This is a genomic window from Pontibacter populi (genome assembly GCF_040278685.1).
Taxonomy (GTDB): Bacteria; Bacteroidota; Bacteroidia; order Cytophagales; family Hymenobacteraceae; genus Pontibacter; species Pontibacter populi.
The window spans coordinates 1-85,986 of sequence record NZ_JBEOKT010000018.1 but is presented as its reverse complement, the minus strand read 5'-3'; the positions used below and the strand labels follow the sequence as shown (position 1 = coordinate 85,986).

Genomic DNA, 85,986 nt, shown 5'->3' with positions numbered 1-85,986 from the left:
GTGGAGAAAACTTACGTAATTTGCAGCCGCATGTGTAACCCAAAGACGCTCAAAGGAGCTTCGCACACTGTAAGATCAGGCTGAAAACCATTTTTATAGTTTCAGAACTATTACGAGAGGTTAAGGCGTTAGTTAATTCAGTTAGAGAGCTCAGGTATTGTAATCCTGTTCATCCTTTAATCCTGAAAATCCTGATTCTGACAATTTGCACATTAAACAATTAAATACATACCCTAAATGAAAGTAGCAGTAGTAGGCGCCACCGGATTGGTAGGCGGCGAAATTTTGAAAGTACTGGCGGAGCGCGACTTCCCGGTAACAGAGTTGATGTTGGTTGCTTCTGAGAGATCTGTTGGTAAACAGATGGAGTTTAAGGGTAAACAGATAAAGGTTATCGGGATGCAGGACGCGATCGCGGCTGCCCCGCACATTGCCATTTTCTCTGCAGGCGGAAGTACCTCTACCGAGTGGGCCCCGAAGTTTGCCGAAGCTGGAACTGTGGTAGTTGATAACTCATCGGCGTGGCGCATGGACCCGACCAAAAAGCTGGTGGTGCCGGAGATTAACGCCAAAGAACTGACCAAAGAAGATAAGATCATTGCTAACCCGAACTGCTCTACAATACAAATGGTAGTGGCTCTGAACAAGCTGCACGAAGAGCTGAAGGCGAAGCGTATAGTTGTGAGCACCTACCAATCGGTAACAGGCACAGGCGTGAAGGCTGTAGAACAGCTGATGAACGAGCGAGAAGGCAAGGAAGGCGAGAAAGCGTACCCATACCAGATCGACCTGAACGTATTGCCGCACATCGACGTGTTCCAGGACAACGGCTATACCAAAGAGGAGATGAAAATGATCCTGGAGACTAAGAAGATCATGGGCGACGACTCTATACGGGTTACAGCTACGGCGGTGCGTATTCCGGTAATGGGTGGCCACTCGGAGTCAGTGAACGTGGAGTTTGAGAAGGATTTTACGCTGGATGAAGTTTACCGCATTTTAGGCCAAACCGAAGGCGTGAAGGTAGTAGACGACGTAAAAAACCTGCAATACCCGATGCCGAAAGATGCCCACGGTAAAGACGAAGTATTAGTTGGCCGTGTACGTTTAGACGAAACCCAGCCACGAACTATAAACATGTGGATAGTTGCCGATAACCTCCGTAAAGGCGCTGCGACCAACGCCGTGCAGATTGCGGAGTATCTTGTTAAGAATGAGTTGGTGTAGTTTACTGAACTATAAACTATAAATAGTAATTGCTCTTCCGGACTTCCACGTCGAGGAGCTAACTAATGGGGACTTCCGGGTCCCCATTTTTTATTGGTATTGGGTTACGCGGATCAGGAAATCTGCAGCAGTTTTGGTTTCGGACCTGGAACTCATAAACAGAGGAATTATTACTATAACTAAATTATTTATTCACTATATTTAGTATATAATATTCAAACCCTATGAAGACAACTTTACTATTTGGTCTCCTCTTACTATTAAGCTTTACTATTCTTGCTCAGGATGATAAAGTTACTGATGAAATAAAACAACTATTCGATCAGCAGCAATACGATAAGATCATCAGCAAATACACCAGCAAAGCAGATGCATACCCAGCAAAAGCTGTGTACTATATGGGAATGGCTTATTACATGAAAGAAGATGATCAGAATTGTTTAAAGTTCATGGACCTTTCCATCAGCAAAGACCCCAATAATGCATACCCACATTTTATAAAAGGCAAAACACTGCAATACCTTAACCAGCATCATAAAGCTATTGAAAGTATAAACCAAGCCATTCAGCTACACCCTAAAGATGGAGAGTTTTATAGTGTCCTTGGGGATTCTTATTATGAACTGAATGATTTAGACAAAGCACTTCAGGCTTACGAAAAGGCTGTATCGCAGGATAACGCGCCAGACAGAGCATATGTCATGATTCCGCAAGTTTATAGTGCTAAGGGTGATGACAAGAACGCATTATCATCATTTTTAGCTGCTAAGAATAAGATATCTAAAGAAACAGACTCTTACATAACTGTACTTTATAACATTGGTTTGTTCGAATACCTGAACCAAAACTATCCTGCTGCTGAACAAGCCTATGAGGAACTCTTAACTTTAACCCCGAATGATTTTCATACCTGCGCTAAGTTGATACAGGTGCACTACGCTAGAAAAGAATACACCAAAGCTGCACCTTTAAGAGAAAAACTATATGTAGCTCATTCAAAAGGCTTGCTTCAGGATAACCTACAGGACATGTTCTGCTTCGATCAGTTTAAGTGGAATGATAAATTGATTCAGGTCTTTGAGCGATATGCTGAACCAGAAGGAAAGCTATACTACAAGCACATATTCTATGTAGTGAATCAGAAAGGCGACATTGAATATAGTATACAAACAGAAAACTCCCCGATATCAATAGAGCAAGGTGGGCCAAAGTACCTGCTTGGTATGCGTAAAGGGAATAGCCATTATACTTATAATGTTGGAGTTGAACAGAACTTCAACTATGAGAAATTAAAAAAGCAGGTTATTGACATATTGGATGAAAAGATAAAACCGGCAGCATCTTCGCATCCAAGTAAATAGCTTCACATAATCATATGCTACCTCAGTTTCCTAATCTAACTATAGCATATGTATAAACCAGAATCAAGCTTTCATATCTTAAATTCGTAAAAACTATAGTTAACAACTTAAATCAACATCAATGGAACTAGTAACACCCAACGTAGGCCTGATATTCTGGCAGATGGTCACGTTTTCTGGAATACCTTTATTTCTGATCTCCTGGATTATGATATTGGTAACAAAAAGGCTGGATGGCACAAATAAGCTGGTTTGGCTGATCGGAACACTGTTTCTTCCGGTAATCGGCCCGCTGATTTTTTTCTTTAAATATCCATCGTTTAAAAAACCGACCAACTCTCAGGTTTAACTTAAAAATGCCAGCCCAACCCATCCACACCAACAGACTTATCCTTATTCCCTTCACGTTAAAAATCACCAAAACGCTGATGGCTGGCGATATAGGCATTCTTCAAAAGCTCGGCTTGCAGCTTACCCCTTACTGGCCCGATCAGGAGGCGATCGACACGTTTCCGAAGATCATCCACAACCTGGAAAAAGTAACTGAGCCAACTGGCTTTGAGTCGTATATGGTGGTGCACCGGAATAGCATGAGCGTAATTGGCGATGCCGGATTTAAAGGTTTGCCTAATGATGATGGTGAAGTAGATATTGGCTATGCGATCATAACGCAGGCACAGAAAAACGGCTATGGGTTAGAAGTGGCTAAAGGTCTGGCAAGCTGGGCATTTAAACAACCGAGTGTAAAAGCCATTACCGCCAGATGCCTCTTAGATAACAAGCCATCGGCCAGGGTACTCGAGAAACTGGGAATGCAACAGGTTAGTACCGATGTAGAATTGATCCGTTGGAAAATGATGAACCCTGCGCACGAACAGGATACTATAGACTGCTAACTATAGCCCAGGTTGGTTTACTCGGGGCATTTGCTGTTCTGTAATTCGCTTAGGTTTGGCAGGCAGGGCTCGGGTATAAAAGCGTATAGTTCTTCATCGCCCTGGCAGTATTTAAAGGTGGCAAACGTACTTCGTTCGCGCGGATAGACCCACCGGTCCTGGTTACAACCAAAAACACGCAGCGGAAACTCAGTAAGATCGTAATCGGTAAAACTGGAGACCTGTCCATCTTTTACAAACAAAAACCTGCTATGGCCGCCCGGCACATCCGATCCATCCCATTTTATACCTATCACATCACTTATATCGCGCGGGTTCTCCCCTTCCTGGAAATAGTAAAGCGTGTCCCACTCAAAATCGGTTAGCTCAGCCAGGTTTATAGTTCTGTAGCCTTTTGTACCGGTTTCTTCGGATGTTACGGCTGTCTGCAGTTTTTCAAGTAGCTGCTTGTTGCCACCGGAGCAACTACACAAAAACACAACTACAGCAAGTAACAGTATATTCTTCATGGCAAGGGAGCGGTTAAAAAAGGCAAAGTAACGAAAAAAGAACGGGCCTGCGTGCTAAAAATCCACCTTATAAAGGTCTTCCATCTGGCGCTGGGTTATAAACTTTGGCATAGCCCTGAAAAGCGTATTGCGGACTTTGGCTAACAGCGGGTTACGCCATTGCGCCACCTCGCCCAGCCTCCGCGACATTTCGATAACTTTAGCGGTTCGGGCTTTGCGGCGCTTCTCATACTTCTTAAGTGCTACTGCCAGTTCCGGTTCCTGTTTCAGGCATTGGGCCAGCACTACGGCGTCTTCTATGGCCTGGCAGGCGCCCTGCCCCATGTTTGGCGTAGTAGCGTGTGCAGCGTCGCCTAGCAAAACTACACGCCCATATACAAAATGCTTCAGGGGCTCCAGGTCGGCAATATCATTCCAGATTATCTGGTCGGGTGTTGTGGAAGCCAGCACCATTTCTACCGGCGAATGTACCGTTTCGAAATGGCGGGCCAGCTTTTCGGGTGTCATCTTGCGCATTTTTTCGTCGCGCTGCGGGGCATTAATACAGGCATACCAGTATATCTTGTTATCCTGAAGCGGCGCCATACCAACCCTTCCCTGCGGTGCCCAGGTCTCCGCCGATATCATCTCGTTTATCTTTACACCCGGGTTATCTATTACAGCGCGCCAGCAGGTGTAGCCCGCATAGCGTGGTATACTTTGCGGCACCAGTTGCTGACGCACTACCGAACTTATACCGTCTGCCGCGATCAGAAGGTCTGCTGTGGCCTGGCTACCATCCGTAAACATGACCTTCACCTGCTCTCCGGTCTGCTCTATCGTTTCGCAGCGCTTGCCTAAAACTATCGTGTCAGGTTTCAGGTGGCTTTGCAGTACTTCGTGCAGGTCAGCGCGGTGTATTACAAAGTTGTTGATACCATATTTGTTGCTAAGCTGCCGGGTATCCATGTTGCTAATCTCGCGGCCATGCTCGTCAAAAATAACCAGTGCATCGAGCTGCTTGCCCCGGGCCACCACATCATCTATAACGCCCATCCGGGCAAGCCCCTGCATGGCATTAGCAGCCAGACCAACTCCCGCTCCCAGGCCCCTGAACTTTGGTGCTGCTTCGTAAACGGTCGTATCGATACCTGCTTGCTGCAGTGCCAGGGCCGCACACAAACCGCCGATACCGCCGCCTATAACTATGGCTTTCATATAACTATAGTTGTTTAATAGCTTATACTGTTTTTGAGAGCAATCAGTAAACTATAAGCTCCGGAAATATCGATCTTTTGCTTACGGTGTGATTTGGTTGTTAAGATAATGGATTTATAGTTGTGATGTAACCTCACCCCAGTCCTCTCCATGCGCAGTTCCTGCTAATGTCTGGATTAAAGTTTTATAGTTGCTGTTGGCCCAACCACCCCCAACCCCTCCTTGGCTAAGGCGGGGAGTTTTTCTGCTTTAGTTATAGTTTGCCTTATAGTTTTATTGTTGTTGATTTAACACCCCTATAATCCCCTCAAGGGGATACTTTCACATAAAGTTATGTTAGGTGTATAGTTCTAAAGTTGACGATATTGAACGGACAGGTCGTGACCTGTCCCTACGGAATTCTAGCCACGGTAAATGTCGGAGCCTACCGGTCCAAACTATACAAAAGCAGTTTCTATGTGAAAGATCTCAGTCTTTGGGTTGAGCGCCTTGTGAATATCTGGTGCCGAAAGGCATTGCGAGGTACGAGCAAAAGAGATTCGCACAGCGTGATGCCCGAAGACGGGGCCTCCCGGCCATGAGGGCACCAAGGCTGATTTGAAACTATAGGCAACTAGAGCTCCCAGGATGAAGAGTGGTTTGAGTGGATAGCTTGGTACGAGGAATAGAATGCTTAACTATAGAACATATAAGATACCTCGGCTTCGCTCGGGATGACAAAGAAGCAACTACAAGACACATAAGATCCTTCGCCTTGGCTCAAGATGACAGCAATAAGCACCTATAAACAAAAGAGCAGCATAAGTATTTACCCATGTTACTCTTTCAAACTATAGGTCTTTTAAAAATTACCCTTTAATTTCAGAAGCAAACTCCTCGTGTTCCTTCGGCTGGCGACCAAACACTTTGGCGATCCATTTCGGCAGGAAGACCGAACCCAGTATCAGATATGGATAATAGGTGATCAGGCGGTACAGCATTACCACCACGTTACTGAAACCACCCAGGAACAAGCCGAAGAAACTAGGGAAAGCCATCTCTACGATACCCGCGCCACCTGGTGTGATCGCAATCAGCATCACGATCCAGAAAATAAGGTTGCGGGAAATGATAAGCAGGTGCTCGGCTAGCGTTACATCGGTAAAGGCTGCAATAAGACAGTTTAAGAGGAAGTAACGGGCACACCACACAAATACCGTTGAAAGGATTGCACGGGTCCAGTAGGCGGCATTTTTACCTTTCAGTTGCTGCGATGCCCAGATGATCTCGTTACCATGCTGAAACGCATTAACCCGCCATTTGCGCAGAAACTTGATAGAGGTGATCTTTAGCAAAAGCCATTTAAATGCACGGGGCTTTACAAACAGCGCATAGATCATCAGGAACGTGTACAGGGCAATTAAACTATAGCTCACATAAAACGCCCATTTCAGTTTACTGATATCCGATGCTTCAAGGCCGAAGGTAGGGAAAACTTCGCCTTGGGTAGCCAGCAACGCAATCGGAGCGGCTACTATAAAGAACATGTTATCCAGCACAGCCGTCAGCATCACATAGGCCAGCGACTTACCCAGCGGAATACCTTCTTTGTTCAAGATGATAGTGGCAACTGTAGTTCCGCCCACAACCGACGGCGTAACGGCAGAGGCAAATTCCCAGAGCATGATCACGTCGAGGCTGTTGCGCCAGGTCAGAAATTTATCCGTAAGAGAACGGATGCGGTAAATGTAGCCTAAGTCGCGGATAACAAGTACAAGCAACGCAGCGCCAAGCCACCACATATTCGCATCAGCTATACTCGCCAGGTCACCTAATTTATCGTCTTTAATAAACAGCCAGGCTGTAGCACCCAACCCCAGGAAAACCGGAATAAGCACCTTAACCGGGCTAAAGCTTTTAAGTATTGTTTTTTGGTTCTGATCCATGCAGGTTACCTGGCTATCTTCTCTCTCCGGAGCTTTATGTTACTACTCTACCAGCAGTTGAGTTACCTGGGCAGCCTGCCCTTCGGCTATCGTTATTGTAAAATCGTTAAAGCCCTCGCCCACTTCAATGCCGATCAGGTTCAGTTGCAGCATGTCCAGTATCGCCAGGAAGTTAAAGATCATTCCTATCTTATCCGGGAATTGGCTGATCACTTCTGAGAAAGTGGTGCGCTGTCGCTCTGTTACTAACCTGAGAATGACATCGCGCTGACCTTCTATAGTATATGGGTACTGTATAACGGTATGCTTCGGGCGGTTCTGCTCTTCTTCGTAGCGGTGCATCACTTTATCAAACACCCGCATCAGCTTATATAGGTTCAGATCCTGCAGCTCGTACTCAAAATTGTTGGCGTTGGCTATAACCTGCAGCTCGGCGTGTATATTGCCGCGGTTTTCCTGGGCAAGGCGCAGGTCTTCCATTTCTGATAAGGCTGGCACAGCGCTTTTATACTTTTTGTATTCCAGCAGGTGCTGTACCAGTTCCTGGCGCGGGTCAATTTCGTTGCCCTCTTCATCCTTTTCGGTGCGAGGCAGCAGCATTTTAGCCTTTATGCGCATTAGCGTGGCAGCAGTTAGTATAAAATCGCTGGCCACCTCTATGTTCAGCTTCTCGAGTTGCCTAATGTAGTCCATAAACTCATTCGTGATCTGGAAGATCGGAATGTCGTGTATGTCCAGCTCATCGCGCTCAATAAAAAAAAGCAGCAGGTCGAACGGCCCCTCAAACAACGGTAATTTTATCTCGAAACTCACTATACTTTAGTTTTTTGCTGCAGCGCCGGGCGCTATAAGAAGAACAAATTTAAACATTTTTGGCTGATTTGGTGTAACTCCAGGTTTATAGTTGACTACAACACGCACCACCAGCTGGCATAGATTACCTAACCATCGCTCCGCAACTATAGTTCTGCAGCACCCTACAGGCTTTACGGTATAAATTTTGATTACTCCGGACATGAAAATAAGAAGCCGGGTAATTCGTTTGTAGTTTTTTATTAATTTTACCTTTTGCCCGGACGTTTACAATTTTTTGCGCCCGCAAACTTTTAACAAAATAAATTGTTGAGGGTCTTATAAAGAGAACGGTATGATCATTAAACCCGGAGAGTTGCTTGCCTCCATAAATACACCTGAAGACCTGCGAAAGCTGAAGCCGGAGCAGATGCTACAGGTTACCCAGGAATTAAGGCAATATATAATTGATGTAGTGGCCATGCATGGCGGACACTTTGGTGCGAGCCTGGGTGTGGTAGAGCTTACTACAGCCCTGCATTACGTATTTAATACGCCTTACGACCAGCTGGTTTGGGATGTAGGCCACCAGGCATATGGTCATAAGATCCTGACCGGCCGCCGCGAAGTATTTCATACCAACCGCAAATACGGCGGCATTTCCGGTTTCCCGAAGCGTAAAGAAAGTGAGTACGATACCTTTGGCGTAGGACACTCGAGCACGTCTATTTCGGCGGCGCTGGGCATGGCTGTTGCCTCGCAGTATAAAAACGAAGCCGACCGCCACCACATTGCCGTTATCGGCGATGGCGCTATGACGGGTGGTATGGCTTTCGAAGCTCTGAACCACGCCGGTGCTACCAATGCCAATTTGCTTGTTGTGCTTAACGACAACTGCATGAGCATCGACCCGAACGTAGGCGCTCTGAAAGAATATTTAACCGACATTACTACCTCCCGCACCTACAATAAGGTACGCGACGAGATCTGGAACATACTCGGCAAGATCAGCAAGTTTGGCCCGAATGCACAGCACATTGCTTCTAAAATAGAGAGTGGCATTAAAGCTTCTATTTTAAAGCAGAGCAACCTTTTCGAAGGACTGAAATTCCGTTACTTTGGCCCGATAGACGGCCACGACATCAATCATCTGATATCGGTAATGGAAGACCTGAAGCACATACCGGGTCCGAAAATACTACACTGTATTACCACAAAAGGAAAAGGCTTTGCCCTGGCAGAAAAAGACCAGACCAAATGGCACGCGCCGGGTTTGTTCGATAAAATTACCGGCGAGATCTATAAAACTGTTCCTGAAAAACCACAGCCACCGAAGTACCAGGATGTGTTCGGCCATACTATAGTTGAGCTTGCCGAGCAGAATCCTAAAATTATGGGTGTTACGCCTGCTATGCCATCTGGCTGCTCGCTTAACATTATGATGAAGGCCATGCCCGACCGCGCTTTTGACGTAGGCATTGCCGAGCAACACGCCGTTACGTTCTCAGCTGGCCTGGCCACACAAGGTATGATCCCGTTCTGTAACATCTACAGCACGTTTATGCAGCGCGGCTACGACCAGGTGGTACACGATGTGTGCTTACAGAACCTGCCTGTAGTTTTCTGTTTGGATAGAGCTGGCTTTGCCGGTGCCGACGGCCCGACACACCACGGCGCTTACGACATAGCTTACATGCGCTGCATCCCGAACATGGTGGTATCTGCCCCGATGAATGAGCAGGAACTGCGCAACCTGATGTTTACTGCTACACAAGACGGAGCTGGTCCGTTCACGATCCGTTACCCACGCGGCGAAGGTGTTATGCCGAACTGGAGAACCCCGCTGGAAGTAATAGAAATTGGCAAAGGCCGCACCGTACAGGAAGGCGAAGAAGTTGCTATACTGACTTTCGGCCACATTGGTAACTATGCGGTAGATGTTTGCAAAAAACTTAGCTTCGAAGGTTTGACCCCAGGCCACTACGACATGCGTTTTGCCAAGCCGCTTGATGAAGAGTTATTACACCATATATTCTCGAAATACAGCAAAGTGATTACCGTAGAAGATGGCTGCCTGCAGGGTGGTTTCGGGAGTGCTGTGCTGGAGTTTATGGTTGATAACGGCTATAGTTCGCAGGTTAAGCGCCTGGGCATGGCTGATACTATTTACGAGCACGGCTCACAACTGGAATTGCACCGCGAAGCTGGCTTTGCCCCGGAAGACATCGAGCGTACTGTGCGTGAGATGATCGGTGTGGCGGTTAAAGTATAGAGTTTAGACGTTACTAATTAGATATTTGAAAGCCCCACAGGTGTTGTACTTGCGGGGCTTTTTTTTGTCTGAATCAGGATTTACAGGATTTTAGGATTAGCAGGATTACTTATAGACCTAGCAGCGTGCGCAGCTCCTGCGAGTCGAAGATCCCGGACTTGATTCGGGATGTCTGGAGTTATAGTTGAAGTGATCCAACCACCCCTGCCCCTCCTTGTCTAAGGCGGGGCGTTTTCTGTCTTTGCTATAATTGGATTCAAAGTTCTATAGTTGCGGCCCTAACACCCCTGTAGTCCCCTCAAGGGGACAGTGCTTCTTTAATTATAGTTGCTTTCATAGCTCTATAGTTCCTGTTTGTAATCCCTTCCTTTCCTTGCCAAGACTCAACAATGGTGATTTGACCCGGTGTTGCAGATATTCCGTATTTACTATCTTTACAACAAACTATAAACTATGCCACACTCCACTTACACCGATGCCGGCTCCGGCGACACGCTGGTTTTCCTGCATGGCTTTGCCGAGAGCAAGCAACTATGGACGGACTTCAAAAAGCCGCTGCAGCAGAAGTTCAGAACGATAGCTTTTGACCTGCCGGGCTTCGGCAACAACACCGCCAATATTACAGACTATAGCATGGAGGCAATGGCCGATTATGTGAAGCAGCAACTGGATAAGCTGGATGTGAAAAAGTGTATTTTAATTGGGCATTCGATGGGTGGCTATGTAAGTATGGCTTTTGCAGAAAAGTATAGCAACATGTTAAATGGTCTTTGCCTTTTCCACTCCTCTGCCCTACCCGACACCGACGAAAAGAAAGACAACCGCAACAAGACCATAGAGTTTGTAGAGAAGCACGGGGTAGAGAAATTTATGCAGTCGTTTGTAGAGCCCCTGTTCTTTGCAGATAACCGCGACAAACTCCGTAGCAAAATAGACCTGATGAAGAAGATCGGGACAGCTACTCCACAGGAAAGTATAACCGGCGGTCTGGCAGCCATGCGCGACCGCCCCGACAGAACCGATGTGCTAAAGAAAGCAAAGTTTCCGGTGCTGTTCATTTTTGGCAAAGAAGACGGTGCCGTACCAATGGACAAAGCTCTGGAGCAATGCCACCTGCCCAACAACAGCATGGTTTACTTCCTTGGCCAGACCGGGCACATGGGCATGTTCGAACGCACCTACGAAACCCGCAAAGCCATCGAAAAATTCGCCGAAACGATCCTTGGTTAGTTAGAAAGTTAAAAAGTTTGGAAGTTAGAAAGTAGTTTTTCTTCCATTGCTTAAACTTTTAACTTTCTAACTTCCAAACTTTTTAACTTCGAACATGCGCCGCATCTTGCCAACTATAGTTTTTACCCAGTTTGCGGGCACGTCGTTGTGGTTTGCGGGTAATGCGGTATTGCCGGAGCTGCAACGGGAGCTTAACCTGGAGCAGGATGCAGTGGGGCTAATCACATCATCGGTGCAGTTAGGGTTTATAGTTGGTACGCTCTGCTTTGCTCTTCTTTCACTAGCAGACAGGGTATCGCCGCGGTTGCTTTTTATGCTTTGCGCCGTGGCCGGGGCTGCTGCCAATACCTTGCTGGTCTTCCTTCCCGGCGATCTTACAACAATACTTTTATTACGGGTGGCAACTGGCTTTTTACTGGCTGGAGTTTACCCTGTAGGCATGAAGATAGCGGCTGGCTGGTACAGCGGTAATTTAGGCAAAGCTATAGGTTTTCTGGTTGGGGCATTGGTGCTAGGCACGGCATTTCCGCATTTGTTACGGGCTTTTGGCACCGGCCTGCACTGGCAAACTATGCTGCTAACGATAAGCGGGCTGGCTGCCGTTGGCGGAATAACCATGTACCTGCTTGTACCCGACGGACCTTACCTGCGCAAAGGCGCTGCTTTTGATGTGCGCAATATGTGGCAGGTTTTCAAGTTAAAGGAATTCAGGGCGGCGGCATTGGGCTACTTCGGGCACATGTGGGAGCTGTATACGTTCTGGGCGTTTGTGCCGGTCATACTGGCGTATAGTTTACCTCATCTCACTACTATAGAGATCTCTTTTTATAGTTTTTGTATAATTGCTGCAGGCGCTGTGGGTTGTGTAGGCGGCGGTTATTTGTCGCAGCGTTACGGAAGTGCAAGGGTAGCTTTTGTGCAGTTGCTACTTTCAGGTTTATGTTGTGTGGCTACAGTGTTTATGCTACAGGTAAGTTCAGCTATCGTTGTCATTCCGTTCCTGGTATTCTGGGGTATAGTTGTAGCCGGTGATTCTCCCCAGTTTTCCGCATTAAATGCCCGCACAGCGCCGCAGCATCTGGTAGGCACGGCACTTACCGTAGTTGTTAGTATCGGGTTTGCGCTAACTATAGTTAGCATTCAGTTTACCGCACAGATTCTAAAAGTTGTGCCTGTGCCCTTTGCTTTTGCATTGCTTGTAATAGGCCCTATACTAGGTTTGCTTTCGCTCAGGCGGCTGGTAGGCAGGTAATAAAAAAGCCGGCTGTTACGCCGGCCTCTCAAGTCATGTTATAGTTACTCGTATTACTCTGCTTCCATTACCATTTCCGAACCGTCTCCTGCTCTCAGGCGAAGCTCATCGTCACTCAGTTTCAGCACATCAAAGTTCTCCGACACGTTCTGGTCTTCAAACAGCAACGTCAGCTTTTTAGCGCCCTGGTCATAGGTCCAGGTTCCGGTTTGCAGGGTGCTGGCACCGCCCATCGCGAAACGACCATCCGCATAAAACTGCAGGTTCTGCTCTTTTTCAGCGTCAGTCAGCTTCTCTTTATCGCCGGCTGCGCTAGTTTCTTTTTTAGCTTTCCAGGTTTTGCTGCTGGTACCCGATAGCATGCTTTCAGTGCCGGCTTCGTCGCCACCGCAGCTTACAAATACTACCATTAGCAACATCATCATTGCTGATTTCATAAAGCCCAGCAACACATTCTTTTTCATTGAGATTTTCATAGTTTTATTCTGTATGTTTTGCATAATCATTCGGCTCTACTACTGCAAAGCCTGTGCATAACGTACGTTCCCTTTCTGTTTAAAGTTGATATTGCAAACAACCTTCTAACACAATCACTTATACAACAAACTAACTGTAAAGGCGTATTTATTTAAGCGTCCTTATGGAAGGAATGCTACTAAACGAAGAAGTTTTACACTAAATATTTTATTATGGGATTGTTTGATTTTTTAAAGAAGGGGAAAGAAGAGCCTGCTAAACAACCAACAGGTACACCAAGAACCAACCAGATGCCTGGTCAGCCTACGCAAGGTACTACAGCATCTACAAACCAGCAGCATGTTGGCGCTACAAGCCAGGATACCTACACTGTTCAGTCCGGCGACTCGCTTTCTAAAATTGCGCAGCGCCAGTACGGCAACGCCAGTGCCTGGACCAAGATCTATAATGCAAATAAAACAACTATCGGCGATAACCCGGACCTTATTAAACCAGGTCAGAAGTTAACCATTCCGAGAGACTAACTTATAGTTAGGATTGACTCAAAACAAAAGACCGGCGAACTCAATTGCCGGTCTTTTGCTTTTTACATTAATCTATAGTTTATTCCTACAGAAACACCAAGGTCATGCTCGCTATAATCTGCATTAGCTGGCTCGATGCGGTTACTAAGCTGATATTGGAACTGACTTACTAAAGCCAGGCGCTCGTTGAGATTATACTGTATTTCAACCGGAAGATTCAAGGTCAGTTCCCGCCTGTACTTATTTGCATTATTCGGGCGAATAAGAAAGTCTTTATAATCTTTTTCTATCCTGCTTTCTGAAAAATACTCATATTTAGATCCAAGGCCGATTCCGATACTCCACTTCTCTCCTAAAGAGTATAGATACATCACCTGAAGTGCCGCCGCAAAGTTAACGTCTCTAAGTTTAGCATCTGCTATAGGTCGTCTGTCTTCATCTATAACCTGCACTTCTCCAGCATACTGGCGTTCAGCAACCTGAATAAGACTTACCTGTATTTTGCTTTGAGACGATATCGGCAACTTTGCCCAAACTCCTGCTCCTGCTTGTAGCCCAACACCAAAATCTGTTTCATTTGCTCTGGCACTGCTAACTAAAGTATAAAAAGCACCAACGCGACCTGTTAATCCATAAGATAAAGTCTGAGCACTTACTGTTGTACCCAACAAAATAAAAATAAGCAGTAAAAGTCTCTGTTTCATAAACTATAGTTTGTTCTTCATAAAAAAATCCCGCCGGAGCAAACTCCAACGGGATTCTTCAAATCAATAAGTATTCTTTTTGTGCTTAGAAACGCTCGTCAGCAGAGAAGAAGAAATCACCTTCGATCTGTGCGTTCTCGTCAGAGTCAGAACCGTGAACAGCGTTAGACTCGATAGACTTAGCATATTTCTTACGGATAGTACCTTCTGCAGCCTGCTCAGGGTTTGTAGCGCCAATCAGAGTACGGAAATCTTCTACAGCATTGTCTTTCTCCAGGATCATCGCAACGATCGGGCCTTTAGACATGTATTTTACAAGGTCGTTGTAGAACGGACGCTCTTTGTGTACTTCGTAAAATTTGCCTGCACGCTCTTCAGTAAGTCTTGTCTTTTTCATCGCAACAATGCGGAAGCCGCCTTCTTCGATCATTTGAGTAATGCCGCCAATGTGGTTATCTGCCACTGCATCCGGCTTGATCATGGTAAATGTGATGTTTCCTGCCATGGTATGTCGTATTTATATTATGTTTCTGTTTTACGGGCGCAAAATTAGTGCATTTATAGTTAATATTGCTAAAGTTTGCTGTTATAGTTTGCCAAAACCAGATTGGTAACTTTACGGGCTTTATGGTGCAAAACGGCTATTTTATTGTTTTAGAAGTTATTTCTTCAGAAATTCGCACCTTATTTCCCTACTAATCAGAGGAATTAAACCTAACCTATGTATGATGTTAGCGCTCTAAAAGAGCTTCTGAAGGAACCTAAAGAGGTGATGATCACCACGCACCATAAACCGGATGCCGATGCACTGGGGTCGTCTTTGGGTCTGGCAGGTTACCTCAAAAAGAAAGGGCACCGTGTTACTGTGGTTACGCCATCCGATTACCCGAGCTTCCTGAACTGGATGAGCGGTAACGATGATGTGATCATATATTCTGAGAAGAACGACGCACTGGTGCAACGCATCATTTCTGAGTCGCAGGTTATCTTTTGCCTTGACTTTTCGAACTTGTCGCGCATAAACGAGATGGGCGAATACATCAGGGCAGCATCGGGCACCAAAGTACTGGTAGACCACCACCTGCACCCCGAAGATTTTGCCCAGCTACAGTTTTCTAATACAAATGCTGCCGCCACTGCCGAGATCGTGTATGATCTGATAAAAGACATGGGCGACGGCGACCTGATCGATACTTTTATCGGAGAGTGCCTTTACGCAGGCATCATGACGGATACCGGCTCGTTCCGCCACCCAAGTACTTCGCCAAATGTGCACCTGATCATTGCCGATCTGCTGAACGTGGGTGTAAAAACATCAAACATCCACCGCCTAATCTACGACAGCTCATCGGAACTGCGCCTGCGTTTTTTAGGCTATGCTCTGAAAGAGAAACTGGTAGTGCTGCAGGAGTATCATACCGCTTATTTTGCTATAACTGCCGAAGAACTGAAAGCTTACGACTCCAAGACCGGCGATACCGAAGGCCTTGTGAACTATGCGCTATCTATAGAAGGCATTGTTTTTGCAGCCCTGATCATCGACCGCTCGCAGGCCGTTAAAATGTCGTTCCGCTCGGTAGGCGATTTCTCGGCCAACGAGTTTGCCCGCGACCACTTTAATGGTGGCGGACATAAAAATGCAGCCGGCGGCATGTCTTTGGACTCGCTGGAAGCAACCGTACAAAAATTCGAAAGCCTGCTGCCACAATATAAAGAACAACTGCAGGCTGTCGCTCAAAACAGTTAATAAAAATCTAACCTTAAATAATCAATGTTATCTAAAATCAAATTCCTGTTGCCAGTAGTAGCTGGTGCCCTGATGGTACAAGCCTGCAACAAAAACAACGACGAGTTCTATACATCAGCTGACGGCCTGACTTATAAGGTCTTCGAAAAAAATGATAAAGGAGAGTACGAAAACAAAGGCGAAGTAAACCCTGCTGATAGCACTGGTGCTAAAATCGGCCAGGTAGTTACGTTCCATTGGGCTATCAAAAATGCTGCAGACTCTACGTTTGCTGATACCCGCACGCAGGGTCCTAAAATGCCTATCATATTGCCATTAATGGCGCCAACTATGAAGGGTGGCCTTGAGAACGCACTTTCTATGATGTCTCCGGGCGATAGCGGTGTGTTCAAGATCAATGCTGATACACTTTTCGCTAAAACATTTGGCCAGCCGTTGCCTCCGTTCATTAAGCCAGGTTCGCAGCTTACCTTCTTCATCAACATGGAGAAAGTACAGTCTAAAGCTGACGCAGAAGCGGATTACGCTAAAATGATGGAAGAGCAGATGCAGAAAGCACGCGCTAACGCTGAGCAGCAGTTAAAAACTGACGATGCCAAGATACAGGCTTACATTAAAGAGAATAACCTGCAGAATGTTAAGAAAACAGAGTCTGGCGTTTACTACATAGTTACTAAAGAAGGTAAAGGCCCACAGGCTAAGGCCGGCGACCAGGTAGCTGTACATTACAAAGGCACTTTCCTGGATGGCAAAGAGTTTGATGGCTCGCGCAGCAACCCGATGGCTGGTGGCAAGCCATTTGAGTTTACACTTGGCCAGCAGATGGTAATTAAAGGCTGGGACGATGCTATTGCACAACTGAAAGAAGGCAGCGAAGCAATTTTACTTGTTCCGTCTCCGTTAGCTTACGGCGACCAGGATCGTGGCGAGCAAATGCCGGCTAACTCTATCCTACGCTTCGATGTGGAGCTGGTAGACATTAAATAATTAGTTGAATAAAAATCACCGTTAAGCTATGACCTTACTGACCCTTAAAAACAAATTACGTAAAGGTAACGGCCTGTTGCAGACCCTGCTTTTAGTAGTTACCATCTTATCTTTTACAGCCTGCGCCGAAGATGATACAGAGCGTTTCTTTTTTGATGAGGAAGCTCAGAAAGTAAAAGACGAAGAAGCTATCCGTAAATACTTCCGTGATAATAATGTAGACACAACTGCCGTAGTACGCACGCAGTCTGGTTTGTACTACCTGGAAGTAACTGAAGGAGAGGGCGAAGAAATTCAGCTTAACGATACAGTTGAAGCACATTACATTGGTCGCTTTATTAATAACTTAATTTTTGATTCGTCTTACAACAGAGGCAAAGCTTATACATTTGTTGTAAGAGAGTCAACTCTTACTGAGCAAGGTGTTATTAAAGGTTGGGCAGAGGGCTTACCGTTAATGCGTGTTGGTGGCGAAGGTTTCTTATATGTTCCGTCGCACCTGGCTTATGGGCCGTATCCAGACCCAAGTAGTTCTATTCCACCAAATGCTGTTCTTGTATTTAATATAGAAGTACTGAGCAAAAAATAGCTTAACTATAGTTCTGAAATAAGAAAGGGCGATACGGATGTGTCGCCCTTTCTTATTTTTATAGTTAGCGGTTACTCCGCCAGCACTTCCGAGAGTATGCTTAATGATTTTATTTCGCCCAATTTGTCGACATGCAGTTGGTAGTAGCGCACCAGTACCGCCAGTAGTTCCCGCCTTACACGCCCGTTTGGTATGGTTGCCCGTGCGGCATCGTGCAGCAGCATGTCAAAATATTCTTCGTAAGCCTGCAATGCCAGCACCGTAGGCGCCCCTGTTGCCGATTGCGCATTCGCCGAAAAAGCCACCTGTTCCACGATCTCTTTTCCTGATGTCGGTCCAAAGCCTAAATGGTGGCTTAGCTGCAGCAGAAAAACCAGGTGAAAGTTCTCAAACCCCTCTCCCATTTCATCGAACGCAACTATAGCCTGGTACAGAAAATGGAACAGCGATTGGTTTTCTTCCTCCTCTTTAACCGTTCTCGAAACAACTTCTGACAGAAACAGCAGCATACTGCTCTTGCGGATATCAAACGGGATGCTGGAAAAGGGATGCGCACACTTGTATTCTGAAATGCGGGTCAAGCCACCTTTCGGCGACGTGTACACCACCATATCGAGCAAGGTAAATGGCTGAAAAAGTGCAATACGCGAACCCTTTCCTTTTGCCCGCACACTATTCACGATATACGACTGCACGCCTAGTTGCTCGGTATATACCCGCGCAATAATAGACGTTTCCCGGTACTTCATAAAGTTGAGCACTATGCCCCTTGTCTTGATCAGCATTTACTGCAGTACGGCTATTTTAGAGATACAGGTTTGCTTGCCATCGGCATCGGAACTAAGCACCAGGTAAACACCGGCCTTAGCACGGTCGCCGTTATAATCGCGCACGTTCCAGGTGGCGGTTCCGCCGGTGGCTATGGTTTTATATACGAGCGTGCCGCTGATATCTGTGATGTGCACTTCGGCGTTGTTGGGTAGGTTAGAAATAGCTACCAGGCCCGTAAAACTTTTGCGCACAGGGTTCGGGAAAACGATAGCGCAGTCAGGGGTGCCTTCGGTTATAGTTGCGCCGGCGCGGTACGATGCAATGCCGGCAGCCGTAGCCACAAATACATTCCCGGTTTTATGTTCAACAGCCATGCTATGCACTACATTCGATGGCAACGGGCTGTTTATAGTTGTAAAGTGGTGTACCAGTTCATCGCCATCCGGCCCGAAAAGCCAGAGCCCTTTATCAGTACCCATCCATTTGCGGTTAGCACCATCTATGGCTATGCTCAGCACACGCTGCCCGTCCAACAAAGGTCTTCTGTCTATGATCGGTAAATGGGCTTCGTAATTTCCGGTTTCAAAAACACTGAACGGATTATAAAATACGGCTACGCCTTTGTTAGTACCAACCCAGATATCGCCATTCGCATCTTTAGCTAAACTATAAACCGCACCGCCCGGCAAATTACCAGTACCAGTTCCAACACCCAACCTTTTAACGCGCTGCTGTTTTTCATCAAAAACGATGATACCTGCGTTATTTTCTTTGTCGCCAGTCAGCCATTTGTAGCCGTTATCATCAACCAGGATTTGTTCTATAGTTGTGCCATCCGATATACCGGGCAAAACATATCCACGCATCTCACCATCCGGAGCAACACTAAAAACTGACGGTACCACAGCTCTGCGGCTGGGGTTAACAAGCCAGATAGTACCATCCGCATCGCGAACTAAACTTGTAACCGGTGTATTGGCTGGGTTAATGAGCGAGCTTTGTAACGGGCTGTTGCTGCTGTTATAGTTGGTATAGTTCTTCCCGTCCCAGACTATTAGCCCGTTCTTAAGCGATGCCAGGTATAGTTTATTCGTTGCCGCATCATACACACCATCTACAATATCCTGCACATCATCAGGGAAGGCGGCATCTAAAAAACTGTTGTAAGCCTGCCAACTATAGTTCTCGAAAACACTGAAGCCGTTTGTGTTGGCAGTCGGATTATAGTTCTCGTTATAGTTACCGCCTAAGGCAAAGAGTTTTCCGGCTTCGGCTTTCAGTTTAAAAGCATTTCCAGTATAAGGCCCGCTGGGTGTGAAAACCTGGGCTGCGCCACCAACTATAGTTTTCTGTACCAGGCCTGCACGCGCATCGGCCACCCAAACTACATTTCCATCCACCACAGCATCTTTCGGGGCTTGTATAAACGGGTCAGTCAGTTCGGTTATAGTTTGATTTTTGTTTAACAGCAGTACTTTACTGGTTGCGGTTATAGTCAGGTGGTCTGTCGTTGACTGAAGCGATTGAACAGGCTGATCCATAGTTGTAGCTTGCCAGATTGCTCCATCTAATCTGTAAAGCCCGGATGTTGTGCCTGCATAAACGGCATCATTAAAAGTAGCAATAGAAGTTATAGTTTGCGGCAGACCATTGCTTACACGTTGCCAGTTCCGGAAGTCCTGCAGGTTAGGGCCGTTAAGTTTGCCAACTATAACACCAATGCTGGTTGCCAGGTAAAGGTTGCCGTTGTGTATAGTTGATGTCAGTATATTTAGCTGTTCGCCGTTCGGGCCAAGGTTGCTGTAGGTGTCGCGGATCTCTTTTTTGGTGATATTCAACACAACAACGCCAAACGTTGTAGCCAGGTAAGCAGTGTGGTTGAAAGTATAGATGTGGTTTATCTTCTTCTCGCCGGGCAGGTTCTTCCGGAAAATATCGCTGATGGTGTGAAAGGTGTTTCCTTTCAGCAGATCGACATAGGTGTTGTTGTAGGCAAGCACAAGGGTTTGGCTGGGTTTATCATACCCAATAGCACTGATCTGTTGCTCGCGCAGGCCGTCGGCTTTGGTAATGGCTTTGGTAGCGTTAAATTCTTTGTCGTAATAAAACAGGCCCTGCTCTGCTACAACGTAAACCTTATCGCCGGCTATAGTTACGGCTTTGCCCTGGCGGTAGGGCACGTGCAGTTGCCACACTCCTACCGGCACCTGCGCCATACTTACAAACGCCTGCACCACCCCAAAAAGCAGTAACAGCAAACGTATGGCAGTGTAAAGGCGCATCGGCTATAGTTTATTTTTTGTTTTTGAGACCTTCCTGGAAGCAATGGCGGCAGCGGGCCTCATACGAATCGGTTTCGCCTAACAATACCTGTTGCTCGGAAGCGGCGCTTCTATAGGAGTATGTTGCAATATCGCCGCACTGCACACAAATAGCATGTACTTTGGTTACGTATTCAGCAACGGCCATAAGCGCAGGCATCGGGCCGAAAGGATTACCCAGGTAGTCCATGTCCAGGCCGGCGGCAATTACGCGCACACCACTATTAGCCAGTTTTACGCATACCTCGGCCAGGCCATCATCAAAAAACTGTGCTTCATCTATCCCAACCACATCGCAGCTGCCACCTAACAACAGCATATCCTGGGCAAAATCTATGGGTGTAGAGCGAATGGCATTGGCGTTATGCGACACTACATCTTCGTCGTGATAGCGTTTATCCACCGTTGGTTTAAATATCTCTACGTTCTGCTTCGCGATCCGAGCACGGTTCAGTCTACGGATAAGCTCTTCCGTCTTTCCCGAAAACATCGATCCGCAGATCACTTCTATCCATCCTCTCTTAACTGTATGGCTTGCGCCGCCAACGCGTGGTTCTATAAACATGGTACTAGTTGATTGCTTTTTGTTGGTTGTGGTTGTTAAATTGTTGGATGGTTAACTAGTTGATGGTCTGAACCACAAATTAATCGCGATTTTTAAGATAGTGCAGGATTTGTACTTCCTAATATCATTAAATCCTAAACTCTCTAACTATAAAACCTTTCTAACCTTCTAACTTTTTAACTTTCTAACTATAGAAACTCTTTAACTATAGTTCATGTGTGGCAGCTTTGTCTGCTCAGGTACTTTTCCTGTAATATTACCGCCATGTAACATACATTGGCAGGTAAGGCGTTCGTTATCTTTCAGGCGGCCGTTGTTGCGGTAGCGTTGCTCAGCGGGGCTTAACTCGCCAAGGTGCTCCATACCATCTAAAACTATAATGCGGCAGGTAGTGCAGCGGCCTTTCGTTCCGCAGGCATGCATCCAGTCTATGCCGGCTGCCTGTATGGCCTTAAATAATGTCTGACCTTCGTCAACAGCCACGTGGCGCTGATTCAGGTTTTGCACAATCAAATCCGGCATGTTACCTTTATACTTCAGAGAAGAAAGCTACTCCCAATGGAAGACAAATATAATCAATTACACCTTGAGCGTTACAGCAAAGAGCTGGCAAATATGTTGTGCGATAATCATTTTGCGTCGCATGACACCATAAACGGCCCACAACTGCTTCATTTTGTACCAGTTAAACAAGTTAATCTTTTTGTGATCAAAGAACTGCTGCTGAAGTGGAACCAGGAAATGGCAAACTTGCGCAGCCCGTACTTTGATTTTGAGAACGAAGATGTAAAAGAGGCGCTTCTGAACTTTATGAACGTGCTCTCGCGCAAGATAAAGATGAAGCGCGATGCCTTCGAGCCATTATTGCAGAAAGCTATTTACGATACATTCCTTGTTGTGCTTGCTCCTGCTGTTACCCTCGAAGAGAAGTTTCTGCGCGTGCAGGAAGAGATTACGTTGACTAAACTACAGGAAAACCTAAAGTACATTGATCTTAACAAATCGCTTTTTGCAGGCTTTTTCGAGACACTTTCATCGAGCAGCCGCGACCGCGACTATATTGTTAGCCGCTTTAAACTATACCTGAATGCCCACCAGGGCGAGCGCACCAAACCCGAAACTATAGTTAGCCAGTTTAATGCCCTGTTGCCGCTAAGCACCGAAGAGCTGATCAACCCTGGTGCTGCTCCTGCCCCGTCTCCGGAGGCCAAGCCAACACCGGCAGCTCCCGTTGAGGAAGTGGATATAGTGGCCCCTATAGATATGGCGCAGCGCGAGGCCAGCATAGTTACACCAACAGCGCCGGCACCCGCAAAACCACTTGACCTGAACGAACGCTTTAAGACCGAACGCCCGGCCACGCTTAACGAGAACTTTAAAAAGGCAGCTTCGTCTTTAGCAGACTCGCACAGCAACCAACGAATAGACTCGCTGAAAAATGCGATCTCTATAAACCAGCGTTTCAGTTTTATAAACGAGTTGTTTGAAGGAGATAACCTAACGTATTACCAGGCCATACAATCGCTGGATGCTATGACGGACGCTAACCAGGCTACGCACTTTGTAACCAACGACCTTGCTGGCAAATACGACTGGAGCAAAAAGCAGGACCACGTTAACAAATTGCTGCGCCTGATAGAGCGTAAGTTTGCGTAACCAAACTATAAAAAATACCGAAAAAGCTCATACCTGTACGTATGGGCTTTTTTTTAACTCCGGTCATCTTACAAACAGCAGTAGATGAGTTGCGTATAGTTGTGCCTGAAAAACTTATTCAGTCTGGTGCAGGTGGGTATTGCAAATAATAATCTGAAGTGCTAATTATGCATTTACTTTGCACTTTGGCACCTGGTATTAAATTAAACTTTAGCTTAAAAACTAAGTAATATCTGACACAAAGAGAAAGTTAGCCCGTACTATCAACTTTAAAACTTTTATTATTAGCCATGAGAGACGATTTAGATTTCGACGAGGATTTCAGCTATAGTGATTTCGATGATGAGGAGGATGATGACCTGGGAATAACGTTTGAGGAAGATTTGTACCTCATGATACGGGAGAAACTCCGCGATACTGTGCAGGAATTTAAAGGCCAGTACCCTATGCTTAAAAAGCTTGAAAACGCGATCAGCAATTTCAGGGTAAATGCTAAAAATACAGACGACTCCAAGTTTTATCCGCTTGCAGCCAAATTACTGAGCGAGCACATAAAACCGCTTACAGCTGAGTCTGAAGAGATAGAGGAAATTTATACCAACCTTCAGACCGACATTGCCCGCTTTAAAAACCAGCGCGCGCATGGCCACGAAGGCGAGTTCTATATGTCGTAGATAACTATAGATTTAACTATAAAAGCCACTCCTTGCAGTACAGGAAGTGGCTTTTATAGTTTAGAGGGCTATTGCCTTCGCTCGCGTCCCGCGAGTGTAAGGTATTTAGTGGCGTCTCGCCGTGGCTAAGCATGGTGCCAGATTGTAACTGGCGTGCTCCCAAACTATAGTTTCGCCAGTTGAAAACTGGCTCCAAATCTAACCACCAGTTACCGCTGCCGCTCAAACTGGCGGTATGAACAAGGCTTAATAACTCACTACATTTTCAGCAATATCTTTTTAGCCTGAGCAATTTGTCCGCCTTTACTTAACAGGTGTTCTTTTTTTAGCTCGAAGGCTCCGTCATCTATTGGTCGGCTGGCATCTTCTATCAGCGTGGTTTTAAAACCAAGTTCCAGTGCATCTAAGGCAGTAAAGTAAACACAATAGTCGCTGGCGAGGCCGCAAACCCAGATATCGGTTACGCCGCGACCCTTCAGGTAAGCACCTAGGCCTGTTGCTTTGCGGTGGCCATTATCGTAAAAACCACTATAACTGTCAATGTCCGGTTCCATACCCTTCCGGAAGATGGCTTCTACGTGGTTCATGTGCAGGTCCGGCGAGAATTCGGCGCCGCTAGTGCCTTGCACGCAATGGTCGGGCCATAGCACCTGCTCCAAACCCTCTAAATCTATAGTTTCAAACGTGCTTTTGCCTTCGTGCGCAGATGCGAAGCTTTTATGCCCGGCCGGATGCCAGTCCTGGGTAGCAACCACCAGGTCAACGTATTGCTGCAGTTCGTTTATCAGCGGAATAATCTCGTCGCCATTCGGTACGGCCAGTGCGCCACCCGGCAAAAAATCGTGCTGTACATCAACTATAATCAGTGCTTTCATAGTTATAGGCTTTCTTTTTTATACTTGCTGCGGAGTTCGGTTCTAAGGTCTAGAAGCTGTTTGCTAACTCCCACTTTATAGATATGCGGATTCTCGAAACGTTTATATTCATCTGTAAGCTTGCTTAAGCGTTCGGTAGCGTAGGCAGCAACATCTGTAACCGGCGTAGGTGCATTTGTTGGCTCGCCGTTCTGCATAACCAGCTGCAATAACGCCTCCGAACTATAGCCTTCCAGCGACATGCTTTTATCGGGCTCGTACGGGTGGAGTATAGTTGTCGGTACGGCATCGCTTTCGAGGGCCACGGCATCGGCTACAAAACTCCCTTTATCGTCGGAGTATCGGTACACTTGCTTTAGCCCGGGCAAGGTTGTTTTCTTGATGTTCTCAGATAATTTCAGACGTGGTTCGCCATTGGCCATGCTCAGTTTGTATACGCCATCCAGGGCTGCATCGGGTTTGCCGGTTGCCAGGTTGGTACCCACCCCAAAAATATCGATCGGGGCCCCCTGCTCAAACAAGCTTTTAATAATGTGCTCATCAAGTTGGTTAGAGGCTACAATTTTTACATAGTTCAGGCCTGCAGCATCCAGCATCTGCCGTGCCTGCTTCGACAGGTAAGCCAGGTCGCCGCTATCCAGGCGTATACCCATCAGCTTGTGGCCTTTCTGCTCCATTTCTTTGGCAACCGTAATAGCGTTGGGCACACCAATTTTCAGGGTATCGTAGGTATCAACCAGCAACACACAGCCTTCGGGGTTTACGTTGGCAAAACTTCTGAAAGCTTCTAGTTCATCATCATAGCTCTGTATGTAAGCATGCGCCATCGTTCCGACGGCCGGCATATCGTAAATACTGGCTGCCAGTACGTTTGAAGTACTTGTAAAACCACCCGTAAATGCTGCCCTGCTGGCAAACATTCCGCCCAGTCCCTGAGCACGACGCAAACCAAATTCGCTAAGTGCCGCACCGCGTGCCACCAGTTTTATACGCGCCGCCTTGGTAGCTACTAACGATTGAAAATTGAGGTAATTTAGCAGCACCGTTTCGGCCAGTTGCGCTTCTACTATGTTGCCCTGCACGCGCACCAAAGGCTCCTGCGGAAAAACGATCTCGCCTTCGCGCATACTATGCACGGTACCTTTAAACCTGAACCCATACAAAAAATCCAGAAAATCAGATCTAAACCCGTTTTTATGCAGCCAGTCGATATCTCTGTCGCTAAACTTAAACTCCTGCAGCAAAGGCAGCAACTCTCCTAAACCCGATAAAATGGTAAAGCCCCCACTATAAGGCTGTTTCCTGAAAAAGTAATCGAAAACCACCTGTTCGTTCTGCCGGTTATAGTTAAAATGCGAGTGTGCCATCGACAACTGGTACATATCGGTGTACAAGCCGGAGGTAAGGTCGGTAGAGAAAATATGCTGCATGAACTGCGTTTGGTTAAGATTTATGCAAGTAAAATGTACGCCTGCATACTATACCAGAACTATAGTTTTAATGTTATAAAGCAGGCAATCTGTATAGTTAATTACATTGTGCCGGTGCAAGTACAAGACAATAGCCTAGCAGAAATGCGGTAATATAGCTATATTGGAGTCGTTTTTTCAGAACCCATGAGTTTTATGCCAGTAGAAGAAATTGCATACGAGGACAGAGTAAAGGCTAACCAGCAAAAGATAAAGCAGGTTTTCAGTGAAGTTGGTAAAGTGGTGGTAGGACAATCTTACATGGTAAACCGCCTGCTGATCGGCTTATTTACCGGCGGTCATATTCTGCTGGAGGGTGTTCCGGGTCTGGCTAAAACCCTAACTATAAACTCTCTTTCCAAAGCGCTCCGCCTCGATTTCCAGCGTATTCAGTTCACTCCCGATCTGCTGCCATCCGACCTTATCGGTACGATGATCTATAACCAGAACGCATCCGTTTTTGAAGTAAAGAAAGGCCCTATTTTCGCTAACCTGATCCTGGCAGACGAAGTGAACCGCTCTCCCGCCAAAGTACAGTCGGCGCTGCTGGAGGCGATGCAGGAAAAACAGGTAACGATAGGTGAAACAACCTACATGCTCGACCTCCCCTTCCTGGTACTGGCCACCCAGAACCCTGTAGAGCACGAAGGTACTTACCCATTGCCCGAAGCCCAGGTAGACCGTTTCATGATGAAAGTGTATATTGACTACCCTAAAAAGTCTGATGAACTGGAGATCATGCGCCGCATGGCGAACATGTCTTTCAACGACACAATCAACACGATCCTTTCCAAAGAAGACATCTTCCATATCCGGGACGAGATAAATCAGGTGCAGCTTTCCGAAACACTGGAGCGCTACATTATAGAACTGGTGTTTGCCACGCGACGCCCTGCCGAATATGACCTGAACGAGTTTGCCCCTTACATACAGTTCGGTGTATCGCCTAGAGCCAGCATCGCTTTAAACCGTGCCGCACGTGCCGTCGCTTATTTTGACGAACGCGATTATGTATTGCCGGAGGATATCAAGGAAGTAGCGCACGACGTTATGAACCACCGTATCATTCTGAACTATGAAGCAGAAGCGGATGGCATCAAGACAAAGGATTTTATTGAAGCGATTCTACGTAAGGTTCCGATCAGTTAAGCATTAGATGTCATTCCTTAGTCGTCATTCCGAGCGAAGCCGAGGGATCTTAATTGTCCTATAGTTGCTGAATTTACCCCTTCCCAACCTTCCCCTAAAAACAGGGGAAGGAGCTTAGCTAATGTTCTATAGTTTCTCTATTTGTCATTTCGAACAACGTGAGAAATCTGAATTCTATAGTTAAAGTCCTTATAACCTGAAACAAGACGCAAAGTATTGCGTCTCTTCAACGCCATTTTATAGGGACAGGCTGTAACGATGAAACTATAACCTCAACTATAGCAAAGGCCGAAAGTCCCCCTTTGAAGGGGGCGAAGGGGGATGTTAAACACCAACTATAAAACACCTCCCTACCCTCCTCAAGGAGGGAATTTTCTTATAGCACAAACCCCTTCCCCTATTATTCGAAATAAGCTAAAACCTACCACAAAAAAAGAAACCCACCTGGAGCGGCGGGTTTCGTGCGGACGGGAGACTAAGCCGTGCCGCTGCCAGTTGCAATGCAGAATCTCACCTATGCAAGGCAACCAGAATTTAGGAGGGAAATTAGTAATCTGTGTTCTGCGGGTCGAAGTTAGCCCAGCCTGCTGTCCAGTCATTAGCACCAAAAGCACCTACAAACTGCACCTGTTCAAAACCAGTCAGGTTACTGAACGACGCACCGCTTAACAACTCAGAACCTGAACCCGGAAGCAAGGCCGGAGCGCCAGACTGTCTGTAAGAACCTTCGATTTTAACATCAGCGTTGGAAGCTTTCTGCATGTTGGCATTCGTGGTAAACCAGTTCTGTACATCGAATGTGCTGCCTGATACTACTTTTAGTGGTGTAGTGGCGGCTACAACATAATTGTTCTTAAAGTTAAGTTCGTTGTTTGCCGCACCACCTTCTACAGCCGAACCATCCAGGTAAATACCTGTTGGCCAGCCTGCAATCACAGAGTTATAAACCGATATTTTGGTGTTCTTTTTAAAGTGGATGCCGCTGCCATAGTTTGAGTCTGCAGTAGTGCTTGCAGTAGCCAACGGGCCGAATAAGCTAACGTTTGAGAACTTTGCTCTTGTGTTTGGTGTGGCAGTGTCGCCGGCCTTGTTGTTATCCGATTCAAAACCATTCGATTTCGAAACGTCTGCTATGTTCGGATCGCTGATACCTAATGCAAACTGTATAGTTCCGGAGTAGCCGTTGTCCGTGTCAAACATATCGTCTACGGTTTTGTAAGCGATCAGGTGTTTCGCGTTTGTTGTACCGCCAAACCACTCAAAGGCATCATCACCGCCAAAAGATACCTGTACATAATCGATCTCAGTGCCGCTACCTACACCACCAAATGTAATTCCATTTATCTCGTTATCCGGCTGGAAAGCGATACCTGCAAACTCTACACGCACATACTTCAGTACACCTGAGTTGTCAGCTGATTTGTCGCCACCATATTGCCTGTCTACGCCCCCTTCAATAGCAGCTGTGCTACCCAGGTTTACAGGAGCCTTACCGAGTATAATAAGGCCACCCCAGTCGCCGGCTTTACGCGAACCTTTTGGCTGGTTAGAAGTGAACACGATCGGTTTGTCAGCTGTACCACGGGCAATGATCTGTGCCCCGCGCTCCACTATAAGCGAGCCTTTTGTTGTTTTGTCGCCTTTAATAATAGTGCCTGGTTCTATAGTTAATTTGGCAGGAGCCTGCACGTAAACAAAGCCGGTTAACAGGTATTTCTTATCTGCTTTCAGCGTCATATCAGACGTGATATTTCCGCTCAGTTCTACTACTTCTTTGTTCTGCTCGATAGGCGTAACTGTATCGTCGCCGTCTTCTTTACAAGAAACTGTGGCTACCCCTAATAAGGCGAGCAGTAACAATGTGCTTACTTTTTTCATCGTTAATAAAATTTAGGTTAAAAGGTTATTGGGTTGGTTATGATGTTTTTTAGAATTTATAGTTGATGCCTAGCGTAGTATAGCTGCCGCGTTTATAGTTGGTAAAATCGTCATCCTGGGAGTTGATCTTGGTATCGCGGTTGGAGTCCTGCATCAGGTTTACTTTCTGGTTCAGGATGTCCTGGATACCGGCTTTCAGTTCGAAGTGCTTGCCTATGCCCTTTGTTACTGACAGATCAAGTACGTTGCGTGGCATTTCGTAAACCGTTGGAGCCTGGTCATCGCCTACCGTAAAAATGCGCTTGCCAATTACGTTGTAGAGCATGTTCACCTGCAGGTTGCGTACTTCATCGTTATAGTATAAGCCGGCATTCACTATAAAAGGCGACTGCCCATACATGGCCCTGTTTCGTTCCTGTCCTTCAGACTCTGCTCCCAGATCTACTTTACTTTCTATAAGCGAAGCATTCAGTACCAGGCTCATGTTCTGTATCAGGCTGCGGTCCGACAGGTTTAGGAATGATTTTCTGACTTCCGTTTCGATACCATAGCTCTGCGCATGGCTTGCATTTTTAGGCTGGTAAATCGGGTTACCAGAGGCCGGCATACTATAGATCTCGATCGGGTTTTTGAAGTACTTGTAGAACACACCCACCGATAATATCTCTGTTGGGTTCGGGTAAAACTCGAAGCGGAGATCGGTGTTGTGTATGGTTGCGGTCTTCAGGTTCTCGTTCCCTTTTATCTCGGCATTCAACTGAAAATCATAGTAAGTGAAAGGGGCCAGCTCTCTAAACTCCGGGCGGTTAACGCTTATACTATAACCACCACGTAACAAGGCTTTTTCCGTGAAATTATAAGTTGTGTTAAGCGATGGCAGTATACTTGTGATCGGGTTGCTTACTTCCAGTTTTCCGCCACCATATTTCGAGGTGCTGAGTTGCTGCTCGTTAAACTCTACACGCAGTCCGCCTGAGATATTCAGCTTATTATTTACTGGCAGGTTACCACCAACATAACCGGCTATCAGCAAACTTGATGCATCGTATCTGTCAGTTGGGTTAGTACCTTCTGCAAGGCTGAAGCCGCTGGTGCTAATGTTCTCCGGTCTGAAAAGTGCGCCTAACGGCAAGATCAGCAGATCATCGTTAAACTGGCTTGGATCAGCAGTTATATAAGACATCCAGCGTGCATCAAAATTACGGTTCTTGTTCTCGGCATAAAACCCTGCTCTTAGTTTCGGCTGATTTTCTGAAACTGAGTCTTTGGTTGCAAACCTGCGCTCAATTTGCCCGGCGGCCAGCACAGTGTTCTCCTGCATCTCCGAATCAAAACGGCCGGCATCAAACGTAGTGGCGGAGTATTGCGGAATTACCCAACGGAAAGGTTCATTGCTGCCAATGTTACGCTGCGACCTAATGCGCTTGTAGCTTGGTTCGTTTCGGTTACTATAGTTGTAGCCTGCTGTCCAGGTATAGGTGGTGCGTTCATCGGCGGCATCGTGTGTGCCCTGCAACTGGCCCGAGTAAACTGTTCTGCTTTCGTAGCGCTGCGCATAGTTTTGTATATCCACATCTTTACCCTGCACTTCCTGTCCCATACGGGCTATTACCTGCGACTGCCCCATCTGGTTAAACAGGTTCCTGAACTCAATCTTATTACTATTATTCAGTCTGAAAGCCCAGTTACTGATCAGACCTACACGTACATTCTGGCTTGACTCGGTGTCGTTGTAACTATACTCTATCAGGTTGGTTTTCTGCTGTGCTTCGTTGTAAGTGTAGCGGTAGCGGTTTACGGTTTGCAGCTGGCTGTTATTGCTGTAACTTAAAGCTGTGAGGTTGCTGGCTTCGGTATCGCCTATAAAGAAGCGGCGTGTCAGGCCAAACGAAAGGCGCAGATCCGGTGCAGCTGTTTTGGTGTTAGATGCCCAGTCATTCTTTAGTTGTTTGGCTGAGGTTATTAAACTTTCGCTACTAACATTATTCAAGTGCGAGGGGAAAGAACCAGGCAGCGCTCTTGTATTATTATCAAACCCCAGAAAATCTGTATTGCTGCCTTGCTGTGTATTTATAGTTTTAAAAGTGGTGCCGCTGCGGTAGCCGCCAGTTACGCCAAAGCTGGTCGTGTTTTCAGTAGCAAAGTTTTTGGTGTAAACTTTAATAACACCTCCGCCAAACTCGCCAGGCAATTCCGGCGAACCCGATTTAAACACCAGGATCCTGTCTAACACGCTGGTAGGAAGTATGTCGAAAGAGAAAGCCCTGGAATCCGGCTCTGTGCTTGGGGTAAGGGCGCCGTTCAGCATAACCGTATTGTAGCGCTCGCTCAGGCCGCGTATCATAATGTACTTATCGTTCATCACGGTTACGCCCGGTATGCGTCGTACCACTGCTGCAGCATCCCTGTCCAGCGACTTGGCTATCTGCTCGCCTGATACACCGCTTACAACAATTTCACTTTGCTTCAGGTCCTGTATCAAGGCCAGATCAGTATTGGTCTGGCGGGTGGCCACAACTTCTACCACGTTTAGCTCGGTGCTGTTATCTTCGAGCTGTATATTAAGTATAGTTGGCTGCCCTGCGCTTATTTTTATACCTGTGTTCTCAGATGGCTTATAAGAAAGAAAAGTAACTGATACGGTATGTGTGCCGGGCTCCAGCGCTAAACTATAGTTGCCTTCGTAATCGGTGCTGGTACCTTTGGCTGTGCCTTTTATAAACACGACTGCACCTATCACAGCTTCACCGGTAGCTTTGTCAGTTACCTTTCCGGTTAAAGTGCCTTGCTGTGCAAAGGCCGAACCTATAGTTAATAGAATGGTGAGAATTGTAAGTAATAACTTCATAGCGATGTACTGTTGTTTAGTCTCGCTGCAAAAGTAGAGAGGTCGTTTTACCTGAAGTTTAACTATAGTTTATGTTACCGTTAAGGTTTACAGGGTGGTGTTAAGCGATGGTTAAAACAGTGTTAAGAGTAGGTTAAGTGAATACCCGAAAGCAAAGCCTGGCAAAATAGTTACTGCTTATTAAATGCGAAATCCACGCGGTTACGTAATGCAACAGCTGATAATACTTAACATTAATATAACATTGGGATAACCTTGGAGTAATAATGAGTGCGTTATTTTGCACTGTGATTTTAAAACATCAATTAAAGCTGTCTGACTAACTGCTTCTGTTGAGTATCTAAAATCTAAATATAGTCTTTGGGCTATGCTTTTATATTTTATAGTTTCACGACCCCAGGATTAATTCTCACCTTAAACCAAAGTACCGTGACCAACAATTTCCGTAGCATTTTATTTTTGCTAAGCACATTTATAGTTACCGCTATCAGTAGCGCAAATGCACAAACTATAAATAACTCTAAATTCGGAAAAGGTCTGCAGTTTGTAGCCGCCGACTCTTCTTTCAGCTTAAAATTCAGCACCCGCTTCCAGGTACTTTACCAGGGTAGCGAGAACACAGTCACCAATAACTGGGACGACAGATTCCTGATCCGCAGGGCCCGCCTGAAATTTGAAGGTTTTGCATACTCTCCTAAACTGGAATATAAAATTGAGCTTGGCCTAAGCAACAGCGACATCGGTAACGACACTCCGGACCAGACCAATAATGCCGATAACATAATACTTGATGCCGTTGCTAAATGGGAGATGTTGCCAGGCCTGTCTTTATATGTTGGCCAGACCAAACTACCTGGCAACCGCGAACGCGTTGTATCTTCTCAAAAAATGCAGTTCGTAGACCGCAGCTTGCTAAACTCACGCTTTAACATAGACCGCGATGCAGGTTTGCAGTTACACCATGAGCATACTGTTGGCAATGTAGTGCTGCGCGAGATCGGATCAGTAAGCATGGGCGAAGGCCGTGACATTACAATAAATAACACCGGTGGCTACGACTATACAGGCCGTTTCGAGATTCTGCCTTTCGGTACGTTTGCAGGAGATGGTGATTATGTAGGCAGCGACCTGGCCCGCGAGCAAACTCCAAAATTGGCCTTAGCAGCCACCTACGATTACAACGATGACGCCACAAGAGCGCAAGGCCAGTTAGGCGATTTCCTGAGCCAGCAGCGCGACCTGCGTACTGTGTTTGTAGATGCCATGTTTAAATACAAAGGCTTCTCGGCTATGGGCGAATATGCCAACAAAAAAGCGCCAGACGGACCAGTTGTTTTAACAGATGATACCGGTGACGTAGAAGAGACCTTTGTAACCGGCGAGGCCCTGAACCTGCAGGCAGGTTACCTGTTTCCGACTAACTGGGAAGTTGCAGGTCGTTACACTAGTTATGATCCAACAAAAGTAACTGGCTTAACCCCAGAGAAACAGTATACCCTTGGCATCAATAAATTTATAGTTGGCCATAGCCTGAAAGTACAGGGCGATGTTACGCTTCAAAAAAGAGATGGCCGCGATGACAACTATCAGTTCCGTTTGCAGATGGAGCTGGCATTGTAATCAAAAGTTAACAATTACTTAACGCTTACCTGTTCTTAGTGTCGTACATAGTCTGTCTATTTGCACTCCTGATCAGGCACTTAACACGCAACAACTATAACACTCTGATTTACATATTTTTGAATTAAAGTAACCTCAGAGAGTCAATTGAAGTTTATCTCAAGAAATTATAAACCTTACTAAAAAACAAAAAGCTTATGTCAAATTTTAGGCTTACTTACACAAAACTGAACCTGGCTATATTGTTAGGCGGAAGCTTACTTTTAGCCTCTTGCGGTGGCAACAGCAACACCGAAGAAGGCGCAGCATCTGACCTTACCGGTGATATACAGATAGATGGTTCTTCTACGGTTTACCCGATTACGGAAGCGGTAGCAGAAGAATTCAGAGCAGAAGCCCCGGATGTAAGAGTAACTGTTGGTGTATCTGGCAGCGGCGGCGGCTTTAAGAAATTCTCTCGTGGCGAAATAGACATCACCAATGCGTCTCGTTCTATAAAAGAATCAGAATCAGAAGTGGCGAAAGAAAATGGCATCAGTTATATTGAGTTGCCGGTTGCTTTCGACGGACTTACAGTAGTAGTGCACCCTGAGAACGACTGGGTAAAAGATATAACTGTAGCTGAACTTAAAAAAATATGGGAGCCAGCTGCACAAGGCACAATTAAAAAGTGGAACCAGATACGCCCGGAATGGCCTGATAAAGAAATACACTTATATGGCGCGGGCGTTGAGTCTGGCACATACGATTACTTTACAGAAGCTATAGTTGGCGAAAGCCACTCCAGCCGCGGCGACTATACAGCCAGCGAGGATGATAACGTATTGGTACAAGGCGTATCAACAGACCCACTGGCACTTGGTTTTTTTGGATATGCTTACTACGAAGAGAACAAAGGTAAACTAAAAGCTGTACCCGTAAACGACGAGAACGATGCAAACGGCAAAGGCGCTATTCTGCCAAGTGTCGAGACTGTAAAAGATGGTACTTACGCTCCGCTATCTCGTCCGCTGTTTATTTATGTAAACTCTAAGGCAACAGCACGCCCTGAAGTAGTTGAGTTCGTGAACTATTACCTGGATAACGCCGGTGCGCTGAGCGAAGAAGTTGGTTATATACCAATGCCTGCCGAACAGTATGAAGCACAGAAAGCTAAATTCAAGGAGTTTTCTTCGGGCACTGCTAAAAAGTAATAGTAACATCAATGCTGAATGCGGTTCCTTCGGGTAACCGCATTTGGTGTGTAAAAATATTTCCCTTGAGAATACAAGAGCGAATTATTGAAGGCCTGCTCTGGTTATCCGCTGTGATAACCATACTAATTACAGCAGCCATAATATGGGTTCTGCTTTCAGAATCTGTAAGGTTTTTCTCTGAAGTATCTATAGTTGATTTCCTGACAGATGATGAGTGGACGCCATTGTTTGCAGAAAAGCACTTTGGCATAATGCCTCTGGTAGCGGGCACCTTACTTACTACTGCCATTGCTATTGCCGTTGCCTTGCCTATTGGCTTAACTATAGCTATCTACCTGAACGAGTACGCACCAGCCCGTTTTAAACAGACTGTAAAACCATTGCTGGAGATACTAGCAACTATACCTACGGTTGTTTATGGTTTCTTCGCGCTTACGGTGGTTACGCCATTCCTACAAGGTATCATTCCAACGCTGGCAGGTTTCAATGCGCTTTCAGCTGGTATCGTTATGGGTATCATGATCATCCCAATGATCTCGTCGCTGAGTGAGGATGCCATCAGTGCTGTGCCACGTTCCCTTCGCGAAGCTGCTTATGGCATGGGCTCAACAAGGTTACAGACTGCTTTTGGTGTTATGGTCCCTGCTGCTTCGTCTGGTATAGTGGTGTCGGTAATATTGGCTATTTCCAGGGCTGTCGGCGAAACTATGCTTGTTGCCATTGCCGCCGGTCAGCAGCCACGCCTTACAGCCAACCCGTTGGTGCCCATCGAAACTATAACCACTTACATTGTACAGGTTAGTTTAGGCGATGTGCCACACGGCTCACTGGAATACCGAACTATTTTCGCGGCAGGTATCACGCTGTTCATTTTCACGTTCGCGCTGAACAACCTAAGCTTCTGGATCAAAAAGAAATACCAGGAAAAATATGACTAACGGAGAAAAAAACAGGCTGAAAGATAAAGCTTTCCAGGTGTTTGGTGTATTCTGCACCTTTATTGGCCTGGTGGTACTTGCTATCTTCCTGATCGACATTATTATGGAAGGCGCTTCCAGGATAGACTGGGATTTCCTGACCAGCTTACCATCGCGCAGAGCGAGCCGCGCCGGTATTTATACAGCATGGGTCGGTACACTCTGGATACTGATATTAACTTCTGTTATCGCTTTCCCGCTGGGCATTGCCGCCGGTGTCTACCTGGAAGAATACAGCAAGCGAACAAAAATGGCTAACTTCCTGGAGATCAACATTGCCAACCTTGCCGGTGTACCTTCTATTATCTATGGTTTGCTGGGCATGGAGATGTTCGGGAGAGTTATGGGCCTTGGCGGAAGCTTACTTGCCGGAGCGCTTACGCTTTCGTTGCTGATCTTACCTATTATTATAGTTACAACCCGCGAAGCAATTAAAGCGGTGCCGCGCAGTATCCGGGATGCATCGTATGCACTGGGTGCCTCTAAATGGCAAACCACCTGGAACCAGGTTTTACCGGCTTCGTTTGGCGGTATCATGACAGGGATTATTCTTTCCCTTTCGAGAGCTGTGGGTGAGGCGGCTCCGCTTATCGTAATCGGGGCACTGGCTTACGTACCGTTTGTACCAACCTCGCCAACCGATGAGTTTACCGTGCTCCCGATCCAGATCTTTAACTGGACATCCAGACCACAGGCAGACTTTTTAGTAAATGCCGCAGCAGCAATTATTATATTACTTTTAATTACATTTATACTTAACGGTATTGCCGTATACTTGCGCAACAAGTGGCAGAAACGTGTAAAGTGGTAACATAACCATGAGTAAGAAAAACTATAAACTGGAAGCCAGGAATCTCAACGCCTTTTATGGCAGCTTCCAAGCCCTTAAAGACATTAACATAGCCATGGAAGAGAAAGCGGTTACAGCTTTTATCGGTCCGTCGGGCTGTGGTAAGTCTACGTTTTTGCGCACCCTTAACCGCATGAACGACTACATAGATGGTTTTAGAATAGAAGGCGATATTTTGCTGGATGGTAATGATATTTACACGAAAGAAGTTCGTGTGGATGAGCTTCGTAAAGAAGTAGGCATGGTTTTTCAGAAGCCAAACCCTTTTCCGAAAACCGTTTTCGAGAATGTAGTTTACGGTCTTAAGATACAGGGTATCAAGGATAAAAAGATTCTGACCGAAACCGCTGAAACCTCGCTTCGCAAAACGGCCCTTTGGGATGAGGTGAAGGATAAGCTGGATAAATCGGCTCTGGCACTTTCAGGTGGCCAGCAGCAGCGCCTTTGCATTGCTCGCGCCCTCGCTATTTCGCCTTCGGTTATCCTGATGGATGAGCCAACTTCAGCCCTGGACCCGATCTCTACAGCTAAAATTGAAGAGCTGATCTACGAACTGAAGAAAGATTACACGATAGTTATAGTTACGCACAACATGCAGCAGGCAGGCCGTGTAAGCGACCAGACAGCGTTCTTTTACATGGGCGAGCTGATCGAGTTCTCGAAGACCAAGACCATGTTTACCAGCCCGAAGCACGAGCGTACCCAGAACTATATTACAGGCCGTTTTGGTTGAGTTCTTATAGTTTACAGCGAGCGTGTTATAGTTATTAATAAAACAAGAGACTAAATGATGAACCATATAGATGTTGAACTTAGTGACCTGAGAGTTAAGTTGATGGAGATGTGGGACCTGGTGGAGTACCAGCTGCAGAGCGGCCGCGAAGCCATGTTAACCGCCGACCATGAACTAGCCGGCAAAGTATTAAAGCTTGGCAAAAAGGTTAATAACTTTGATGTGAAGATAGACCGCATGTGCGAAAATCTGCTGGCGCTTTACACTCCGGTTGCCGTGGATCTCCGTCTGGTATTGGCTACCCTTAAAATTAACGCTAACCTGGAGCGCATCGGCGACACGGCAGAAGGTATTTCGATGTATGTGCAGAACAGGAATATTCCGTTTAGCCCCGAAATGTTAGAAATAACGAAAGCAGTGGCTATGTTCGACGAAGCACTGTCTATGTTTCATGATTGCCGCACGGCCTATAAAGCAAACGATACGGACCATGCACGAGCCATCATTAAACGCGATAAAATGCTGAACAAGATCTATCGCAAATCAGACTCGATCATTGCAGAATTCATGCGCAATAACCCTGATAGTATTCTGGAAGGCCTTGCACTACTTTCTATAATCAAAAAGGTAGAACGTGTAGGCGACCAGATCACTAATATAGCCGAGGAGATTATCTTTTACCAGGATGCCAAAGTGGTAAAGCACAAATCTAAAAAGAAGAACAAGGATAACGGAAATCAATAGCAACTATAACTCAAATAGTTGTTTCCAGGCAAAAGCACGGGCTGTTATAGTTCGTGCTTTTGTTTTATAGTTCAATATGCTGGCGCGGGTCTGTGACCCGTGTCTAACCATGGTGTTGAGTCTCCCGACTCAACTGGCCCGACAGGGACAGGAATTGCAGTAGCTTTGGCTATAGTTCTATAGTCAACAATATCCAACCACCCCCAGCCCCTCAGAGCTACGCTCGCTACCTTCGAAATCGCTTCTCGGAAGTCCAAGGCGGGGAGCTTTCTGCTTTTTATTTTGTCATCTCGAACAGGGTGAGCGATCTGGTACAGTTTAACATCCCCCTTCGCCCCCTTCTAAGGGGGACTCTCTGACTTTGCTATAGTTGGGGTTATAGTTTCATAGTACAAGCCTGTCGAGCGGACAGGTCGCGACCTGTCCCTACGGAACTACGACCACGATAAATGTCGATGCTTATCGTTCAAATTATACTATAGAATTGCTATGAGAAATATCTCAGTCTTTGGGTTGAGCGCCTTTGATTTGTTGCGGTGCCGCAGGCAACCCGAGGCACGAGGGTAGCTTCAAATCAAAGGCGCGATGCCCGAAGACGGGGCCTCCCGGCCGTGAGGGAGCCAAGCCAACTATAAAACAATAGGTAAGTAAAGCTCCCAGGATGAAGAGTGGTTTGAAACTATAGCTTGGTGCGGAAGTAGGGTTTACAACTATAGGACATATAAGATCCTTCGACTTCGCTCAGGATGACAACGGGAAAACTATAACCCACCACAAACTGATACAAATCATCAATCCAAACAAACACTACTTTCCCAAATAATTGTGTCGTAACTTTGCGAAAAATTAACGCAGTGCTGCTAAAAGAAATACTATATCTGATACAGAAAGACCTAGTGCTGGAATGGCGACAGAAATATGCCTTTAACGGTATGTTACTGTATGTGGGTAGTACCGTTTTTGTGTGTTATTTAAGCTTTGGTCTTCGCCAGTTCTCCGACGACAGCGGCCCGATCTGGAATGCATTGCTCTGGATTATCTTGCTGTTTACATCGGTTAACGCTATCGCCAAAAGTTTTATGCAGGAGAACCGAGGCAGGTTGTTATACTTCTATTCTATAGTTAGCCCGCAGGGCATAATACTGGCTAAAATAGTTTACAACACGCTTTTAATGTTGCTGCTGGCTATTATCTGTTTTGTGTTCTATGCGTTTGTATTGGGCAACCCAGTGCAGGATATTCCAATGTTTTTGCTGTCGCTTTTGCTTGGAGCTATCGGGTTTTCTACATCCCTGACTATGATCTCGGGCATTGCATCCAAGGCCGCAAACAGCAGTACATTAATGGCGATCCTGAGCTTCCCGGTTATAGTTCCGATGCTGCTGATGCTCATCAAAATGTCGAAGAACGCAATGGATGGTTTAGACAGAGGAGCCAGTCTCGACGAACTGTTGACTTTGCTCGCCATAAACATGATCGTTATCACTGTTTCTTATATTTTGTTCCCGTACCTTTGGCGTTCGTAAGCCGTGGATTATCACTGTGTTTGCGAAACATTTTATGCAGCTTCGGGCACAAAAAATAACAGAATGTGTTAATAGAAGTAAGATGCTGCAAACGAATAACTTGACTTAAAGAATGAAAAACTATTGGTGGAAAATACTGACCGTGCTGTTGCTGATCTTTACAGTAGTGGTTGGTATGATGTCAGAAGTTCCGAGGCTGGCTATTCTGAACGAGACCATCCGGAATTTATACTTCCATGTACCTATGTGGTTTGGTATGATCCTGATACTGCTGATCTCGGTTGTATACTCAATAAAATACCTGCGCAACCCAACTATAAAAAACGATGTGGTAGCTTACGAAGCTGCTAAAGTTGGTATCCTGTTTGGCGTGCTTGGTATAGTTACCGGTATGGAGTGGGCCAAATTTACGTGGGGCGAATACTGGAGCAACGACCCGAAACAGAACGCTTCAGCCATTGGCCTGCTTATCTACTTTGCTTATGTGGTACTGCGCAGCTCGTTTGCCGAACAGCAGCAGCGTGCCCGCATCAGCGCTGTTTATAATATCTTTGCATTTGCAGCTTTAATCCCTTTGCTGTTTATTCTCCCAAGACTTACCGATTCGCTGCACCCTGGCAACGGGGGCAACCCAGGCTTTAACAGCTACGACCTCGACAGCCGCCTGCGTATGGTTTTTTATCCTGCAGTATTGGGCTGGACCTTACTGGGCATTTGGATCGTGAATGTAAGATCAAGATTTGAATTACTGAGACAACGCTTATATGAAACTGTTTAAAATACTGGCCATCTGCTGCTTTATCCTTGGCGCACTGGCAGGAATCACCCAAGTGCAGGCTCAGCCTGAGCAAACCCAGGTAGAGTATTCGTCTGACCCGGCTGAAACGGATATAGAAATGGCCGACACGCTGCGCCAGGATGGAAAGATCTGGGTAGTGGTAGTAGTTCTGCTGACTGTACTGACCGGATTAATCATTTACCTGGTAACGCTGGACCGTAAGGTAGGCAAACTCGAAAAGCAATTTAAAGAATAGTTACCGGCAGGTATAAAAACAGCACTAAAGTGGATTTAAAATACCTGCTTTTGTGTTAGGCTAACGAAACCGGAAAATCAATAATTTATACTATAGATGAAGAAGTCACACATCATCGGTATCATCATCATCGCGGCAGCCATCATGATCATCATGTCTACGGCCGGCGACGCCAGTACTTATGTTGATTTTGGCCAGGCTAAAGAGCTGGCAGAAGATGGAAGCAAAGCAAAGGTGCACGTAGTAGGCCGCCTTAAAAAGGACGCACAAGGCCATATAGTTGGCATGAAGTATGACCCGATCGTAGACCCGAACTACTTCTCGTTTATGCTCGTGGATACAAACCGCGTAGAGCAGCAGGTGGTATACTTTAACCCAAAACCACAGGACTTTGAGCGCTCGGAGCAGGTTGTAATTACCGGCAGCATGCAGAACGAAGTGTTTGTAGCCGATAAGATCCTGCTGAAGTGCCCGTCTAAGTACGTGGAAAAAGAAGTACAGCAAACTACCGCAGGCTTGTAATTCAGTTAGAAAGTATAGCTCTTTAGCCTTTTTAACTTCCACACTTTTTAACTTATACATTTCTAACTTTTAAAGATGATAAATACGCTGATCGGCGATATAGGCCACCTGAGTGTGATAATTGCTTTTGTGGCAGCCATCGTGTCTTCTTACGCTTACTTTATGGCTTCGCGTTCTTCTATAGATGCTGAAGCTCTTACCAAATGGCGCCGGTTTGCCCGTGGTGCTTTTTATGTGCATTCTGCGGCAGTATTGTTAGTAATATTCGCGCTCTTTAACATTATTTACGAGCACCGTTACGAGTATTATTACGCCTGGAGCCACTCGTCCAATCACCTGCCAGTCCATTTCATGATCTCCTGCTTCTGGGAAGGCCAGGAAGGCTCATTCCTGCTTTGGATCTTCTGGCATGTAGTGCTTGGAGTTGTATTACTGAACGCTGGCAGAAAGAACAAGGAATGGGAAGCACCAGTTATGGCCATGTTCTCATTTGTACAGTTATTCCTTACCTCTATGATTTTGGGCGTGGTGATCGGTGACCTGAAGATCGGTTCTTCGCCATTTATCCTGATGCGTGACTTTATGCCGGATACCCCGGTGTTTGCCATGGATCCGAACTATAAACCAGAAGATGGTACCGGCCTTAACCCGCTTTTACAGAACTACTGGATGGTGATTCACCCTCCTACCCTATTTCTTGGTTTTGCAGCTACACTGGTTCCGTTTGCGTTTGCAATGGCTGGCTTATGGAAAGGTAAGTTCGGCGAGTGGGTACGTCCTGCATTGCCTTGGGCTCACTTTGCAGCTGTAACGTTGGGTATTGGTATTATGATGGGTGCTTACTGGGCTTACGAAACCCTTAATTTCGGTGGCTACTGGAACTGGGACCCTGTAGAAAATGCGGTATACATTCCGTGGCTGGTACTGGTTGGTGCAATCCATACCATGATCGCTTACCGTAGAAGCAAGCATGGCTTAAGAGCCAGCTATATCCTGGTTATCACCTCCTTTATCCTGATTCTTTACTCTACTTTCCTTACCCGAAGCGGTATCTTAGGTAATGCATCTGTTCACTCTTTCACAGACTTAGGTCTTTCTGGTCAGCTGTTCGCGTACCTTGCGGCTTTTGCAGTACTGGCTGTGGCGCTGCTGATCTATAAGTGGAAACACATACCTACAACCGAAAAAGAGCTGACTACTTATAACGGGGAATTCTGGATATTTATAGGTGCTGCAGTACTTTGCCTGGCAGGTTTTCAGGTGCTAACAACTACCTCTATCCCTGTTTACAATTCCTTCTTAGGTTTTATTGGTATAGAATCTAACGCCGCCCTGCCAGCCGACCAGATCGAGCACTATACGAAGTTCCAACTATGGGCAGGTGTACTGATTGGTATACTTACAGGTATTGGCCAACTAATGTGGTGGCGAAAAACGGATAAGAAAAGCTTTGGTGATGCGATCACCATGCCGCTGATGCTTACGTTACTGTTTGCCAGCCTTGTGATCATCTTATCTAACAAGTTCGATGTATTCGACTTTAAACTGGATAACCCGGTTTACATTACATTGTTTGTAACATCGCTATTCGCAGTATTTGCCAACCTGAGCATTATCCTGAGCCTGCTACATAAGAAAGTAACCCTTTCCGGTGGAGCTGTAGCGCACATTGGTATTGCTTTAATGTTACTCGGCATCCTGTTCTCATCAGGTTATTCCAACATTATTTCCGGGAACACATCAGGTATGTTATATTCCCGTGAATTCCCGGACGAAATTAACCGTGACAACGTATTGCTATGGCGCAACACTACTACCGACATGGATAAGTATAGTGTGAGCTATCGTGGCCAGTTCCTGGAAGTAGAAGGCGTACCGGAATATGTAAACAAGGAAGTACTTTTCAGAACAGCCGATGAGTATACTGCTATAGCCCGGGCTGACATTAAAGTAAAAGACAAACTATACTATAAGACTGGCGATACATTAGAGCTTCCGACTCCGGAAAACACGTACTACCAGGTAGAGTATAAGAACCGCGAAACTGAGGAAACCTTTACACTTTACCCACGCGCGCAGGTAAACCCTAATATGGGTCTGCTTGCATCTCCTGACATTAAAACATCCGCTACGAAAGATCTTTATACGCACGTTTCTTCTGTGCCGGACCCAAATGAGGAGAAAGAGTGGAGCGAGTTACAGGAGTATACTGTAACTATGGGCGACACCATTATCCTGAACGATTATGTAGCCATCTTTAACGGTGTTGAGGTGATCAAAGAAGTGCCGGGTGTACCTTTGAAAGCTGGCGATATAGCTGTACAGGCTGATATGAAGATTATGGGTGAGAAAAAGACCTACCACGCACATCCGCTGTTGATCTTTAAAGACGGCATGGCTGGTTATTACCCTGAGATCATCGAAGACCTTGGCCTGCGCATCACCTTCCTAAACGTAGACCCTACGAAAGAAGAATTTAAGATCGGTGTGAATACTACACAAAAGGACTACATCATTCTGAAAGCCATGGAGAAACCTTTCGTGAATATTCTTTGGATCGGTACTATCGTAATGTCTATCGGTTTTATCATGGCCATTACCCGTCGTAACCAGGAAGGCGGCGGCAAAACCCCGAAAACCAAACCTGCAAAGAAAGCTGAGAAAGCGCAGGTAGCGTAAGTTACATACATAATAAATATAGCAGAAAGGTGGGCATTGTCCGCCTTTTTGTATTTTAGGGCAGCGCAAGCCCCTACACAACTTATGAATGTATTTGTAATTCCGTTCTGGTATCCTTCATCAGACTATCCGCTGAACGGTATTTTTATAAAGGAGCAACTGCAGGCCGTCTGCCGATATGATAGTTCGGTAAAAATAGGTGTAGGTTTATGGGGGCAAAAAGATGAGCGCTACCTGCTTTGGTTAAAAGACCACTTCCGGAACCTCCAAAAACTAAAGCTGGCCGATACAAAACCTTTTAGCCGAACTATACTTCCTAACTATAAAGAGTTTCACCACCCCACTTTTACCTGGACCCGTAAGCTATTACATGGCAACAGGCAAGGGATTTTAAAAGCGATGCTGGCCAACTTAGATCGGTTTGAGAATGATTTCGGGCCGGCAGATTTTATACACGCGCATGTAGGCGAAGTAGCAGGGCAACTGGCCATGGAACTGGCGAGACGTAGAAAACTGCCTTATATAATTACGGAGCACATGGGCCCCTTTCCAGGATATTACGCTTCTGACAAGATAGGTAACCTGACTCCTACTTATTTGAAACCTTACCTAAACGCAGTTGCTAATATAGCAGTAAGTCCGTTTCTGGAGCAGGAGATGAAGCGCCAGTCTATATCCAGAACCATAGTTATACCTAATTTTGTTGACGAAGATGTATTTAAACCTGTTCTTAAGCAACGCAATAAATCATTTACCTTTTTTACATTAGCCCGCATCACCAGTGAAAAAGGCATAGACACCTTACTTCATGCCATCAAACTGGTAAGAGAAAAAATGCAGGACATAAAATTTACAATAGGCGGCGATGGAAAACACTTGCAGGATTTTAAAGACCTTGCTGAAATGCTTGGCATATCAGATTGTATAGAATGGTTAGGAGAATTAAACAGGGAAGAAGCAGTAAGGCAGCTCCAGGAGTGTGATACTTTTGTATTACCAAGCCATTACGAGTCGTTCGGCGTTGTTTATGCAGAAGCAATTGCCTGCGGAAAACCAGTAATAGCTACCAGGTGCGGTGGTCCAGAAAGTATTGTAAATGATACTAATGGCTTATTAGTGGAGGTAAATAACCCACAAGCTTTAGCTGAAGCCATGAGTGATATGGTTAAAAATTATAATCGATATGACAGCGCAGCCATAAGAGAAGATTTTATGAACAGGTTTTCAAAAAAGGCAATTGTTCCCCAACTGATGCAGCTTTACAAAATTATAATTACAAGAATCCTATGAACATAGCTATAGTTGGTGTGGGAAATGTGGCGTGGCACCTGGCGCAGGCACTGCAAAAAGCGGGGCATACTATAACTGCCGTGTATAGCCGAAACAAAGCCCACAGCGAAGGACTTACTACACTACTCCCAAATGCGGTGGCTACGCAAAGCTTAAACTTCAGGACTATAGTTGCCGATGTGGTACTGATAGCTATTCCGGATGCGGCATTGCCTGGTATTGCTGAGCAGATTAAAGTTAAACCCGGAACTATAGTTGCGCATACGTCCGGCTCGCAATCTTTAGCCGTCCTGTCAACTATAACTGGTGCCAACTATGGCGTATTCTATCCCTTACAGACCTTCTCTAAAAACGCAACAGTAGATGTACAGCAGGTTCCTGTTTTAATAGAAGGCAACACCGAAGCAACTATAGATCTGTTAACGCAGCTGGCGCAAACTATAAGCCAGAAGGTAGAACGCGTGGATACTGACAAGCGGAAGCAACTGCACTTAGCAGCCGTATTTGCCTGCAACTTTACAAACCACCTGTTGGGTATTAGCCAGGAGCTATTACAAAAAGCTGACATGCCAACCGATCTGCTACAGCCCCTTATTCAGGAAACCATAAAAAAGGCAACCACGCATCATCCCTACTCAGTCCAGACAGGACCAGCTATACGCAACGACCAGAACGTAATCGACGAGCACCTGCGTCTGTTACAGCACCAACCAAATTTACAGGCTATCTACCAGCTTCTTACACAAAGCATACAGGCTACAAAAGGCAACAACTATAGTTCAGAAAACCCGGCATAAGCTACCGCCGAGGCACGTCTAAACACAAACCCGTTATAACTTTGATTCGGGAGGCTTGTTTCATAACTTTGCACTCGCATTACAAGATCCGAAAAATGAAAGTTGTAAATATAACATTTAAGTTCGCAGACGGCTCTCCAGACCAGACGCACCCCGCTGTAGAAGGCGAATCGGTGCTGGATGTAGCGCTGAATAACGATATAAAACTACAGCATAACTGTGGTGGTGTTTGCGGTTGCAGTACCTGCCATGTGTATGTAGAAGCCGGCATGGATGATCTTCCTGAGATATCAGATAAGGAAGAAGACTACATTGACCGCGCCGTAGACCCGCGTATAAACTCCAGGCTTGGCTGCCAGTGCGTGGTACAAGGCAACGAAGACGTGGTAGTAACTATACCAGAGCAGGACTTCCTGGGGCACTAATTAAAGCAGGCAATTAGCAGTAAACAGTTATCAATACAAAATATGTTTACTGCTGATTGTTTACTGATAACTGTTAATTGTTAACTGAACAGATATGAATAATAAGAACTACGAGCCACCAATAACATGGAGCGATCACGAAGACATCGCCATGGCACTTTACGAAAAGTTTGGTGATGATTTTAATGAGTCTAAAATATACCGTATCCGTTTTACCGAATTGCTGGACTGGATACTTACGCTGCCAAACTTTGAAGGTACGCGCGAGCAGGCCAACGAAGGGCACCTGGAGCAAATTCAGGCAGCTTGGGTATATGAGTGGCGCGATAACCAGGATTAAGGCCGGAAACGGTAACGTCCTACAGAAATATTAAAAATTTTCTATACATTTAAAGGTTCTTTATCGAGAACCTTTTTTTGTTTTTAGAGCTATGTCGATCACTCAACCAGACCTTACCCGCATAAACACCTTTATTTTTGATGTAGATGGTGTACTGACAGATGGATTGCTATATGTTTTTGCTGACGGAGAACAGGTGCGCGCTTTTAATATAAAAGACGGATTTGCCATAAAGCACGCCATACGCCAGGGATACAAAGTTGCTATCATATCTGGCAAAAATGAGCCCGGTGTGCGTAACCGCCTCAATGACCTGGGTATCGAAGACATTTTCCTGGGGATAGAAGATAAAGTAGATCAGTTCGAGGATTACCTGTACATGCAGGGCATCCACCCGGCTACCGTTGCCTATATGGGCGATGACATGCCGGATTTTGAAGTAATGCAGCGATGCGGACTACGTGCCTGCCCAGCCGATGCAGCCGATGATATAAAAGAGATTTGTACTTATATAGCCACCAAAGATGGAGGCCGCGGAGCTGTAAGGGAGCTCATCGAAAAGATTATGAAAACACAGGATACCTGGTAAAATTCACTTATACTTTTCCCATATTTTTAAGCAAATTTTTTATTATCTAAACTTGTATATATATTTAATTCTAATATCTTTACCGTAATTTATTTTTATTACAATAATTAATTCTTTATGAAAACAGGAAAAGTAAAGTTTTTTATTGAGTCTAAAGGTTTCGGTTTCATTACTGAAGACGAGACAAATGAGGATTTTTTTGTGCACATCACAGGCCTTAACGGTCTGCAGATTCAGCAGAACGACCGCGTAACGTTCGATACGCAGGAAGGCAAAAAAGGAATCAATGCTGTAAACGTGAAAAGAATCTAACCAGATATACTTCTTTACAGTTACGGAAAAAGCCCCTCCTTACAGGGGCTTTTTTTATGGCTGAACTATAGGTTTGCGTCTGTCCTGTTACTAGCATACCTTTACTACCTTATATTTTCTGTTTCCGTAACCGTGAAGGCATTATTAAACCTCATCCGCTTCCCCAACCTGGTACTGATTGTACTGAGCCAGGCGTTGGCCCAGGCTTGTCTGCTTTCGCCGGGCATTATCTGGGGTAAGGTGCTGGAGCCTTCGTTTGTGTTGCTTTCGCTCTCCACAGTATTTATAGCCGCAGCCGGTTACATCATCAACGATTATTACGATGTTAAAATAGACGCCATCAATAAACCCGACCGCTTGGTTGTAGGCACTGTTATCCGTAGAAGGAAAGCTATGTTTGCACACATGGTACTATCGTTCCTGGGCATTGCAATCGGGTTCTGGCTATACATACCAATTGGGTTGATAAACACAGGTGCGGTATTGTTGCTCTGGGGGTATTCGGCACGACTTAAAAAGCTACCATTGATTGGCAATATTACCATCGCATTGCTTTCGGCTACTATGCTGCTGGTGGTAGCCGTTTACGACGACAGCCTGAACCGGATTACGCTGGGCTATGCTTTGTTCGCATTTCTTATTTCGCTTATCCGGGAGATCATTAAAGACATGGAAGACATGAAAGGTGACGCCTCTTTTGAGTGCCGCACGTTACCCATCGTACTTGGCTTCCGGAATACAAAGTTAGTACTTTACCCTATTATTGCCGCTTTCCTGGCTTTTGCTATAATTGTTTCCATACACAGCCGCACTTCCCTTACTTTTGACATCTATATGGTGCTACTTGTGCTGCTACCGGCTATCTGGCTAACTATAAAACTGGCCCGCGCCGACCGCAAACGCGACTTCGCCTACCTGAGCAACCTGAACAAGTTTATTATGCTGACGGGTATACTGTCGATGCTGCTGGTTGGGTAAATTACCTTGTAGTCAATTACTAATTCAAGCATAACTTTTAGCTTTCAGTACCTGTCTTCATCAAAATATATAGCAACTATAGTTGTTGTTTTTATACCTGATTGCGCCTAACTAAGTATAAACACTTTAAACCACAGGTACATGATACATAAAACGACCAAAGCAGATGAGTTTCGGAACCTGGTTGCATCGCCGGCAAAGTTCCGGTTGTTTATGCTTGCAAAGTTGCCAATGGCCTACATGGCAGACCTGCGGGTTACAGCCCTAACCGATGAGCGCGCCACGGTAACTATACCGTACAAATACCTGAACAAGAATCCGTTCAATTCTATTTATTTTGCCTGCCTGAGTATGGCTGCTGAGCTCTCAACAGGGGTGTTGTGCATGATGCATACCTACAAAGCCGACCCGGCAATATCGATGCTGGTTGTGCATATGGATGCGGATTTTACCAAAAAGGCTGTGGGCAAGATCACGTTTATGTGTGAAGATGGTAAGCGCATACAAGAGGCCGCCGAGCAGACCAAACTTACCGGCGAAGGCATTACCATAACAGCCTCAACTATAGGTATGGACGAAAAAGGCGACCAGGTAGCCGAGTTCAGGTTTACATGGTCATTAAAAGCTAAAAGCAAGCTCCTCGCTTAATATACTAACTAGCAGATCTGACATAGTTGTTTTTGCAGTTTATAGGTTATGTACTATATTTAAATCCCGTAACTGTTTATTTTATAGGTATATTGCCAACTACCAATCATTTTAACTGACCATGAAAAAGAATTTATTCTCCCTTATTTTATTTGCAGTGCTCCTTTCGGGTTGCGGTAATGCTTCTGAAACACAGGAAGCTGTAGTTGAGACAGAAACAATTGAACTAGAGGAAAGTACTGTAGCAACTGATTCGGTTACGTCCACTGAAATTGATAATACAACTGTAGAGATAGAAGAAGCATCAGCAGAAGTTGATTCATTGTTAAACGAGATCTAACTTATAGTTATCATGAAAAATATCACCCGTAATATAAGCTTGGCATTAACTATCGGTCTTTCGGTTTTAACTGCCGATATGGCTCTTGCGCAGCAAGGCAAAGGCAACAAAAAAAGCGACGTAGCAGAGGAAGAGCACACATCAAAGCAGCACGGCAAATCTGACAAAGCCAAGGAGAAAGAATCAGGTAACAGGCCAACTGACCCTAGAGCTAGAGCAGACGAAAGAAGAGCAGAAGCAAAAGCTAAGGTACAACAGCAAGGTAACAAAGCCGAAGAAAAGGAAGCTAAAGGAAACAACGGCAACGCTTATGGCAAGAACAAAGGCGAACTGAGCGGACGTGAGTTTGGCCAGGCAAGAGCAGCAGCAGCCCAACTTAACAACGAGGAAAAGCAGGAAAAGCTGAACAAGGTTGTAGCGGAAGGCGACGAAAAAGTAACAGAAGCCAGAGGCCGTGTAGCCCGCGCTCTGGAAGAACTGGAGCGTAACCGTAAAGCACGCACTATTTCGGATGCGGATTATAACGAGAGAAAAGCCAGAATTACCCGTGCTGAAAAAGCCATTCAGGTACTGGAAGAAAAAGTACTGGCAGGAAAACAGCTTGTGGTTACTATAGAGTAGATTTGAACAAACTATAGTTTAAAAGCCTGTAGCAGAGCTTATCTGTTACAGGCTTTTTTATGCACTAAATAGTATATAGTTTGAAATTTATTATAACTTTATAACTATTAGTTTTAAACTTTCCGTATTATAGTTCAATAAAACAAAAATATCCACCTATACTAAACAAACTACTATGCTGTCTCCCTCTAAGAAACTAAATGGCTTTTTATTAACTGTGTGCCTGGTACTTCTTGCAGGTTCTGTTTCATTCGCACAGAGCAAGAAAGAAATTCAGGCAACTGTTGTGTCTGCCGAAATGAGCTCCTTGCCTGAAAGTAATACCTACTACTACCCTACTTTTAAAAAGGGAACAATAACTTTTATTACAGGCACAGCAAACGCAGGTATCTTAAACTATAACCTACTGACTGACGAAGTAGCCTACATCAGCTCTAAAAAAGACACATTGGTTTTTGATGAGATGTATCTGATAGATATGATAACGATAGATAGCGATACATTCTACTATGACACACAGCAGGGCTCTGTTTTAAAGCTCCTGAAGAACATAAATGGCAGAAGACTGCTAGTAAAAGAAAGCCAGGCAAATAACTCTACTGCCTTGCCGAAGACCTTTTACATAAGCCATAAGTCCGACTATATACAAGCCACTACCTCTAACCTGATTAACCTTTACGCAGCACACGCTACCGAACTACAGCAGTATATAGAAGCGCAAAACCTTGAAATGAAATCCGAAGAGGAGATCAGCAAAGTACTGGAGTACGCCGCTAAACTGTAAAAAAGTTCTGCTCAGGATGTCAAAAAGTATACTTACTGGCAACTATAAGCAAACTGGCTGTAGTTGCCGGTTTGCTTATAGGCTATAGTTAGGTCAGATTTATTTACTCAACCGGTTTTAGTTTGCCTTTGGATTCGCCCAGGTTTCTGCCCCACTTAGCGATGGCATCCAAAACCGGCACCAATGTTTCTCCGAATTCTGTTAGCGAATATTCCACACGCAACGGCACTTCGGGGTACACTTCCCTTTTCACCAAACCATCTTCTTCCAATGCTTTCAGTTGCAGGCTCAGCATCTTTTCGGTAATATCCGGTATCTGCTTCTTTAACTCTCCGAAACGCATTGTTTTGTTTCTTAGGTACCATAACACCACGGTTTTCCACTTGCCGCCGATATAGTCCATAGTTACATCCATGGCGCAATGGTAGGTTTTATCGCCTATTTCAAATATGTATTCCCTATCCTGAATGATCATCTCACTAAAAATTTGAAATAATTGCATACTGTCAGGTTTGACAGTTATTGCAAAGATAAGCAACTATACTTAAGTTTGCTACTGTAATTAATATAGCAACTATAAAACAGCCATTTATGAAGAATATAGCAGTACTTGGAACAGGTATGGTAGGCAATACCATCGGTACCAAACTTATACAATTAGGTTATAAGGTAATGATGGGCAGCAGGAGCGCAACCAACGAAAAAGCGCTGGCCTGGGTTGAAGCCAATGGCGCCAACGCATCGGCAGGCACTTTCGAGGATGCAGCCAGATTCGGTGAGATCGTTTTTAACTGCACAAAAGGAGAGATCACGCTGGATGTTTTCAAAATGGCCGGCCCGGAAAACTTCAAAGGAAAAACCATCATCGACATCAGCAACCCGCTTGATTTCTCTAAAGGAATGCCGCCATCGCTTATCCCGGAATATGCAAACACCAACTCGCTGGGCGAAGAGATTCAAAAGCTGTTGCCTGAGGCTAATGTGGTAAAAACGCTTAACATCGTAAACTGCGAGGTGATGGTGGATGCAAAGAAAAGCGGTGGCGACCCGACCATGTTCATAAGCGGCAATAACGCAGAGGCTAAAGCAGAAGTAAAAGCTATTTTGCAGCAGTTTAACTGGAACGATATTATCGACCTGGGCGACATCACCACAGCACGCGGCACAGAAATGCTGCTGCCGATCTGGCTACGAACCTGGATGGCAACCGGGAACGGCTATTTTGCTTTTAAGATCGTGCGCTAATTGTTAATGGTACATTCCATAATTTTAAACTATAATGTTACTGGCAACTATAAGCAAACACGCTATATTTGCAGCTTCAATAGCAGCTTATACTTTTGGAACGACCAGATAAGAAGAATATAGTCATTTTCGCTTCCGGATCGGGGAGCAATGCGCAGCGCCTGCTCGAGCACTTTGAGCACCACCCTGAGATACGTGTGGCCGCCCTGTTCTCCAACAACCCGAAAGCCTATGCCCTAAAAAGAGCCGAGACCTACCACGTCCCGGCTCTTTTGTTTTCCAGAGATGCTTTTTATGGAACCGACGAGGTGCTGGAGCAGGTAAAATCCTTTAATCCGGACCTTATAGTTTTAGCTGGCTTTTTATGGCTGGTACCTCAGAAATTCCTGAAGGCTTTCCCGGATAGCATCATCAACATACACCCTGCCCTGTTGCCCAAGTATGGCGGCAAAGGCATGCATGGCATAAATGTACATACTGCCGTAGTACAGGCTGGCGATGCACAATCCGGCATAACTGTACACCGCGTTAACGAAGAGTACGACAAAGGCGAGTTTATACTGCAGGAGTATTGCCCGGTGCACCCTAACGATACTCCTGAAGAATTAGCCGCACGCGTATTGGCTTTAGAACATAAATACCTGCCCGAAGTAGTCGAAAAGCTACTACTGCAAAAAGACGAACTATAGAAATCAATCCTCAACCCATACAAGCAATTCCATGCAACCAGTTCAAATCAAGTCCGCACTTATATCGGTTTACTATAAAGACCGCCTTGAGCCATTAGTAGAGCTCCTGAAAAAGCATAACGTTACGATTTACTCTACAGGAGGTACGCAGGCTTTTCTGGAAGAGCAAGGCGCTGAAGTAATTGCTGTAGAAGACCTGACTGATTACCCGTCTATTTTTGGTGGGCGTGTTAAAACGCTGCACCCAAAGGTATTCGGAGGCATATTGCACCGCCGCGATAACGAAAGCGACTTAGCTGAACAAGCCGAATATGCTATCCCATCTATAGACCTGGTTATAGTTGACCTGTACCCTTTTGAAGAAACTGTAGCATCAGGTGCATCAGAGGCGGATATTATTGAGAAAATAGACATTGGCGGTATTTCGCTTATCCGTGCAGCTGCCAAGAACTTTAAAGATGTACTGATCGTGTCGTCTAGAGAGCAATATGATGACGTGGTAACCTTGCTGCAGGAGAAAAATGGCTCCACAGATCTGGAAGACCGTAAGCGTTTTGCTGCAAAGGCATTCGATGTGTCATCGCACTACGATACGCATATCTTCAACTACATGAATGGCAATTCAGAAGAGCAGCCATTTAAGCAAAGTATACGCGAGGCTACCCCGCTGCGCTACGGCGAGAACCCACACCAGAAAGGCACTTTCTACGGCAAACTGGATGAGCTTTTCGAGCAACTGAACGGCAAGCAACTATCTTACAACAACCTGGTAGACGTGGATGCTGCTGTTGCGTTAGCTGCTGAGTTTGAAGAACCGGTTGTAGCCATACTGAAACATACTAACGCCTGCGGTTGCGCTACCGGCGAAACTATAAAAGACGCTTACCTTGCTGCCCTGTCATCTGACCCTGTATCTGCTTTTGGTGGAGTGATCATTGCTAACAGAACTATAGATCTGGCTGCTGCTGAGGAGTTGAACAAGCTTTTCTTTGAAGTATTGATCGCGCCTGCTTTTGATAACGATGCTTTAGAGTTACTGAAGTCAAAGAAAAACCGCATCCTGTTAAAGCAGCATGAAGTGGAGATGCCGAAGAAGCAATTCAAAACCTTACTGAATGGTGTAATTGAGCAGGACAAAGACCTGGCAACAGAAACAGAGGCCGATTTTAAAACAGCTACCAAACGCGAGCCAACTGCCGAAGAAAAGAAAGCGCTGGTATTTGCAGCCAAAGTTTGCAAGCACACTAAGTCCAATACTATTGTGCTGGCAACTGATAAAATGATGTTCTCGAGCGGTGTTGGCCAGACTTCAAGAGTTGATGCATTACGCCAGGCCATCGAAAAAGCCAATAGCTTCGGATTCGACCTGAGCAAAACCGTAATGGCTTCTGATGCTTTCTTCCCTTTCCCGGACTGTGTGGAGATTGCAGATAAAGCTGGCATTAAAGCCGTAGTACAACCAGGCGGTTCTATCAAAGACCAGGATTCTATTGATTACTGCGATGCCCACAATATGGCGATGGTGATGACTGGTGTTCGCCACTTTAAGCACTAACAGCTTTATAGTTACAAAACAGGAGCCCTGGCTATAGTTTAGCCGGGGCTTTGTGCTTTATAGTTCGTAGCTTTACTAAAATCAAAAAATTTATACAATTCAATTTAAACCGAAAACCACCGTTATACCCCTGAAACATAGCCACAGACTTCTTTTTATAGCGCGAAATTTAAAAAAGCAAGCACTACTATAGTACTACAGTATAAATTCTGTTTAAAATCACTAATTTTGCGCCGGGTTTATCCCCGATAATTATAGTATATTTGAAATATAAATAGGGCTACCGCACGCCCGCACATATAAAAAATGGGACTATTTAATTTTTTCTCCAGCGATATAGCCATTGACCTTGGTACCGCAAATACCCTGATCATACATAACGATAAGATCGTGGTTGACGAGCCATCTATAATTGCCGTGGACAGAACAACAGGCAAAGTACTTGCCATTGGTCGTCAGGCGATGCAGATGCACGAAAAAACCCACGAAAACATCAAAACAATTCGTCCGCTAAAAGATGGTGTAATTGCCGACTTCCACGCTGCCGAAGAGATGATCCGTGGTATGATCAAGATGATCGACACTGGCCGTCGCTTGTTCCAGCCTTCGCACCGCATGGTAATTTGTATTCCGTCGGGTATTACGGAGGTAGAGAAACGCGCCGTACGTGACTCTGCGCAGCACGCAGGTGCCAAAGAAGTATGGATGATACAGGAGCCAATGGCTGCCGCTATCGGTATTGGTATCGATGTGGAACAACCGATAGGTTCAATGATCGTGGATATCGGGGGTGGTACAACAGAGATCGCTGTGGTGGCCCTTTCTGGTATAGTTTGCGATCAGTCTATCCGTGTGGCCGGTGATGTGTTTACAAAAGACATCCTGGATTATATGCGCCGCCAGCATAACCTGCTGATCGGTGAGCGTTCAGCAGAAAAAATTAAAATTGAAGTTGGTGCTGCACTTACAGAGATCGAAAACCCACCAGCTGACTACGAGATCCGTGGCCGCGACCTGATGACCGGTATTCCGAAGGTTATAAAAGTAACGTACCAAGAGATCGCGATTGCTCTTGACAAATCTGTATCTAAAATAGAAGAAGCGGTACTGAAGGCACTGGAGATCGCTCCGCCGGAATTATCTGCCGATATCTACGACAATGGTATACACCTGACAGGCGGTGGTGCGTTATTACGTGGCTTCGACAAGCGTTTAGCTGCTAAAACCAAGCTTCCTATCCACATTGCTGAGGATCCGTTAAGAGCGGTAGTGCGTGGTACCGGAGCTGCCATTAAAAATATCGAAGGCTTTAAGAACGTCCTGCTGACGTAACAGAGCTGCATGCGGAATCTTTTTGCGTTTATTTACCGGTTCCGTGCGTTCCTTGTGTTCGTGCTGTTGGAAGCGCTTTCTATTTACCTGATCGTACAGTACAACACGTACCAGGGCGCAGCCTTTTTTAATTCCGCCAACAGGTATGTAGGTCGTGTGCTGGAGTTCCAGAGCGGTGTTACCGATTACTTTAACCTGGCATCTGTTAACGCTACACTGGCAAACGAGAATGCACTGCTACGCCAGGAATTGATGCAGTTCAGGCAGAAAAGCTTAGCAGACAGCACCAGTAAACTGGACACTGTTATGGTAGTGCCTGCAGATACTACTGTAGTTGACTCGCTTAGAACAGGACCGCAACCATTTATACTTCATGCTGGCCGCGTTATCAACAACTCGGTACGCCGCATGAATAATTACATCACCTTATCTATAGGCACAAAAGATGGCGTGCTGCCTGGTATGGGCGTTATCGCATCAAATGGTGTTGTTGGCCGGGTAAAAACAGTATCCGATAACTATTCAACGGTTACATCGCTGCTGCACTCGCAAATGCTGATCTCTGCCAAGATCAAGAAAAATAATACCATGGGTACCATTAAGTGGCAGGGCGGCGACTTCCAGACTGCGATACTTGATTACATACCTTTGCATGTTAAAATGGCCAAAGGCGATACGGTTGTTACCAGCGGCTTTAATACAGTTTTCCCTGAAGGCATTTTAGTTGGAACTATAAGCTCGATCTCGAAAGAGCCGGATAAAAGCTTTTATAATGTAAAAGTTAAACTGGCCGTAGATTTTGCCCAGCTATCATTTGTGTATGTAGTGGAAAATACGCAGAAAGCAGAGCGTGATACCTTAGAACAAAACGCAGGCATTTTACCAAATGAATAGCATCTCTATCATACGACATATCGTGCAGTTCATTCTGTTTGTAGCGCTGCAGATCCTGCTTTTTGATAACCTGGTGTTGTTCAGTACAGGCTTTTGTTTTATCTATATTGCTTTTCTGCTGTTCCTGCCCATCCAGATAAATAAGGTCCTGCTGCTGTTCCTGGGGTTTATAGTTGGCTTTACGGTTGATATTTTTTACGATACCATGGGCATACATGCGGCGGCAAGTGTATTGCTTGCATATTTACGCCCGTACATATTGAACCTTCTCACACCCCGCGATGGTTACGATACCAATGATTCCGCTAACCTGCACGTAATGGGCTGGAGCTGGTTTCTGACCTATGCTCTAATACTTATAGTTGTACACCACGCTGCTGTTTTCTTTTTGGAGATCATCACGTTTGAGTGGTTTACGCTGGTCAAAATCCTGCTCAGCACCTTGTTTACAGGCGTTGTGGTTGTAATACTCCAATTACTTTTCTTCTCTGTAAAAAGAGCGAAGAGATAGTACATGAACTACTTAGAAAACAGAAAGTACGTTATTCAGGCCATTTTTATAGTGGTCGGTGTTGTGTTTGTGCTGCGCCTGTTTTATATACAGGTAGTAGATAGCAGCTATAAGCAGGCTGCCGAAACCAACGCGATTAAAACAGTTGTCCAGTATCCGTTCCGTGGCCTGATCTACGACCGCGATGGCAGACTGCTGGTAGAGAACACCCCTGTTTACGACCTGATGGTGGTGCCCAAGGAGACCAAGCAACTGGATACGCTCCGGCTAACCCAACTCCTGAACCTGCCCCTGGAAGATGTGCGCGAACGCCTGAAAAAAGCACGAGCGTATTCTTACGTTAAGCCATCCATCTTTTACCAGAAACTTACCACCGAAGACTTTGCCCTTATACAGGATAACCTGATCGATTTCCCTGGTTTTTACATTAATGCCCGTACAGCGCGCGGCTATTCCCATACCAGTTTATCACATGCCTTGGGTTACATTGCCGAGATCAGCCCGAAACAGTTAGAAGATACCAGCAATTACCAGGGATATCGCCCCGGCGACTATATTGGAAAGAGTGGTATAGAGCTGGAGTACGAGAATTACCTGATGGGCCAAAGAGGAGTAAGGCATATTATGGTGAACGTGCGTGGTATCGAGAAGGGCCCCTTTAAAGATGGCGCTTATGATACGCTTTCGGTGGCAGGCGAGAACCTGTACAGCACGATAGACCTGGAGCTGCAGGCATACGGCGAAAAGCTGATGAATGGTGCCAAAGGAAGTATAGTTGCTATAGAACCAGCTACTGGCGAGATCCTGGCGTATGTTTCAGCACCTTTCTACGACCCTAACCTGTTTACTGGTAAAGACTACGGCAAGAACTACATGAACCTGCTGAAGGATGTGGATAAGACCATGTTCAACCGCCCGATTATGGCCGACCAAAACCCGCCGGGCTCTATCTTTAAACTGGTACAGGCTCTTATTGCGTTGGAAGACGGTGTTATCAACCCAAATACGACTTATGCCTGCAACAAGGCACTGGTAAACTGTCACCCGCATCCGTCTCCACTTAACCTGTACGGTGCCGTGCAGCACTCCTGTAACCCATGGTTCTTCCAGGCTTACAGGGCGCTTATTAACCAGGGCAAATCACCAAACACCTTCATGGACACAGCCCTTGGCCTGAAATCTTGGAGAGACCAGGTATTAACATTCGGGTTCGGACAAAAACTGGGAATTGACCTGCCAGGTGAGAAAAAAGGCATTATTGCTTCGCCAGAATTATACGACCGTGTGTATGGCAAAAATCGCTGGAAATATTCTACCATTTACTCACTTAGTATTGGCCAGGGAGAGCTTGGAGTAACGCCCTTACAGATGGCAAACTTTATGGCTATAGTTGCTAACCGCGGCTATTACGTAACGCCCCACATTATTCGCTCAGTCGGCGAAAATGGCAAGCCCCTGAAAGAGTACCAGGAAAAACATTACACCTCTGTAGGATCCGAACACTACGAACCTATAGTTGAAGGTATGGCCGAGGTGGTACGTGCCGGTACTGCACGCCGCGCTAACCTGGAAAAAGTAGGCATAGAAGTTTGCGGAAAGACAGGTACTGCCCAGAACCCACAAGGGCCTGACCATGCCGTATTTGTGGCTTTTGCCCCGAAAGTTAATCCTAAAATTGCCATTGCGGTTTATGTAGAACATGGGAAATGGGGTGGCCAGTCGGCAGCCCCTATCGCCGGCCTGATGATCGAGAAGTACCTGACAGACACTGTAACTATAGTAGACCAGGAGAAATGGGTGCTTAGTCGTAAATACCTGGACATTAAATCGAAGTAAGGATATGCCAGTGGAACAAACTATACCAAAGTATAAAATTGCTACCCGAAGCAGCAAGCGTACCTCGCGCAATATCCTGAATAACATGGACTGGGTAACTGTACTGATATATTTCCTGTTGGTAGGCCTGGGCTGGATGAACATTTATGCGGTGGTGTATAGTCCCGATAATGTTGTGAACATCTTCAGCTTCGATATCAACTCTGGTAAGCAGCTGCTCTGGATCGGTACTTCTGTTATCTTGATAACGATGCTGCTGGCTGTAGACTATAAGATATATGAGCACCTGGCATACCCTATTTATGGGTCTATAATCCTGCTGCTACTCATTACATTGGCTGTCGCTAACCCTATTGCCGGTTCGCGCTCGTGGCTCGATCTGGGAGGCGGAATACGCCTGCAGCCCGCAGAGCTTGCCAAGTTTGCAACTGCGCTGGCTGCCTCTAAATTTCTGAGTAATGTAAACCTGCGCCAGCAGAACATGAAAGACCAGATGATACTGGCTTTTATTACCTTGTTGCCGCCTGCCATTATCATTCTTCAGAACGAGACAGGATCGGCACTAGTATTCGCCGCGTTTATACTGGCTTACTTCCGCGAGGGTATGTCGCCGCTGATACTGATAATTGGAGCTTCGGCAGCTGCTATTTTTATACTCACCTTACTTGTTCCCAAACTATACCTTTTCATTGGAATTATAGTGCTGATGGGAGCGGCCATTTGGCTTGATTATCGTTTGATGCGCCGCATTAAGTCTATGATCGCGCTGTTGCTGCTTATAGTTGGGATGATCTTTAGTGTGGATTATTTCATAAACGATGTACTGCAGCCTCACCAGCAAAACCGTATCAAGGCGCTTATTAGCCCGGAAGCTGACCCGCTTGGCTATGGCTGGAATGTAACCCAGTCTAAAATTGCGATTGGTTCCGGAGGTTTCTGGGGTAAAGGATTCCTGGATGGCACACAAACTAAGTTCGATTTTGTGCCGGAGCAAAGTACCGACTTTATTTTCTGTACGATCGGAGAAGAGCATGGCTGGATCGGGAGCACAGTGCTGATCGCTTTGTTTCTACTGCTCATGACACGCATTGTAAATATAGCGGAGCGCCAGAAGTCTGTTTTTGCTCGCACATATGGCTATTGTGTGGCCTCTATTATCTTCTTCCACTTCCTGGTAAACATCGGCATGACGATCGGTTTGGCACCTGTAGTGGGTATTCCGTTGCCGTTCTTCAGTTATGGTGGTTCGTCGCTGTGGTCGTTTACTATACTGCTTTATATTCTGCTGGCTATAGATGCTAACCGAGCACAGGACCTATCCAGGTAACAAACTTATAGTTACTCTCAGAACCGAATACCGGCTTTAACCATGTGATTGAAGGCAGACAGCCACTGCTTTTTGTAGGTAACTGATTGATTTAACTCAAACTCGAATTCGGGCTCCGAGGCCAGCAAAGCAGACTCCAGTCCTAAGCTGATTTTGCCAAAGTTATAGTTAACACCAAGTGTTCCGGCGTAAGCTGGTTCAAACTTGCTTCCACTTTTTATACTTCCGCTCCCCACATCATTTTTAATTTTCATCTCCCAAACGTCCGGCAGCATACTGCCAAGGCTCCCCTTAGCATAAAATTGCCATTGCTTAACCGGGAACAAGCCATACACATCCGCCATTAAAAAAGTAAGGGTATACGGCTCTGTTTGCACACTTGTAGACGAAGAGAACGATTGCGCTACAGCAGCTGAATTAAGATCATTGCGGCTATGCCCTATAGTTGCACCCACTGCCATATACCTATGAAATCTGGCAACATAATTCAGAGCTATAGTTGGCCCGTTCTGCACATATCCTTTATCATCTATACTTTCGATACCAGCCAGATCTTCGGGGGCCATAGAGATACCTGCGCCAACATACAGGCTATGTTGTACCGTAAATTCATTCTGCGCAACAGCGTGCATACTGACAACACAAAGTGCCAGCACTAAATAAAACCTGATCATAAAATTTACCAGCTAACGGGGAGGGTGACACTCAAAAAATTTGAATGTGTTGTTTTACGTGTACGGAGAGAATAGTTACAGGACAATATCAAACTGCTCTTTATGGCAACTATTGATAGCTACATCGGCACCTGATAAACGGCCTAAAAAGTCAGGAGAGGCAAACACATAAGAATAGGTAGAGTGATTATAAAAGGGATACTTGACGAGCTAAATATCTACTCTTTCTCCAACCACTGTATTGCTTCGCTATAGTCGTAAAAAGTTCTGATATCGATAGCTTGTTTTGTTGTCTGTTGCAGCTTTTTACCCTGTTCTTCCCGGTTTTTATCTGTTAAGGATAAGCGGGCAATTTTTCGGATGTGAGTGCCCATTAATTCCTTTCCGAACTGTGCAGCCATGGCTTTGTACTCATCTTCATTCTCCCCCATATCCAGTTGTGTATGGCGAGAATCGAAAAGTGCTTTACTGATGTGATAATTCCGGATATGGGAGATGATAACATCCAGGCACAAACGCACTTCAGGCAACGTAAAATGAGACGCATCCGGCATAGAGGTTTCTAATATATCGGTTGCAGGATTATATTCTAACTTAATCAACCCATTGTATAAAACCATTTTATTTGCTGTTTAAGCTACACATTGGATAGCAATACGAGAGATTCGCAAAAGCTATACACATTTTATTCGATAACAAAAAAGCCCTTGCAACTTTATCAGTTACAAGGGCTTAAAATGTACCAGGAGCGGGAACAAAACGTTCAAATATGGGAAAAGAACAGAATAGAAAAGTGTCCATAATAAGTAGAAAAGGCATTATATAATGTTGATACTTGTTCTTTATAGCTGTTATTTTCCTAACTTTTGTTACTTATTTGTTACTCATATATACTTAAGACGTAAATATAATCAGCAACCAAAATATGTTGATTATGAGCGTATTATTAAGAAAAAAGCCTATCACCAAAGGGCGTTACAGTATTTATCTAGATTACTATAGTGAGGGTGAAAGGAGATATGAGTTCCTACACATGTACATTTTCAAGCGCCCGAAAGATGCTATAGAGAAGCAGCATAACAAAGAAACAACGAGGCTTGCAGAAAGTATCAGGTCTAAAAGGGATCTTGAATTAAATACCACTGATCATGGTTTTCAGCCTAACTTCAAGAAAGGAATAAACTTTATTGAGTACTTCGAAAAGTATGCTTCTAGCTACACAAAGAAAAACACAAGGAGTATACAGGGCAGCTTAAATCATTTCAAAAAATTTATAGGTAAAGACAAGCTGTCAGCCAAATTAGTAACTGAACAGCTGTGCAATGATTTCAAGGACTACCTTAATAGCAATCTTAACGGTGAAACACCCTATGACTACTTTACTGTATTAAAGCGAGTGTTAAAGCAGGCAACTCGCGATAAGATAATTCCTTTTAGTCCTGCTGCAGAGATAGTAAATAAGAAAACAGAAGGTATCAAGAAGGATATACTTACAACAACTGAAATTCAGACACTTGCTCAAACTGAATGCGGTAATAATGATGTGAAGCGAGCCTTTCTTTTTGCTTGTGTTACTGGATTGCGCTATTGTGATATCAAGACATTAAAATGGAGTCATATCAATGATGGGTCACTAAAAATTACCCAAAGCAAGACACAGAAGCCCGTTATAGTAAACTTAAACACAACTGCTATAAAGTTACTTGGAGAAGCTCAGGAATCCGCACAACCAATATTTACCCTTCCTTCCCACACTGGGATTTCCAAAAGTTTAAAAACTTGGGCAAAGCGGGCAAAACTAAAGAAGCATGTCACCTTCCATTGCGCGCGCCATTCGTTTGCCACAAACCTTATAATATATGAAACAGATATAAATACCGTATCTAGCTTATTAGGTCACACAAGCTTAAGCCATACCCAGAAGTATGTAAGGGTCGTAGAAGCACTAAAACGACAGGCAGTGAATAAACTTCCAGAGATAAACATTTAACACCCAACAATTAATGACTGAATTTGAGTTTGAGTTTGAACAATATGATCCGGTGCAGTTATTAGTTGCTTATGCAGAAGAACTCAGTAAGAAGCTAACAAATGCTTATGAGGCATTTTTAAAGGAAAAGATTGAGTTTGAAGCTTATGACAAAGAGACGGAAGTCAACTTACTAAAGACAGAATTATCCAAGCTACTAAAGGAACGTGAGCTATTTTTAAGTCAAGATATATCCGCAGATCTAGATACTTATTTTAATTTAAGCAAGATCAAAAGTTATTCACGAACTGGTTGTACAAAATACCTTGAGGAGTTTGTTGTAGAAAGTGTTGATACTAATAATATAAAGTCTGCAGGAGAAATAATCTATTCTAATAATCACTTCCCCTTAAATCCCCACCCCAGCCCACCGGAGAACTTGCTGCTTTTTGCAAGACCATTAATAGAAACAATAGCAATTGCCTTCTTCTCAAGGAGAAGAATAGAAATAATTCAGACATTCCTCAAGGGAGGTATAGGTATAAAACAAAATACCATAAGCAAACAGCCTAGCGAAGAAAATGTCCCAACATCTACTTCTCCAAAATTAGTTGAGTTCAAAATAACAAAGTCTAGCGAAGACCTGCATTCACCTTATTACGATTGGAAGCACGAAAAAGGAAACTCTGAGCTTTATAGTTTTGACTGGATAAATACAAAGCCTAAAATCATACTTTACACTGAGCTTATAGAAAACAAATTGATTGATTCAAAAACGATTGAGAGTGAGTTTATCAAGGTTTTTAGCAGGAGTAATGTCACTAACATTTCTAACATTGTTTGGCTAAGCACTGAAGTTCTACTCGTCTACCTATTAAACAATTTAAAAGGCTTAGTAGCAGATACAGATTATGACCAAAGATTTGCAATTGCTTCAGCATGTTTTGTTAAACGTAATGGCGAGAAGTTTCATAACAAACAATTAGCCAAATCGAGTTATAACTTGATTTATAACGATAAGAATTTACCAAGGCATCACGCCAAGATAGACAAGGCTTTGTCACGTTTCACCAAATCCTAAATCCTGTATATCCCTGTATATTACCTATAGTATGTACAGGGATACCTATTCTATACCCACACTGTAACTACCACTTTTGTGCTCAAACAAATTGCAAAATTATGGAAGAGCACAACTTGTATAGTAAGCTTGAGGAGCTTATTAATCAGAAGGGAATTTATCAGAAGAATGTACTAACACTTCAGGAGGCAGCCATATACTGTGGCCGCTCAACATCCAACTTATATAAACTTACTTCCGCTGGCATAATACCACACAGTAAGCCAGAGGGGAAAATCATTTACATAGCACGCGAGAAGCTGGAAGAGTGGATGCTTAAGAACCCGATTAAGACTGTAGGAGAAATTGAGCAGGAAGCCGCAACCCTAGTCACACTTAATAATACAGGTCGCGGAGGGGCTAAAAGATGCTGAATATTTTAGCTCACTATTATGCGTTTGCTCAAGTCCCAAATAAAGGCAAGACCCGCTTTGACGAAATTTATTCTACCAAAGATTATAGGCTGCTTGAAGACTTAAGAACCAAAAACAAAGATCTGTTTCTTTACCTTACTGATGTACCACAAGCCTTCAGATATAATGTTAGAAAGGAAGCTTTCAAATGCCTTATAGCAAAAGGTAACAGCATTAGCAGCATTTACAAGACAGCTCCCGAAAGCTTTGTTGGGTTTGGAGATATAAAAGGTACTAACGATGCATTTATCATCCATTTTAACAAGGACTGGAGTAAGTTTGAACTGTTTGTTGCTCCTGGTCAAAAGAACCACACTACCCCCCTTTTAAATGCTTATATGAATGGCATGTTCAATGAAGTCATACAATTAGTAAGAAAAAAAGCAGCAATAATGTAAAAGTCTAAGACTGGCTAAAGGATAAACATAATATCCCCAGGCGAGATTACAGCTAATGTTAATGTGTATTCAGTAACAGATTTTGTTACTGCCCATTCAAAAGCAGTTAGTTTATTTAAAAGAGTTATTATCATATGTATGACACTGTACATTTCTGGCTCAGCAGAGAAACCAGTAAAGGTATACCTACAAAAGAGGTTATTAATAGTTTAAGCAATATTTCTGCTATTACAAATCTAGAGAATAGCAGGGACTACTTTAGAGGTCATTTGGATAACTTAAACGTTGGCATATTTGAATCGGGCGTGTCGGTTAAAGGCTCAATTAGTAAATACTATTTGAAGGACAACTTTGCTACTTTACTTTTTGGGGAAGTTAAACCATGTATTGAAATGCTGTCGGATAAACTGCACCTTCCTATGCATAAAGCCAACATTCATCGCCTGGATATAGCACAGCACTTCATCTTACAGCATCCAGAACAAGTGTACTATCCACTTTTAGGAAAGTCAACTTTTTACAGGCGATTGGAACAGAATAATGGTGTATACTACACTAACACTAATAGACAGCTACTATTCTATGGCAAGGTTCATGAGCAGAAAAAGAAGGGGCAGCTTATCCCTCCTCTATACGCAGAGAGAAGCGTACTAAGATATGAATATCGTTTTCTACAAAGGCTACCTTCCTTCTTTAACGTTGCTAACGTTACAGGAGCTTTGCTATATGATTTGGACTTCTTTTGTGAAGCAATTACAAAATGGGAAACTGAATACTTAGCAATAAGAAAAAAGCGAATTCTCACTATTGAGTTAGAGTCGCTTCAAACAATAAAGGATTTTGAGCAGGCCTTGAGCATTTCAGGTCTGAATGCACTAGGAGGAGAATTAGCTATTATAAGCCAAATTGACTTGGCTAAACAAGCTGGTCTTTTTAAAAATAAGATGCAAGTAAAAAGACTTAAGGATAAGATAAAGCAGCTATCAAACACACCAAGATTAACATCACATAATGAACTTATATTAGAGTTAAGCAACAAGATAACACAGGCTGTTAGCTGTTACTATTAATCGAGATTTGTACTTGTATCCTTAAAGATTTAGGCTATTTTTTACTATATTAAGGTAAAGTTCAAATTCATATTCATAATGGGGCGATATTCTAAAAACTTACCCACTGTAGAAGACAGCAATGTTCTAACAATATCCTTTTTGAAGTCACATGGATATTTAGAGGCTGGAATAGTAAAAAGTGGCCACGTTAAATGGAAGGTTAATGGGATAATAATCAATAGCATAAACATATCAGTTGATATGAGTTGTAGCTCCCCTTATTTAACTCTAAGTTACTACATTACTACAAGCACCGGTCTGCAGGAGTTAGTGCACTACAACGTATATTTTGAGGCTGTATCAAGTAATTTAGGCAGGGGAGTAAGATATTACTTTATCTGCCCCCAAACAGATAGAAGATGTACTCACTTGTACAGGCCATGGGGAATGTACTTTCTGCATCGAGATGCCTTCCAAGGATTTTATTATGAAACTCAGATACTCTCTAATTATATAAAACCATTACTTTTCATGTTGTATGACAGAAAAAGGGATGATTTAATAGATCATAGAAGTGCTCAAGGTAAACGAATTAATAGTCATTACAGGAATAACCCTACACGTTTCATCCGCAGGATAGAAAGGTACAATAATAAGAGTAATAGAAGCTTTATAAATTGGCAGCTTAATAACTCCTTAAGCTGTGGTTTTAACTAAGATACTATTATAAGAAAGCTGAAATGTAAAAAAGGATAATTAGAATATATTAAAACATCATTAAAGAAAAGGCCTCTCCCAACTTAATAAGCAAATATTTTGGTTTAAATTTGTCAATGACGCTGTCATTAACACGACAATGTGAAGTTAGGCAGAGAATGAATAGTACATTAAAAGGAAGAGGAAGATGAGCCCTGCTGAACTATATACTAAAGAGGAAAGGAAAACAAATGGAATATTCTATACTCCTAAATTCCTCGCACAGTATCTTGCAAAGAAGATCCTATACTACTGGGAAGACACCAATAGAAGCAGCGTTGAATCTATATTAGATCCTGCATGTGGTGACAGTATGTTGCTAAGAAGCTTTCTTACTGAATTTACAACCTTGGATAATGCTACCACTAATCTTAGCATTATCGGAGTTGATAAAGATGTTAATGCAGTTATAAGTTCTGAACAACAATTCAACTTTGAACATTACAGCCGCTTTAACAGGCATTTTATCAATACTGATGGTCTGTTCCCAAGTAATGAATTTAGCTCTATAAATGGTTGGCAAAGTCTGAGACGGCAGGTAGGCTATGAAAATGGAGTTGATATCGTTTTGAGTAATCCACCTTGGGGCGCTGACATGACAGAATATGACTCTAATCAGTTAAGCACAAACTTTCAGTTAGCAAAGGGACAATTCGATATTTACAACTTGTTTATAGAGGTTACCCTTAATAACCTAAGAGAAGACGGGCTTTATGGCTTTATATTACCTGACTCGGTTTTTAGCCAAGAGCAAGCAAGGCTAAGGCTATTATTAGCAGACACTACTACCATTTTACTTATAGCTCGTCTTGGGGAAAAGATTTTTCCTGAAATAAACCGAGCCTGTGTAATTGTAATTGGTCAAAAAAGAAGAGCAGCACCAGAACATGTTGTCAACTGCTTTAGGCTTTCTCCAGACTTCAAGAAAAGTGTGTTAACAAACAAGTTAACTTTAGAACAAGTAGAGCAGGCATTAGCTCATGAAGTTCCACAAAAAAGGTTCTTAGAAAACAGTGGTAATGTCTTTGATATAGATTTAAGAGTCAGCGAACATAACATATTTGATAAAATTCAAAGCTCCGGTACTGTACTTAGCTCAGTTATAAACAATACAAGAGGAGCAGAAATATCAAAGAATGGCCTTGTTTGTCAATGCCCAGATTGTAGCAAATGGATGCCATACCCCAAGTCTAAAAATCCCAAATGTAACCACTGTGGCACTTTCGTTGATTTGAATCAAATTGTACAGGAGCATATTATTCATATCAATCAGGGCTTAGGTAATAAGGCACTTAAAGTTGGTGAGGATTTATACAGATATACTTCAAGAACTAAGAGTTGGATAGATACTGATAAAGATGGTATTAACTACAAAAGTTTAAGTATCTATAATGGAGATAAAATACTAGTGAGAAAAACTGGTATTGGTATAACAGCAAGTATAGACTACCAAAACTCAATAGTAAATCAAGTAGTTTATATATTAAAGTTAAAGTCGGAAGTTAGTAGAAATTTGACTTTGGAGTTTGTTCTTGCAGTTCTTAACTCGAGAGCAATGACCTATTATTTACTAAAGAAGTATGGTGAAAATGAATGGAAGTCTCACCCATACTTGACTCAAACGATGCTAATAAATTTACCATTCCCAAAACTCAATCCTAACTTGAGTAAGCATACAAGTTTAATTAAAGAGATTACTGAAATTATTAAGTCTGAGGTAGCTAATTCAAAAGAAAAAAATATCAGCAAGCAAAGTGACTTAAGAATTGAAAGGGCAGTAGCTTATTTTTTTAAGCTTAACAAAAAAGATTACAATACCATATTGGAAACGTTGAATTCAACCGATCCACTTATTCCAATTAAGAGGCTACTAAACTGTAGCAGTGATGAAATTTTTGAAGTAAATGGGATTTAGATATATAGGCTCCAAAGACAAGCTTTCTGATATTATCATTTCTGAAATAAAGTCTATAAATAATGAAGCATGTAGAGTAATAGATTTGATGGCTGGCACGGGCTTGTTTTCACTGGCATTGAAAGAAAGCAATTACTGTGTTACAGCTGTTGATGTTATGACTTATTCATTTCACCACCTTAATGTGCATTTAAATTTAGTAGAAGCTCCTGATTTTAATGGCATTAATTCTGTAGAATCAATTATTAATTCCAAACCAATCAATTTGTTTGGTGTAAGGAACTATGATATTATTTTAAGCTACTTGAATAGCTTAAAACCTGTTAAAGGCTATTTTTATCAAGAATTTAGTCCGGAAGGCACTCCTTCAAATACAAGTAAGCCCAGAAAATACTTTACTTCTAAAAACGCAGCTAAAATAGATGCTATCAGGGGTGAGATAAAAAGACTAAAATCAGCTAATACAATAACTGACATAGAGCACTCTCTGCTTCTTCATGACTTAATTATGGCAGTTAATGATGTCGCAAACATTGCTGGAACTTATGGCCATTACCTTTCAAAATTTGTCAAAAGAGCAGAAGCACCTATAGAACTATACCCTTCTACCTTCTCAGGTGTAGGCCGAACTACAGATCACAAAATTTATAGAGGCTATGCTGAAGAAGTTTCAAAACACATCGAAGGAGATGTATGCTATATTGACCCTCCATATATAAAAAGGCAGTATGCAGCAAACTATCATATACTGGAAACACTTGCCCGAGAGGATGAGCCGGAAGCTATAGGAGATAGCGGCTTAAGGCCTTGGCGTGACCAGTATTCAAATTTTTGCTCAAAAGTTAAAATTCGAGATTCATTTGACCAGATTTTAACAAATATTAACTGCCAAGATATACTGATAAGCTACAGTGAAGATGGCTTATTACCTATAGATGATTTAGTAAGCTTCTTGCAAAACTATGGCAGTGTAATAAAGAAAGATATACAATACAAACGCTTCAAAAGTAATGACAGCAAAAAAGCAGCTAAACTTAATGAGTTCTTGATACACCTTCATAAAAATTAAGAAGGTGTATCAAAAATGAACTATAGTGTTTTATTCGCTTAGACTATCTTCTACTGTTCTTGTATGTTCAGGATGCCAAGTAATTTCATAGTCCTGACCATTGATTTGGATTTTCAATTTAGAGTCTGCTATCTTACTTAAGTCAAGTCCTGATACTTCAGCATAGTGAAGCATTCTATGTATCAAAGGACTAACGACAATAGCGTTAGCATATGAATCTGAGCCGTTTTCACCTAGAGGAATTAAATGATGTACTTCTGAGTAAAGCTCACCATTTCTCTTTTTAAATGTTAGTTTATCACCCGTGATTTGACACATTCCTCGGTATAGTTGCTTCAGATTCTTTACGATAGCATTATTTCTTTGTCGAATCTTAAGAACTCTTTCCTTAACAGCTGGTTGTGTATCTGAATCAATGAGCTCTTGCAGCTTTGGTGAAGTATCCTCTAGAACTAACTCTGTTTCGACATCTTCCTCATTTGGGATTTCATTTGAAACTGTTCTAGCGTTAAAATAAAATGGCCACTGACTTTCTGTCGTTTCGATGAAAGCTTTTTGGCTTAACTTTATATATCCCGCTTCCTCAATGAACATTCTACTTAAAGATTTATTACCAATCCATGTAGTAGGAATCTGGTCTTGCAAGAACCACCCCGCCCAAAATTCACCATCAGTTGTTTTTACAATATATACAACAAGATTTTGAGTACTCGGATCATAATCATCCGGAAATCCATTATTAGGATGCCATGAGGGTACCCGATTAGCTCTTTTGCTATGTATCTTTTGAGCAGCAACACTTACAGATGCTGACCTTCTTTGGTATATTCTTAGATCTTTGGGCAAATCTAGTCCAAAGCTTTGTATTGTAAAGTCCCACTGGGGTCTACCACCAGCACCATTTCCAGTGTTAGGACCTAAGAATTTAAACCAATCGCTTAATGGAATATCAGCTGTAGGAAAATCTATATATGATTGACCTCCTCCACCTGCTTCTTCACCTCCTCTTTTGTTTATATGCCTAAAATCAGCATATGTTAATTGCCTAAATACAATGCTGTTGACTCTTTTTTCCATTTACATTCATTTATTTTCCAAAAAATTATTTTACCAAATATAAAATTATATAGAGGTTTTACCATGTATTTATATTGGCTCTGCTTCGTGGAAGGCTTTTATTGAATAGTTTGAGCTACACTGTTACAAGAAAGAAACTACTAGGAGGAAAGAAGAGAATTGGAAGCCGTTATTAAAGATTGAACATCAGTGAAATGCTTAATTTGTTACTTATTTGTTACTCAAAAACAAAAAAGCCCTGTAACTCATTGAATTACAGGGCTTTTCGCTTATACTTATGTACCAGGAGCGGGAATCGAACCCGCACGTCCTTGCGGACACAAGATTTTAAGTCTTGCGTGTCTACCAGTTCCACCATCCCGGCAAGCCATCCGGACGACATCCGAAGGGTGACTTTAAAAAACAAAGACGTTGTTTAACACAACGTCTTTATTTGCCTTTTTTGAGCGGGAGACGAGGTTCGAACTCGCGACCTCGACCTTGGCAAGGTCGCGCTCTACCAACTGAGCTACTCCCGCTTGAGTCAATCACTATTTCGCTTTTCGTTTCCGTCCCAGCGATTTAGTGATACAAAGATATAGACAAAAATCCACTTGTCAATAGTCTGCGTAAAAAAAATCTTCCATTTAAGCCTTTCAGACTGATTTTCAGCTAGAAAAATTTCAGATTTATTTCAACTTAGGGTTATTCTATAGTTATTGACCAGGCTCAGCGGCCTGTTCCTACCTTAATTTTACAGGAATCCAGATCTCTTCCTCCGATTCCGGGTTGTTAGGGCCGAGGTATTTTTTGCCCATTACATCAAAATGAGGCCTGTCATCGAGTACGTACACAGATTCCGGTAGCCAGCTGCCATAAATGTACTGAGCTGCCTCAAAAAAAGCACTGCTTACGCCTTTATAGTTAAAAACTGCATACAAGCCGGCTGGCAAGGCAAAACTGCTCATACCCTCCGGTATAGTTCCAAAATCAGACACCTCCATCGTTGCCCATTTTTCAAAAACTGTTTTGGGGGTAAATTCCTCTACATCCAAGCCGCCATTAAATACCTGCACAGAATACAACAGATCATTTACACTATTCTTGATCTCTTTGCGCCTGGGCATGAACTTCTGCCACATAGCTACGGTTTTATCCTCGGCCAGCGAAGTAAAGACCCGCAGTCCAACCAGCTTTTTCTCACTGCATACCACTATTTCGGGTTCCTGCATCATGCTTATAGTTTCCGGTATTCTGGTTTGTGATTTAGCGAACAGTTTCTCCTTTTTCTTTCAACAGTAACTTTAGCTCGTTTAATTTCAACAAGGCTTCTACTGGCGTGATGGTGTTTATATCGAGTTGCTCGAGCAGCTCTTTGGCGCGGATCAGTTGCGGGTCGTTCAGTTCAAACATGCTCAGCTGGAAATTATTTTTTGGAGCTGATTTCATTTTCTGCTGTGGCGAGTGCTCCGATACCTTTTCCTTTTCCAGGTGATGCATGATTTCGTCGGCACGCAGCACTACGCTGTTAGGCATACCGGCCATCTGGGCCACATGTATACCAAAGCTGTGCTCGCTGCCACCTTCCACCAACTTACGCATAAACAGTATCTTGCCACCTGCTTCACGCACCGACACGTTATAGTTCTTTACACGAGGCAGTTCTTCAGCCAACTGGTTCAGCTCATGGTAATGCGTGGCAAAAAGCGTCTTGCCTTTAAATTTCGGATGATTATGCAGGTGCTCAACTATAGCCCAGGCAATCGAAATACCATCGTAGGTACTTGTACCGCGCCCGATCTCATCCATCAGCACTAAACTACGGTCCGACAGGTTATTGAGTATACTTGCCGTCTCCGTCATCTCCACCATAAACGTAGATTCGCCTTTTGATAGGTTATCCGAAGCCCCCACGCGGGTAAAGATCTTATCAATAATGCCAATACTGGCGGCCTCGGCAGGTACAAAGCAACCGATCTGGGCCATCAGAACTATAAGCGCGGTCTGGCGGAGTAAAGCACTTTTACCGGCCATGTTCGGACCCGTAATAATGATCACCTGCTGTTGTTCGTTGTCCAGGAAAATATCGTTTGGCACGTAGCTTTCGCCCAATGGTAATTGCTTTTCAATAACCGGGTGACGGCCTTTCTTGATGTCAAGTACGTGGCTGTCGCTTACTTCGGGCTTCGTATAGTTATTGGCCAGAGCTATAGTTGCAAAAGAGCTCAAACAGTCTATTACACCTATAACTTTGGCGTTTTGCTGCACCTGGGCTACGTAATCCAAAGCATGCACCACCAGTTCGTTATACAGGCCAAACTCTATAGTATAGATGCGGTCTTCGGCATTCAGAATCTTTTCTTCGTAGGTTTTCAGCTCTTCGGTAATGTAGCGCTCCGCGTTTACCAGCGTCTGCTTCCGGATCCAGGTGGCAGGTACTTTGTCTTTATGCGCGTTACTTACTTCCAGGTAATAGCCGAAAACCTTGTTATAAGCTATTTTAAGCGAGCTTATTCCTGTGTTCTGTACTTCGCGCCGCTGGAGTTGTGCCAGGTAATCCTTGCCTGAGAAAGCTATACTTCTAAGCTCATCCAGTTCCGCATGGATACCATCGTTGATCATGTTGCCCTGGTTGGTGAGCATGGGCGGCTCGGGCTTCAGGATATTCTTTATCTCTTCGCGCAGACCATCGCAAGGTGTTAACTGTGCCGCCAGTTTCTGCAGGGCCGGAATGTTGCTCAGTGCTAAGGCAGCCTGTATCGGAACTATAGCATCCAGCGCTTTGGAAAGCTGCACCAATTCACGTGGGTTTACACGACGAACAGCCACTTTCGAGATCAGGCGCTCCAGGTCGTTTATCTGCTTCAGGTGCGTGGTAAGTTCGGTCAGCAGTTCACGGTGCTGTGTAAGGGCTTCTACGGTATCTAAACGGCGTTTTATCTGGACTACATCTTTCAGTGGCAGCACTACCCATTTTTTCAGAAGGCGTGCACCCATAGGCGTTACCGTATGGTCGAGCACCTGAATTAACGGCACGCCTTCCTGGTGCTGCGGGAATACAAGCTCCAGGTTACGGATCGTAAACCTATCGAGCCACACATACTTGTCTTCTTCCAGGCGCGAGATAGTAGCGATATGGCTGATCTCTTTGTGCTGCGTTTCGGATAAATAATGAAGTATAGCTCCGGCGGAGATAATGCCTTCCACCATGCCTTCAATGCCAAAACCCTTTAAAGATGCCGTTCCGAACTGGCGGGTCAGCGACTCGTAAGCAAAATCATAGTTAAACACCCATTCTTCCAGGGCGAAGTATCTAAAATCGGGGCCGTAGCGCTCGGCAAATGTTTCTTTTTCGCGTTTGCAGAACAGTACTTCAGATGGCGCCAAGCTTTGCAGTAGCTTGCCAATATAGTTGCGGTCGCCTTGCGCTGTTATAAACTCGCCGGTAGATACATCCAGGAACGAAACACCCGTTTCGGTTTTGCCAAAATGCACGGCTGCCAGGTAATTGTTGCTGCGGCGCTCCAGTACCTGGTCGTTAAACGACACGCCCGGTGTTACCAGTTCGGTTACGCCACGCTTCACAATGCCTTTTACGGATTTCGGATCTTCTAACTGGTCGCAGATGGCAACACGCTCGCCGGCACGCACCAGTTTTGGCAGGTAAGTGTCCAGGGAGTGATGCGGAAAACCAGCAAGGGCAATCTCTGATGGTGAGCCTGCACCGCGTTTGGTTAAGACGATATCTAAAATCTTACTTGCCTTTACAGCATCTTCCCCGAAAGTCTCATAAAAATCCCCTACCCTGAACAGCAGCAATGCCCCCGGATGCTTCGCTTTGATAGCATTGTACTGTTTCATCAGTGGGGTTACGGTGCTCTCTGCTTTCATACTATATTGTAATTATGAATTCTGAATTATAAATTAAGAATGGACTTAACCCACCCCTGCCCCTCCCAGGAGGGGAATTTTACGCTGTTCCGGATTTGCAATCCGGAACGCTGCTATTTGCGGATTTGTAATCCGCTTGCCACCTTTTAGCTTTAGCCTTCTCTATCGCGGATTACAAATCCGCAGGTACTATTCTTTCGGATTGCAAATCCGAAAGAGCGGTCCAGTCAACAATCCAGCCATTTAACCATTCAACAATTTACGACAAACTATAAGTTTGATTTCTGAACAAACACCCTGACCTTTGTAGAGGTGAAGCAACTATAGTCCTTTGTCTTTTGTCAAACAGTTTTTTGTCTACAAATAATGCGCAAACTGTCGATGGATGAACTTAACCGCGAGTCGGTTGAAGAATTCAAAAATAAGAAAAAAATACCGTTAGTCTTGGTGCTCGATAATGTTCGGAGCCTGAATAATGTGGGTTCTGTGTTCCGGACGGCCGATGCGTTTATGGCAGAAAAGATTTACCTGTGTGGCATTACAGGAACTCCTCCGCACCGCGACATCGAGAAAACAGCTTTAGGCGCTACTGAATCGGTGGAATGGAAGCACGTGCCGGACACACTTGAACTGGTATTAAAACTGAAAGAGCAGAACTATAAGATTGGATCAGTGGAGCAGGCAGAGAACAGTTTAAAACTGAACGAATTTATACCTGAGCCCGGGCAGCATTATGCACTTGTTATGGGTAACGAAGTTTTTGGTGTAGAGCAGGATGTGATCAACAATTCTGATTTTGTGCTGGAGATACCGCAGTTTGGCACCAAACATTCGCTTAATATTTCGGTAGCTACGGGGGTGGTGGTCTGGGATTTTCTGAGCAAAACAATGGCGCAGTAACACTAACCTATAGTTATTTTAAAGAAAGTAGCAGGCTCATTTTTAACTTGGGTCTGCTGCTTTTATAGTTTAAAACCATACTTTTTATCGTTTGCTTTAAACCTATCACCCGTTTGTTTGTCCTACTTACAGGTTCCTGCTGCCTGCCCCACCCTGATGCACCGGGTCAGCTATAGTTCAGAAACTGTCCTGCGCTGTTTTCAACACCTTCTCACCCGGTAGCGCGTTAAAATTTGTAGCGAATAGATTAACTGACGTATGATATCGAGTTTTTACAGATCATTATTTATATTCATTTTCCTGATTTCTCCGGCTGCTTTATCTGCACAAACGGCACAACCAACCACCGCTGGCAGAGTTTCCGGCACTTTGCAGGATGGCACTTCTAAATCACCGGTAGGTTTTGCCAATGTAGTGTTGCTTACCGCATCTGATTCGAGTTTGGTAACAGGCGCTACTTCTGATATAGAAGGCAAATTTATACTTGACCGTGTACCGATGGGCAGATTTGTGCTACGCGTTTCGATGGTGGGCTATCCTACTAAGTTTGTACAAAACATTAACGTTACACCCAGCTCTGCAACTGTTTCCTTAGGCACCATCTCCCTTAGCCCCACATCAACACAGCTTGGCGAAATTGAAATTGTTACCGAGCGCGAGCTGGTACAGTATGATCTGGATAAAAAAGTAGTGAACGTGAGCAAAGACATTGCGGCACAAAGTGGCTCCGTAGCCGAAGTAATGCAAAACCTGCCATCTGTAACCGTAGATATCGACGGCAACGTGAGCATGCGTGGCAGCGAGAACGTAACAATACTGATAGATGGAAAACGATCTGCCTTATCTAACCTTACCCTGGATCAGATACCGGCCAACCTAATCGAGAGCATTGAGCTGATCACTAACCCGTCCTCAAAATATAACCCCGAAGGCACGTCTGGCATTATAAACCTGGTCATGAAAAAGGAAAAGAAACCGGGCTTTCATGGGTCGGCTTCGGTTACGGCAGGCACTTACGACAACTATAACACCTCGCTAAACCTGAACTATAGATATTTTAAATGGTCGTTAAATGGCGGTTACGATTTCAGGCAGCGTGCGCGACTTGGCGAAAGCAACAGTTTCACCACCAATTATTATTTGAACGAAGCCGGCCAGCAGGACAGCACCAGCTACCGCTTACAAAACAGCGAAAGCAACAGCACCGACATTTCGCATAACTTCCGGTTTGGTGCAGATTATTATCTCACTCCAAAGATCACTTTGTCAGCATCGGCACTATACCGTTTTGGCCAGGACAAAGGTCGCGAAGACATCCGGTATACTTTCCTGGAAGAGGACCGCGAACTGAACGACTTACGATTGCGGAACACAACAGAGCAGGAAGATGAAGAAGCTATTGACCTTACCTTGGGCTATCGGCAGACCTTTGCTAAAAAAGGCCAGGAACTGACCGCCGATATAGTTTATAATACCAACGTGGATGACGAGATAAGCCGTTTCAGGGAAGCCAGCGAAATAAAACCCGGCCTGCCCGATGCACAGGAAACGTTGGTGGACGATGGCAACTATGAATTTGTAGCAAAAGCCGATTATGTGCACCCGATCACGGAGAACAGTAACCTGGAAACCGGTTTCAGAAGCACCTTTGAGCGCCTAGACGAAGATTCGCGCTTTTTCACGAAAGACCCTACAACCGACGAGCTTGTATTTAACAACAAAATGAGCAATCACTTTGTGTTCGACGAAATGGTGCATGCCGTATATGCCAACTATAACAACAAGTTTAAAACGATAAGTTATCAGTTGGGTGTTCGGGCAGAGCAAACCAACACTACTGCCGATCAGCGCACACAGAACATAAAATCAGATAACGACTACTTCAGCCTGTTCCCTACGCTGTTCATTACCAATGATTTTGATGACAACAACAAGATGCAGTTCAGTTACAGTCGCCGCATAAACAGGCCGCGCAGCCGTTTTCTGAATCCTTTCGTGGACCGCTCTGATATTTACAACGTGCGCTACGGCAACCCAAACCTGAAGCCAGAATTTGTGAACTCGCTGGAACTTGGGTACCTGCGCTATTTTGGCGATGCTTCTTTAAACAGCACTGTTTTTTATCGCCACACAACCGATGAGATCGAGCGTTTCAGGACGGATACCTTAGTTATTGTTGACAACGATACTATACCAGGCACGCAGGTAACTTTTCTGAACCTGGCCAGCAATGCATCTTATGGTGTGGAGTTCGGTGTAAATTACCCGGTTACCAACTGGTGGAAATTAAACGCAAGTATATCCGGTTTCAGAACAGAGCTTAACACCACCCAGGGCGATACCGAACTCAGCAGCAGTCGCATCAGTTGGAACACCAAGCTAAACTCAACCATGACTGTCTGGAAAGACATGGACATACAGCTTTCAGGCTTCTACCGCGCTCCGTCTGCTGACATACAAGGGCGTATGGAGCAGATGTTCAGTGCTGACCTGGGAATGAAGAAAGATGTGTTGAAAAAGAATGGCACTATTTCGCTCCGTGTATCAGATATCTTCAACACCCGCCAGTTCAATTTCCTGAGTTACGGGCCTACGTTCAGAACCGAAAGTGAGAACCGTCGCCAGAGCCGCATCATCTACCTGGGCTTTACTTACCGCCTTAACAGCGATGGCGAAAATCAACGCAACCGCCGCCAGAATGATGGCGAGCAGAATGGCGGGGATGAGGATGACTTTTAATTTATAGTTTAACCTCACCCCAGCTCTCTCCTAAAAACAGAAGATGGCGTTTTTGTCTGGAACAGGATTTTATTAGACCTAGCAGCGTGCTCAGCTCCTGCTAGCGTCTGGATTTATAGTTACCGTGGTCCAACCACCCCCAACCCCTCAGAGCTACGCTCGCTACCTTCGAAATCTCTTCTCGGTAGTCTAAGGAGGGGAGTTTTTCGGCTATTGCGTATAGTGCAGCTTTAGTTTTATAGTTGGTGATTTAACACCCCTATTGAGCTATGCTCGCAACTTTCGAACTCCCGTTCTCACTTGTCCTCAAGGGGATACTTCTGTTATAGATATGGTTTTGTGTATAGTTTTATAGTTGGCATTAACATCCTAATTCAAAAGCCTTCTAACTTCTTTAACTCTTTAAATCTCTAACTCTTAAACTCTTTAACTCCTAAAACCACAACTGCTGTGCTAACCTAAAGGTATTGGCGTGGGCTTCTACGATGTGGGCAATTTGTTTGGAGTACCCACCACCCATACTTACAGCTACAGGCAGGTTATTACGCCGGCAAAGTTCCAGCACTATACGGTCGCGTTCTTTACAGCCTGCGATGGTCATGCCTAATTTACCCAGTTTATCAGTTGCCAGCACATCTACTCCCGACTGAAAGAACATAAACTCTGGCTCCACTTCATCAAGTAACCGCGGAAGTATAGCTTGCAATTGGTGCAGGTAGGCTTTATCGTCGGTGCCTTCGGCTAGTGGTACATCCAGATCTGATTTCTCTTTGTGGAAAGGATAATTGTGGCCGCAATGCATACTGAATGTAAAAACCCGAGGTTCGTTCTGGAATATCTGTGCCGTTCCATTGCCTTGGTGCACATCCAGGTCTACGACCAGCACTTTGCTGATACTTTTATAGTTGAGCAGGTAATTAGCGGCAATGGCAATGTCGTTCAGTAAGCAAAAACCTTCTCCCCTGTCCGTAAATGCATGATGCGTACCACCGGCAATGTTCATCCCGATCCCAAATTCCAGGGCAAACAAAGCAGCCTGCACCGTTCCGTTCATGATCACTATTTCGCGGTCTACCAGTTCATCAGATAACGGGAAGCCTGTTTTGCGGATCTCGGAAGGCGTGAGCTGCAGTTGCCGCAGGCGGTTCCAATACGTACTGTCGTGAGTATCAACTATAAATTTTTCGGGTAGTGGGATTGGGGCGAATAAGTTGGCTTCGGTTATAGTTCCTTCATATAGTAACTGCTCGGGCAACAAGTCGTACTTGGCCATCGGGAAACGGTGACCTTCGGGCAGGGCGTGCGCAAACATCCGGGACCAGGCAATTTTTAGCATAGCACAAAGGTAACAACAATCCACCTCCTCAGGTTTATAGTTGCCTTGCTAAACTATAGTTTCGCCTCCGGTATCTGTACAAAAACTAATGCTGTTAGCAGCGAAAATCATGATGGTGCATAAGTTTTCAGAAGCCTCATTTTCTTATGAATCTGCGGGTTTGGAGATGTGGATAAATGTGGATAAGTGTGTTGAATCAACAAAGTTATCCACCATTTGCTGTGCATTTATAGTTAGCAATCTCCAAAAAGTATTATATAATCCAATATCAAAGTTGTAAAGTATAATTTCTGCTAATTTTTTTGTCAAGTCTGTTAGCAAATTATAAGCCGCTCTTTCACCTATAGTTACCTGTTTCACCCCGGCAAAACAGGACTGTTTTGCTCTACTTTTAAACTACCGCAACTTTGTACATAGCATTTATAGTATACTACTAACAGAGAACCCTCTTTTCACTTAAAATCACCCTCAGTAGAAATCATAATTATGAAAAAGTATTTACTTTCGGCTGGAATGCTGCTGCTTAGCCTTGGTTGCTTTGCCCAGGAACAAGAGCCGGAAACCGAAGACCATACCGGCCCGACTACCCTTCAGAAAAACCATAACGAATTGAGCGGCCTTGATGCCCCAAACAGCGGTTTTGGTATAAAAGGTGGCCTTAACCTGGCCAATGTACACGGCGACGAGGCCGATGCCCTGAACCCTAGCTCACTTACTAGCTTCCATGGTGGTATTTATGCACAGTTTGCCCTTACCGAGTCGTTTTCGCTGCAGGTAGAAGGGCTTTATTCGCGCAAAGGGTACGAAGCTGAGATCGATAATCGGTTTGATTACCTTGAATTGCCTTTGCTGGCCGTATACAACATTACCGACAACTTTAGCCTGCACCTTGGCCCGCAGCTTAGCGTAATGATAGCAGCTAAACAGGACGGTAACGAGATCAATATGGAAGACATAAACACTTTTGACTATGGCCTGGCAGGCGGCGCAGAAGCACGTTTCAGTATGTTTAGGGTAGGCGCACGTTATAACCTTGGCTTTGCCGGGCTTTTAGATGACGGCGACACAGGTTTGGCTGTAGGCAATGAACTAATGCATAACGTTGCGCAACTTTATGTTGGCATCGGATTCTAATTATACTACCCAGTGAGCAGCAAACAGCAGTATTTGTTACTAAAACTTGCATCAGCTATAGTGCTGATGCTGTTGTTTGCTGCCTGCGATACATCCATTAAGACCGACGAAGCCGAAGTAGGCGCACCGGAAATAGCACGGCAGCTGGCGCCTGTTTCGGAGGTTTACCATGTAGATACGGCTAAAAGCAAGCTCACCTGGATCGGGGTGAAAATAACGGGCAGGCACAATGGAATTTTCAAGATAAGCTCCGGAGAATTACACCTAAACCACAAAGAACTGACCGGCGGCGCTATAACCCTGAACATGAAGGCCACCCGGTCTGATGACAAAACCCTGAACCAGGATTCCAATAAAAAGCTGACCACGCATCTCCGGTCTGCCGACTTTTTTGATGTGGAGCGCTATCCTACTGTCACGTTTGTGATAACCAGCATCAGCCCTTACGATAGCACAGACCGCAAACCTATAAACACACCACCTGCCCTCGATAGCCAGCTACGTATAAAAGGAACCACCCACCTGCTTACCGGCAACCTGACCATAAAAGATAAAACCAGGAGCATCCGTTTTCCGGCTAAAATAACCCTGCAGGATAATGTACTGAAGGCTAAAGCTAACTTTAACATAGACCGCACCAAGTGGGGCCTTGTATACCGCGCCGACAAATCGCTGGGCAACCAGACCATTCGCCCGGAAGTAAACATCGGGATAGACCTGGTGGCGCGTCGCACCACACTTTGATCCCTTAAAAATACCTTGGCAGCAACCCTACTGCATTAGCTTTATTGTGTTTGATATGCTAAAAGACCACCCTTTGCGTTTGTAGCTACAGTAACCAACCTTTTTATTATGAGAAAGTACCTTTGCCTGCTGTTGTTTATGCTTTTGTCGGTGGCGGCACATGCACAGACCAATACGCTGGCAACGTTTAACCTGCGTCAGAACGAAGTACTGAAGATCGGGATGATTGTGCTGGGTGCCTGGGCGCTGCTGAACATCCTTATCGGGAGCTTTAAGCTGATGAAGGCAACGCGCAACAAGCGCTTTTTTTTCCAGATGAACATTTACTGGAACATCGTGAATATGATCATCGCATCGGTGGCTTTATATTCGTTACTAACCCAAGAGCCTGCTGTACAAAACCTGGCCGAAAGCATTAAACTACACGACTGGTATAAAAAGATACTGTACCTGAACATTGGCCTGGATGTAGCTTACCTGTTTTTAGGCCAGTGGCTACAGGAACGTTCCAAATCATCTCCTAAAACAGAACAGTTACTTGGCTGGGGGCAATCTATAGTGCTGCAGGGCTTTTTCCTGCTGGTACTGGACATTGTACTTACCACCATGCTCGAAGACAAAGCAGCCGTACTTTATAGTTTGATACCGTAAAAGTAAAAAGCCGCGGCAGTTGTTCTGCCGCGGCTTTAATAACTATAGTTTATAGTTTTATTTGTTGTTCTTACCTGTAGCAAATTCCTCTATCATCTTTTTATTGAATGCCGGAATATCGTCTGGTTTGCGGCTTGTAACCAGCCCCTGGTCTACTACCACTTCTTCATCTACCCAGTTGGCACCAGCGTTTTTAAGGTCGGTTTGCAGGGTGTGGTAGCTGGTCATTTTTTTACCTTTCACTTTGCCGGTCTCTATCAGGGTCCAGGGGGCGTGGCAGATGGCTGCCACAGGTTTACCCGACTCCAGAAACTTCCCTACAAAGCTTACAGCATCTTTATTAACGCGTAGCTTATCCGGGTTCATTACGCCGCCGGGCAGCAACAGTCCGTCATAGCTATCGGCATTTACGTCGCTCAGTTTTTTATCTACTTTAAATTTATCGCCCCAGTCGGTGTGGTCCCAAGCCTTTATTTCGCTGTTCTTGTTCGGCGAAATAATGTGCGCTTCGGCTCCTTCATCTTTTAGGGCCTGCATGGGCTTGGTTAATTCTTCCTGCTCAAATCCTTCTTCTACTAATACTGCTATCTTCTTTCCTTCAAGTTTGTTTGCCATAGTTCGTGTATGTTTAAGTTAATTATTCCCTCCTACTTAACGGGCTATAGTTGCTTTGGTTAAAGCATAACTATAGTTCAGGTAATAATCCCTGCCATTTATCCTAAGACTAAAATTTTAGAAAAGATGAATATATGATTTGCATTTGGTGTTTGAACATGCGTATGTTTGCACTGTTTAGAATTAATCTAAATAAAAACCACCCGTTCCTACTTCCATACTCATGCTGCACAGATGTATATTGCTATGCTTGTTATAGTTGTAGACAGCTTTAACATTTAACCTTGCTCACCATGAAAAATAGCTTTAGCTGGCGAAAACTGTTTAACGATGTGCACCTGTGGCTGGGAATAGGCAGCGGACTGGTGTTATTTATAGTTTGCCTTACGGGCACGGTCTACACGTTCAGGTCGGATATAGAGCAAATGCTGGAGCCAGAAAAATATACGGTAACAGTACCCTCTACTGCCCAGGCTTTGTCTGCAGATGTGCTTATTGCCAAACTGGAACAGGAGCAGCAGGGCAAGGTTTTATCGTTAGAGATTCCGGCTGATGCTGAAAACAGCTACCGCGTAAGCATTGCCCCGCCAGCTACCGACGAGCCAAAAGCTAAAGGCGAAGGCCCAAGACCGATAACCTACTTCGTGAATCCTTATACCGGAACTATAGTTGGAACCACCGATGGACCGGCTTCGAAGTTTTTTGGTACTGTTATGAAAATGCACCGCTGGTTGCTGATGGGCGACAGTGTGGGCCGCATTATAGTTGGTATTGCAACTATAATTTTCGCTTTTCTATGCCTGACCGGACTTGTGCTGTGGTGGCCTAAAAAACTGAAGAACTGGAAACAGGGCTTTAAAGTGAAAACCGACGCCAACTGGAAACGCATTAATCACGACCTGCACAACACATTCGGTTTCTATGCTTTTATACTGTTGCTGATCATGTCGTTGACGGGCCTTTGCTGGTCGTTTGAGTGGTACCGCGAAGCGCTAGGCAAGGTAATGGGTGCCGAGGTATTTAAAGGCCGTAAAGAAAAGCCACTTTCCAGTTTTGCCGCGGCTGACGCTACTACCTTATCTGCCGAAGATTTTATAGTTAAAGCCAACGCATTACTTCCCTATGAAGGGAATATGCGCATCTCGCTGCCAGATAACGATACCACTGCCGTAGTTATCACCAAAAGTAAAGCCGGGTTTTTAGCCCTGAATGCATCCGATAAAGTACAGCTGGATCAGCACAATGGCCAGCCGCTTAAAGTAGACATTTTTGCTGATAAGCCGTTGAACGAGCAGATAGTGTCGCTGATAAAGCCACTACATTTAGGGGATGTGTATGGCACTTTTTCGAAGATACTCTACTTCATGGCCTGCCTTATTGCTACAAGCTTACCGGTAACAGGCACCATCATCTGGGTTAACAAGCTCAACAAAAAAGGAAAGAAAAAGCTGAAGGTAAGAACTGCTACAGCAGCGTAAACAACATTGTTAAAAAATTAAATTACAAAAGGCTTCTTTATGCAAAGAAGCCTTTTGTAATTTAATTTTTGCCTGTTTTACGGTACTTGTAAGTCCGTTACATCTATGTAAAAAGCAGATTCATACTTCCCAGTAGTCTGTTCGTCTAAAACCTACCGTTATACTTCTGATTCTCAGGCTCTACGCTTAACTTTATACCTGCACTATAGTATAGCCACACCACGTTGTATACTTATGAAACCGATCTCTATAATTCGCCTTGTATTTATACTTATGCTGGCAGGCTTTTCGGCCCAGGCCCAGGAAGTGAACGTGGTAAAATTTGACAAGCTACAACAGCTGCGCAATTCTGATGCTGATACGTTATATGTGGTAAATTTCTGGGCAACCTGGTGTGGTCCGTGCATAAAAGAAATGCCCTATTTTGAGGCCGTAAACAAGCAATACCAAAACCAACCAGTGCGCGTGATATTGGTAAGTATGGATGCTAAGCAGGATCTGCAAAAGGTAAAAACATTTATGCAGCGCCGTAAGATAGCATCGGATGTGTGGCTGCTGGATGAGACCGATGCCAATACATGGATTGACCAACTGGAACCACAATGGAGCGGCGCCATACCGGCCACTATACTCTTTAACAACAAGCGCAAGCAATACCACTTTGTAGAAAAGGAACTGAAACAGGACGAACTCCAAAACCTGGTACAACAATTTAAACTATAAACTATACTTCTATGAAAAAACCGATTTCACTACTGGCTTACACTTTCTGCCTGCTGCTGGTTGGAATTATGCTTGCTGCTACACCTGCAAACCCTGGGTATCAGGTTGGCGACATCGCTACCGATTTTAAACTGAAAAATGTTGACGGTAAAATGGTATCGATGGCGGATTATAAGGATGCCAAAGGCTTTATAGTTACGTTTACCTGCAATACCTGCCCTTACTCTGTAGCCTACGAAGACCGCATTATTGCCCTGCACAACAAGTATGCACCCAAAGGTTACCCGGTTATTGCTATCAACCCCAACAATGTAACCGCTTCGCCGAGAGACTCTTACGCAGACATGCAGCGGCGCGCCAAAGACAAGAAATTCCCGTTTGTTTACCTTCAGGACAAAACCCAGGATATAACCAAAGCTTATGGTGCTACCCGCACTCCGCATTTATACATTGTGCAGAAGCAGAAAGACGGAAAGCTTAAAGTAGCCTATATTGGTGCCATAGATGATAACAGCCGCGAACCAGCACAGGTGCAAAAGAAATATGCCGAAGCCGCCTTGGATGAACTGGTAGCTAACAAAGCCGTGAGCCAGCCTAACACAAAAGCCATTGGCTGTACTATAAAATGGCGCGAAGCATAAGCCCCAAACTATAGCCTAAACTATAAAAGCACCTGTCATTCGGTTGGCAGGTGCTTTTTTGTTAAAAGATATTCTTGTATTAACGGGTATACTCGCGTTAAAACGCGACTATGCTAAGGGTCCTACCATAAGCTCTAACTATAGTACCGGCCTTAAGCTTACCACTCTGTTTTATGGATATAACAATGTTTACTATATTGTATACCATAAGCTGTTACTTGTTGGTAGCACTTAAAACTACTACAGCTATAATGCAGATAAGCGTAGGTTTTCGTTTATCAGGTAGTTGGGCGGCATTTAAACTATGAAACTCTACAGCAAATATTTTATCATTCTGATAGCAGTGGCATTGCTGGGTTGCAAGAGCAGTTTACAAAACAGCTTCATTAAGACCAGTAAACAAAGTGAGATTGTTTTAAAAAG

General features: G+C 44.5%; 84 protein-coding genes and 2 tRNA genes. 59 read left to right on the top strand and 27 right to left on the bottom strand.

Annotated elements, in window-relative coordinates; translation table 11 throughout:
• Positions 1–237 precede the first annotated feature (237 nt).
• The 4 genes from ABS362_RS16420 (at position 238) to ABS362_RS16405 (ending at position 3,484) form a co-directional block, all read left to right on the top strand.
• The gene (locus ABS362_RS16420) at positions 238–1,227 is read left to right on the top strand and encodes an aspartate-semialdehyde dehydrogenase (RefSeq protein WP_350413743.1); all 990 of its coding nucleotides are present in this window, start codon (positions 238–240) and stop codon (positions 1,225–1,227) included.
• A gap of 224 nt (positions 1,228–1,451) precedes the next feature.
• Positions 1,452–2,588, top strand: a complete 1,137-nt coding sequence (locus ABS362_RS16415; protein ID WP_350413741.1) for a tetratricopeptide repeat protein — start codon at positions 1,452–1,454, stop codon at positions 2,586–2,588.
• 121 nt (positions 2,589–2,709) lie between these two features.
• Complete coding sequence (locus tag ABS362_RS16410; RefSeq protein WP_350413739.1) at positions 2,710–2,937, top strand: PLDc N-terminal domain-containing protein; 228 nt, start codon at positions 2,710–2,712, stop codon at positions 2,935–2,937.
• 7 nt (positions 2,938–2,944) lie between these two features.
• Positions 2,945–3,484, top strand: a complete 540-nt coding sequence (locus ABS362_RS16405; protein WP_350413738.1) for a GNAT family N-acetyltransferase — start codon at positions 2,945–2,947, stop codon at positions 3,482–3,484.
• Between the two features lie 17 nt (positions 3,485–3,501).
• Here ABS362_RS16405 and ABS362_RS16400 read toward each other — a convergent pair whose 3' ends face one another.
• From ABS362_RS16400 to ABS362_RS16380, 5 genes are all read right to left on the bottom strand, one after another.
• Positions 3,502–3,993 carry a hypothetical protein gene (locus tag ABS362_RS16400; RefSeq protein ID WP_350413736.1) on the bottom strand — a complete coding sequence of 164 codons (492 nt, stop codon included), beginning with the start codon at positions 3,991–3,993 and terminating at the stop codon, positions 3,502–3,504.
• Positions 3,994–4,047: 54 nt separating this feature from the next.
• Positions 4,048–5,190 carry an FAD-dependent monooxygenase gene (locus tag ABS362_RS16395; protein WP_350413735.1) on the bottom strand — a complete coding sequence of 381 codons (1,143 nt, stop codon included), beginning with the start codon at positions 5,188–5,190 and terminating at the stop codon, positions 4,048–4,050.
• Positions 5,191–6,038: 848 nt separating this feature from the next.
• A complete protein-coding gene (locus ABS362_RS16390) occupies positions 6,039–7,115 on the bottom strand; it encodes a lysylphosphatidylglycerol synthase transmembrane domain-containing protein (protein ID WP_350413733.1) in 1,077 nt (358 codons plus the stop codon).
• Positions 7,116–7,157: 42 nt separating this feature from the next.
• Positions 7,158–7,928 (bottom strand): segregation and condensation protein A, encoded by a 771-nt coding sequence (locus tag ABS362_RS16385; RefSeq protein WP_350413732.1) that lies wholly within the window; start codon positions 7,926–7,928, stop codon positions 7,158–7,160.
• Positions 7,929–7,934: 6 nt separating this feature from the next.
• Positions 7,935–8,132, bottom strand: a complete 198-nt coding sequence (locus ABS362_RS16380) for a hypothetical protein (protein ID WP_350413730.1) — start codon at positions 8,130–8,132, stop codon at positions 7,935–7,937.
• Between the two features lie 130 nt (positions 8,133–8,262).
• Between ABS362_RS16380 and dxs the strand changes: the two genes are divergently transcribed.
• From dxs to ABS362_RS16365, 3 genes are all read left to right on the top strand, one after another.
• A complete protein-coding gene (gene dxs / locus ABS362_RS16375; protein ID WP_350413729.1) occupies positions 8,263–10,179 on the top strand; it encodes a 1-deoxy-D-xylulose-5-phosphate synthase in 1,917 nt (638 codons plus the stop codon).
• 453 nt (positions 10,180–10,632) lie between these two features.
• Positions 10,633–11,409 (top strand): alpha/beta fold hydrolase, encoded by a 777-nt coding sequence (locus tag ABS362_RS16370; protein ID WP_350413728.1) that lies wholly within the window; start codon positions 10,633–10,635, stop codon positions 11,407–11,409.
• Between the two features lie 94 nt (positions 11,410–11,503).
• Positions 11,504–12,661: an MFS transporter gene (locus ABS362_RS16365; RefSeq protein ID WP_350413726.1), complete on the top strand. Its 1,158-nt coding sequence runs from the start codon at positions 11,504–11,506 to the stop codon at positions 12,659–12,661.
• 53 nt (positions 12,662–12,714) lie between these two features.
• On the opposite strand, the gene ABS362_RS16360 is transcribed toward ABS362_RS16365, so the two are convergent.
• Positions 12,715–13,137 carry a hypothetical protein gene (locus tag ABS362_RS16360; RefSeq protein ID WP_350413725.1) on the bottom strand — a complete coding sequence of 141 codons (423 nt, stop codon included), beginning with the start codon at positions 13,135–13,137 and terminating at the stop codon, positions 12,715–12,717.
• 213 nt (positions 13,138–13,350) lie between these two features.
• Between ABS362_RS16360 and ABS362_RS16355 the strand changes: the two genes are divergently transcribed.
• Positions 13,351–13,662, top strand: coding sequence for a LysM peptidoglycan-binding domain-containing protein (locus ABS362_RS16355; RefSeq protein WP_350413724.1), 312 nt, complete (start codon positions 13,351–13,353; stop codon positions 13,660–13,662).
• A gap of 62 nt (positions 13,663–13,724) precedes the next feature.
• Here the strand turns inward: ABS362_RS16355 and ABS362_RS16350 are convergent, their stop codons facing one another.
• A complete protein-coding gene (locus ABS362_RS16350) occupies positions 13,725–14,366 on the bottom strand; it encodes a hypothetical protein (RefSeq protein ID WP_350413722.1) in 642 nt (213 codons plus the stop codon).
• An 85-nt stretch (positions 14,367–14,451) separates the two neighbouring features.
• Positions 14,452–14,871, bottom strand: coding sequence for a nucleoside-diphosphate kinase (locus tag ABS362_RS16345; protein WP_340326760.1), 420 nt, complete (start codon positions 14,869–14,871; stop codon positions 14,452–14,454).
• A 216-nt stretch (positions 14,872–15,087) separates the two neighbouring features.
• Here ABS362_RS16345 and ABS362_RS16340 point away from each other — a divergent pair, with 216 nt between their 5' ends.
• Genes ABS362_RS16340 through ABS362_RS16330 form a run of 3 tightly spaced genes read left to right on the top strand, consistent with a single transcriptional unit; the run spans position 15,088 to position 17,689 of the window.
• Complete coding sequence (locus tag ABS362_RS16340; RefSeq protein WP_350413720.1) at positions 15,088–16,113, top strand: DHH family phosphoesterase; 1,026 nt, start codon at positions 15,088–15,090, stop codon at positions 16,111–16,113.
• 24 nt (positions 16,114–16,137) lie between these two features.
• Positions 16,138–17,100, top strand: a complete 963-nt coding sequence (locus ABS362_RS16335) for an FKBP-type peptidyl-prolyl cis-trans isomerase (protein ID WP_350413719.1) — start codon at positions 16,138–16,140, stop codon at positions 17,098–17,100.
• Positions 17,101–17,128: 28 nt separating this feature from the next.
• Complete coding sequence (locus ABS362_RS16330) at positions 17,129–17,689, top strand: FKBP-type peptidyl-prolyl cis-trans isomerase (protein WP_350413717.1); 561 nt, start codon at positions 17,129–17,131, stop codon at positions 17,687–17,689.
• A 71-nt stretch (positions 17,690–17,760) separates the two neighbouring features.
• On the opposite strand, the gene recO is transcribed toward ABS362_RS16330, so the two are convergent.
• The 4 genes from recO to ABS362_RS16310 all read right to left on the bottom strand — a co-directional run bounded on the left by recO (position 17,761) and on the right by ABS362_RS16310 (position 21,868).
• Positions 17,761–18,474, bottom strand: coding sequence for a DNA repair protein RecO (recO, locus tag ABS362_RS16325; RefSeq protein WP_350413716.1), 714 nt, complete (start codon positions 18,472–18,474; stop codon positions 17,761–17,763).
• Complete coding sequence (gene porZ / locus ABS362_RS16320) at positions 18,475–20,742, bottom strand: type IX secretion system anionic LPS delivery protein PorZ (protein ID WP_350413715.1); 2,268 nt, start codon at positions 20,740–20,742, stop codon at positions 18,475–18,477.
• 10 nt (positions 20,743–20,752) lie between these two features.
• The gene (locus ABS362_RS16315) at positions 20,753–21,346 is read right to left on the bottom strand and encodes a thymidine kinase (RefSeq protein WP_350413713.1); all 594 of its coding nucleotides are present in this window, start codon (positions 21,344–21,346) and stop codon (positions 20,753–20,755) included.
• 201 nt (positions 21,347–21,547) lie between these two features.
• Positions 21,548–21,868, bottom strand: a complete 321-nt coding sequence (locus ABS362_RS16310) for a 2Fe-2S iron-sulfur cluster-binding protein (protein WP_350413711.1) — start codon at positions 21,866–21,868, stop codon at positions 21,548–21,550.
• Positions 21,869–21,904: 36 nt separating this feature from the next.
• Here ABS362_RS16310 and ABS362_RS16305 point away from each other — a divergent pair, with 36 nt between their 5' ends.
• Complete coding sequence (locus ABS362_RS16305; RefSeq protein WP_350413710.1) at positions 21,905–23,002, top strand: DUF8457 domain-containing protein; 1,098 nt, start codon at positions 21,905–21,907, stop codon at positions 23,000–23,002.
• A 290-nt stretch (positions 23,003–23,292) separates the two neighbouring features.
• A complete protein-coding gene (locus tag ABS362_RS16300) occupies positions 23,293–23,676 on the top strand; it encodes a hypothetical protein (RefSeq protein ID WP_350413708.1) in 384 nt (127 codons plus the stop codon).
• A 16-nt stretch (positions 23,677–23,692) separates the two neighbouring features.
• On the opposite strand, the gene ABS362_RS16295 is transcribed toward ABS362_RS16300, so the two are convergent.
• From ABS362_RS16295 to ABS362_RS16285, 3 genes are all read right to left on the bottom strand, one after another.
• Positions 23,693–23,872, bottom strand: coding sequence for a hypothetical protein (locus tag ABS362_RS16295; RefSeq protein WP_350413707.1), 180 nt, complete (start codon positions 23,870–23,872; stop codon positions 23,693–23,695).
• Between the two features lie 61 nt (positions 23,873–23,933).
• Positions 23,934–24,551 (bottom strand): bifunctional nicotinamidase/pyrazinamidase, encoded by a 618-nt coding sequence (pncA, locus tag ABS362_RS16290; RefSeq protein ID WP_350413706.1) that lies wholly within the window; start codon positions 24,549–24,551, stop codon positions 23,934–23,936.
• 2 nt (positions 24,552–24,553) lie between these two features.
• A complete protein-coding gene (locus ABS362_RS16285) occupies positions 24,554–25,981 on the bottom strand; it encodes a nicotinate phosphoribosyltransferase (protein WP_350413704.1) in 1,428 nt (475 codons plus the stop codon).
• Between the two features lie 195 nt (positions 25,982–26,176).
• On the opposite strand from ABS362_RS16285, the gene ABS362_RS16280 reads away from it, so the two are divergent.
• Positions 26,177–27,169 (top strand): AAA family ATPase, encoded by a 993-nt coding sequence (locus ABS362_RS16280; RefSeq protein WP_350413703.1) that lies wholly within the window; start codon positions 26,177–26,179, stop codon positions 27,167–27,169.
• A 546-nt stretch (positions 27,170–27,715) separates the two neighbouring features.
• Here the strand turns inward: ABS362_RS16280 and ABS362_RS16275 are convergent.
• Positions 27,716–29,047, bottom strand: coding sequence for a beta-helix domain-containing protein (locus ABS362_RS16275; protein ID WP_350413702.1), 1,332 nt, complete (start codon positions 29,045–29,047; stop codon positions 27,716–27,718).
• Between the two features lie 49 nt (positions 29,048–29,096).
• Positions 29,097–31,895 (bottom strand): TonB-dependent receptor, encoded by a 2,799-nt coding sequence (locus tag ABS362_RS16270; protein ID WP_350413701.1) that lies wholly within the window; start codon positions 31,893–31,895, stop codon positions 29,097–29,099.
• A 429-nt stretch (positions 31,896–32,324) separates the two neighbouring features.
• On the opposite strand from ABS362_RS16270, the gene ABS362_RS16265 reads away from it, so the two are divergent.
• From ABS362_RS16265 to ABS362_RS16160, 22 genes are all read left to right on the top strand, one after another.
• Positions 32,325–33,515: a porin gene (locus tag ABS362_RS16265; RefSeq protein WP_350413700.1), complete on the top strand. Its 1,191-nt coding sequence runs from the start codon at positions 32,325–32,327 to the stop codon at positions 33,513–33,515.
• 197 nt (positions 33,516–33,712) lie between these two features.
• Positions 33,713–34,708, top strand: coding sequence for a PstS family phosphate ABC transporter substrate-binding protein (locus ABS362_RS16260; RefSeq protein ID WP_350413699.1), 996 nt, complete (start codon positions 33,713–33,715; stop codon positions 34,706–34,708).
• 65 nt (positions 34,709–34,773) lie between these two features.
• Positions 34,774–35,649 carry a phosphate ABC transporter permease subunit PstC gene (pstC, locus tag ABS362_RS16255; RefSeq protein WP_350413698.1) on the top strand — a complete coding sequence of 292 codons (876 nt, stop codon included), beginning with the start codon at positions 34,774–34,776 and terminating at the stop codon, positions 35,647–35,649.
• Positions 35,642–36,499, top strand: coding sequence for a phosphate ABC transporter permease PstA (pstA, locus tag ABS362_RS16250; RefSeq protein WP_350413697.1), 858 nt, complete (start codon positions 35,642–35,644; stop codon positions 36,497–36,499). The genes pstC and pstA overlap by 8 nt, the downstream gene beginning before the upstream one ends.
• Positions 36,500–36,506: 7 nt before the next feature.
• Positions 36,507–37,271: a phosphate ABC transporter ATP-binding protein PstB gene (gene pstB, locus ABS362_RS16245; protein WP_350413696.1), complete on the top strand. Its 765-nt coding sequence runs from the start codon at positions 36,507–36,509 to the stop codon at positions 37,269–37,271.
• 54 nt (positions 37,272–37,325) lie between these two features.
• Complete coding sequence (gene phoU, locus ABS362_RS16240) at positions 37,326–38,015, top strand: phosphate signaling complex protein PhoU (protein WP_350413694.1); 690 nt, start codon at positions 37,326–37,328, stop codon at positions 38,013–38,015.
• Positions 38,016–38,896: 881 nt separating this feature from the next.
• Positions 38,897–39,541 carry a heme exporter protein CcmB gene (locus tag ABS362_RS16235; protein WP_350413745.1) on the top strand — a complete coding sequence of 215 codons (645 nt, stop codon included), beginning with the start codon at positions 38,897–38,899 and terminating at the stop codon, positions 39,539–39,541.
• A 112-nt stretch (positions 39,542–39,653) separates the two neighbouring features.
• Positions 39,654–40,319 (top strand): cytochrome c biogenesis protein CcsA, encoded by a 666-nt coding sequence (ccsA, locus tag ABS362_RS16230; RefSeq protein WP_350413692.1) that lies wholly within the window; start codon positions 39,654–39,656, stop codon positions 40,317–40,319.
• Entirely contained in the window at positions 40,306–40,575 is a 270-nt protein-coding gene (locus ABS362_RS16225; protein WP_350413690.1) for a CcmD family protein, read from the top strand. Before ccsA (ABS362_RS16230) ends, ABS362_RS16225 begins: the two co-directional genes overlap by 14 nt.
• 96 nt (positions 40,576–40,671) lie before the next feature.
• Entirely contained in the window at positions 40,672–41,097 is a 426-nt protein-coding gene (locus tag ABS362_RS16220) for a cytochrome c maturation protein CcmE domain-containing protein (RefSeq protein WP_350413688.1), read from the top strand.
• Positions 41,098–41,172: 75 nt separating this feature from the next.
• A complete protein-coding gene (gene ccsA / locus ABS362_RS16215) occupies positions 41,173–43,776 on the top strand; it encodes a cytochrome c biogenesis protein CcsA (protein ID WP_350413686.1) in 2,604 nt (867 codons plus the stop codon).
• A gap of 84 nt (positions 43,777–43,860) precedes the next feature.
• Entirely contained in the window at positions 43,861–45,066 is a 1,206-nt protein-coding gene (locus ABS362_RS16210; protein WP_350413685.1) for a glycosyltransferase, read from the top strand.
• On the top strand, positions 45,063–45,863 hold the full coding sequence (locus ABS362_RS16205; protein WP_350413684.1) for a Rossmann-like and DUF2520 domain-containing protein: 801 nt from the start codon (positions 45,063–45,065) through the stop codon (positions 45,861–45,863). The genes ABS362_RS16210 and ABS362_RS16205 overlap by 4 nt, the downstream gene beginning before the upstream one ends.
• A 68-nt stretch (positions 45,864–45,931) precedes the next feature.
• Entirely contained in the window at positions 45,932–46,288 is a 357-nt protein-coding gene (locus ABS362_RS16200) for a 2Fe-2S iron-sulfur cluster-binding protein (protein ID WP_350413683.1), read from the top strand.
• Positions 46,289–46,382: 94 nt separating this feature from the next.
• On the top strand, positions 46,383–46,628 hold the full coding sequence (gene iscX, locus ABS362_RS16195; RefSeq protein WP_350413682.1) for a Fe-S cluster assembly protein IscX: 246 nt from the start codon (positions 46,383–46,385) through the stop codon (positions 46,626–46,628).
• Positions 46,629–46,719: 91 nt separating this feature from the next.
• Complete coding sequence (locus ABS362_RS16190; RefSeq protein WP_350413680.1) at positions 46,720–47,217, top strand: KdsC family phosphatase; 498 nt, start codon at positions 46,720–46,722, stop codon at positions 47,215–47,217.
• 117 nt (positions 47,218–47,334) lie between these two features.
• Complete coding sequence (locus ABS362_RS16185; RefSeq protein WP_162427830.1) at positions 47,335–47,529, top strand: cold-shock protein; 195 nt, start codon at positions 47,335–47,337, stop codon at positions 47,527–47,529.
• A gap of 132 nt (positions 47,530–47,661) precedes the next feature.
• The gene (locus tag ABS362_RS16180; RefSeq protein ID WP_350413678.1) at positions 47,662–48,507 is read left to right on the top strand and encodes a geranylgeranylglycerol-phosphate geranylgeranyltransferase; all 846 of its coding nucleotides are present in this window, start codon (positions 47,662–47,664) and stop codon (positions 48,505–48,507) included.
• A 141-nt stretch (positions 48,508–48,648) separates the two neighbouring features.
• Positions 48,649–49,155 (top strand): PaaI family thioesterase, encoded by a 507-nt coding sequence (locus ABS362_RS16175; protein ID WP_350413676.1) that lies wholly within the window; start codon positions 48,649–48,651, stop codon positions 49,153–49,155.
• Between the two features lie 121 nt (positions 49,156–49,276).
• Complete coding sequence (locus tag ABS362_RS16170; protein ID WP_350413675.1) at positions 49,277–49,495, top strand: hypothetical protein; 219 nt, start codon at positions 49,277–49,279, stop codon at positions 49,493–49,495.
• Between the two features lie 12 nt (positions 49,496–49,507).
• A complete protein-coding gene (locus ABS362_RS16165; protein WP_350413674.1) occupies positions 49,508–50,116 on the top strand; it encodes an HlyD family secretion protein in 609 nt (202 codons plus the stop codon).
• Positions 50,117–50,291: 175 nt separating this feature from the next.
• Positions 50,292–50,900: a hypothetical protein gene (locus tag ABS362_RS16160; protein ID WP_350413672.1), complete on the top strand. Its 609-nt coding sequence runs from the start codon at positions 50,292–50,294 to the stop codon at positions 50,898–50,900.
• Between the two features lie 103 nt (positions 50,901–51,003).
• On the opposite strand, the gene ABS362_RS16155 is transcribed toward ABS362_RS16160, so the two are convergent.
• Entirely contained in the window at positions 51,004–51,402 is a 399-nt protein-coding gene (locus tag ABS362_RS16155) for a winged helix-turn-helix transcriptional regulator (protein ID WP_434086529.1), read from the bottom strand.
• A gap of 89 nt (positions 51,403–51,491) precedes the next feature.
• On the opposite strand from ABS362_RS16155, the gene ABS362_RS16150 reads away from it, so the two are divergent.
• The 8 genes from ABS362_RS16150 to rodA all read left to right on the top strand — a co-directional run bounded on the left by ABS362_RS16150 (position 51,492) and on the right by rodA (position 60,289).
• Positions 51,492–52,145 carry an NADPH-dependent F420 reductase gene (locus ABS362_RS16150; RefSeq protein WP_350413671.1) on the top strand — a complete coding sequence of 218 codons (654 nt, stop codon included), beginning with the start codon at positions 51,492–51,494 and terminating at the stop codon, positions 52,143–52,145.
• Positions 52,146–52,240: 95 nt separating this feature from the next.
• Positions 52,241–52,834 carry a phosphoribosylglycinamide formyltransferase gene (gene purN, locus ABS362_RS16145; protein ID WP_350413669.1) on the top strand — a complete coding sequence of 198 codons (594 nt, stop codon included), beginning with the start codon at positions 52,241–52,243 and terminating at the stop codon, positions 52,832–52,834.
• Positions 52,835–52,865: 31 nt separating this feature from the next.
• Entirely contained in the window at positions 52,866–54,389 is a 1,524-nt protein-coding gene (gene purH, locus ABS362_RS16140; RefSeq protein WP_350413668.1) for a bifunctional phosphoribosylaminoimidazolecarboxamide formyltransferase/IMP cyclohydrolase, read from the top strand.
• 306 nt (positions 54,390–54,695) lie between these two features.
• Positions 54,696–55,721 carry a rod shape-determining protein gene (locus tag ABS362_RS16135; RefSeq protein WP_162346886.1) on the top strand — a complete coding sequence of 342 codons (1,026 nt, stop codon included), beginning with the start codon at positions 54,696–54,698 and terminating at the stop codon, positions 55,719–55,721.
• Positions 55,722–55,730: 9 nt separating this feature from the next.
• Entirely contained in the window at positions 55,731–56,615 is an 885-nt protein-coding gene (gene mreC / locus ABS362_RS16130) for a rod shape-determining protein MreC (protein ID WP_350413666.1), read from the top strand.
• Positions 56,608–57,126 (top strand): hypothetical protein, encoded by a 519-nt coding sequence (locus ABS362_RS16125; protein WP_350413664.1) that lies wholly within the window; start codon positions 56,608–56,610, stop codon positions 57,124–57,126. The genes mreC and ABS362_RS16125 overlap by 8 nt, the downstream gene beginning before the upstream one ends.
• A gap of 3 nt (positions 57,127–57,129) precedes the next feature.
• Positions 57,130–58,962: a penicillin-binding protein 2 gene (mrdA, locus tag ABS362_RS16120; protein WP_350413663.1), complete on the top strand. Its 1,833-nt coding sequence runs from the start codon at positions 57,130–57,132 to the stop codon at positions 58,960–58,962.
• A gap of 4 nt (positions 58,963–58,966) precedes the next feature.
• On the top strand, positions 58,967–60,289 hold the full coding sequence (gene rodA, locus ABS362_RS16115; RefSeq protein ID WP_350413661.1) for a rod shape-determining protein RodA: 1,323 nt from the start codon (positions 58,967–58,969) through the stop codon (positions 60,287–60,289).
• Positions 60,290–60,306: 17 nt separating this feature from the next.
• Here rodA and ABS362_RS16110 read toward each other — a convergent pair whose 3' ends face one another.
• Positions 60,307–60,963 carry a hypothetical protein gene (locus ABS362_RS16110; protein WP_350413659.1) on the bottom strand — a complete coding sequence of 219 codons (657 nt, stop codon included), beginning with the start codon at positions 60,961–60,963 and terminating at the stop codon, positions 60,307–60,309.
• Between the two features lie 218 nt (positions 60,964–61,181).
• Entirely contained in the window at positions 61,182–61,583 is a 402-nt protein-coding gene (locus tag ABS362_RS16105) for a hypothetical protein (RefSeq protein ID WP_350413657.1), read from the bottom strand.
• A 314-nt stretch (positions 61,584–61,897) separates the two neighbouring features.
• On the opposite strand from ABS362_RS16105, the gene ABS362_RS16100 reads away from it, so the two are divergent.
• From ABS362_RS16100 to ABS362_RS16070, 7 genes are all read left to right on the top strand, one after another.
• Positions 61,898–62,953 (top strand): site-specific integrase, encoded by a 1,056-nt coding sequence (locus ABS362_RS16100; protein WP_350413656.1) that lies wholly within the window; start codon positions 61,898–61,900, stop codon positions 62,951–62,953.
• 13 nt (positions 62,954–62,966) lie between these two features.
• Positions 62,967–64,013 carry a hypothetical protein gene (locus ABS362_RS16095; RefSeq protein ID WP_350413654.1) on the top strand — a complete coding sequence of 349 codons (1,047 nt, stop codon included), beginning with the start codon at positions 62,967–62,969 and terminating at the stop codon, positions 64,011–64,013.
• Between the two features lie 101 nt (positions 64,014–64,114).
• Entirely contained in the window at positions 64,115–64,426 is a 312-nt protein-coding gene (locus tag ABS362_RS16090; protein WP_350413653.1) for a helix-turn-helix domain-containing protein, read from the top strand.
• Positions 64,420–64,863 carry a hypothetical protein gene (locus tag ABS362_RS16085; RefSeq protein ID WP_350413652.1) on the top strand — a complete coding sequence of 148 codons (444 nt, stop codon included), beginning with the start codon at positions 64,420–64,422 and terminating at the stop codon, positions 64,861–64,863. Before ABS362_RS16090 ends, ABS362_RS16085 begins: the two co-directional genes overlap by 7 nt.
• A 134-nt stretch (positions 64,864–64,997) precedes the next feature.
• Entirely contained in the window at positions 64,998–65,933 is a 936-nt protein-coding gene (locus ABS362_RS16080) for a phage/plasmid replication domain-containing protein (RefSeq protein ID WP_350413651.1), read from the top strand.
• Positions 65,934–66,819: 886 nt separating this feature from the next.
• Positions 66,820–68,586, top strand: a complete 1,767-nt coding sequence (locus tag ABS362_RS16075; RefSeq protein ID WP_350413649.1) for an N-6 DNA methylase — start codon at positions 66,820–66,822, stop codon at positions 68,584–68,586.
• On the top strand, positions 68,576–69,655 hold the full coding sequence (locus ABS362_RS16070) for a DNA adenine methylase (protein WP_350413647.1): 1,080 nt from the start codon (positions 68,576–68,578) through the stop codon (positions 69,653–69,655). The genes ABS362_RS16075 and ABS362_RS16070 overlap by 11 nt, the downstream gene beginning before the upstream one ends.
• A 30-nt stretch (positions 69,656–69,685) precedes the next feature.
• Here the strand turns inward: ABS362_RS16070 and ABS362_RS16065 are convergent, their stop codons facing one another.
• From ABS362_RS16065 to mutS, 5 genes are all read right to left on the bottom strand, one after another.
• Positions 69,686–70,732 carry an HNH endonuclease gene (locus ABS362_RS16065; RefSeq protein WP_350413646.1) on the bottom strand — a complete coding sequence of 349 codons (1,047 nt, stop codon included), beginning with the start codon at positions 70,730–70,732 and terminating at the stop codon, positions 69,686–69,688.
• A gap of 280 nt (positions 70,733–71,012) precedes the next feature.
• Positions 71,013–71,096, bottom strand: a tRNA-Leu gene (locus tag ABS362_RS16060).
• Positions 71,097–71,177: 81 nt separating this feature from the next.
• Positions 71,178–71,250: transfer RNA gene (locus ABS362_RS16055), tRNA-Gly, on the bottom strand.
• 204 nt (positions 71,251–71,454) lie between these two features.
• Positions 71,455–71,946: a GyrI-like domain-containing protein gene (locus ABS362_RS16050; protein WP_350413645.1), complete on the bottom strand. Its 492-nt coding sequence runs from the start codon at positions 71,944–71,946 to the stop codon at positions 71,455–71,457.
• A gap of 31 nt (positions 71,947–71,977) precedes the next feature.
• The gene (mutS, locus tag ABS362_RS16045) at positions 71,978–74,602 is read right to left on the bottom strand and encodes a DNA mismatch repair protein MutS (protein ID WP_350413643.1); all 2,625 of its coding nucleotides are present in this window, start codon (positions 74,600–74,602) and stop codon (positions 71,978–71,980) included.
• Between the two features lie 366 nt (positions 74,603–74,968).
• Here mutS and ABS362_RS16040 point away from each other — a divergent pair, with 366 nt between their 5' ends.
• Positions 74,969–75,502, top strand: a complete 534-nt coding sequence (locus ABS362_RS16040; protein WP_350413642.1) for an RNA methyltransferase — start codon at positions 74,969–74,971, stop codon at positions 75,500–75,502.
• Between the two features lie 258 nt (positions 75,503–75,760).
• Positions 75,761–78,241 carry a TonB-dependent receptor gene (locus ABS362_RS16035; RefSeq protein ID WP_350413640.1) on the top strand — a complete coding sequence of 827 codons (2,481 nt, stop codon included), beginning with the start codon at positions 75,761–75,763 and terminating at the stop codon, positions 78,239–78,241.
• Positions 78,242–78,674: 433 nt separating this feature from the next.
• Here the strand turns inward: ABS362_RS16035 and ABS362_RS16030 are convergent, their stop codons facing one another.
• Positions 78,675–79,577, bottom strand: coding sequence for a histone deacetylase family protein (locus ABS362_RS16030; RefSeq protein WP_350413638.1), 903 nt, complete (start codon positions 79,575–79,577; stop codon positions 78,675–78,677).
• Positions 79,578–80,063: 486 nt separating this feature from the next.
• On the opposite strand from ABS362_RS16030, the gene ABS362_RS16025 reads away from it, so the two are divergent.
• The 3 genes from ABS362_RS16025 to ABS362_RS16015 all read left to right on the top strand — a co-directional run bounded on the left by ABS362_RS16025 (position 80,064) and on the right by ABS362_RS16015 (position 82,106).
• Positions 80,064–80,711 carry a porin family protein gene (locus ABS362_RS16025; RefSeq protein WP_350413637.1) on the top strand — a complete coding sequence of 216 codons (648 nt, stop codon included), beginning with the start codon at positions 80,064–80,066 and terminating at the stop codon, positions 80,709–80,711.
• Positions 80,712–80,744: 33 nt separating this feature from the next.
• A complete protein-coding gene (locus ABS362_RS16020; protein WP_350413636.1) occupies positions 80,745–81,455 on the top strand; it encodes a YceI family protein in 711 nt (236 codons plus the stop codon).
• A 108-nt stretch (positions 81,456–81,563) separates the two neighbouring features.
• Positions 81,564–82,106: a DUF6992 family protein gene (locus ABS362_RS16015; protein ID WP_350413635.1), complete on the top strand. Its 543-nt coding sequence runs from the start codon at positions 81,564–81,566 to the stop codon at positions 82,104–82,106.
• A 57-nt stretch (positions 82,107–82,163) separates the two neighbouring features.
• On the opposite strand, the gene ABS362_RS16010 is transcribed toward ABS362_RS16015, so the two are convergent.
• On the bottom strand, positions 82,164–82,721 hold the full coding sequence (locus ABS362_RS16010) for a type 1 glutamine amidotransferase domain-containing protein (RefSeq protein ID WP_350413634.1): 558 nt from the start codon (positions 82,719–82,721) through the stop codon (positions 82,164–82,166).
• A 293-nt stretch (positions 82,722–83,014) separates the two neighbouring features.
• On the opposite strand from ABS362_RS16010, the gene ABS362_RS16005 reads away from it, so the two are divergent.
• The 3 genes from ABS362_RS16005 to ABS362_RS15995 all read left to right on the top strand — a co-directional run bounded on the left by ABS362_RS16005 (position 83,015) and on the right by ABS362_RS15995 (position 85,563).
• Positions 83,015–84,199 carry a PepSY-associated TM helix domain-containing protein gene (locus tag ABS362_RS16005; RefSeq protein ID WP_350413632.1) on the top strand — a complete coding sequence of 395 codons (1,185 nt, stop codon included), beginning with the start codon at positions 83,015–83,017 and terminating at the stop codon, positions 84,197–84,199.
• 234 nt (positions 84,200–84,433) lie between these two features.
• Positions 84,434–84,922, top strand: a complete 489-nt coding sequence (locus ABS362_RS16000; protein ID WP_350413631.1) for a TlpA disulfide reductase family protein — start codon at positions 84,434–84,436, stop codon at positions 84,920–84,922.
• An 11-nt stretch (positions 84,923–84,933) separates the two neighbouring features.
• Positions 84,934–85,563 carry a thioredoxin family protein gene (locus tag ABS362_RS15995; RefSeq protein ID WP_350413630.1) on the top strand — a complete coding sequence of 210 codons (630 nt, stop codon included), beginning with the start codon at positions 84,934–84,936 and terminating at the stop codon, positions 85,561–85,563.
• The last annotated feature ends 423 nt before the right edge of the window (positions 85,564–85,986 follow it).

Coding starts and splice junctions, on each gene's coding strand:
- ABS362_RS16185 (WP_162427830.1), top strand. CDS start 47,335: ATGAAAACAGGAAAAGTAAAGTTTTTTATTGAGTCTAAAGGTTTCGGT.
- ABS362_RS16300 (WP_350413708.1), top strand. CDS start 23,293: ATGAGAGACGATTTAGATTTCGACGAGGATTTCAGCTATAGTGATTTC.
- ABS362_RS16000 (WP_350413631.1), top strand. CDS start 84,434: ATGAAACCGATCTCTATAATTCGCCTTGTATTTATACTTATGCTGGCA.
- ABS362_RS16335 (WP_350413719.1), top strand. CDS start 16,138: ATGTTATCTAAAATCAAATTCCTGTTGCCAGTAGTAGCTGGTGCCCTG.
- mrdA (WP_350413663.1), top strand. CDS start 57,130: ATGAACTACTTAGAAAACAGAAAGTACGTTATTCAGGCCATTTTTATA.
- mreC (WP_350413666.1), top strand. CDS start 55,731: ATGCGGAATCTTTTTGCGTTTATTTACCGGTTCCGTGCGTTCCTTGTG.
- ABS362_RS16275 (WP_350413702.1), bottom strand. CDS start 29,047: ATGAAAAAAGTAAGCACATTGTTACTGCTCGCCTTATTAGGGGTAGCC.
- ABS362_RS16340 (WP_350413720.1), top strand. CDS start 15,088: ATGTATGATGTTAGCGCTCTAAAAGAGCTTCTGAAGGAACCTAAAGAG.
- ABS362_RS16010 (WP_350413634.1), bottom strand. CDS start 82,721: ATGGCAAACAAACTTGAAGGAAAGAAGATAGCAGTATTAGTAGAAGAA.
- ABS362_RS16025 (WP_350413637.1), top strand. CDS start 80,064: ATGAAAAAGTATTTACTTTCGGCTGGAATGCTGCTGCTTAGCCTTGGT.
- pncA (WP_350413706.1), bottom strand. CDS start 24,551: ATGAAAGCACTGATTATAGTTGATGTACAGCACGATTTTTTGCCGGGT.
- ABS362_RS16035 (WP_350413640.1), top strand. CDS start 75,761: ATGATATCGAGTTTTTACAGATCATTATTTATATTCATTTTCCTGATT.
- ABS362_RS16280 (WP_350413703.1), top strand. CDS start 26,177: ATGCCAGTAGAAGAAATTGCATACGAGGACAGAGTAAAGGCTAACCAG.
- ABS362_RS16285 (WP_350413704.1), bottom strand. CDS start 25,981: ATGCAGCATATTTTCTCTACCGACCTTACCTCCGGCTTGTACACCGAT.
- ABS362_RS16075 (WP_350413649.1), top strand. CDS start 66,820: ATGAGCCCTGCTGAACTATATACTAAAGAGGAAAGGAAAACAAATGGA.
- ABS362_RS16315 (WP_350413713.1), bottom strand. CDS start 21,346: ATGTTTATAGAACCACGCGTTGGCGGCGCAAGCCATACAGTTAAGAGA.
- ABS362_RS16225 (WP_350413690.1), top strand. CDS start 40,306: ATGAAACTGTTTAAAATACTGGCCATCTGCTGCTTTATCCTTGGCGCA.
- ABS362_RS16415 (WP_350413741.1), top strand. CDS start 1,452: ATGAAGACAACTTTACTATTTGGTCTCCTCTTACTATTAAGCTTTACT.
- ABS362_RS16105 (WP_350413657.1), bottom strand. CDS start 61,583: ATGGTTTTATACAATGGGTTGATTAAGTTAGAATATAATCCTGCAACC.
- ABS362_RS16085 (WP_350413652.1), top strand. CDS start 64,420: ATGCTGAATATTTTAGCTCACTATTATGCGTTTGCTCAAGTCCCAAAT.
- ABS362_RS16110 (WP_350413659.1), bottom strand. CDS start 60,963: ATGATCAGGTTTTATTTAGTGCTGGCACTTTGTGTTGTCAGTATGCAC.
- ABS362_RS16030 (WP_350413638.1), bottom strand. CDS start 79,577: ATGCTAAAAATTGCCTGGTCCCGGATGTTTGCGCACGCCCTGCCCGAA.
- ABS362_RS16125 (WP_350413664.1), top strand. CDS start 56,608: ATGAATAGCATCTCTATCATACGACATATCGTGCAGTTCATTCTGTTT.
- phoU (WP_350413694.1), top strand. CDS start 37,326: ATGATGAACCATATAGATGTTGAACTTAGTGACCTGAGAGTTAAGTTG.
- ABS362_RS16170 (WP_350413675.1), top strand. CDS start 49,277: ATGAAAAAGAATTTATTCTCCCTTATTTTATTTGCAGTGCTCCTTTCG.
- ABS362_RS16360 (WP_350413725.1), bottom strand. CDS start 13,137: ATGAAAATCTCAATGAAAAAGAATGTGTTGCTGGGCTTTATGAAATCA.
- dxs (WP_350413729.1), top strand. CDS start 8,263: ATGATCATTAAACCCGGAGAGTTGCTTGCCTCCATAAATACACCTGAA.
- ABS362_RS16005 (WP_350413632.1), top strand. CDS start 83,015: ATGAAAAATAGCTTTAGCTGGCGAAAACTGTTTAACGATGTGCACCTG.
- ABS362_RS16310 (WP_350413711.1), bottom strand. CDS start 21,868: ATGCCGGATTTGATTGTGCAAAACCTGAATCAGCGCCACGTGGCTGTT.
- ccsA (WP_350413686.1), top strand. CDS start 41,173: ATGATAAATACGCTGATCGGCGATATAGGCCACCTGAGTGTGATAATT.
- ABS362_RS16070 (WP_350413647.1), top strand. CDS start 68,576: ATGGGATTTAGATATATAGGCTCCAAAGACAAGCTTTCTGATATTATC.
- rodA (WP_350413661.1), top strand. CDS start 58,967: ATGCCAGTGGAACAAACTATACCAAAGTATAAAATTGCTACCCGAAGC.
- ABS362_RS16040 (WP_350413642.1), top strand. CDS start 74,969: ATGCGCAAACTGTCGATGGATGAACTTAACCGCGAGTCGGTTGAAGAA.
- pstA (WP_350413697.1), top strand. CDS start 35,642: ATGACTAACGGAGAAAAAAACAGGCTGAAAGATAAAGCTTTCCAGGTG.
- mutS (WP_350413643.1), bottom strand. CDS start 74,602: ATGAAAGCAGAGAGCACCGTAACCCCACTGATGAAACAGTACAATGCT.
- ABS362_RS16330 (WP_350413717.1), top strand. CDS start 17,129: ATGACCTTACTGACCCTTAAAAACAAATTACGTAAAGGTAACGGCCTG.
- ABS362_RS16355 (WP_350413724.1), top strand. CDS start 13,351: ATGGGATTGTTTGATTTTTTAAAGAAGGGGAAAGAAGAGCCTGCTAAA.
- recO (WP_350413716.1), bottom strand. CDS start 18,474: ATGCTGATCAAGACAAGGGGCATAGTGCTCAACTTTATGAAGTACCGG.
- ABS362_RS16095 (WP_350413654.1), top strand. CDS start 62,967: ATGACTGAATTTGAGTTTGAGTTTGAACAATATGATCCGGTGCAGTTA.
- ABS362_RS16135 (WP_162346886.1), top strand. CDS start 54,696: ATGGGACTATTTAATTTTTTCTCCAGCGATATAGCCATTGACCTTGGT.
- ABS362_RS16210 (WP_350413685.1), top strand. CDS start 43,861: ATGAATGTATTTGTAATTCCGTTCTGGTATCCTTCATCAGACTATCCG.
- ABS362_RS16065 (WP_350413646.1), bottom strand. CDS start 70,732: ATGGAAAAAAGAGTCAACAGCATTGTATTTAGGCAATTAACATATGCT.
- ABS362_RS16345 (WP_340326760.1), bottom strand. CDS start 14,871: ATGGCAGGAAACATCACATTTACCATGATCAAGCCGGATGCAGTGGCA.
- ABS362_RS16400 (WP_350413736.1), bottom strand. CDS start 3,993: ATGAAGAATATACTGTTACTTGCTGTAGTTGTGTTTTTGTGTAGTTGC.
- ABS362_RS16100 (WP_350413656.1), top strand. CDS start 61,898: ATGAGCGTATTATTAAGAAAAAAGCCTATCACCAAAGGGCGTTACAGT.
- ABS362_RS16220 (WP_350413688.1), top strand. CDS start 40,672: ATGAAGAAGTCACACATCATCGGTATCATCATCATCGCGGCAGCCATC.
- ABS362_RS16270 (WP_350413701.1), bottom strand. CDS start 31,895: ATGAAGTTATTACTTACAATTCTCACCATTCTATTAACTATAGGTTCG.
- ABS362_RS16405 (WP_350413738.1), top strand. CDS start 2,945: ATGCCAGCCCAACCCATCCACACCAACAGACTTATCCTTATTCCCTTC.
- iscX (WP_350413682.1), top strand. CDS start 46,383: ATGAATAATAAGAACTACGAGCCACCAATAACATGGAGCGATCACGAA.
- ccsA (WP_350413692.1), top strand. CDS start 39,654: ATGAAAAACTATTGGTGGAAAATACTGACCGTGCTGTTGCTGATCTTT.
- ABS362_RS16365 (WP_350413726.1), top strand. CDS start 11,504: ATGCGCCGCATCTTGCCAACTATAGTTTTTACCCAGTTTGCGGGCACG.
- ABS362_RS16205 (WP_350413684.1), top strand. CDS start 45,063: ATGAACATAGCTATAGTTGGTGTGGGAAATGTGGCGTGGCACCTGGCG.
- ABS362_RS16015 (WP_350413635.1), top strand. CDS start 81,564: ATGAGAAAGTACCTTTGCCTGCTGTTGTTTATGCTTTTGTCGGTGGCG.
- ABS362_RS16305 (WP_350413710.1), top strand. CDS start 21,905: ATGGAAGACAAATATAATCAATTACACCTTGAGCGTTACAGCAAAGAG.
- ABS362_RS16390 (WP_350413733.1), bottom strand. CDS start 7,115: ATGGATCAGAACCAAAAAACAATACTTAAAAGCTTTAGCCCGGTTAAG.
- ABS362_RS15995 (WP_350413630.1), top strand. CDS start 84,934: ATGAAAAAACCGATTTCACTACTGGCTTACACTTTCTGCCTGCTGCTG.
- ABS362_RS16175 (WP_350413676.1), top strand. CDS start 48,649: ATGATACATAAAACGACCAAAGCAGATGAGTTTCGGAACCTGGTTGCA.
- ABS362_RS16150 (WP_350413671.1), top strand. CDS start 51,492: ATGAAGAATATAGCAGTACTTGGAACAGGTATGGTAGGCAATACCATC.
- ABS362_RS16155 (WP_434086529.1), bottom strand. CDS start 51,402: ATGCAATTATTTCAAATTTTTAGTGAGATGATCATTCAGGATAGGGAA.
- porZ (WP_350413715.1), bottom strand. CDS start 20,742: ATGCGCCTTTACACTGCCATACGTTTGCTGTTACTGCTTTTTGGGGTG.
- ABS362_RS16395 (WP_350413735.1), bottom strand. CDS start 5,190: ATGAAAGCCATAGTTATAGGCGGCGGTATCGGCGGTTTGTGTGCGGCC.
- ABS362_RS16350 (WP_350413722.1), bottom strand. CDS start 14,366: ATGAAACAGAGACTTTTACTGCTTATTTTTATTTTGTTGGGTACAACA.
- ABS362_RS16380 (WP_350413730.1), bottom strand. CDS start 8,132: ATGTCCGGAGTAATCAAAATTTATACCGTAAAGCCTGTAGGGTGCTGC.
- ABS362_RS16080 (WP_350413651.1), top strand. CDS start 64,998: ATGTATGACACTGTACATTTCTGGCTCAGCAGAGAAACCAGTAAAGGT.
- ABS362_RS16160 (WP_350413672.1), top strand. CDS start 50,292: ATGCTGTCTCCCTCTAAGAAACTAAATGGCTTTTTATTAACTGTGTGC.
- ABS362_RS16090 (WP_350413653.1), top strand. CDS start 64,115: ATGGAAGAGCACAACTTGTATAGTAAGCTTGAGGAGCTTATTAATCAG.
- purH (WP_350413668.1), top strand. CDS start 52,866: ATGCAACCAGTTCAAATCAAGTCCGCACTTATATCGGTTTACTATAAA.
- pstB (WP_350413696.1), top strand. CDS start 36,507: ATGAGTAAGAAAAACTATAAACTGGAAGCCAGGAATCTCAACGCCTTT.
- ABS362_RS16410 (WP_350413739.1), top strand. CDS start 2,710: ATGGAACTAGTAACACCCAACGTAGGCCTGATATTCTGGCAGATGGTC.
- ABS362_RS16370 (WP_350413728.1), top strand. CDS start 10,633: ATGCCACACTCCACTTACACCGATGCCGGCTCCGGCGACACGCTGGTT.
- ABS362_RS16190 (WP_350413680.1), top strand. CDS start 46,720: ATGTCGATCACTCAACCAGACCTTACCCGCATAAACACCTTTATTTTT.
- ABS362_RS16420 (WP_350413743.1), top strand. CDS start 238: ATGAAAGTAGCAGTAGTAGGCGCCACCGGATTGGTAGGCGGCGAAATT.
- ABS362_RS16165 (WP_350413674.1), top strand. CDS start 49,508: ATGAAAAATATCACCCGTAATATAAGCTTGGCATTAACTATCGGTCTT.
- ABS362_RS16260 (WP_350413699.1), top strand. CDS start 33,713: ATGTCAAATTTTAGGCTTACTTACACAAAACTGAACCTGGCTATATTG.
- ABS362_RS16050 (WP_350413645.1), bottom strand. CDS start 71,946: ATGATGCAGGAACCCGAAATAGTGGTATGCAGTGAGAAAAAGCTGGTT.